A 110821-nucleotide genomic window follows, 5' to 3' on the forward strand; every position below is an offset into this window, starting at 1 on the left:
CGACGACGACCAGCGCGCCGCCGTGCCCGTGCGCCTTCAGCCACTCCGCCACCCCGGCCGTCGTGCGGGTGACGACGGCGACGTTCATCCCGTTCCCGACGCGGCTGGGCGGCCCGCCCGTCAGGTCCGCTCGGACAGCAGGTCCACGGCCAAGGCCGCGGTCCAGCTGAACGAACGGGTGCCGTGGCCCGCTCCGGTCAGCGGGTCGACGTACTCGGCGAAACCGGACTTCGAAGCGGTCTCGACGAGGTCGTCGCGCAATCGTGCGGCCAGGGCGTGCTCGCCGTGGCGGAGCAATCCCTGCCGGACCAGCCAGCCGACGTTGAACCACGACGGCCCGCGCCAGTAGCGGCCCGGGTCGAAGCCCGGCGCGGTCAGGTCGTAGCTCGGCACGCCGTGCACCCGGCCGAGCCGGAAGCGCGGGCCGGTCGCGGTCGCCAGCAGGGCCGGCGCGACCGCCAGGTCCGGCAGCACCAGCGGCAGCAGGCCCGCGCACGTGTACTCCCGGGTCAGCGAGCCGGTGTGGACGTCGCGGGCGAAGAAGAAGCCGGCGGCGCTGTCCCACAACCTCTCCTGCAACGCCTTTTCGACGCGCGCCGCCGCCTCGCGGTGGCCTTCCGACGGCAGGCCGAGCTCCTCCGCGATCTCGGCCATGGCCAGTTCGGCGTCGGCCAGCAAGGCGTTGAAGCCCGGGTCTTCCACGGCGAAGCGGCCGGTGTCCCGGTAGCCGCTGTCCCGGTACTCGGCGGCGAGCCGGACGTACCGGCCGTAGTCGTCGTCGCTCGGCCGGTCGCCGGCCGAGCCGTGGTCCAGGTCGCGGCGGACGAACCCGGTGGCGAGCGGGACGCGCGAAAGCGGGCCGTCCCAGGCCGGGCTGTTGTCCATGCCGGATTCCCACGGATGCACGATCGCCACCAGCCCGCGCCCGCCCGCGTCGCGGTGGGTCCGCAGGTAGTCGTGCCAGGCCACGAGCTTCGGGTACAGCGTGGCGAGGAACGGGTGGTCGGGTTCGGCCTCGTGCACCGCCAGCGCGGCGCGAGCGTGCACCGGCGGCTGGACCAGGCCCGACGTCCGGCCGGCGCGCCAGAAGGCCGGCCCCGGGAAGTACGCCTCGGGCGGCGTGCCCGGGTCGAACACGATGTGCGGCACGCGGCCGTCACGCCACTGCGCGGAGAACAACGTCAGCAGCTCACCCCGCGCGCGCTCGGGGAACAGGTGGCGCAGGCCGAAGGCGATGAAGGCGGAGTCCCAGCTCCACTGGTGCGGGTAGAGCGAACGGGAGGGCACGGTCGACGAGCCGAGCCAGTTGCCCGCCAGGACTGCCGCCGCCTGCTCCCGTGTTACGTTCATATGTCCAATCTATCTCCGACTTGTGTCTTGTCAATGGACAAAAGTCCGAAGGGGGCCGCGGGATGACCACGCCGACCAGCGCCGGCGAACTTCTGCAGCTGGTCCGGACGGGGCAGGCGAGCACGCGAAAGGCCCTCCTCGAACGCAGTGGCTTGTCGCGCTCGACGCTCACCGCGCGCTTGGATCAGCTCCAGACGGCGGGCCTGCTCGCCGAAGGTGCGCAGGAGGACTCCACCGGCGGCCGGCCGGCACGGCAGCTGCGGTTCGACGACCGGCACGCCGTCGTCCTGGCCGCGAGCATCGACACGACGCACGCCGAGGCCGCCGTCACCGATCTGTCGGGACAGGTCCTGGCGCGCCGCGCCGGCGCGCTGCGGGTCGCCGACGGCCCGGAGCCCGTGCTCGGCCGGATCGCGAAGTGGTTCGAGGCGATGCTGGCCGAGGCGGGACGGCCGGTGTGCGGCATCGGCGTTTCCGTGCCGGGCCCGGTGGAGCCCGGCCGCGCCCGGGTCACGCAACCGCCGATCATGCCCGGCTGGGACGGCTACCCGATCGACGCCCACCTCGGCACGCGCTTCGACGCGCCGGTGCTGGTCGACAACGACGCGAACCTGATGGCGCTGGGCGAGCACCGCGCCCGGTACCCGGATTCGACGGCGCTGGTCGTCGTGAAGGCGTCCACCGGGATCGGTGCCGGGCTGGTGCTCGGCGGCGAGGTGTACCGCGGCATCGACGGCGGGGCGGGCGACATCGGGCACATCCGGCTGCCCGAGCACCCCGAGGTGCGCTGCCTGTGCGGTTCGCTCGGCTGTCTCGCGGCCGTCGCCGGTGGTGGCGCGCTGGCGGCCCGGCTGACGGAACTGGGCCTGCCGACGTCGTCGGGTTCCGGCGTGCGCGACCGGATCGCGGCGGGAGAGCCGGCCGCGGTGCGGCTCGCCGAGGTCGCCGGCCGCCAGGTCGGGGAGGTGCTCGCGACGCTCGTCTGCGTGGTCAACCCGGGGGTGGTGGTGATCGCCGGCGACCTCGCCGAGCCGCACTTCGTCGCCGGCGTCCGGGAGGTGCTCTACCGGCGGGCCCTGCCGCGCGCGACGCAGAACCTGCGCGTCGAAATCGGCGGCCGCGGGGAGGGGCTCGCGCTCGCCGGGGCGGTGGCGATGGTCGTCGACGCGGTGTTCGCTCCCGCCGAGGTGGACCGGCGGCTGGCCGCGCGGGCGTGACGGCGCGGTGCCGGGGTGCGAAGGGCCGCCACCGCCGGACTGTCCGGAGTGGACGGAGCGACCGACTTTAGTAGGTGGCGTGCGGCCGCCACGCGTGGTCCGCGGTACCGGCACGAAACGGACTTAGCGCACATCGAACACTATTCCTCGCGTTTTTCGTGCGACAAATCGGATTTCCGTACCAGGCTCGGCGGCCGGTGAATATGCGGCGAGATAACGGTTCCGCAAGCACTTCCCCGCGAGCGGAACACCGGCTTAGTCTCACCCGGTGTTCCAGGCCCGTTTTCTGGGGCCGCTTTCGAAGAGGGAGATTTCTGTGCGAAGAAGCTCCACCCTGCTCCTTTCGCTCGCGGTGGTGGGTGGCCTGACCGGCACCCTGCCGGCGACGGCGTCCGCGCAGGGGCGTCAGGACATCCCGCAGTCGCACCCGTTGTGGGCGAACGCGCAGGCGAAGGTCGCCGACACGGCGCCCGCCGCGAAGCTGAGCTTCCGGGTTTACCTAAACCAGCGCGACAACGCCGGTGCCGAGGCGCTGGCCCAGGCCGTGTCCGACCCGGACAGCAAGACCTACCGCCAGTACCTCAGCCCCGACCAGGTGCGCGACCGCTTCGCGGCCAGTGACGCGACCGTCGACGCCGTCAAGACGTGGCTGACCGGCAACGGCTTCCGCATCGGCGAGGTCCCGTCGAACCGCGCCTACGTCGAAGCCACCGGCACCGCGGACCAGACGGAGAAGGCGTTCGCCGTCGACCTGGCCAAGTACCGGGTCAAGGGCCAGACGCTGCGCGCCGCCGACAAGAACCTGTCCGTGCCGGCGAACCTGGCCGGCGACGTGCTCGGCGTCGTCGGCGTCGACCAGGCCACCAACCTGTTCAAGCCGGACCACACCGACGGCATCGACTCGGGCAAGGCCGCGAAGTCGGTGCAGCCGTCCGACGTCGCGCCCGGCCCCGGCTTCCGCAACGCGCCGCCGTGCAGCGCCTACTACGGCGAGAAGATCGACACCACCGATCCCGCCTACAACGGCAAGCAGCTGCCGTACGCGCCCTGCGGCTACACCCCGGCGCAGCTGCGTTCGGCCTACGGCATCGACAAGGTCGGCGCGGACGGCAAGGGCACCACGATCGCCATCGTGGACGCGTTCGCCTCGCCGACCATCTACGCCGACGCCAGCGAGTACGCGCGCCGCAACGACCCGGCGCACCCGCTGAAGCAGAGCCAGTTCTCGCAGCACGTCTTCCCGGTGAACCCCGAGCTGGAACCGCCGGACCAGTGCGACGCGGCGGGCTGGTACGGCGAGGAGACCCTCGACGTCGAGGCCGCGCACGGCATGGCGCCGGGCGCGAACATCCTGTACGTCGGCGGGTCCGACTGCCAGGACAACTCGCTCGACATCGCGCTGAACTACGTGGTCGCCGGCCACAAGGCCGACATCGTGTCGAACTCCTACGGCGACACCGGCGAGGACATCCCGGCCGACGAGGTCAAGGTGTTCAACCAGATCTCGCTGCAGGCGGTGCTCGAAGGCATCGGCGTGTACTTCTCCTCGGGCGACAACGGTGACGAGGTCGCGCGCCTCGGCACGCCGTCGCCGGACTTCTCCGCCTCGGCGCCGTGGATCACCGCGGTCGGCGGCACGTCCATCGCGATCGGCAAGGACGGCAAGCGGATCTTCGAGACCGGCTGGGAGACCAGCAAGTCGCTCCTGACCAACGGCGTCTACGGCCCGGCCGCCTACACCAGCGGGTCCGGTGGCGGCACGAGCCGGCTGTTCGAGCAGCCCTTCTACCAGAAGGGTGTCGTGCCGGACGCGCTGGCGTCGAAGAACCAGACCGGCCACAAGAAGGGCCGGGTCGTCCCGGACATCTCCGCGGTCGGCGACCCGAACACCGGCTTCCTGGTCGGCCAGACGCAGACCTTCCCGGAGGGTGCGCACTACGACCAGTACCGGATCGGCGGCACCAGCCTCGCGTCGCCGGTGTTCGCCGGCATCATGGCGGTGGCCGACAGCTTCGACCACTTCCACCACGGCTTCATCAACCCCGTGATCTACAAGCTGACCTCCCGCACCGCGGCGATCAGCGACGTGAAGCACGTGGACGCCGCCGTGGCCCGGGTCGACTACGCGAACGCGGTCGACGCCTCGGACGGTCTGCTCCGCTCGGTGCGGACGCTCGACTACCAGGGCCTGACCATCCACACCACCCCCGGCTACGACGACGTGACCGGCCTCGGTGTGCCCAACGGGCTGCTGTTCCTGCTGCTCGTCTGACCCAAGTCCGTGAAGGCCACCTTGAGGGACGCCAAGTCCCTCAAGGTGGCCTTCACGGCTTTTCGGCGTCCAGGGGGATGACCGCGGTCACCGTGGTGCCTCCGGGCCCGCTGGCGACGTCCAGTTCGCCGCCGAGCGCCTGCACCCGGTCGCGCAGCCCGGCCAGCCCCGTGCCGCCCTCGGCGGCCGCCCCGCCGACGCCCGCCGCGCCCGCGACGCGCGCACCTCGGCCAGCCGCTGCTCCAGCTCGGCGGTGAGCCGCTGGTTGTCCAGCACCAGCCCGGCGGCCGCGTTGAGCGCGTCGATCGACCGGCTGTCCTTCCAGACCTCGTCGTCCTGCACGAGCGCGGCCAGCCCGGTGCCGTCGCGTTCCAGCAGCAGCCGGATCATCTCGGCGTTGCCGACGCGGGCCCGCAGCACCCCGGTCAGGAACGCCAGCGGCCACAGGCAGAACAGGATCCGGTACGCCTGCAGCAGCGGCCCGGACAGCGGGTGCGCGTCGCCGAGCGCCGTGCCCGCCCCCGACGTGAGGGCGCCGGCCAGGGCGATGACCACCACCGGCGACAGCAGCCGCCGCTGCGGCAGCCGCCCGGTCAGCCACCGGTAGAGCAGCACGACGATCACACCCGCGCTGATCGCCGTCGCGGCCAGCTCCAGGGCGCGGTCGGCGAAGGCGCCGCTGCCCGAACCCGGCGAGATCGCCAGCAGGTCCCGCGGGTCGTTGCCGAACAGCAGGCCGACCACGCCGGAGCCGAGCACCACCAGGTAGGCCGCGGCCACCAGCAGCCGTTCCCACCGATTCGCCCGTTCGGGCCGTCGCGTTACACCACGCGGCTGCGCTTTAGGGTGATCGCGGACGGAAGGCGGGGACATGAGCGGACGCGGTCTGGACGCCGAGGTCTTCGGCGGGCGGATGCCCACCGGTGGCCGGGACCTGGCGATCGAAACCCACGGCATCACGCCGGTGCCGGAAGGCAACCGGTTCGGGCGCCCGTGGCGGTTGTTCAGCGTGTGGTTCGCGCCGAACCTGACGATGACGGCGGTGTTCACGGGCACCCTCGCCGCGTCGCTCGGCCTCGGGTTCTGGACGGGGCTGGCCGCGATGCTCGCCGGGACCGTGCTGGGGTCGCTGCCGGTGGCGTACCTGTCCACCTGGGGCCCGCGCACCGGCACCGGCCAGCTGCCGCTGGCCCGGCTGCCGTTCGGTGGCGGCGTGGTGCTGCCCGGCCTGGTGCAGTGGCTCGGCTCGATCGCCTGGGACGCGCTGGTCGGCCTGTTCGGCGGCGAGGCACTGGCCGAGCTGACCGGGCTGCCGTTCTGGGCGGCCGTGCTGATCGTGCTCGTGCTGCAGTGCGCGCTCGGCGTGTTCGGCTACGCGCTGATCCACCGTGTCCAGGCGGTGATGAGCGTGCTGCTGGTGGTCGCGTTCGCCGCGCTCGCCGTGAAGGTCCTTTCCGGCCACCCGATCGTCACCGCGGACACCGCTTCGGGCGCCGATCTCGCGGGCGGTGTCGTCCTCTTCACGACGATCACGTTGTCGCTGGCGATCTCCTGGGCGCCCTACGCGTCGGACTTCAGCCGTTACCTGCCGGCCGAGACGTCGTCGCGCGGCGTCTTCCGGGCCACGCTGCTGGGTCTCGTCGCGTCCTACACGATCGGCGAAGGCCTCGGGCTCGCTTTGGGGTCGTCGCTGGGTGAGCACACGTCGGGCGGAATCGCTCAGCTGCTCGGCGGCGGGTTCCTGGGCGCGCTGGCGCTGGCCGTGATCGCGCTGGCCGCGGTGTCGTCGAACGCGATGAACGACTACAGCGGCTCGCTGGCCCTGCAGACGGTCGGCGTCCGGCTGCGGCGCCCGGTGTCGGCGGTGGTCGTCACCGTGCTCGCGTTCGCGCTGATCCTCTGGATGCACAGCGGCGACCTCTCGGCGAAGTTCGAGAACGTGCTGCTGTTCGTCAGCTACTGGATCCCGCCGTTCCTCGGCGTCGTCGTCCCGGACTGGCTCGCGCGCACCCGCGGCGGGCGGCGCGTGGACGTCCTGGCTTCGGTTTCCGTTCGGCCGTGGGCCGCCGTGGTGGCGTTCGTCGTGGGGTTCGGCGCGGCGGTGCCGTTCATGAACACGTCCCTCTACACCGGACCGGTCGCCGCGGCCCTGCACGGCGCGGACCTCGCGTACTACGTCGGCCTCGTCGTTTCGCTGGCAGCGTATTTCCTGCTCCGCGGCAGGTCTTCGGTTGACCTCGAGTAATGTAGAGGTTTCACGATGGTGTGGTACCCCTCGAAGGAGGAACCATGCCCACCGCACTCGTCACCGGTGCTTCCGCCGGGCTGGGCCGCGCCCTCGCGGCCGCGCTGGTAAGTCGCCAGTGGACGGTCATCGGCGACGGCCGCGACGCGGCCGCGTTGGCGTCGGCCGCTCGTGAGACCGGCTGCACGGCCGTCCCCGGCGACGTCACCGACCCGGCCCACCGCGCCGCCCTGGCCGACGCCTGTCCCGAACTCGACCTGCTCGTCAACAACGCCAGTTCGCTGGGGGTCAGCCCGCTGCCTCCGTTGGGGCGCTATCCGTTGGCGGACCTGGAAGACGTCTACCGCGTCAACGTGTTCGCGCCGCTGGCGCTCACGCAGCTGCTCCTGCCTGCTTTGACTGCGGCTCGGGGCGTCGTGATCGACGTCAGCTCCGACGCCGCCGTCGAAGCGTACGAGGGCTGGGGCGGCTACGGCTCCGCGAAGGCCGCGCTCGACCAGCTGACCGCCGTCCTGGGCGTGGAACAGCCGGGCCTGTCCGTGTACGCGGTCGACCCGGGCGACCTGCGCACGGCCATGCACCAGCGTGCCTTCCCCGGCGAGGACATCTCGGACCGGCCGTTGCCGGAGACGGCCGTCCCGGCGTTCTTGAGGTTGCTCGACGAGCGCCCGCCGAGCGGCCGCTACCGCGCCGCCGACCTCCTCGTGACGGCATGAACATCCGGTTTGACCTGCCGCCGGACCTGTCGGCGTCGGCACCGCCGGAGTCGCGCGGCCTGGCCCGCGACGAGGTCCGCTTGCTGGTGGCCGGCCCGTCCGGCGTCCACCACACGGCGTTCACGTCGCTCGGCGAGCACCTGCGGCCGGGGGACCTGCTGGTCGTCAACACGTCCGGCACCCTCCCGGCGGCGGTCGACGCGCGGCGAGCCGGCCGCCCGGTCGTCGTCCACTTCGCGACACCGCTCGACGACGGTTCGTGGGTCGTCGAGCTGCGCGCGCCCGGCGGCCCCCTGCTCGACGGCCGGCCGGGGGAGCGCCTGGAGCTGGCCGGGGACGCGTCGCTGACGTTGCTGGCCCCGGCCGCGGCGGGTACGGCGCGGCTGTGGCGGGCGGAGGTGTCGGTCGAGGTGACCGGCTTCCTGGCGGCGGCCGGCCGGCCGATCCGGTACGGGTACGTCCCGCGGGCGTGGCCGCTGGCGGATTACCAGACGGTGTTCGCCCGCGAGCCGGGCAGCGCGGAGATGCCCTCGGCGGCCCGGCCCTTCACCCCGGCGCTGGTGACCCGCTTGGTGACGGACGGGGTGTTGTTCGCACCGCTGCTGCTGCACACGGGAGTGTCCTCACCGGAGGCGGCCGAGCCGCCCCAGTCGGAGCGGTTCCGTGTGCCGGCGACGACGGCGGCGTTGGCGTCGTGGGTCCGAGACCGCGGAGGCCGGGTGATAGCGGTGGGCACGACGGCGGCCCGCGCCCTGGAGTCGGCGGCTTCGGACGGTGCTCTCCGGGCGGCGGAGGGCTGGACGGACCTGGTGCTGGGCCCGGACCGCCCGGCCCGGGTGGTGGACGGCATCGTGACGGGCCTGCACGCGCCGGACGCGTCGCACCTGCTGCTGCTGGAGGCGGTGGCCGGCGCGGAGGTGGTCCAGCGGGCCTACGACGCGGCGGTGGAGCAGCGGTACCTGTGGCACGAGTTCGGTGACGTGTCACTTCTGCTGCGCCGCTGATCGGGCGGTCCCGGCAGCAACCCTACTGGCGCGCTTCGGCCTGCCGCCGGGACCGGATCAGCCCCGCGACGACCACCGCGGCCACCCCCAGTCCGACCCCGCTGACGATCGACGCCACCAGGCTCGCCGTGCCGGTGGCCAGGCCGAACGCGCCGCCCAGGTACACCGGGATCGAGATCGCCACCGGCAGCCAGTTGCGCAGCGTGAACGCCTTGTCCGAAGCCAGCCACAGCACGAGCGCCACCGCCGCACCGGTGATGACCGGGATCGCCCAGACGACCGCGCTCGTCAGCGCGTCCATGCCCAGTGACCGGAGCCACTCGAACGACGCCTGGCCCAGCCCGATGAACAACACGCCCAGCGCCACGCGGACGCCGACGGCTCCCTGGCCCCTGCTCGTCATGCTTCCTCCCGAATCCGTGGTCACCCATACCACGTCCGGGTGGCGCGAGCGGTTGCCCGCGCCGGCGACTTTCTCACGGGCCCTATGCGCAGCGGCCGCCGATGTCAAGAAATCTCAGCAGAATTCCCGGGATGCGGATGGCTATGCGCCTGAGTGGGTGACCGTGCGAACCTCGCCCGGACACCGACCCGAAAGGCGACACTGACGTGCGCACCCACCACAGAACCCGCTTCCTGGCCTCGGCGCTGGCCGCCCTGACCGTCGTGGGTGTGCTCGCGGGCTGTTCGCGTGCGGACAGCACCACCGCGCCGGCCACGAACCAGGGCGCCGCCGGCGAGGTCCGGGTCGGGTTCTTCCCGAACGTCACGCACGCGCCCGCCCTGATCGGCGTCAAGAAGAACTTCTTCTCCGGTGAGCTCGGCTCGACCAAGCTCACCACCCAGACCTTCAACGCCGGCCCCGAAGAGGTCAACGCCCTGCTCGGCGGCTCCCTCGACGTCGGGTTCCTCGGCTCCGGCCCGGCGATCAACGCCTTCACCAAGTCCAAGGGCGCCATCCAGCTGGTCTCCGGCGCCGTCTCGGGCGGCGCGCAGCTGGTCGTCAAGCCCGACATCACGAGCGTCGACCAGCTCAAGGGCAAGAACATCGCGACCCCGCAACTGGCCAACACCCAGGACGTCGCGCTCAAGAAGTTCCTGGCCGGCCAGCAGCTGACCGATCAGGTCAAGATCACCAACCTCGACAACCCGAAGACGCTCGACGCGTTCAAGAAGGGCGAGGTCGACGGCGGCTGGCTGCCCGAGCCGTGGGCGTCCCGGCTGGTCCTCGACGCCGGCGCGAAGGTCCTGGTCGACGAGAAGACGCTCTGGCCGGGCGGCCGCTTCCCGACCACCGTCGTCGTCGTGCGCAGCGAGTTCCTGCAGCAGCACCCGGACACCGTCCGCGCCCTGCTCAAGGGCGAGCTCGCCGCCATCGACTGGGCGAAGGCCAACCCGGCGGAGGCGAAGACCGTGGTCAACGGGGCGCTGAAGGAGCTGGCCGGCAGTACCCTGAGCGCAGCGGTCCTGGACCGCGCGTTCTCCGGCATCGAACTGACCACCGACCCCGTCGCCGCCGAGTTCCCGCAGCTCGCGCAGGACTCGGTGACCGCGGGGGTCGTGAAGTCGGCCGTCGCGCTGAAGGGCTTCGCCGACTTCGGCCCGCTGAACGAGGTGCTGAAGGCGCAGAACCTGCCTGCCGTCCAAGCCCCCGAACTGACCAAGTGAAACCGGGGCTCCGCCCCGGGCCGGGGGCTCCGCCACCCGGAACCCCCGAAAAAGAGAGTGATCCGGAGAGGCAGCCAGCGATGACCTCCACCCTCCCGACCGGCCGGGCCAGTTTCACCGGCGCGACCGCGGTGCGTCTCGACGGCGTCCGCAAGACGTTCGGCACCGGCGGCCGCGCGGTCGTCGCGCTCGACGGCGTGGACCTCACGGTCGCGCCCGGCGAGTTCGTCTGCCTGCTCGGCGCGTCCGGCTGCGGCAAGAGCACGCTGCTGAACCTGGTCGCCGGGCTGGACGCGCCGTCGGCGGGGGAGATCACGCTGAACACCTCCCGGCCCGCGGTGATGTTCCAGGAAGCCGCGCTGATGCCGTGGCTGACCGCGGCCCGCAACGTCGAGCTGCCGCTGCGGCTGGCCGGGTTCGGCCGGGCGGAGCGCCGCGAGAAGGCCGCCGAGCTGCTGGATCTGGTCCGGCTGAACGGCGCGGGCGGGAAGCGGCCGCACGAGCTGTCCGGCGGGATGCGGCAGCGCGTCGCGCTGGCCCGCGCGTTGGCCGCGACGCTGCGCGTCGGCGGCGACCCGGAACAGTCGCTCCTGCTGATGGACGAGCCGTTCGCCGCGCTCGACGCCATCACCCGGGACGTCCTGCAGGGCGAACTGCTGCGTGTCTACCGCAGCACGGGCACGTCCGTGCTGTTCGTGACGCACGACGTGCGCGAGGCGGTCCGGCTCGGGCAGCGCGTGGTGCTGCTGTCGTCGCGGCCCGGCCGGGTCGTACGCGAATGGACGGACGTGCCGCTGGCCGACGCCGAGGAGCTGACCGAGGAAATCACCGGGCACCTGCGTGAGGTGATCAGCACCCATGCCGCAGCTTGACTCGGCTGCCGAAGCCGACCTGGACGCGGTCGGCGCGGGACTGGATTCGCTCGACGCCCCCGTAGGCGACCGCCGCCCGAGCTTCTGGAAGCGGTTCGCCTGGGGGTTCCTGCCGCCGCTGGGGGCGCTCGTCCTGCTGGTCGTCGTCTGGCAGATCCTCTGGGCCGCGGCCTTCTGGCCGGAGTCGCAGCTGCCGGCCCCGCTCGCGGTGTGGGACCAGTTCTGGAGCATCGTCGTCGACGGGCAGGTGTTCGGCTTCGTCTGGACGTCGGTGCACCGCGCCGCGCTCGGCTTCCTCGCCGGCGTGCTCATCGGCACCCCGCTCGGCCTGGTCGTGGCGAAGGTCCGCGTGGTGCGGGCGGCGATCGGGCCGCTGCTGACCGGGCTGCAGAGCCTCCCGTCGGTGGCCTGGGTCCCGGCGGCGATCCTGTGGTTCGGGATCAACGACGCGGCCATCTACTTCGTGGTGCTGCTCGGCTCGGTGCCCTCGATCGCGAACGGCCTGGTGTCCGGCATCGACCAGATCCCGCCCATCCTGCCGCGCGTCGGCCAGGTGATGGGCGCGAACCGGCTGTCGTCGGCCCGGCACATCCTGCTGCCCGCCGCGCTGCCCGGCTTCCTCGCGGGCCTCAAGCAGGGCTGGGCGTTCTCGTGGCGGTCGCTGATGGCGGCCGAGCTGATCGCGCTGTCCCCGCAGCTGGGCATCGGGCTCGGCGCGTACCTGAACCAGGGTTCGTCGTTCAACAGCATGGAGACGGTGATCGCCGCGATCTTCCTGATCCTGCTGGTCGGCGTGGGTATCGAACTGGTGGTGTTCCGCCCGCTGGAGCGCGCGGTGCTGCGCGCCCGCGGGCTCACTTCGTCCCTGTAGAACCTGTAGAAACGGGCATCACGCGTGCTTGAAGGGGCATCACGATGATGCCCGCCCCAGCACGCGTGATGCCCGTTGGATCACGCTTGATGCTCTAGCGGGACCGGCGACCGCCGGCGCGGGTGCCGGACGAGAAGGCCGCCGCGCCGCGGTTGCCCGCGGCCGGGGCGCCCGAGCGGCCGGTGCCGCCCGTCTTGCCCGAACCGGCCGCACCACCCGACCGGCGATTGGCTCCCGAAGTGCCGCGGCCGGAGTCGGCCGAACGCTGCTGCTGCTCGTCGCGCCGCGCCTGGCCGTTCGCCCGGGAGCGCTGGCCGCCCCGGTTCTCCTTCGGCGTGGCGGGGCCACCCCGGCGTCCGCGGCCGCCGCCCGGGGCCGTGCCCGTGGCGGAAACCTTCTTCGGCCGGTTGTCGACCGCCGGGCGCGCCGGTGCCGCCGTGAACGAGCGCTCGCCCGGGGCCAGCTCCGCCAGCAGCGGGTGGCCCGGGCCGAGCTGGGTGGTCGTCGGCTTGATGCCCGCCTTGCGGGTCAGGTCGCGGACGTCGCGGACCTGCGCGTCGGTCATCAGCGTCACCACCGTGCCCGACGCCCCGGCGCGCGCCGTGCGGCCCGAGCGGTGCAGGTACGCCTTGTGCTCGACCGGCGGGTCGGCGTGGATGACCAGCCGGATGTCGTCGACGTGGATGCCGCGCGCCGCGATGTCGGTCGCGACCAGCGTCTTCGCCGTCCCCGACGAGAACGCCTCGAGGTTGCGCGTCCGCGCGTTCTGGCCCAGGTTGCCGTGCAGCTCGACCGCGGGAACTCCCGAGGCGACGAGCTTGCGCGTCAGGGCCTTCGCCCGGCTCTTGGTCCGCGTGAACACCAGCGTGCGGCCCGGCGCGGCGGTCAGGTCGACCAGCACCGGCAGCCGGTGGGTCTCCTCGAGGTGCAGCACGTGGTGCTCCATCGTCGACACCGGCGACTGCGCCGAATCGACGCTGTGCGTGATCGGGTCGCTCATGAAGCGCTTGACCAGCACATCGACGCCGTTGTCCAGGGTCGCGGAGAACAGCATCCGCTGCCCGCGGGACGGCGTCTGGTCCATGATCCGCCGCACCTCGGGCAGGAAGCCCAGGTCGGCCATGTGGTCGGCCTCGTCCAGCACGGTGATCTCGATGGCGTCGAGCTTCACGTGCCCGGAGCGCATGTGGTCGGCGAGCCGGCCGGGGCACGCGACGACGATGTCGACGCCGTCACGCAGCCGGGTGATCTGCGGGTTCGCGCTGACCCCGCCGAAGATGGTGGTCGTCTTCAGGCCCAGCGGCTTCGCCAGCGGCAGGATCGACGCCTCGATCTGCGTCGCGAGCTCGCGCGTCGGCGCCAGGATCAGTGCGCGGGGACGGCCGGGCTTGCGCCGCGTCGGGCCCGCGGCGAGGCGGGCCAGCACGGGCAGCACGAAGCCGTACGTCTTGCCGGAGCCGGTGCGGCCGCGCCCCAGGACGTCGCGCCCGGCGAGGGTGTGCGGCAGGGTCGCCGCCTGGATCGGGAAGGGCTCGGTGACGCCCTGGGCGGCCAGCGCGGTCACGAGGGGGGTGGGCAGGCCGAGTTCGGAAAAAGTGCTCATAGGGTGCGTGCGGGCGTGGAAGCGCCCTGGTCTCCATAACCTGAGAAGGGTTGTCCTGCCCGGCGCAGACCGACGTACGGCCGCGGCGCGTGGTAGTCGACAACAGCAGCGGGCCGAGGCAGAACTGAGCGGCCCGCAAGATCAGTGTAGCTGGCGAGGGTGACGTAGTCCCAGTGAGATTGCCCGCACTCGGATCGCCTTGCTAAGTTACCGGTCAGTAATCGAGGAGGACCACCATGCTGCTGAACCCGCACGAGTACGACCCGAGCCACTTCGACGCCGAAACGCGCCGGCTGCTCCGGGCCACGATCGACTGGTTCGAGCAGCGCGGCAAGGCGAAGCTGACCGAGGACTACCACAACCGGACCTTCTACGCGGACTTCATCGAGTTCGCGGGCAAGGAAGGCCTGTTCTCGACCTTCCTGACCCCGGCCGCGAACGCCGAGGGCCACCCGGACAAGCGCTGGGACACCAGCCGCGTCGCCGCGCTGTCGGAAATCCTCGGGTTCTACGGGCTGAACTACTGGTACCCGTGGCAGGTCACGATCCTCGGCCTCGGCCCGGTGTGGCAGAGCGGCAACGCCGTCGCCCGCAAGCGCGCGGCCGACGCGCTGGACGCCGGGGGAGTCGGCGCGTTCGGACTGTCCGAAAAGGACCACGGCGCGGACATCTACTCCTCCGACATGGTGTTGACCCGCGACGGCGACGGCTACCGTGCGACCGGCTCCAAGTACTACATCGGCAACGGCAACTGCGCGCGCACGGTGTCGGTGTTCGGCCGCATCGACGGCGTCGAAGGCCCGGACCAGTACGTCTTCTTCTACGCCGACTCCGGGCACCCGAACTACCACGTCGTGAAGAACGTCGTGCCGTCGCAGATGTACGTCGCCGAGTTCCGGCTCGAGGACTACCCGGTGCACGCCGACGACATCCTCCACGTCGGTGCCGAAGCCTTCAGCGCCGCGCTCAACACCGTGAACATCGGCAAGTTCAACCTCTGCTTCGGCGGCATCGGCATGGCGACGCACTCGCTGTACGAAGCCATCACGCACGCGCACAACCGCGTCCTGTACGGCAAGCCGGTGACCGACTTCCCGCACGTGCGGCGCGGGTTCGTCGAGGCCTACGCGCGGCTCACCGGGATGAAGCTGTTCTCCGACCGCGCCGTCGACTACTTCCGCAGCGCGCACGCCGAAGACCGCCGGTACCTGCTGTTCAACCCGATCACCAAGATGAAGGTGACGACCGAAGCGCAGAAGGTGATCGGCCTGGTGGCCGACGTCGTGGCCGCCAAGGGCTTCGAGGCCGACACCTACCTGGCGATGTCGAAGAACGACATCGACGGCCTGCCCAAGCTCGAAGGCACGGTGGCCGTCAACCTCGCGCTGATCGCGAAGTTCATGCCCGCGTACCTGTTCGCGCCGCAAAAGTACGCCCCGGTGCCGACCCGGACCGACGCCGCGGACGACGAGTTCCTCTTCCGCCAGGGCCCGGCGCGCGGCCTGTCGAAGGTCCGGTTCCACGACTGGAAGACCGCCTACGCCGAAGCCGCGCACATCCCGAACGTCGCGCTGTTCACCGAGCAGGCCGGTTACCTGGTCAAGCTGCTCACCGAGGCGGCGCCGGACGAGGCGCAGCAGGCGGACCTCGACTTCGGGCTCGCGCTGACCGAGCTGTTCACGCTGATCGTGTACGGCCAGCTGATCCTGGAGCAGGCGCGGATCACCGGCTTGGACGAAGAGGTAGTCGACCAGATCTTCGCGGTGCTGGTGCAGGACTTCAGCGCCGCGGCGGTGGACCTGAACGGCAAGGCGAGCTCGACCGAGACCCAGCAGGCGATCGCCCTGGCCGCGCTGCGCAAGCCGGTGGTGGACGCCGAGCGGTTCGAGAACGTCTGGGCGCGGGTGCGGGAGCTGTCCGGGGTCTACGCTATGCACCCGTGATGGCGAGGAAGTACCGGCTGGGCGTGACGCGGAAGGCCGCGAACGTCGTCGTGAAGGCGTTGCTGGAGCGCGGCGTCCCGATCACCGGCGGCACCGGGCTCCTGCTGACCACGCGCGGGCGGCGCTCCGGCGCCGACCGCACCACTCCGGTCAACGTCCTCGAGGTCGGCGGCGATCGATGGCTGGTCTCGCCGTACGGGCAGGTCGGCTGGGTGCACAACCTGCGCGCCGACGCCACCGCCCGGCTGTGGCGCGGTCGCCGGCGCGAGACGTGGGAGGTCGAGGAGGCCGACGCGGCCACGGCCGGCCCGGTGCTGCGCGCCTACGTCCGCAAGATCCCGGTGACGGCGCCGTTCTTCGACGCGAAGCTGACCGATCCACCCGAGGCCTTCGCCGCGGAAGCCGATCGACACCCGGTGTTCCGGTTGGCAAGATCGCGGGGGTGAACCGGGAGCGGGCGGCGGAGCTGATCTGGGACGCGTGGCTGACCGGCAAGCGGCTGGAGGGTCTCCCGGACGACGTCCGCCCGCGCGACCTCGCCGAAGGCATGGCGGCGCAGGCCGCGCTGGCCGAGCTGGCCGGGCCGGTGTCCGGCTGGAAGATCGCCGCGACCACCGTGTACGCCCGGCAGTACCTCGACGTTCCCGGGCCGCTGCCGGGCGCGATGTTCGAGCGGTTCCGCCACGTCGAGGGCGAAGCGGTGCCGGCCGACACGATGACCATGGGCGTGGCCGAGCCGGAGTTCGCCTTCCGGCTCAAGGCCGACCCGGGCCGGTCGCCGTCGCCGGCCGCGGTGCTCGACGCGGTCGACACGATGTTCCTGGCGATCGAGCTGCCGGACAGCCGCTACACCGACCACCGCCACGCGGGCGGCCCGCAGCTGCTGGCCGACGTCGCGTGCGCGGGCCGGTTCGTCGAGGGCCGCGCGGTGCCGGGCTGGCGCGACCTCGACCTGCCCCGGCAGCCGGTGGTCCTCCACGCCGATGGCGAGGAGTTTTCCCGCGGCAGCGGCAGTTCGGTGTTGGGCGACCCGCGGCTGGCGCTGCACTGGCTGGCGAGGGAGATCCCCCGGCACGGCCTTGCCCTGCGTCCGGGCGACATCGTGACGACGGGAACGGCAACCCCGCCGTGTCCCATCCACGCCGGCGGCCACGTGGTCGCGGATTTCGGCGCGTTGGGCAGCGTGGAAGTGAGGTTCAGTCCACCGCCGTCACCGCTAGAGTGACGAAGTGATGACGTTCCGTGCGGGTTTCGTCGTGCTCGCCGTGGTCGTGGCGGGGCTCGACGCGGGCTTCTGGTTCTTCGCACGCGGCCAGCACCAGACCACGGCGCGGGTCGGCTTCCTGGTGGCGTTCGTGCTGCTGCTGGCCCTGCTCGCGGCGGCCGCGGGCGTGGTGCGCTGGGAGATCGCGGCCCCGTTGGGAGCGGCATCGACCTCAGGCCTGCTGTTCGTCGGCGCGGCGGCGATCTTCAGCGTGGGGCTGGGGTTTCTGCTCACGGCGGTCGTGGAGGCGGCCCTGGTGCGCCGGCTGGTCCTCGACGCGTCCCCGGTGGGCTGGCACGGGGGCACCTGGCTGATCAGTTCGGCCGCCGCGGTGGTGCCCGTGGCGCTGTTCGCGGTGGGCTTGTTCGCGCTTCGCTGACCCTGCTGGAAAAGCCGTGAATGCCACCTTGAGAGCCTTCAAGTCCCTCAAGGTGGCATTCACGGACTGACGTTGGTTACTTGCCGAACCCGGCTCGCCGGAGGGCTTCGGCCATGGATCCGCTGGCGTTGCCGCCGCGGTCCCCGCCGCCGCTGCCGCCGCGCTGAGCGCCGCCGCCAGTGCCGCCGCTGCCGCGGCGCTGAGCGCCGCCGCCCTGGCCGCGGTCCCGGCGCTCGCCGCCGCCACCGCCGCGGTTGGCCGAGGGTGCGCCCGGCTCGTCGTCCAGCCGCAGCGTCAGGGAAATCCGCTTCCGCGGCACGTCGACGTCCAGCACCTTCACCTTCACGATGTCCCCGGGCTTCACGACCTCGCGCGGGTCCTTCACGAAGTTCTTCGACAGCGCCGAAACGTGGGCCAGCCCGTCCTGGTGCACGCCGACGTCGATGAACGCGCCGAACGCCGCCACGTTCGTCACCACGCCCTCCAGCCGCATGCCCGGCTTGAGGTCGCCGATCTTGTCGACGCCCTCGGCGAACGTCGCCGTCTTGAACGCCGGGCGGGGGTCGCGGCCCGGCTTGTCCAGCTCCGCCAGGATGTCCGTCACCGTCGGGAGACCGAACGTCTCGTCGACGAATTCAGTCGCCTTCAACGAGGACAGCGTCCGGGTGTTGCCGATCAACGAGCGCAGGTCGGTGCCGGTCTTCGACAGGATCCGCCGGACCACCGGGTAGGCCTCCGGGTGCACCGCCGACGAGTCGAGCGGGTCGTCGCCGTCCGGGATGCGCAGGAAGCCCGCGCACTGCTCGAACGCCTTCGGGCCGAGCCGGGCGACCTCTTTCAGCGCCATCCGCGACCGGAAGGGGCCGTTCGAGTCGCGGTGGGAGACGATGTTCTCCGCCAGTCCGGTCGTGATGCCCGAAACCCGGGTCAGCAGGGGCGCCGACGCCGTGTTGACGTCCACGCCGACCGCGTTCACGCAGTCCTCGACCACCGCGTCGAGCGAGCGCGACAGCGAAACCTCGGACAGGTCGTGCTGGTACTGCCCGACGCCGATCGACTTCGGGTCGATCTTCACCAGCTCGGCCAGCGGGTCCTGCAGCCGCCGCGCGATCGAGACCGCGCCGCGCAGCGAGACGTCCATGTTCGGCAGTTCCGCCGAAGCGAACGCCGACGCCGAGTACACCGACGCGCCCGCCTCGGACACCACGGCCTTCGTCAGCTTCAGCTCCGGGTGCTTCTTGATCAGCTCGACGGCGAGCTTGTCGGTCTCGCGCGACGCCGTGCCGTTGCCGATGGAGATCAGCTCCACCTTGTGCCGGGCGCACAGCGCCGCGAGCTCGGCGATCGACTGGTCCCACTTGTTCGCCGGCTGGTGCGGGTAGATGACGTGGGTGTCGACGACCTTGCCGGTCGCGTCCACGACGGCCACCTTGACGCCGGTCCGGAAGCCCGGGTCGAGGCCCATGGTGGCGCGGGTGCCGGCCGGCGCGGCCAGCAGCAGGTCGCGCAGGTTGGCCGCGAACACGCGCACGGCGTCGTCCTCGGCGGACTGGCGCAGCCGCATCCGCAGGTCGATGCCCAGGTGCAGGAGGATCTTGGTGCGCCACGCCCAGCGCACGGTGTCGTTCAGCCACTTGTCGGCCGGGCGGCCCTCGTTGGTGATGCCGAACTTGGCCGCGATGCGGCGTTCGTAGTCGGTCGGGCCCACCTGCGGTTCGTCGGTGGGCTCCTCCGGCGCCATCGTGAGGTCGAGGACGTCCTCCTTCTCACCGCGCAGCATCGCGAGGATGCGGTGCGAGGGGAGCTTGGTGTAGGGCTCGGAGAAGTCGAAGTAGTCGGCGAACTTGGCGCCTTCCTCTTCCTTGCCCGAACGGACCTTCGCCACCAGGTGGCCCTGGCCCCACATCTTCTCGCGCAGTTCGCCGATGAGGTCGGCGTCTTCGGCGAAGCGCTCGACGAGGATCGCGCGGGCGCCGTCCAGCGCCGCCTGCGCATCCGCGACGCCCTTGTCCGCGTCGACGAACACCGCGGCCGCGGCCTGCGGGTCCGTCGCCGGGTCGTTCAGCAGGCCGTCGGCCAGCGGCTCCAGGCCCGCTTCACGCGCGATCATGGCCTTCGTGCGGCGCTTCGGCTTGTACGGCAGGTAGATGTCCTCGAGCCGCGACTTCGTGTCCGCGGCGAGGATCGAAGCCTCCAGGGCCTCGTCGAGCTTGCCCTGGCTGCGGATCGACTCCAGCACGGCGAGCCGCCGCTCGTCGAGTTCCCGCAGGTAGCGCAGCCGCTCCTCGAGCGTGCGCAGCTGCGCGTCGTCGAGCATGCCGGTGACTTCCTTGCGGTACCGCGCGATGAACGGGACGGTCGAACCGCCGTCGAGCAGCTCGACGGCGGCCTTGACCTGTCCTTCGCGCACGCCCAGTTCTTCGGCGATCTTCTGCTCGACCGACACGCTCACTGCAACACGCTCCTGCTTCGCCTGGATCCGATCGTCTCATTCTGCCGTTTCCGCCACCCCGACTTTCGGATGGGGCTGCTTGACATTCAGATTGGTCTAGTCCACTTTGTGGTGACCTGCCTCACCAGTGTCGTGGAGGTCGCCCGTGGTCCCCAAGGTCCGCTTCGCTCTGCTTTCCTTACTTTCCGTGGTTGCGCTGTGTCTTGGCGTGACTTTCGTGCTCGCCGGCAGCGCTTCGGCGGCGAACATCCTGGCCAACCCCGGCTTCGAGGCCGGCACGACGGGCTGGACGTGCACCGGCACGTCGGCCGCGGTGAGCACCCCGGTGCACGGCGGGAGCCGCGCCCTGAACGCGACGCCGTCTTCGTCGGACAACGCCCAGTGCTCGCAGACGCTCGCCGTCTCGCCGAACACGGCGTACAAGCTGTCGGCCTGGGTCCAGGGCAGCTACGTCTACCTGGGTGCTTCGGGCTCGGCGTCGGCCAGCACCTGGACGCCCGGCACCAGCGGCTACCAGCAGCTTTCGCTGAGCTTCACGACCGGCTCGAGCACGTCGCTGACGGTGTACCTGCACGGCTGGTACGGCCAGCCGGCGTACTTCGCCGACGACGTCAGCCTCGACGGCCCCGGCACCCCGCCGACGACGACGCCGACCACGCCCACCACCCCGACCACGCCTACGACGACCACCACCCCGCCGACGACGACGACCACGACGCCGCCCACGCAGGGTGACCTGCCCAAGCACGTCCTGACGGGCTACTGGCAGAACTTCTACAACGGCGCCAAGGCACTGAAGCTCGCCGACGTCCCGGCGAAGTACAACATCATCGCGGTGTCGTTCGCGGACGCCACCGGCACGCCGGGCGCCGTGGGCTTCACGCTCGACTCCGGCCTGTCCTCGCAGCTCGGCGGCTACACGGACGCCCAGTTCAAGGCCGACGTCAAGACCGTGCAGGCACGCGGCCAGAAGGTGATCATCTCGGTCGGCGGCCAGAACGGCACGATCAGCGTCGCCGACTCCAACTCGGCCGGCAACTTCGCGAACAGCATCAAGGCGCTGATCGCGAACTACGGCTTCGACGGCGTCGACATCGACCTCGAGAACGGCATCAACGCCACGTACATGGGCCAGGCGCTGCGCAGCATCCACAACGGCGGCGGCAAGGTCATCACGATGGCGCCGCAGACGATCGACATGCAGTCCACCCAGAGCGGCTACTTCCAGCTCGCGCTGAACATCAAGGACATCCTGACGATCGTCAACATGCAGTACTACAACTCCGGCTCGATGAACGGCTGCAACGGCAACGTCTACTCGCAGGGCACGGTCGACTTCCTGACCGCGCTGGCCTGCATCCAGCTGCAGGGCGGCCTGCGCGCCGACCAGGTCGGGCTCGGGCTGCCGGCCTCACCGCAGGCGGCGGGCGGCGGCTACCAGGCACCGGCCAACACGGTGTCGGCGCTGAACTGCCTGGCGAAGGGGACGTCGTGCGGCAGCTTCAAGCCGTCGACGACGTACCCGTCGATCCGCGGCGCGATGACGTGGTCGATCAACTGGGACGCGTCGCAGGGCTACGCGTTCGCCAACACGGTCTCGGCCGGGCTCGCGGGCCTGCCGTAACGGTGCACCGAGAGGTCCTCCCGGCGGCGCGGTCCGGGAGGGCCTCTCACCGAGGGGTCAACGGCAGCCGCAGGGCGCCCGGTGCCTCCGACGGCACCACCGGGTTCTTGGGCGCCACCGCCGCCACCCGCCGGTACGAAGCACCCAGCGGCGGCCGCGCGTCCTCTTCGCCGCGATTCGGCCAGAACGCCATCGCCCGCTCGGCTTGCGCCGTGATCGTCAGCGACGGGTTCACGCCCAGGTTCGCCGAGATCGCCGACCCGTCCACCACGTGCAACCCCGGATACCCGTACAACCGCTGGTACGGGTCGACCACGCCGGTGGCGGGGGAATCCCCGATCGCGCAGCCGCCGATGAAGTGGCCCGTGATCGGGATGTTCGCCAAGTCGGTCCACGCGCCCTGCGGCAGCCCGCCGATCTTCGCGGCCACCCGGCGCGTCACCTCATGGCCCGCCGGGATCCACGACGGTGACGGCGAGCCCGCGCCCTGCTTCGTCGTCATCCGGCGGCCGAACAAGCCGAAGAAGCGTGGTTTCGTGTACGTCGTCACGGAGTTGTCGAGCGTCTGCATCACCAGCAGCCCGATCATCCGCTCCGACCAGTGCCGCGGGTTGTGGATCCGCAGCAGGTTCCGCCGCTGCCGCCACAGCTCCCGCAGCCCGAGCACCCAGCGACGGCGCCCCGGGGACGCGTCCACCAGCACCGTCGCCAGCAGGCCCAGCAGGTTGCTGCCGCGCCCGTACCGCACCGGCTCCACGTGCGTGACCGCGTCCGGGTGGATCGACGACGTGATCGCGACGCCCCGCGAGTAGTCCGTGTCCGCCCGCAGCGACCGCGCCGCCAGGACGGCTTCGGAGTTCGTGCGAGCCAGGAGCCCGAGCCGGGGCGACAGAAGGGGCAGCGTTCCCGTGTCGCGCATGCGGTGCAGCAGCCGCTGTGTCCCCAGGGCGGCCGCGGAGAACACCACCTGCGTCGCGGTGAACGTCCGGCGGGCCCGGCGGCCGGTGCGCACCGTGTCGACCGCGTACCCGCCGTCGATCGGCCGGACCGTCACCGCCGTGGTCAGCGGGTGCACCGCGGCCCCCGCCCGCTCGGCCAGGTGGAGGTAGTTCTTCACGGTCGTGTTCTTCGCTCCGACCCGGCAGCCGGTCATGCATTCGCCGCAGAGCGTGCACGACTGCCGGACGGGGCCCGCGCCGCCGAAGAACGGGTCCACCCCGGACTGTCCGAAGTAGACGCCGACCGGGGTGCGCCGGTACGTGTGACCGATGCCCATGTCCTCGGCGACCTCGCGCAGGACGCGGTCCGCTCGTACAGCGTGTTCGCGTACACCAGCGAGCCACCGCCGACGCCGGCGCCGCTCATCACGAAGGTGTCCTTCAGCAGCGTCAGCCGCTGGATGCCGAAGCACCCCAGTTTCGGCGCCCACAGGTACTTCCGCAGCCGCCACGACGTCTTCGCGAACTCGTCGTCGGCGAACCGGCGGCCGGACTCCAGCACGCCGACGCGGTAGCCCTTCTCGGTCAGCCGCAGCGCCGTGACGCTGCCGCCGAACCCCGAACCGATCACCAGGACGTCGTAGTCCATCAGGCCACCACCCGGTAGTCCGCGACGTCGAACCGCCGGGTCCGGCGGTCGTACTCGGTGACCAGACCCGGCCAGTTGGTGGTCACCCGGCCGTCGGCCTGGCGGTACCAGCTCGTGCAGGCGCTCCAGACGCTGCGACCCAGCCGCTGCTGCACCTCACGGTCGTACCGCTCTTCGACCTCCGGTCGCACGTCCAAATAGGACACTCCGGGGCGGGTGAGCCGTTCCACCGCCTGCCGGATGTACCGTGCCTGCCGCTCGATCATGTAGATGATGGACCCGGCGCCGAGGTTCGTGTTGGGCCCGTAGACGCAGAACATGTTCGGGAAGCCGGGCACGCTCATGCCCAGGTACGCCCGCGCGCCACCGGACCACTCGTCCCGCAGCGACCGCCCGCCGAGGCCGCGCACCTCCATCGGGCCGAGGAACTCCGTCGCGGCGAACCCGGTGCCGTAGATCAGCACGTCCGCCTCGATCTCCGTGCCGTCCTCGACCCGCACGCCGTTCGCGGTGATCTCGCGGATCCGCCGCGTCTCGACGTCGACGTTCGGCTGGGCGAGCGCGGGCAGGTAGTCGTTGGTGAAGAGGATCCGTTTGCAGCCGAGCGGATACGCCGGCTTCAGCTTTTCCCGCAGCCGCGGGTCCTTGATGTGGCGGCGCCGGAGCTGGGCGGTCCGCAGCTCGAACATCTTCGCCAGCACGGGGTGCCGCGTCATGGCGTACGTCGCGTACTCGGCGAGCAGGAAGATCCGCAGCCGGCCGAGCAGCTGGGTGGCCGGCAGGTGCTCGAACAGCCAGTGCTGCCACCGCCGGTAGCGCGGATCGGACTTTGCCATGACGTACGGCGGCGTGCGCTGGAAGACCGTGACGTGGCGGGCGTGTTTCCGTAGCTCGGGCACGAACTGCACGGCGCTGGCCCCGGTCCCGATCACGGCGACGCGCCGGCCGGCCAGCTCGACGCCGTGGTCCCAGCGGGCGGAGTGGAAGGCGTCGCCCGCGAAGCTTTCGCGACCCGGGATGGCGGGCAGTGCCGGTCGCGACAGCTGCCCGACGGCCGGGACGAAGACGTCGGCCTCGTAGGTCTCCCCGCTCTGCGTCTCGACGCGCCAGACACCGCGGTCGGCGTCGAACGCGGCCCCGGTGACCTCGGTCCGGTAGCGGATGTGCGGCTCGAGCCCGTACTTGGCGATGACGCGCCGCAGGTAGGCGAGGATGTCGGGCTGGTGGGAGAACCGCTTCGGCCACCGCGGGTTGGGTTCGAAGGAGAAGGAGTACAGCGGTGACGGGATGTCGCACGCGGCCCCGGGGTAGGTGTTGTCCCGCCAGACACCCCCGGCCTCGGCGGCGCTCTCCAGGATCGTGAAGTCGGTGAACCCCGCCCGCTTGAGCTCGATCGCCGTCCCGATGCCGCCGAACCCGGTGCCCACGATCAGCACCGACGGCCCCTTCGCCGAACCAGTCATGCCGGAAAAGCTACGCACCGGACGCCTGTGACAACAGGCCACGAACGGTCACGCAATCGAGATTTCCGGCCAGCTCACTCCGGCGCGTGGACGCGCACCTCGTGGGTCTCCGCGGCCGGCTCTGCCCACTTCACCAGCTGCCCCGCCGAGCTCTCCAACCCCGCCAAGTCCCGCTTCGCCAGCTTCTCGAACGGCGACAGCTCGATCACCGCCGCCTTGCGGGACGCCTTGGTGTCCCAGAAGCCACACACCTGTCCGTCGACCAGCAGCGTGCCTTTGACCAGGCCGTTCTGCGAGATCACGCGCTTGCGGTAGGCGTCCGAGATCACCCGGGTCCGGTCCGCGTAGGACAGGATCGTCTGGTCGAACGGCCCCAGCAACCGCGGCGGCGCCGGGACGTCCTCGTCGGGCACCGTCAGTTCCGGGAGGTCCAGCAGCTCGCGGCCGTCCGGGTCGCGGTAGCGCCGCAGGTCCATCGAAGCGGCCACTTCGCCCAGTCGCGTGATGCCCGCCCACGTCTGCACGTCCGCCACCGTAGCCGGGCCGAACGCGCGCAAGTACCGGGAAATCAGCTCCGCCGGCGAAGGCGGCGACAGCGGAGCACCGACCCACTCGTCCAGGCACGCGTACGTCGTCTGCCCCGCCTTGCCCCAGATCGCCCGCGGCGGCACCTGGACCAGGGGCAGGCGAGCACGGGCCAGGTGGGTCAGGGAAGCCGCCGGGACGTCCCAGGTTCGCGCCAGCTCGGCACCCAGCGCCGTGCTGGCCAATGCCGAAGCCGTCAGCAGCTCCCGGGCCGCCGAGGCGACCGCGGAGTGGTCCAGGCCGGCCAGCGCCCGCGCGTGCTGGGTGTTCGTCTTCAGGTCGCGGTCGTACAGCACCTGGACCACCGGCCGCCACGCCAGCGCGTCCGCCGCCGTGACCAGGTGGACCGTGCCGCGCATCAGCGCGATCCGCACCACGCGCCGGCTCTCGAGCAGCTCCGCCAGTTCCGCGGGCCGGAACCCCTCGAGCCGCGACCACAGCCCGAAGTACGGCGGGAACGGCGCCTGCGCCTGCAGCCCGGCCAGGTGCTCCACCGCGTCGTAGGCCGACATCTTCGCCGGGCGCAGCAGCAGCTGGCGCTCCAGCGTGGCGCGGTTCAGGGCTCGTCGGCTCAAGGTCTCCACGCCGCCACCCTAACGACCACCGAGGACAGTTCCGGTCCTCGATTGGACACGTTCTCCCCCGGTGATCCAGAATTCCGGCCATGGCCGAGCTCGCCGCGCCCGCCGTCGGGGACTGGGACTTTCCCCGCGGCACCGCGAGCATCGAGCTGATGACCCGCTTCGCCGCCGAACGCGGCGTGGCCGCCGGCGAGCTGCTCGTCGCGACCACGCTCACGCCGGAGCTCCTCGCCGACCCCTCCGTTCAGGTCGACGCGCGCCAAGAGCTCGCCGTCGTCCGGGCCCTGGCCGGCCTGGACGGTTCGGACGCGACGGCGCTGGAGCTGGGGCGCCGCTACCGGGTCACCACCTTCGGCATCTTCGGCTTCGCCTGCATCAGCAGCCCGACGTTGCGCGACGCGATGCTGTTCGCCCTCCGCTACTTCGACCTGAGCTTCGCGTTCTGCATCCCGCACGTCGTCCTCGGCGCCGACCGCCTGACGCTGGAGCTCGACGACAGCCGCGTGCCCGCCGACGTCGCCCGGTTCCTCGTCCTGCGCGACCTCGCCGCGATCTTCGCGGTCATGCGCGACCTGCTGCCCGGGATCGCGCTGGACGAGCTGACCTTCCGCCACGAAGCGTCCACACCGGACTCGTACCTGGCCGCGTTCGGCGTGCTGCCGCGCTTCGGTGCCGACGCCTGCCGCGCGACGCTCGACCCCGCGCTGCTGACCCGGCCGCTGCCGCAGGCCAACGACCAGACCGTCGCCCTGTGCGCCGCGCAGTGCGAAGCGCTCGTCGCCCGACGACGGCAGCGTTCGGGCGTTTCCCAGCAGGTGCGGGAACGCCTGGTCCGGCTCGGCGGCGTCGACGCTCACATGGACGAGATCGCCCGGCAGTTGACGCTCAGCACGCGCACCCTGCGCCGCCGCCTGACCGAAGCCGGGACCAGCTACCGGGCGCTGGTCGACGAGGTCCGCCAGACGCTCGCCGAAGAGCTGCTCGACACCGGCGTGCTGTCGGTCGAGGACGTCGCCTACCGGCTCGGGTACGCCGAGGCGTCCAGCTTCATCCACGCGTTCAAGCGCTGGACGGGGATGACGCCGGCGGCGTTCGCCCGTCGCTTCCGCGCCGGCCGGCCAGGACCGCCGGGTAGGTGATCTTCAGCAGGTTGAGGAGCGCATCGGTGAGGAAGGTGCGCAGGGCCACGCGGTCGAGCGTGCCGCGGATCAGCCATTCCCGCGACGCCGCGCGCAGCATCCCGCCGAACGACCGGATCATCGCGCGCAGCTCTTCGCGCCCCTCGGTCACGCCGGTCATCAGCGCGGCCTCCAGGACCCGGTCGGCGGCGATCTCGTCGGCCTCCAGCATGATCCGCTCGATCTCGGGGTCGCGTCCGGCCGCCTCCGGCCCGATCACGGTCAGCCACGCGTCGCGGTTGCGGTCCACGACTTCGATCCACCGCTCGACGCCGATCGCCAGCCGCTGCTCCATCGTGGTGTCCGGCAGCGCTTCGGTGACCGGCGCGGGCACGATCATCATCTGCCGCACCACTTCCAGGTACAGCTCGCGCTTCCCGCCGAAGTAGTGGTTGATCAGCGGGCGCGCCACCCCGGCCGCCTCGGCGATGTCCGAAGTGGACACCGACGCGTAGCTGCCGGCGCCGAACAGGTGCCGGGCGGCGGCGAGGATCTCCGCGCGCCGCTCGGCCGGTTCGAGCCGGCGGCGGCGGGGCCGGGTCCCACTGGTCATGCGCCCAGCCTCGCCGGGCACCGGCACGCTGTCAACAAGTAGTTGACCCGTTGTCAAAAGAGTGACTCCGGTGGCGGCCAAGCGGTGTTTCGCGCCAACCTTTGTCGTTACGCAACCGGAACAACTCGCCGGTAACTTCCCGGGACCCGGATGCGACGAGACGGCTGAGACCGCGACCGGGGGTAGGACCAGATGACCGAAGAAGGCGCGCCGACCCGGCCGGCCGGGCGCTGGGTGAGCGTCCGTCTGCAGCACCGCCACGTCAGCTTCGACGTCGGCTTCGAAGCCGACGAGCCACTGCCCGACGGCGACTGCGCGGACGAAGCGTCCCTGTCGTACTCGGGCATCGTGATCTCCAGTTACGACCGGGGCGAGAAGGTGTCCGAGCGCTGGATCCCGCTGGGCGTCGACCCGTCCGAAGCGGACGACGAGCGGCTCATCGGCCAGCTGCGCGAGGCCCTGCTGTGGCAGGCGGGCCGCCCGCCGCAGAACGCGGAGGAGTGACCCGCCCGGCCTGGGACCGCGTGCGGGCCGTGCAGCGGCTCACGTTCCGGTGCGCAGGCCCTCGAAGGCCACCTTGCACACCGCGTCCGCGACCTCGGCCGCCGACGAGCCGCGCCGCGGCTTGTACCACTCGATCAGCGAGTTGACCATGCCGAAGACGAGCCGCGCCGTCACCGCCGGGTCGACGTCCGGGCGGACGTCGCCCTCCGCTTCGGCCTGCTTCACCAGGTCGGTCACCAGGCGGTCGAATTCGCGCCGCCGCGCCAGCGCCGCCCGTTCCACTTTCGTGTTGCCGCGCACGCGTAGCAAGAGCGTCACGAACGGCAGCCGGTCGGCGAGCACCAGCACGCTGCCGCGCACCAGGTGCTCCAGCCGGTCGATCGCGCGCCCGTCGAGCCGGGCCGTTTCCGACGCGACCTCGAACAACCCGTCGAGGGCCCGGTCCACCGCCAGCCGCAGCAGTTCTTCCTTGCTGGGGACGTGGTGGTAGATCGCCGACTTCGTGATGCCGAGCTTGCGGGAGAGGTCTTCCATGCTCGTGCCGTCGTAGCCGCGCTCGTTGAACAGCTTCACCGCCACCTGCAGCAGCGATTCGAGGTCGTAGCCGGGGCGCCCGCGCCGAGGTGTCGTCACGGCTTCTCCCGCTGGTCGACGATGCGCCGCATCTTGCCCATGGACCGTTCGAGGGTGTCCGGCTCGACGACCTCCACCGACACCGTCACGCCGACGCCGTCCTTGACGCCGCTCACCAGCGAAGCGGCGGCCTCCGCCCGTGAGGAAGCCGAAGCGTCGTGGCGCGCCTCCACCCGCACGGTGAGGTGGTCGAGCCGGCCGCGCGTGGACCGGACGAGCTGGAAGTGCGGGCTCAGCCCGGCCGTCCGGAGCACGATCTCCTCGATCTGCGTCGGGAAGACGTTGACCCCGCGCAGGATGATCAGGTCGTCGGTGCGGCCGGTCACCTTGGCCATCCGCCGGAACGCCGGGCGCGCGGTCCCCGGGTTCAGCTCGGTCAGGTCGCGGGTGCGGTAGCGGATGATCGGCAGCGCCTGCTTGGTCAGCGACGTGAACACCAGCTCACCGGTCTCGCCGCTGCCCAGGACCGCCTCGGAGTACGGGTCGATCACCTCGGGGTAGAAGTGGTCTTCCCAGATGTGCAGGCCGTCCTTCGTCTCGACGCACTCCTGCGCGACGCCCGGGCCCATCACCTCGGACAGCCCGTAGATGTCGACGGCGTCGAGCGCGAACCGCTCTTCGATCTCGGCGCGCATCTGCTCGGTCCACGGCTCGGCGCCGAAGATCCCCACCTTGAGCGAGCTGGAGCGTGGGTCGATGCCCTGCCGTTCGAACTCGTCGAGCAGGGTGAGCATGTACGACGGCGTCACCATGATGACCTCGGGCCGGAAGTCGGTGATCAGCTGCACCTGCCGCGCGGTCATCCCCCCCGAGGCCGGGATCACCGTGCAGCCCAGCTTTTCGGCGCCGTAGTGCGCACCGAGCCCGCCGGTGAACAGGCCGTAGCCGTAGGCGACGTGCACCTTGTGCCCCGGCCGCCCGCCCGCGGCGTGGATCGAGCGGGCCATCACCGTCGCCCAGGTGTCGATGTCCTGCTCGGTGTACCCGACGACGGTGGCCTTACCGGTGGTCCCGCTGGAGGCGTGGATGCGCCGCACCTGCTCCTGCGGCACGGCGAACATGCCGAAGGGGTAGTTCTCGCGCAGGTCCTGCTTGGTGGTGAACGGGAACTTCGCCAGGTCGGCCAGGTCCTTGCAGTCATCCGGGTGGACGCCGGCCTCGTCGAACTTCTTCCGGTACGCCGGAACGTTCGCGTAGGCGTGCCTGAGCGTCCACTGCAGACGTCCGAGCTGGAGGGTGGCCAGCTCGTCGGCGGAGGGGTCGGCGTCGATCATGCTTCGTCCCGTTTCGCGGAGAGGACGCGGCTGCGGCCGCGGAATTCGGCGACGACCTCGGGCCCCGCGGGGGTTTCCCGGTGCACGGTGACGTCGTAGATGCCGTTGCGGCCGTAGCGGGTGCGCTCGGTGGCTGTGGCGACGAGGTGGTCACCGAGCCGGCCGGCCGCGACGAAGGAGATCTCCGCGCCCGCGGCGACCGTCACCGGGCCGTGGGTGTTGCAGGCGCAGGCGAACGCGGTGTCGGCCAGCAGGAAGACGTACCCGCCGTGGGCGATGTCGTGGCCGTTGACCATCGCGCGCGTGATCGTCATGGTCGCGACGGCCCGGCCGTCGCCCGCTTCGACCAGCTCGATGCCCAGCGCGCGGGAGGCCTCGTCGGCGGCGAACATCGCGTGCGCGGCGTTGGTCATGCACCCCTCCGTCCTCACTGACCGAATGGACGGTCGCCTCGCGGTGCCGCTCAGTAAAGGCAGTGGTCGGGGCCGGTGTCAAGCGTTCGCCCTTCCGATCTCCGGCCGCAGCGGATACCATGCGATTAACTGAACGTACGGTAGGTAATTCGGTGAGAGGGTCGGACCTGATGGCATTGCTGCGCAGCTACGTCTCGGGCGGGTGGCACACGGCGGCAGACGGAGGGGTCCCGCTGCACGACGCGGCCACCGGCGAGGAGGTCGCCCGGATCTCGTCGGCGGGGATCGACTTCGCGGCCGCCCTCGAGCACGGCCGCCGGGTGGGCGGTCCGGCGCTGCGGGAGCTGACGTTCCACCAGCGTGCGGCCCTGCTCAAGGCGCTGGCCTCGCACCTGCGCGAGCACCGCGACGAGCTGTACGCACTCTCCGCGAAGACCGGTGCCACGCTGGGTGATTCGAAGTTCGACATCGACGGCGGCATCGGCGTGCTGTTCAGCTACGCCTCCAAGGGCAAGCGCGAGCTGCCGAACGACACCGTCTACGTCGAAGGCAACGTCGAGCCGCTTTCGCGCGGGGGCACGTTCGTGGCGCAGCACATCGCGACGCCGTTGCGCGGGGTCGCCGTGCAGATCAACGCGTTCAACTTCCCGGTCTGGGGTCCGCTGGAGAAGTTCGCGCCCGCCTTCCTCGCCGGCGTCCCGAGCCTGGTCAAGCCGGCGAGCTCGACGGCCTACCTGACCGCGCGGCTGGTCGAGCTGATCATCGAGTCGGGGATCCTGCCCGAGGGTTCGCTGCAGTTCGTCGCGGGCAGCGTCGGCGACCTGCTGGACCACGTGACCGCGCAGGACCTGGTGTCGTTCACGGGGTCGGCGTCGACGGCGCAGAAGCTGCGGACCCACCCGGCGATCATCCGCCACGCCGTCCGGTTCAACGCGGAAGCCGACTCGCTGAACTGCTCGATCCTCGGCCCGGACGCGGTCAAGGGCACGACCGAGTTCGACCTGTTCGTCAAGCAGCTGGTCACCGAGATGACGGTCAAGGCGGGGCAGAAGTGCACCGCGATCCGCCGGGCGTTCGTGCCCGCTTCCCTGCTCGACGACGTCGCCGCGGCGACGTCCGAGCGGCTCGCGAAGGTCACCGTGGGCAACCCCACCGCCGAGGGTGTCCGGATGGGTGCGCTGGCGAGCCTGGAGCAGCGCGAGGAGGTCCGGCGGTCGCTGAAGGCGCTGCTGGACGCCGGGAGCGTCGTGTTCGGCGACCCCGAGCGCGTCGAGGTCGTCGACGCCGACGCCGAGCGCGGCGCCTTCATCTCGCCGGTGCTGCTCAAGGCCGACCCCGAACGCTCCGAACCGCACGAGGTCGAGGCGTTCGGCCCGGTCTCGACGCTGATGCCGTACACGTCCACCGCGCAGGTCGTCGACTTCGCGGCGCGGGGTGGCGGCAGCCTCGCCGGGTCCGTGGTGTCCGCGGACCGGGAGTTCGTGCGCGAGGTCGTCCTCGGCGCGGCGCCGTTCCACGGCCGCCTGCTGGTGCTCGACGCCGACGACGCGAAGGAGTCCACCGGGCACGGTTCGCCGATGCCGCAGCTGGTCCACGGCGGTCCCGGCCGCGCCGGTGGCGGCGAGGAGATGGGCGGCATCCGTGGCGTGCTGCACCACATGCAGCGCACCGCCGTGCAGGGCTCGCCCGCGGTCCTGTCGGCGGTCACCGGCCGGTGGGTCACCGGCGCGCCGCGCACCGAAGGTGACGTCCACCCGTTCCGGAAGTCACTGGCCGAGCTGAAGATCGGCGACTCCGTGGTCGCCGGGCCGCGCACGGTCACGCAGGAAGACGTCGACCACTTCGCCGAGTTCACCGGCGACACGTTCTACGCGCACACCGACCCCGAGGCCGCGGCCGCGAACCCGCTGTTCGGCGGGATCGTCGCGCACGGGTACCTCGTCGTCTCGTTCGCCGCGGGGCTGTTCGTCTCGCCCGAGCCGGGGCCGGTGCTGGCCAACTACGGCCTGGAGAACCTCCGGTTCCTCACCCCGGTCAAGGTCGGGGACTCGCTGACGGTGACGCTGACCGCGAAGCAGATCACGCCGCGGATCGACCAGGACTACGGCGAGGTCCGCTGGGACGCCGACGTCACCAACGCCGACGGCGAGTCCGTGGCCAAGTACGACGTCCTGACCCTGGTTTCGAAGGAGCAGCCGTGACTTTGGATGGGACACAGCTTCAAGACCAGTTCGAGCACACCATCGAGCGCGACCAGCGGATCGAGCCGCGCGACTGGGTGCCCGAGGGCTACCGCAAGACGATGATCCGGCAGATCGCGCAGCACGCGCACTCGGAGATCATCGGGATGCAGCCGGAGGGCAACTGGATCACGCGGGCGCCGTCGCTGCGGCGCAAGGCGATCCTGCTGGCCAAGGTGCAGGACGAGGCCGGCCACGGGCTCTACCTGTACTCGGCCGCGGCGACGCTGGGCGCGGACCGCGCGGACCTGACCGACAAGCTGATCACCGGCAGGCAGAAGTACTCGTCGATCTTCAACTACCCGACGCTGACCTTCGCCGACGTCGGCGTGATCGGCTGGCTGGTCGACGGCGCGGCGATCTGCAACCAGGTGCCGCTGTGCCGGTCGTCCTACGGGCCGTACGCGCGGGCGATGATCCGGATCTGCAAGGAGGAGTCCTTCCACCAGCGGCAGGGCTACGAGCTGCTGATGACGATGATGAAGGGCACTCCGCAGCAGCGGGAGATGGTCCAGGAGGCCGTGAACCGCTGGTGGTGGCCGTCGCTGATGATGTTCGGGCCGCCGGACGCCGATTCGCCGAACACCGCGCAGTCGATGGCGTGGAAGGTCAAGCGGCACACCAACGACGAGCTGCGGCAGCGGTTCGTCGACATGTCGGTGCCGCAGGCCGAGGCCCTCGGCGTCACGTTCCCGGACCCGTTGCTGAAGTGGAACGCCGCGCGGGGGCACTACGACTTCGGCCCGGTGGACTGGGACGAGTTCAAGAACGTGCTGAAGGGCAACGGGCCGTGCAACACGCAGCGGATCGCGCACCGGCGACGGGCCCACGAAGACGGCGCTTGGGTGCGGGAAGCCGCCGTGGCGCACGCGAAGAAGAAGGAGCGCGAGTGAGCGACCTGACCGCCGAAGGGGGCCACGGCGCCGTCCCGCTGGAAGGCGTCCCCGCGGCCCCGGGGCCGATCAAGCACGACTGGCCGCTGTACGAGGTGTTCGTCCGCGGCAAGCGCGGGCTGAACCACGTGCACGTCGGGTCGCTGCACGCGGCCGACGACGTGATGGCGCTGCACCACGCGCGCGACCTCTACACGCGCCGCAACGAAGGCGTGTCCATCTGGGTCGTGCGCGCGGCGGACATCACGGCCTCGTCGCCCGACGAGAAGGACCCGTTCTTCGCGCCCAGCGGCGACAAGGTCTACCGGCACCCGACGTTCTACGACATTCCCGAGGATGTGCCGCACATATGAGTTTCGACAACGTGTACGAGGCCATCACCGAGGAGAACGACGCCCGCTGGGCGTTCGGCACCGGCTTCGAAGACCCGCTGTCCGGCATGGACACTTCGGTGCCGTCCGGGGTGGACGCCGCGCAGCTCTCGGCGTACTGCCTGATGCTCGGCGACGACGCGCTGATCTTCTCCCACCGGCTCCAGGAGTGGTGCACCAACGCGCCCGAGCTGGAGGACGAGGTCGCCATCGCCAACATCGCCCTGGACCTGCTCGGCCAGGCGCGGCTGCTGCTGGCCCGCGCCGGCAAGGCCGACGGCTCGTCGCGCACGGAGGACTCGTTCGCGTTCGTCCGCGCCGAAAACGAGTTCCGCAACGTCCGGCTCGCGGAGCTGGGCGGCGGGCACTTCGGGCACCTGATCGCGCGGTTGTTCGTGTTCTCGACGTGGCGGCTGGCGCTGCTGCAGCGGCTGGTGGGCGGGGTGGACCCGGTGCTGGCGGCGATCGCGGACAAGGGCGTCAAGGAGGTGACCTACCACCGCGACTACGCGGCGCAGTGGCTGGTTCGCCTGGGTGACGGAACATCGTTGTCGCACTCGCGGATGCAGGACGGCCTGGACGCGGTCTGGCCGTACGTGGGGGAGCTGTTCCGCACGCACCCCACGGAGTTCGTGGACGCGGCTTCCCTGCGGCCCGAGTTCGACGCGGTGGTCGACCAGGCGGTTTCCGCCGCGACGCTTTCGGTGCCTTCGGTCGGCGAGCTGGCGGGCGTGTCGGGCCGGACGGGCCGCGACGGCGTCCACACCGAGCAGATGGGGTACGTGCTGGCGGAGCTGCAGAGCGTCGCCCGGGCGATGCCGGACGCGAAGTGGTGACCGCGGCCGCGGTGGCCGCCACGGTCACCGACCCGGAGCTGCCGATGCTGACGCTGGCGGACCTGGGCGTGCTGCGCTCGGTGTCCGAGTCCGGCGGCCGCGTGGTCGTCGCGATCACGCCGACGTACACGGGTTGCCCGGCGATGGACACCATGCGCGACGACCTGGAGCACGCGCTGGTTTCGGCGGGCTACGAGGACGTCGAAATCCGGACGCAGCTGTCGCCGGCGTGGACGTCGGACTGGATTTCCCCTTCGGGGCGCGAAAAACTGGCCGCGGCCGGGATCGCGCCGCCGGGCGTGGCCCCGCGGCGATCGGGTCCCATCCCGCTGACGCTGTCGGCGCCGGTGTCGCGGGTGCTGTGCCCGCACTGCGGTTCCGCGGACACCGAAGAGCAGTCCCGCTTCGGCGCGACGGCGTGCAAGGCGCTGCGGCGCTGCCGCGCCTGTCTCGAGCCGTTCGAACACGTCAAGGAGATCTGAGGTGGCGCGGTTCCACGAATTGACGGTGGCCGGGGTCGAGCGGCTGTGCGACGACGCCGTCGCGGTGACGTTCGACGTGCCTTCGCCGCTGGCTTCGGAGTACGCGTTCAAACCGGGCCAGTCGCTGACGCTGCGGCGCGCGATCGACGGCCGTGACGAGCGCCGGTCGTACTCGATCTGCGCCCCGGCGGGCGCGGCACCACGGGTGGGCGTCCGCCTGGTCCCGGACGGCTTTTTCTCGTCGTGGCTGGTGAACGAAGTCCGCCCGGGCGACACGATCGAGGTGGCCCCGCCGACGGGCTCGTTCACCCCGGACCTCTCGGAGGGCGGCCACCACGTCCTGATCGCGGCGGGTTCGGGTATCACGCCGGTGCTGTCGATCGTGTCCTCGCTGCTGCAGTCGTCCACGGCGACGGTGACGGTGCTGTACGGCAACCGCCGCACGGACACGGTGATGTTCGCGGACGAGCTGGCGGACCTGAAGGACAGGGCACCGTCCCGGCTGGAGCTGATCCACGTGCTGTCGCGCGAGCCGCGCGAGGCGGAGCTGTTCACGGGCCGGCTGGACGTCCCGAAGCTGCGCACGCTGTTCTCCTCGTTGGTGCCGGTGTCTTCCGTCGACCACTGGTGGCTGTGCGGCCCGTTCGAGATGGTGTCGGGCGCGCAGGAGCTGCTGGCGTCGCTGGGCGTGCCGCGGGAGCGCATCCACCAGGAGCTGTTCTACGTGGACACGCCCCCGGCGCCGGTGGAGCACCTCGATCCGGCGGTGGCGGGGGAGTCCTCGGAGGTGTCGGTGGTCTTGGACGGCCGTTCGACGCCGATGACGTTGCCGCGCTCGTCGTCGGTGCTCGACGGGGCGCAGAAGTTCCGGCCGGATCTGCCGTTCGCCTGCAAGGGCGGGGTGTGCGGGACGTGCCGGGCTCGCGTGACCGAGGGGAAGGTGGATCTGCGGCGGAACTTCGCGCTGGAGAAGGCGGAGGTGGAGGCGGGGTTCGTGCTGACGTGCCAGTCGTACCCGGTCTCGGAGACGCTGACGGTGGACTTCGACGCCTGAGTTCGCCTTACCGGATCGGCTCGCCGGGCTCGGCCTCCTCGGCGTCCGCGAAGCCCCAGTCGCGGGCCATGCGGGTCAAGGCGCGGGCGGCCCAGGCGCGCCGCTCGGTGCGGCCGAGCCCGATCGGGGCCACCACGGTCGCCGCTCCCTCCGGGCCCGGCAGTCCGGTCGGCTTCCCGAACACCGAGAGGTCGGCAACGGCCGGCAGGCTGGTGTCCGCTTTGACGTGCAGTTCGACCGCCGGTGGCGCCAGCAGCGCGGCGCACTCGGGGTCGGGGACGAGCGCACCGGGCACCACGACGGTCGCGGTGTGCCACGCCGCCGTCCACAGTTCCACGATCTCGTTCGCCGTGACCCGGAGATCGGCGGCGGTCCCGCCCGGCCGCGCCGAGGCCCACGCCGCGAAGTTCGCCTGGAACTCGACGGAAACCGTGACCGCCCACGGCCGGCCGGCGGGAAGCAGGATGCGGGCGACCGCGCGCACGGCTGTGCCCCCGCCGGCCGGGCTGCGCACGGTGCAGTCGTACCGGGCGTCCTGTCCGGTCTGGCGGACGTCCGGCCCGCTTGCCCGTTCCCACCGGACCGGGGCGGTCCGGGCCCGCCGCAGGAGGGACAACGCCGGGAGGAGCGTGCTGATCGGAGCCTCCGGGAGCGCCGCTTCGATCAGGACGCGGGTCCGCCGGGTGATCTCGGCGTCGTCGTCGAGCTGCCACGGCAAGGTGGCGACGGCGCGCACCGTCAGGTCTGCACGCCCGGCCACCGGGAGCCGGAAAGCCTCTCGGGCGTTCCTGCTCAGCCGGGGTTCGGGGTGCCACCACGCCGACCCCGTCGCGGGGTCGCGGTGCAGGCCCCCCTTCTTCCAGGCTCCGCCGTCGAGGTCGACCACCCGGGCGGCGGCATCGGTGCCGTCCGTGACCGGGAACCCGGGTCCGTCCGGGAAACCCGGCACGCCCGAAAGGTCGTCCCACACCGGCCCGGCGACCACCACGGCCGGCTTGCCGGCGACCGCGCAGATCACCGCGCCGCCTCCGCCGGATCCGGTGAAGTGCTGGACGAAGCCGGGTCCCTCGGGGTAGGCCCGACCGGTGGGCGCGCCCAAGCGGCCCCCAGCTCGCCGGGAAGCGTCCTCGAACGCTCGCTCGGTTCGCGGATCGGCCCCTTCGCCGATCCGGATGCCGGGTGTGCCGGGGACCGTCACGGATCCGGCGTTCCCCACCTGGATCACGACCCCGTTGACGTCCCCGGTGACCACGTTCCGGACGGCTGGGGCCGGCTGCGGTCGTGGCGTCACGGGGCCGGGCGGCGGCACCTGCCGCGGCTGCAGCACCGGAATGGCACCCAGCGGCCGCGGGACGAATTCGGGCTGGTCCGTCAGCAGCCGCAGAAGCTTTTCGGCGCCTTCGACGGTGAAGTCCGAGACCGCGTAGACCGTGGAGGTGGCCGGGGCCAGGAAGTCCGGCACGCCCTCCGCGGACCGGCCGGGCAGGACGACCGGAACGATCCGTTTCACCGCGTGCCGGTCGGCGTAGTAGGCCTCGCGGATCAGCCGGGCTTCCCATTGGACGCCGGGTTCCTCGTGCGCTTCGCCGCGGCCCTCGGCACTGCGGCGGTACGCGGGGGAAGCGATCACCAGGACGTAGTCGGCTTCCCGGATCTGCTCGGCCATCCACAACGCCCAGTCCCGGCGCTCGTAGGCGTTGCCCAGATCGAGTTCGGCGTCGATACCGCAAGACCGCAGGAACTCCCAGAGCCGGAGCACGGACTCCTGATGAGACGGGTCGTCGGGCTCCTTGGCGTACGAGAGGAACACCTGGGTCACGCGGGCGCCACCCGTGCCGTGTTCCCGGCGAAGCGCATCGGCTCCGGCCACGCGCACCTCCCCACCTCGTCCACGCGAGGGAGAGGAGTCTACCGACTCGGGGATCGCCGTCAGAGCCTGCGGCGCCGGCGCCGGCGGGGCCGCGGTTCGATCCCCTGGTCCTCCGGCGGAGCGTCGCGCTCCTCCCGGACCGCCGGATCCGCCAGGCCCAGCATCTCCGCCGCCAACTGCTGGGAACTCGCGAACATCCCGGTCGGTGCCTCGCTCGCCCGGCGCAGCGCGGCCGGGCGGAGGCGGTTGTAGCCCCGGACCGTCACCGGCCTGCGGGCGCGCAGCTCGTACGCCTTCTCCTCCGCGAGCTCCGTGGCCAGCTCGCGGTCGACCAGGATCGTGCCCGGGCGGGCCACCGACGTCAGACGGGCCGCCAAGTTGACCACTGATCCGTACACGTCGCCGAAGCGCGAGAGGATGCGGCCCGAGGCCATGCCCGCGCGGACCGCCGGCAGCCCGTCGTCCGCCGAGGTGCGTTCGGTCAGCACCAGGGCGATCTCCGCCGCGTCGACCGGGGAGTCCGCCACGAACAGGACCTCGTCGCCGATCATCTTCACCACCCGGCCGTGGTGCTCGGCGATCACCTCGGTCGCCAGCGTCTCGAACGCGTCGAGCACCCGGCTCAGCTCTTCCTCGTCGATCTGGCGCGTCAGCCGGGTGTAGCCCACCATGTCGACGAAGCCGACCACTTCGGTGCGGGTCTCCAGGTGCTCCTCCGGCGCGGCGAACGCCCGTCCCGCGTACGCCGCCAGGTGCCGGCGCCAGACGAAGTTCTGCACCCGCTCGAGCTCGGGCAGCAACCGGTCGACCAGGCGGGTCACCTGGCGCTCGCTGCGGCCCAGCTCGGGCTGCTCCTTGATCAGCTCCCACAGCATGTCGACCTGCCACTCGGCCAGCCGCGACAGGTGCTGGCCGAGCGCGCGCGTCACCGACACCTCGATGCTCGGGTCGATCAGCCCCGACTGCACCAGCTGGTCGGCGGTCCGCATCGCCTCGACGTCCGCGTCGGTGAAGACCACCTCGTCGTCGCCTACGGTCGCGAAGCCCAGCGCGCGCCAGAGCCGGCGTGACCGCTCTTCGGGCACGCCGGCCTTCTCCGCCACTTCGAGCCGGGTGTACTTCCGCCGGCCGCCGAGCAGGACGCGTTCGAGCCGCTGCTGCAGTTCCTCGCTCGGATCGGTCACGTCAGGTGGTGTGGACGATCAGCACGTCCACGCCGGACTTGCGGGCCACCTCGGACGGCACCGAGCCCAGGATCCGGCCGGCGATCGTGTTGAGCCCGCGGTTGCCGACCACCAGCAGGTCGGCCTCGCGCTCCTTGACCACCTTGCGCAGCGAGTCGACCGGGTCGCCCTTGACCGCGACCGTGTCGATCTTTTCGGCGCCCGCGCGCGCCGCCCGGTCCCGCGCCGACTGCAGGGTGTCTTCAGCCGGCGCCGAGCCGACGACCTGGTACGCCTCCTCGCCGAGGACGTCCTGTGCCTTGTCGACGTCGGACTGGCTCGCCGGGTAGAACGCACACGCGATGACGAGCGTGGCGCCCGCGTCGCCGGCCACCGCCGCCGCGCGGTCCACCGCCGCGAACGAGGACTCCGAGCCGTCCGTGCCCACCACCACGGTCCGATATGCCGCACCCATGCGCAAAACCTCCAGGTGATCCCGCGTGAGCAGGGACGATAGCCGGTCGTCAGCGACCGAGCAGGCCCGTCCGCGCCCTGTCGGGTGGAAGGTTACTCGCCAGTCGCTTTCTGCGCTCCGCTCGGCCGGGAAGCCGGCTTCGGCGCGGGCTTGGGGGCCGGCTTGGGCGCCGCTTTGGGGGCGGGCTTGGCCGCGGTCTTCGGCTTCGGCACGTCGGCGGCGCGGATCCGGATCGTCTCCTCGACGTCGGTGACCCGGACCGTCTTCTCGGTGTCATCCCCGGTGCCCGCGTCCGGCTTGCCGGTCTTGTCCGGCACCAGGTCGGCCTGGACGTCGGCGGGCACCTTGACGTCGTCGCCGAGAACGGTGTGCGCCTCGGCCAGCACCGCCCGCGCCGCGCGCACCTGCTCGGCCAGCCCGCCGCGCACCTTCCGCAGCGCGTCGACCCGCTCGTTCGCCTGGGTGATCCGCCGGTTCGACTCCTCGGTCGCCGACGTCACGCGGCGCCGCGCCTCGTCGGCGGCCTCCGCGAGCCGGGCGTTGGCCTCGTTGAGCGAATCCTGACGGCGCTTGTTCGCGTCCGCGACCGACTCCCGCTGGCGGCGGTCGATGTCCGCCTTCGCCGCTTTCTCCTCTTCGATGATCTTCGCGCGGATGTCGGCGGCGTCCTGGGTGGCCTCTTGGACGCGCCGCGCGGCTTCCGCCTTGCTCGCCGCCTCCTGCTCGGCCAGCACCCGCATCGCCTCGGTGCGGCGCGAGGCCATCGCGATCTCGAAGTCCTCTTCGACCTTGGTGCGGCGCTCCTGGGACTCGGTGTCGAGCCGCTTGCGCTCCGCCTCGGCCTGGTCGGTGATCTCCTTGGCCTGCGCGCGGGCGTCTTCGAGGACCTTGCGGTGCTCGGCTTCCATCTCCTTGCGCCGCAGGTCGAGCTCGGTGAGCAGCTGCTCGTAGCGGGCGCGCATGGCGCTCGCGTCCGTCTCGGCCTTGGCCCGGATGTGCCCGGCCTCGGCTTCGGCGCGGGCGCGGGTGTCGGCGGACTCGTCCTGCGCCAGGCGCAGCATCCGCTGGAGCCGCTCGGACAGGCCTTCGACGCTCGTCGGCGGCTGGGCCAGCCGGTCGACCTGCCCGCGCAGGTCCGCGATTTCGCCGCGCGCGATCTCCAGCTGCCGGGCCAGGTCGCCGGCCTGCGCGATGGCGGCGTCCCGATCCGCGGTGAGCATCTTCAGATCGGCGTCCAGCCGTTCGAGGTGCTCGTCGACCTGCGCTCGGCTGTACCCGCGCTTCGCCACGTCGAAGCCGGCTCCCAGCGGCACAAGCTCCCGTTCATCGCCAAGGCTCATGGCCCTACCGTAGTCGCAGCCGGGTCACGGAAGGGTGAGCACCCGTGCAGTGCGCCGAGCGTGCCGTCTGCTGCGGCGAGCGATTTTGCTCGCACGCAGGTGATCCGGCGTCCGGGACCACCTGCGTGCGACGCGGCTCAGGCGCCGCGGAACGCGTTGATCCCGTCGAGGTGCTTCGCGCGCTTCTCCTCGTCGCGGACGCCGAGGCCTTCTTCCGGGGCGAGCGCGAGCACGCCGACCTTGCCCTGGTGGGCATTGCGGTGCACGTCCAGCGCGGCCTGCCCGGTCTCCTCGAGCGCGTAGGTCTTCGACAGCGTCGGGTGGATCAGACCCTTCGCGATCAGCCGGTTCGCCTCCCACGACTCGCGGTAGTTCGCGAAGTGCGAGCCGATGATCCGCTTCAGGTTCATCCACAGGTAGCGGTTGTCGTACTGGTGCATGTACCCCGACGTCGACGCGCACGTGACGATCGTGCCGCCCTTGCGCGCGGCGTAGACGGACGCGCCGAAGGTCTCCCGGCCCGGGTGCTCGAACACGATGTCCGGGTCCTCGCCGCCGGTCAGCTCGCGGATCTTCGCGCCGAAGCGCTGCCACTCCCGGGGGTCCTGCTCGTGCTCGTTCTTCCAGAACTTGTAGTCCTCGGCGTTGCGGTCGATGATCAGCTCGGCGCCGAGCTTCCGGCAGATCGCCGCCTTTTCGGGGCTGGACACGACGCACACCGGGATGGCGCCGCCGTTCAGCGCGTACTGCGTCGCGTAGGAGCCGAGGCCGCCCGAAGCGCCCCAGATCAGGACGACGTCGCCCTGCTTCATGTCCGCGCCGTTGCGCGAGACGAGCTGGCGGTAGGCGGTCGAGTTGACCAGGCCGGGGGAGGCGGCCTCTTCCCAGGTCAGGTGGTCCGGCTTCGGCATCAGCTGGTTGGCCTTGACCAGCGCGAGCTCGGCGAGCCCGCCGAAGTTGGTCTCGAAGCCCCAGATCCGCTGCTCGGTGTCGAGCATCGTGTCGTTGTGCCCGTCCGGGCTCTCGAGTTCGACGTTCAGGCAGTGCGCGACCACCTCGTCGCCCGGCTTCCAGTTGTGCACGCCGACGCCGGTGCGCAGCACGACGCCGGACAGGTCGGAGCCGACGACGTGGTAGGGCAGGTCGTGCCGCTTGGCCAGCGGCGAGAGCTTCCCGTACTTCTTGAGGAACTTGAACGTCGGGATCGGTTCGAAGATCGACGTCCACACGGTGTTGTAGTTGATGGCGCTCGCCATCACCGCGACCAGCGCTTCCCCCGGCCCGAGCTCCGGCACGGGGACGTCGTCGACGTGCAGCGACTTGCGGGGGTCCTTGTCCCGGCTCTCGAGGCCCTCGAACATGTCGACCTCGTCGGCGTGCACGGTCACCCCGCGGTAGCTCTCGGGCACGGGCAACGAGCCGACCGCGGCGGACTCGCCGGTCAGGATGGCCTGCTGGATCTCGCCGAGCTGCGTCATCGGTTCCTCCGCGGAGATGGGGGTCAACGTTGGCGGCAGAAATTACTCGCCGGTAACACGCGCCCACAACTGTACGAGACGGACAGCACGGTTACAGGTCGAACTGTGACCCATCAGTCTTGACCGGCCGGCCAGTCAAGCGGATCATCGACGGCGGGTACACCCACCCGACCAGCAGTTTCACCGACGGAGGTGAGCACGAATGAGTGAAGTCTCTACGCGCGCGTGGTCCCGGCCGCACGACTGGGCCGAGGTCGTCATCGGGGTCGTCGCCGCTCTTTCACCCCTTTGGCTGAGCACGGACACGACCGCGATGTGGACGATGGTCGTCCTGGGCGCGCTGATCGCACTCGACGGCCTGGTCTCGCTGGCGATGCCGGGCATGGTCTACGGCGAAGGCATCCAGATCGCGCTCGGCGTGCTGCTCTTCATCGCGCCGTGGGTGATGGGGTACACCGAGTTCAACGGCGCGTCCTGGACGTCCTGGATCGCCGGGGTGCTGACGGTCATCGCCGGCGCGGCAGCGATGCCGGTCGCGACCGCCGCGCACCGCACGGCAGGCCAGCACTGACGACGCAGGAGGCACGGGAATGACCGAGGATTCGGCGAAGGAGCGCATTCTCTGCGCCGCCGAGGCGCTCTTCGCCGAGTCCGGCTTCGACGCCACCCCGACTTCTCGCATCGCCGAGCGGGCCGGGGTGCCGAAGGGGCTGGTGCACTACTACTTCCGCCACAAGTCGGACCTGCTCACCGCGCTCGTCGAGCGGCTGCCGGACGAACGCATCGAGCCGGCCGTGGTCGTCGTCCCCGGCGACCTCGCGGGCAGCCTGCGGCGGCTCGTCCGCGAACTCGACCACCGCTTCAGCCGGTCACTGGGTCTCTCGCACCTGCTGTGGCGCGAGGCCGACACCCATCACGCGGTCCGCGACGCGCTCCACGACCGCTTCCAGGTGCTGGTGCGCCAGGTCCGCGCGGTGATCGTCGCAGCAACGGGCGGCGGACTACCGGCGGCCGACGTGGATCGCGCATCGGGCCTGCTGGCCCGCGCGGTCAGCCACCGGCACGCAACGGCCCGGCATTCGGACGACGACCTGCCGGCCGAGTTCGACGGCGAGCTGACGTTCATCGCCGACGCACTGGCCTCCAAGGCCGCGCCTGCATAGCTCGGCCGGGTGGCGTTCGCTTGGCGGATCGCCTGCTGGCCGATCCCCACCGCCTGGCCGATCCCGCCTGCCTGGTCGGGCGGCACCGGCTTGGCCGGGCGTGCCCGCGTAGCCGGATCGCCTGTTGGCCCATCCCGCGTGCGTGGCCGGGCGCACCGGCTTGGCCGGGCGTGCCCACTTGGCCGGATCGCCTGTTGGCCCATCCCGCGTGCGTGGCTGGGCGCACCGGCGTGGCTGGGCGCACCGGCGTGGCTGGGCGCACCGGCTTGGCCGGGCGTGCTCACTTGGTCGGGCGGCACTGGCTTGGCCGGGCGTGCCCACTTGGCCGGGCTGGGTGCGCTTGGCCGGCCTGCGCGCCTGCTCCGGCGGAGGCCTCGGTCGCCGGGCGTTCGCGTCGACCTGTGCCCGCGCGCAGCTCGGTCCGGGGTGGCTGCGGCCAAGGCGGCGCTCCGGATTCCGCCGGCGTGCCGGCGCTCGCCCGTGTCCTGGCCGGCCGCCCGAGCTCACGGCCGCGCGCCCGCTTCTCGTCACGGGCGTGCGGCTCCGCGCCGGTCCGTTGCGCCGAAACCCTTGCTCCCGAACGGGTCGGCGGGGGTCAGTGCGCCGTTGCGTCCTTGGCCGGCTCCACCAGTTCCACCAGGACGCCGCCCGCGTCCTTCGGGTGGACGAAGTTCACCCGGCTGTTCGATGTGCCCCGCTTCGCCTCCTCGTACAGCATGCGCAGGCCCTTTTCCCGCAGGGCCGCCGCGGCGGCGTCCACATCGGACACTCGATACGCCAGCTGCTGCAACCCGGGGCCGCTCTTGCCCAGGAACTTGCCGATCGCCGAGTCTTCGCGCAGCGGGGCCAGCAGCTGGATCTGGGTCTCCGTGCCCGCCGTGCCGGGCGCGCGCAGCATCGCCTCCCGCACTCCCTGCTCCTCGTTCACCTCCTCGTGTGCGACCTCCAGGCCGAAGTGCGCGCGGTGGAACTCGATGGCCGCGTCCAGGTCCGGGACCGCGATGCCGACGTGGTCGATGGCCGTCACGAACGGCCGCAGGGCGTCATTCATGGAGGCAGGATAGGGGGCCCGCGCACCGCGGTGAGCCGGAATAGTCGCGTGCCCCGCCTCACACTGGCTCCATCAAGAAGCCCTGCTCCCGGGTATGGTCGGGAAAACTGCCCATGCGCCGATGCTTGGAGGACGCCGTGTCCGGTTCCGTGATCCTGGGTGCCGCCCGTACGCCGATCGGGCGCCTGCTGGGCTCCCTCAAGGACTTCACGGGAGCTCAGCTGGGCGGGGTCGCGATCAAGGCGGCCCTCGAACGCGCCGGGGTCTCCCCGGACGCGGTGCAGTACACGATCATGGGCCAGGTGCTGACCGCCGGCGCCGGCCAGATCCCGGCCCGCCAGGCCGCGGTCGCCGCGGGCATCCCGATGAGCGTGCCCGCCCTGACGATCAACAAGGTCTGCCTCTCCGGCCTCGACGCCATCGCGCTCGCCGACCAGCTGATCCGCGCCGGCGAGTTCGACCTCGTCGTCGCCGGCGGCCAGGAGTCGATGACCCAGGCGCCGCACCTGCTGCCCAAGTCCCGCTCCGGCTTCAAGTACGGCGACACCACCCTCGTCGACCACATGGCCTACGACGGTCTCTTCTGCGCCTTCGACCAGGTCGCCATGGGCTCTTCGACGGAGAAGTACAACTCCCGCTACGGCGTCACCCGCGAGCAGCAGGACGCGTTCTCCGCCCGCTCCCACCAGCGCGCCGCCGAGGCGATCAAGAACGGCTACTTCGCCGACGAGATCGCGCCGGTCTCCATCCCGCAGCGCAAGGGCGACCCGGTCGTCTTCGACACCGACGAGGGCGTCCGCGCCGACACCACCGCCGAAGGCCTCGCCAAGCTGCGCCCCGCCTTCGCCTCCGACGGCACCATCACCGCGGGCTCGGCCTCGCAGATCTCCGACGGCGCCGCCGCTGTCGTCGTGGCGAGCCGCGCGAAGGCCGAAGAGCTCGGCATCACGCCGCTCGCCGAGATCGGTGCCCACGGGGTCGTCGCCGGGCCGGACGCGAGCCTGCACGAGCAGCCGTCGAACGCCATCCTCGCCGCGCTGGCCAAGGCGGACCTGACCGCCGACGCGCTCGACCTCGTCGAAATCAACGAGGCCTTCGCCGCGGTCGGGCTCGTCTCCACCGAGAAGCTCGGCCTCGACCCGGAGAAGGTCAACGTCAACGGCGGCGCCATCGCCCTCGGCCACCCGATCGGCGCGTCCGGCGCCCGGCTCGCCGTGCACCTGATCCACGAGCTGCGCCGCCGCGGTGGCGGGCTCGGCGCGGCCGCGTTGTGCGGTGGCGGCGGCCAGGGCGACGCCCTGCTGCTGCGGGTCCCGTCCGCGTAAGTGGCCGGACCACTCGACCTCGACGACCTCGTCGGCCGCGCGCGGGACGGACAGCCCCGTGCCGTCGCGCGGCTGCTGTCGCTCGTCGAGGACGCCCACCCCCGCGTCGCCGACATCGCGCGGGCGCTGACCCCGCACACCGGGCGGGCCCGGGTCGTCGGGCTCACCGGACCGCCCGGCGTCGGCAAGTCGACTTCGACATCGGCGCTGCTCACGGCGTTGCGCGCGGAGGGCAAACGGGTCGGGGTGCTCGCGATCGACCCGTCTTCGCCGTTTTCGGGCGGGGCGCTGCTCGGCGACCGGATCCGGATGACCGAGCACGCCACCGACCCCGGCGTGTTCATCCGCTCGATGGCCACGCGCGGGCACCTCGGCGGGCTCTCGTGGGCGACTCCGCAGGCGGTGCGCGTGCTCGACGCCGCCGGCTTCGACGTCGTGCTGATCGAGACCGTCGGGGTCGGGCAGTCCGAAGTGGACGTCGTGAAGCTGGCCGACACCACGGTGGTGCTGCTCGCACCGGGAATGGGCGACGGCATCCAGGCCGCGAAGGCCGGCGTGCTGGAGATCGCCGACGTCTTCGTCGTGAACAAGGCGGACCGGGAGGGCGCCGACGCCACGGTGCACGACCTCAAGCAGATGATTTCCTTGGCGCGCCGGGAGATCCGGGGGCCGAGCTGGCGCCAGCCGATCGTGCGGACCGTCGCGGCGAAGGGCGAGGGCGTGGACGAGGTCGTGCGGGCGCTGGCCGCGCACCACGACTGGCTGGTGGCGCACGACGAGCTGGCCCGGCGCCGGGTGGCCCGGGCGCGCGACGAGGTCGAGGCCATCGCGCTCCGGCGGTTGCGCGCCGAGCTGGTGGACCTGCGCGGCGGGGGACGGCTCGCCGGCGCCGCCGAGCGAGTGGTGGCGCGGGAGCTGGATCCGTTCGCCGCCGCCGAGGAACTGATCGCGGACCTGCGAGGCTGACGCCGCCCGGATCGCCGACGCGAGCCGGACGAGCAGAAACCGTGCCACCGCAACAGGTCTTCGCCAAGACGCCATGATGCCCTCCCTCTGGTGCGGCGGGTTTGCCGCGTGCTGACCATCGTGCGCCGGGGGTCCGACAATTTCCGGGGTGTGGGCGCCGAGGTTCACCCGACCGGCTGACAGGGGCGACTTTCGCCGGTTCTGGCTGTCGGTGCCGGGCCCTAGACTGCAGGGCGCTCCGGAACCGGGCGATCACTGGGAGGGCGTGCAGGATGAAGAAGACACTCGTCACCGCGCTGGCGGCGGGCGCGTTGTTCGTGGCCGGGAACGGCGTCGCCACGGCGGCCGACGCCCCGCCCCCGAAGACGACCCACGGGCCCTGCCGGTACACCGAAACCCCGGACGAACCGCCCGCGCGGCCGGTGCCGCTGCCACCCGACCCGCGGCACACGCCGAGCCACGGCAAGGTCGGCGTCGCGATCCCGACCAGCCAGGGCGCGCTGCCGCTGCGGCTCGACCGTGCGAAGGCGCCGTGCACCGTGCAGAGCTTCCTGCACCTGGCGCGGCACCGGTTCTACGACCACACGGTGTGCCACCGGCTCACCGCGTACCCGACGCTGAAGGTGCTGCAGTGCGGTGACCCGTCCGCGACCGGCGAGGGCGGGCCGGGGTACAAGTACCAGGACGAGCTGCCGGTGGACCTGCCGCCGGCGCCGACCGACCCGACCGGTGCCCGGCGCGTCTACGCGCGCGGCCTGCTCGCGATGGCCAACGCGGGGCCGGACACGAACGGCTCGCAGTTCTTCGTCGTGTACGGCGATTCCGCGCTGCGGCCCAACTACACGGTGTTCGGCACGGTCGGTGCCGAGGGGCTGAAGACGCTGGACAGGGTCGCGGCCGGGGGGATCCAGCCGACCGCGGAGGACCCGGCGCCGGTCGACGGCACGCCGGTGCTGCGGACGGAACTGCTCCGCGTCCGGCCGGACTGCTGGTTCTGAGCCCGGCCGGACCGCTGGTTCCGACGGTGGTCGCGGGCCGCTCCGGTGGGGTGGCCCGCGGGCATCTTGCGTGCTTGGAGGGGCATCACACGGGTTGGGGGACGGGTCTGGCGTGATGGGGGACGGAACTCGCGTGATTGGGGGCGGGACTGGCGGGGGTTAGGGGGTGATTTCCCAGAGGGCGTCCACCAGGGTTTGGGTTGCGCCGGCGAAGGCGTGTTTCGGGGTGGCCGCGTAGCCGACGATCAGGCCGCCCGGGCGGTTCTCATCCATCCAGCAGCTGCCCAGGCCTTCGATGCCGATCGCGCGGCGGCGGCAGGCCGCCAGGGCCGTGGCCTCGGACGGGCCGTCCGGCGGGAGCATCAGCAGCAGGTGCAGGCCCGCCGCGATGCCGTGCGGCCGCACCGAATCCGGCAGGGCCGCCAGCAGCCGCGAACGGCGGGAGCGGTACTCCGTGCGGCTGCGGCGGATGTGCCGGTCGTAGGCGCCGGAGTCGATCAGCTCGGCCAGTACCAGCTGGGTGAGCAGCGCGGGGCGCGAGCCGCTGTCGGCCATCGCCGCGCGGACCGGCTCCACCAGTGACCGCGGCAGCACCAGCCAGGCGAGCCGGAGGGCCGGTGCGAGCGTCTTGCTGGCCGTGCCCGCGTACACCACCCGCTCCGGCGCGAGGGACTGCAGTGCTCCCACCTGCTGGCGGTCGAAGCGGAACTCGCCGTCGTAGTCGTCCTCCAGCACGAACGCCCCCGAGTCACCCGCCCAGCGGGCCAGCGCCGCACGGCGGGGCGGGGCCAGCGTGACGCCGGTGGGGTACTGGTGCGCCGGGGTGACGACCACCGCCGGACTGTCCACAGCGGACACGTCGAGCCCGTGCTCGTCGACGTCCACGCCGACCACCCGCGGCCCCTGCGCCGCCGCGATCGACCGGTACAACCCCAGGGAAGGGTTTTCGAACGCCAGCTCGCCGATACCCAAGGTGCCAAAGGCCCGCGACAGAACGGCGATGGCGTGCGAAAACCCGTGGCACACCACGATCCGCGCCGGGTCGGCGACCACCCCGCGGGCCCGCGCCAGGTAGCCGGCGAGGCTGTCCCGCAGCTCCGGTGCGCCCAGCTCCGACTCGTAGCCGAGTGCCGACGCCGGGGTCCGCAGCAGGGCCCGGCGGGTGGCGGTGATCCAGGCCTGCCGGGGGAACGCCGTCAGGTCCGGACGGCCCGGCCGCAGGTCCCAGCGCGGCGCCGGGTCCCGCGGCGCCTGCCGCGGCGCGGACTGGGGGAGCGAACCCGCCGTCGCCACCCGGGTCGGCGCGCCCTGGGCCGTGCGCAGGTAGCCCTCGGCGGCGAGATCGGCGTACACGCGCGTGACCGTGCCGCGGGCGACGCCCAGGTCGTGCGCGAGCGCCCGGGTCGAGGGCACCGCCGCGCCCGCCTGCCACCGGCCGTCCCGGATGGCCGCGCGGATCGCCGCCGCGAGGCCGGCCCGGCCCGTCGACGGTTGCCAGCCGAGGTGGACGTCGAGGCCGGAACTGGACCACGATTTCGTCATGTGACTGGACCATACCCGTGGACCAGTTCGCACTAGCGTGGACGGCATGACCAAACGAATCGGGCTCGGGGGCGCTCCCGAGCTGTACCAGGCGATGGCGAACCTGCAGGCCGAGGTGAACAAGGCCGGCGCCAACGCGGGGCTCGACCCCAAACTGCTGGAACTGGTGAAGACCCGGGCGTCGCAGATCAACGGCTGCGCGTACTGCCTCGACATGCACTCCCGCGACGCGCTCGAGCTGGGCGAGTCGCCGCGACGGCTGTTCGTGCTCGACGGCTGGCGCGAGACCGACCTGTTCACCGAGCAGGAGCAGGCCGCCCTCGCCCTCACCGAGGCGATGACCAAGCTGTCCGCGACGCAGACCGTGCCCGACGACGTCTACGAGCAGGCGGTGGCGGTGTTCACCGAGGAGCAGTACCAGGCCGTCGCGTGGGAGATCATCGCGATCAACAGCTGGAACCGGATGACCATCACCAGCCACACGCCGCTGCCGAAGCGGGACTCGTGACCGCCGCCGCGCTCAAGGCGTTGCACGTCCCCGGCCAGCCGCTCGTGCTGCCGAACGTCTGGGACGCCGACACCGCCAAGCTCGTCGAGGCCGCCGGGTTCCCCGCCGTGGCGACCAGTTCGGTCGCCGTGGCGGCCGTGCTCGGGTTCGCCGACGGCGAGCAGGCGCCCGCGGACGAGATGTTCGCCGCCGCCGCGCGGATCGCCAAGGCGGTCGGCGTCCCGGTCACCGTCGACGCCGAGTCGGGCTACGGCCTATCCGGGGCCGAACTGGCGGGCCGGCTGCTCGACGCGGGCGCCGTGGGTTGCAACTTCGAGGACACCGACCACGCCACCGGCGGGGTCCGGCCGGTCGCCGAGCAGGCGGCGCGGATCGCCGCCCTGCGCGGGGCGGCGGGGGACGGGCTGGTGATCAACGCCCGGGTCGACTCCTTCCGCGGAGTGGACCCGAAGGAGGCCTTGGCCGACGGCGTCGCCAGGGCGAAGGCCTACCTGGAAGCGGGCGCCGACTGCGTCTACCCGATCCACCTGCGCACGCCGGAGCTGATCGCGGAGTTCGTGCAGGGGGTCGGCGGTGCGGTCAACGCGCCCGCGTGGCCGGGCAGCCCGGGCCTCGACGGCCTCGCCGAACTGGGGGTGGCGAGGATTTCGCTGGGCGGCGGGCTGTGGCAGTACGTCCGGAAGCAGTTCGAAGCGGCCGTCGCGGGCGTCGCCCAGGGCAAGCTGCCGTACTGATGGCCGAAGGGCCGCCGCGAGGGGATCGGGAACACCCTCGCGGCGGCCCTTCGGGGTCGGTGCCGCCGTCGGAACGAAGCCGCTAGTGGACCACGGCCTTCTCGGCGCCCGCGCCGGTCAGGGAGCGGACCTCCATCTCGGCGTACTTCTTTTGGTCGTGCTCCTTGGACAGGACCGTGCCCAGCCAGCCCAGGATGAACGCGGCCGGGATCGAGACGATGCCGGGGTTGCTCAGCGGGAACCAGGCGAAGTCGGCGTTCTTGAACATCGACGTGCTCTTGCCGGAAACGGCGGGGGAGAACACGATCAGCACGATCGTGATGGCCAGGCCGCCGTAGATCGACCACAGCGCGCCCTGGGTGTTGAACCGCTTCCAGAACAGCGAGTAGAGGATCGTCGGCAGGTTCGCCGACGCCGCGACGGCGAAGGCCAGCGCGACCAGGAACGCGACGTTCTGCCCGTTGGCCAGGATGCCGCCGCCGATGGCGAGGGCGCCGATCACCACCGCGGTGATCCGGGCGACCTTGACCTCCGAGTCCGGTGACGTCTTGCCCCGCTTGACGACGTTCGCGTAGACGTCGTGGGCGAAGGACGCGGACGCCGTGATCGTCAGGCCGGCGACCACCGCGAGGATCGTGGCGAACGCGACCGCGGAGATCAGGCCCAGCAGCACCGGCCCGCCCAGTTCGAGCGCGAGCAGCGGGGCCGCGGAGTTGACCCCGCCCGGTGCCTTCTTGATGGTGTCCGGCCCGACCAGCGCACCGGCGCCGTAGCCGAGGACCAGCGTGAACAGGTAGAACACGCCGATCAGCACGATCGCCCACACCACCGAGCGGCGCGCGTCGCGGGCGGTCGGCACCGTGTAGAAGCGCATCAGGACGTGCGGCAGACCCGCGGTGCCCAGGACCAAGGCGATGCCCAGGGACAGGAAGTCCAGCTTGGACGTCCCGGTGGCGCCGTACTGCTTGCCCGGGCCGAGCAGCGTCTCCCCGGCCTTGCCCGCCTTGTCGACGGCGGCCTGCAGCAGGCTGGAGAAGTTGAAGTTGTACTTGCCGAGCACCCACAGGGTGATCACGAGCGCGCCGACGATCAGCAGCGCGGCCTTGATGATCTGCACCCAGGTGGTGCCCTTCATGCCGCCGATGAGGACGTAGGCGATCATGATGACGCCGACCACGGCGATCACCAGCGCCTGCGCGCCGCCGCCTTCGACGCCGAGCAGCAGGGCCACGAGCCCGCCGGCGCCGGCCATCTGCGCGAGCAGGTAGAAGAACGACACGGCCATCGTCGACGTCGCGGCCGCGGCCCGCACCGGCCGCTGCTTCATCCGGAAGGCCAGGACGTCGCCCATCGTGAACTTGCCGGTGTTGCGCAGCAGTTCCGCGACCAGCAGCAGGGCGACGAGCCACGCCACCAGGAAGCCGATGGAGTAGAGGAAGCCGTCGTAGCCGTTGATGGCGATCGCGCCGGCGATGCCGAGGAACGACGCCGCCGACAGGTAATCACCCGAGATCGCGATGCCGTTCTGCGGGCCGGTGAAGGCGCGGCCGGCGGCGTAGTAGTCCGACGCCGTCTTCGTGTTGCGGCTGGCCCGGAACACGATCACCAGCGTGATGACCACGAAGGCGGCGAAGATGAGGATGTTGAGGAGCGGGTTGCTGCCTTCCACGCCCGCGGCGATGTTCGTCGTCATGCTTGCTCCTTCGCAGCGTCGCCTTCGATGTCCTCGCGGATCTTTTCGGCGACCGGGTCCAGCTTCCGGTTGGCGTACCGGACGTAGAGGCCGGTGATGACGAACGTCGAGACGAACTGCAGCAGGCCGAAGATCAGGCCGACGTTGATGTTGCCGAACACCTTGGTGCTCATGAAGCCGTGCGCGTAGTCCGCAAGGAGGACGTACAGCAGGTACCAGAGGAGGAACACCGCCGTCATCGGGAAGACGAACCGGCGCAAGCGGCTGCGCAGCTCGCGGAACTCGGTACTTTCGTGCGCGCGTTCCCAGATGGTTTCTGACGTGTCCGGGGGCCCGCCGGTGTCCGTGGTGCTCATCGCTGCTCCCTGCGACGTTGCGGAAAGTGACGTGCGACACCGTAGGGACGCGTGAGTCTCACGTGAAGATTCAGCGGTTCAACAGCCGGGCGAGACGACGAACGGTTGACGAACGGTCACGCGGTCCGGTCGAACGGGGTTCGTCCAGATGCAGGCGCAGCATCGCCGCCGTCGACCAGACGGGTGGCCTGCCCCGCAGGGAGACCAGGGCCATTACGCCGAACGCCAACGGTACCGACCAGGGTGCCGGTTGCTGCACCAGGATCGCCACCCAGCCGTGCAGCGGCGGCCCGGCGAGGGCCAGCAAGATCGAGCCGGACGACGCCACCAGCCCGGTCAGCACGCCGGCGATCCCGCCGGTCGCGGTCAGCCGCGGCCACCAGATGCCGAGCACCAGCAGCGGGCAGAACGTCGACGCGGCCACGGTGAAGCCCCACGTGACCAGCACCCCGGCGTCGAGCTCGGCCGAGCGCAGCGCCAGCAGCACCATCGCCCCGGCCACGCCGAACACGGCGATCCGCAGCCGGCGCAACCCGCCGGGCACGAGGTCGTGCGCGATCGCACCCGACATCACCAGCAGCAGGCCGAGCGACGTCGCCAGGAACGCGGCGAACGCGCCCGCGGTCAGCAGGGCCGTGAACAGCCCGCCGGCCCAGCCACTGTCCACTTGGTACGGCAGCGCGACGACCACGGTGTCCGTCGCGCCCGAGAGGTACAGCCCGGGGACGAGCACCCGGCCGAGCACGCCGTAGACGCCGGGGAAGAGGTAGAAGACGCCGAGCAGCGCGACCGTGATCGCCGCGGTGCGGCGCGCCGCGCGGCCGTCCGGGCTGGTGTGGAAGCGCATCAGGACGTGCGGCAGGCCCATCGTGCCCAGCATGGTCGCGACGAGCACGGCCCACGTGCCGAGCAGCGGGTAGCCCTGGTCGCCGAGGTCGAGCAGCGGGCGCCGCCAGTCGCCGCCGCCGAGCGGCGCGCCGCCGCGGACCGCGGGGACCGCCGTGCCCGCGCCGAACACGACCTCGTCCTGGCTGTGCGCGGTGAACTCGCCCGGCGGCAGGACTTCCACGACGCCGTTGCGCCGCACGGGCGTCGGTTCGCGCAGTTCCATGGTGACGTCGACCTCGAACTTCACCGGCGTCTCGCGGGCGAAGTGGGTGAACTCGACGGGGTTGAGCGCGTCGGTCCGGTTGACCGCGCCGGCCTGCAGCACGAGCCAGATCGCCGGGATCAGGAACAGCAGCAGCTTCAGCACGAACTGGAACGCCTGCACGTACGTCGCCGCGCGCATGCCGCCGAGCGCGAGGGTGATGCTGACCGCGGCGCCGGCCAGCACCACGCCGACCCAGTACGGGGTGCCGCCCACCGCGGTGAGCACCAGGCCGGCGGTGCGGAACTGCGGGACGACGTAGATCGTGCCGATCACCAGGACGACCACTGCGGCCAGGCGGCGCAGCGCGGGGGAGTTGAGGCGGGCTTCGGCGAAGTCGGGGACGGTCAGGGCGCCCGACCGCCGCATCGGCGCGGCGACGAGCACGAGCATCGCGATGTAGCCGGCGGTGAAGCCGACCGGGTACCACAGGGCCCCGATGCCGTTCTTGACGACGAGCCCGGCGATACCCAGGAACGAGGCCGCCGAAAGGTACTCGCCCGAGACGGCGGCCGAGTTCACCAGCGGCGAGATCCGCCGGGACGCCACGAGGAAGTCCGACGTCGTGCGCATCGCGGCGACCCCGCGGACGCCGATCAGCAGCGTCACGAGCACGACCGGGGCGACGGCGAGCGCGATGCCCACTAGTGCGCCCTGCCGCTCTCATGCAGGGTCATCGGTCGTCCTCCAGGCGCTCGGCGCGGCGCAGCTGCCAGCGGGCCAGCAGGGCCATGGCCGGGTACGGCAGCACCGCGAGCATCAGCCAGGACACGGGGATGCCCAGCAGGCGCACGGTGTCCAGGCCCGGGAAGATCGCGAACACGCCCGGCATGCCGAGCAGGAGCGCGAACATGAGGACCAGCGCGGGGATGCCGCGACGGCGTTGGGCCCGGTAGAGGGCGGTCGCGCGCTGGGTGTCGCCCGCGGGGAGCCGGGCCTGCCGCCAGCGGCCGCGCGACCGGCGGCGGGCGTGGGCCAGCCGGGTCTGCGGGCTGGTGACGGCGGCCCGCCGGATCTTGCTCATCGCGGGCCTGGCCCGAGCTGGCCGCGCTGGGCGGCTTCCAGCAGCCTGTCCCGCAGGTCGCGGGCGTGCCGGCGGCTCACCGGGACGTCGCCGGCCTCGGTGTGGGCGAGCAGCCCGCCCGCGGAGTCGCTGCGCAGCTCCAGCACCGCGTCGACGGCCACGAGGAACCCGCGGTGCACCCGGCTGAACCCGGTGCCCTCCCAGTACTCCTCGAGCCGCGAGATCGGTATCCGCACCAGGTGGACGCCGCCGCGGGTGTGCAGCCGGACGTAGTCGCCGTGCGCCTCGACGAACAGGACGTCGTCGCGGCGGACGTACCGGGTGCGGCCACCGGACTCGACCGGCAGGGCGGCCATGGCGTCCGGGGTCGGCCGCGAAGCCGGGGTCGCCATCCGCAGCACCTTCGCCAGGGCCGCGGACAGCCGTTCGGCGCGCACCGGCTTGAGCAGGTAGTCGACGGCGCCGATGCCGTACGCCGTCACGGCGTGCCCGTCGTACGCGGTCACGAACACGATGACCGGCGGTTCGCTCAGCTTCGCCAGCAGGGACGCGAGTTCCAGGCCGTCGAGGCCCGGCATCGAGATGTCGAGGAACACCGCGTCGAACCGGTCGGCTTGCAGCAGCTTCAACGCCTTCAGCGCGTCACCCGCGCCGACGACTTCGCGGACTTCGGGCGCTTCGCGGAGCATGCGGCAGAGCTCGTCCAACGCGGGTGGCAGGTCGTCGACGGCGAGGACGCGCAGGCCGGTCACGGCAGCACCCCCGGCTGGAACCGCGGCACCCGCACGATCACCCGGGTGCCCGCGCCGACCTCGGTTTCGACGGTGAGGCCGTACCAGGCGCCGTAGACGTCCCGCAGTCGCCTGTCCACGTTGGCCAATCCCAGACCTGCGGCATCGTCCTCGCCGACGCGCCCGGCGAGGATGTCCGCCGCCCGTTCCGGGTCCATGCCGACCCCGTCGTCCTCGACGAAGATCACGCAGTCGTTCCCTTCCGCCTGGCCGTGCACCTGGACGTGGCCGGTGCCCGACCGCGGCTCGATGCCGTGCCGGATCGCGTTCTCCACCAGGGGTTCCAGCACCAGGTACGGCACGGCGACGGCGAGGATCTCCGGCGCGACCCGCACCTGGACGCGCAGCCGTTCGCCGAGCACCGCCCGCTGCAGCGCGAGGTAGGTCTCGATCGCGCGGAACTCCTCGGCGACCACGGTGTACTCACCGTGCCTCGCCAGGCTGTAGCGGGTGTAGTCGGCGAAGTCGAGCATGAGGTCGCGGGCGCGGTCGGGGTCCGAGCGCACCAGCGACGCGATGACGGTGAGCGCGTTGTAGACGAAGTGCGGCGACATCTCCGCCCGCAGGGCCCGCAGTTCGGCCTGCGCCGCCTGTTCCGCCGACGCCTCGAGCCTGCCGCGCTCCAGCGCCCGGACGACCAGGTCGGCGGCCTGGCCGGCGACCGCGTCCCGGACGTCGCCGACGACCAGCAGGGCGCCCGCGAGTTCGTCGTGGACGTGCAGCGGCAGCACGAGAACGTCCGGCGCGGAGCCCGGTTCCTCGGTGTGCAGCACGCCGTCGAGCACCTTCGCCACGACCGCGTCCGGCCCCGGCCGTCCGGACCACAGCAGCGATCCGGACAGGTCGGTGAGGCCGAGCCCGGGGAAGCCGAACAGCCGGCGCAGGCGGTGCGCGGCGCGGCGGGCGCGGGTGCCGGACAGGCCGTCGCGCAGGTCGTCGGTGATGCGGTGGGCGGCGGCGAGCACCGGCAGCGGGTCGGCGCGGGACGCCGGGCGCAGGTGCAGCGCGGTCATCGAGCCTCCCTCGGCGGCTGGGGAGTAGATCCTACGGCCAGGCGGGGCCCTCCTGATCGGCCAGCACCTGGGCGTGGCGGCGGAACCGGCGCCAGGTGCGGTAGTGGTCGATCGCCGTGACGCCGCCCAGCAGGCTCGCGTTCGCCGGGTACGGCCGGTCCGGCAGCGAGATCCAGCCGGTCGTGCGGGTCTCCTTGACCGCCACCGGCACCGGCCGGAACGTCGTCGGGTCGAGACCGTCGCTGTGCCGGACGACCTCGTCGAAGAACCAAGCCGAGGTGATCAGGGCCAGCACGCCACGCGACGCCTTGAGCGCCTCCCGCAGCGGTTTCGCCTCGAGCAGCCGGAACGTCTGGTTGATCGCCGGGGCGGTGACGCCGTGGTCGTCGTAGGCGACTTCGCCCGCGTGCAGCGCCATCCGGAGCCGGATCCGGGCCCCGGCGTCGTGCGTCCGGTTGTGCCGGTGCAGTGCGACCGCGAGCGCGGTCGGCAGGAACTCGACGAAGAGTCCCTTCGGGATTTCCGGCGGCGCGAGGACGAAGACCCCGTCGCCGCAGTCGTCGGGCCGGCAGTCCCGCCAGGGGACGCCGGCGTCGTCGAACGCCCGGTCCAGTGCGCGGTAGAGCCCGGCGCGCAACGCCAGGCGGTCGGGCGTGCTCCTGCGTTGGTCGCCGTAGCCCTCGACGTCGACCGCCAAGACCGTGCGGTGCACGGCCGGCCGATACCTCATCGCACCCTCCTGCGATCATGCATGTGCCGATGCATCTGCATGTGCATGCGAGTGTGACGCGGGCCACCCTTCCGGGGGAACGGGTCATGCGGTGAGCGGTTCTCTCACCGCGGTGACCGGCAGTGGTCGTTCACCGGCGGTGAAACGGCTGGTCAGAACCCTGCGAGGGTGGGCGGACCCCTCGCAGGGCTCTGACGGACGGGTCAGCAGCTCTGCTTGTAGAAGTACTGCGAGTTGGCGTCCATGTCGGCCTTGGTGATCGAGTGCAGCTGCGCGGTGAGGTTCCGCGTCGCCGGCTTGCCCTCGATGGCTGCGACCGCCTGCTGGACGCCCTGGGTGCCGATTGAGGCCGGGTCCTGGGCGATCAGGGCCTGGTACTGGCCGTTCTTGAGGCCTTCGACCTCGGACGGGCTCGCGTCGAAGCCGATCAGGTTGACCGCGCCGACCTTGCCCGCGTTGCGCAGGCCGGTCGCCGCGCCCTCACCGGTGTTGAGGTTGGTCGCGAAGACGCCGATGAGGTCCGGGGTCGACGACAGGGCCGCCGTCACCTTGGCCGCCGCCTGTTCCGGCTCGTTCTGGGTGAACTGGACGCCGAGCGACTTCAGGTTCGGCGTGTTCTTCAGCTCGTCCTCGAAGCCCTTCGCGCGGGCCGCCGTGGTGGAGGTGCCCGCGATCGTGTCGAGGACGAGGACCGAGCCGCTCTTGCCGGCCGAGAGCTTCGCCATCGTCTGCGCGGCGAGCTTGCCGCCCGCCGTGTTGTCGGAGGAGACCGACGACACGGCCACACCGGTGTCCTTCAGTGCGGTGTCGACCTCGACGATCTTCGTGCCGCGCGCCTTCACCTGCTGGATGGGGGCCAGCATCGCGGTGTCGTCGGTGGGGGCGATCAGCAGCGCCGCCGGCGGGTTCGCGCCGAGCGCGTTGACCAGCTGGGTCTGCAGGGGAGCGTCGAACTTCTGGGGCGCCTGCGTGGTCAGCTCGTAGCCCAGCTTCTTCGCCTCGGCTTCCGCGCCGCACTGCAGCGAGATGTAGAACGGCTCGGCCTGCACGCCCGGGATCAGCGCCAGCTTCTTGCCGCCGGTCGGCTGGGCGGAGTCGCCGGACCCGGTCTGCCCGACCGTGCCGGAGCCGCACGCGGTCAGGAGGGCGGCGGCGGACGCCAGCGCGCCCACGGCCAGGAGCGTCTTGGAAAGGTTCATGACACAAGCACCTCTTTGTACTCGGAAGGGGACTCAGCGGGAGTTGCGGCGACGGCGGCGGCGCTGGTCGAACCAGACCGCGGCGACCAGGACCCAGCTGACGATGAACATCTGCCAGAAGTCCTGGACGTGGATGATGTTGAAGCCCTTGCGCAGCACCGCGGGGATGAAGACCCCGATCACCGTGCCGAGGATCGTGCCGACGCCGCCGAAGAGGCTGGTCCCGCCCATCACGACCGCGGCGATCGCGTTGAGGTTGTCGGTGGTGTGCCCGGAAATGGTGGTCGAGTTGTAGTAGGCCAGCGAGAGGAACCCGGCGATCCCGGCCAGGAAGCCGGTCAGCGTGTACACCTTCAGCAGGTGCATCGTGACGCCGATGCCCGCGCGCCGCGAGCCCTCGGCGTTGGAGCCGACCGCGAACGTGTACCGGCCGAACTTCGTCGTCCGCAGCAGCCAGGCGCCGATCACGGTGATCACGATCGCGACGATCACCAGGTTGGGCACCACGCCGAAGGACGTGCCGTACCCCAGCGTCTGCGTGAGCGCGGCCGGCACCGTGCGCAGGTCCGAACCGCCGTTGAGCAGGTAGGCGGTGGCCAGCGCGGCGCCCATCGTGCCGAGCGTGACGATCAGCGCCGGGATCTTGGCCACCGCGACCAGGAAGCCGTTGATCAGGCCCCAGATCGTTCCCGTGATCACCGCGACGACGAGCCCGACGGTGATGACGCCCCAGCCCGCCTTCGACGCGTCGCCGCCGGACATCCCCTCCATCGTCTTGCCCGCGACCATGCCCGCGAGGATCAGCACCGAGCCGACCGACAGGTCGATGCCCGAGGTGATGATCACGAACGTCATGCCGACGGAAAGGATCAGCAGGACCGAGGACTCGATGAACAGCGTCTGGAAGGTGAACAGCGTCGGGAAGCTGTCCGGCGCGATCGCGCTGAAGAGCACGACCAGCGCCACCAGGACCAGCCCGATCCAGAACGTGTTGGCCTCGATCAGGCGCCGGCCCGGCGACCGCTTGCCGAAACCGGCTTCCGGCGTCTCCTGGATGTCCTTCTTCTCGGGAGTCGACACGCTCACGCCGCCTCCTCCTGCACGAGTGCGCCGGTCATCGCGGCGACGAGGTCTTCGAGCTTGGTGTCCCTGCCGGTGAACCGGGCGACGCGCTTGCCGAGCCGCAGCACTTCGACGCGGTCGGCGACCGACAGCACCTCGGGCATGTTGTGGCTGATCAGCACGACGGCGATGCCCTTGTCGCGCACCTTCTTGATGACGTCGAGCACGCGCTCGCGCTGGACGACGCCCAGGGCCGCCGTCGGCTCGTCCATGAACACGACCTTCGACGCCCACACGACCGAGCGCGCCACGGCGACGCTCTGGCGCTGGCCACCGGACAGCGAGCCGATCGGGACGTCGGTGCTCTGCAGCGTCACGCCGAGGCGCTGGAACTCTTCGACGGCCTGCCGCCGCATCTCGGCCTTGTCGAGCATGCCGAGCTTGCCGAGGATGCCTTTGCGGTGGATCTCGCGGCCGAGGAACAGGTTCGCCGCCGGGTCGAGTTCCGGCGCGACGGCGAGGTCCTGGTAGACGGTCTCGATGCCCATCCGCCGCGCGGTGGTCGGCGAGTCGAAGTGCACCTCCTCGCCGTCCAGGACGATCTTCCCCGACGTCGGCTGTTCCGCGCCGGAGAGGCACTTGACCAGCGTGGACTTGCCGGCGCCGTTGTCGCCGATCAGCGCCGTCACCTCGCCCGCGCGCGCCTGGAACGACGCGCCGCGCAGGGCCTCGACGGACCCGTAGTGCTTGGTGAGGTCGATCGCGTCCAGGAGGATTTCGCTCATCCGTGCCTCTCTTCCGGCGCCGGCGGCCGGCAGCGGATGACCGTCGCGGAGCCGGACAGCTCGGTCTGGCCGGCGTCGAACGGGACGACGTAGGTGTCGCCCTTCGCCAGCGCGTGTTCGCCGCCGTGCTCGGTGCGCAGGGTGGCTTCGCCGTCCAAGACGACCAGGACCGCGAACGACGGATCGAGTGACAACGTTGTCGCCTTGTCGGTGCGTAGCTGTTCGGCTCGGAAGAACCGCTCCGAGCCGCCGGCCAGCAGATCCACGGTGGACGAGTTGTCGCCCGCGGTGCGCTTGATGATCGTCTCGAGGCGTTCGGCGTCCCAGCCGGAGGTGTCGAGTGCCTCGATCGCCGTGTCGAACCCGAGGCCGAGGTGGCCCTTCTCCGGTGACGCGAGGAAGTCGCGCCACTCGATGGTGAGCGAAAAGTCCGTCGGCTGCTGCAGCTCGACGACGAACACGCCTTCGCCGATCGCGTGCGGGAGCCCCGCGGGGATGTAGACGGTGTCGCCGGCGGAAACCGGGATGCTGTTCAGGGCGCCCAGCATCGAAGGCACGTCCTGCTCCCGCGTCCACTCGGACACCGTCGCCTTCGGCAGCGTCTCCTTGAAGCCGGGGTAGACGCGCGGGTCGTCGCCGTAGGTGCCGACCACGATCCACGCCTCGGTCTTGCCGAAGTGGGAGTCGAAGTGCCGCTTCGCGAACGCGTCGTCGGGGTGGAAGTGCACGGGCAGCCGCTGGCCCGCGTCGAGCAGCTTCACCAGCAACCCGGTCGACGTCCCGAGCGCCTCGACGTGCTTCGCGCCGAGCCAGGCCGGGGCGTCGCGCTCGACGGCGTCGCGCAGCCAGGAGCCGTCGGGCAGCCGGGTCAGGCCGTTGGTCTCCTGGTCGAACATCGTGGTCGCCGAGGCGACCCAGTCCTCCGGGCCGGACTTCTTGTCGGAGGAGGCTCCGCGCAGCGCCGCGATGGCGTCGCCCCCGCGGTAGAACTGCGGCGGCTGGTTGGCGGCGAGCCGGATCGGTTCGAGGGTCACGGGGCGACCTCACCGGAACCACGGGCGACGAGATGCACGGGCAGGACTACCTTTCTGGGCGGGGACTGATCTCCTTGGACGCGGGCGAAGAGCAGTTCGGCCGCGGCGTGGCCCAGTGCGCTCACGTCGTGCGCGACCACGGTGACCGGCGGGTTCAGCAGGTCCGCCAGCTCGAAGTCGTCGAACCCGACCATCGCCGGGCGGCGCTCGGCGTGCGCGAGCGCGCGCAGCAGGTGCACGGCGATCCGGTTGTTGCCGGCGATCACCGCGGTGGCCGCGTCCGGGCCGTCCAGCAGCCGCTTCACCGCGTTCCCGATGCCGTCCGGCGTCGGCGTGCTCATGGTGACCAGCGACTCGTCGTAGGAGATCCCGTTGCGCACGCAGCCCTCGCGGAACCCGCGCAGGCGCTCGGCCGCGGTGAAGATGTCCGGGCTGTCACCGAGGAACGCGATCCGCCGGTGCCCGTGCTGCGCCAGGTGGGTGACCGCTTCGATGGTGCCGCCGAGGTTGTCGACCAGCACGGTGTCGGCGACGATGTCGCCGGCCGGCCGGTCGATGAACACCACCGGCGTGCCCGCGCGCATCTCCGGCACCAGGTAGCCGTGCTGCAGGCCGGCCGGGACGACGAGGATGCCGTCCACCCGCCGCGCGCAGAACTCCAGCACGAGCTCGCGCTCGCGGTCGGAGTTCTCCTCGGACGAGCCGGTGAGCACCTGGCGGCCGAACGACGTCGCGATGCGCTCGACCGCACGGTTCAGTTCGGAGTAGAAGGGGTTGCCGACGTCCTCGACGATCAGCCCGATGGTGCCGGTGGTCGACCCGCGGCGCAGGTTCCGCGCGCCCAGGTTGCGCCGGAACCCCAGCTGTTCGATGGCCGCCATGACCCGCTCAGCGGTGTCCGGGTGCACTGCCGGTTCGTCGTTGACCACGCGCGAGACGGTCTTGATGCTCACGCCCGCCAGCCGGGCCACGTCGCTCATCGTGGCCCGCCTGCTCGCGGTGCGCGTGCTGCCGTCCCGGTCCCGGCCGAGGGGAGACAACGTTGTCATAGTGACGGGGATTGAACGCCACGCACCCGGCGCTTGTCAACGCCTGCTGCGTGGATTGTGCCGATTCGGCTACCGACGTCGTAGGGCAGACGGTTGATCACGCTGTCCGGAAGCGGACAGGTCTTGACGGATCCCTTGACGGTCTCGTGAGCCGCTGCCCAAGGTGGCCGGGTTCGACCGACTGCGCGACAAGGTTGTCATTTCACCCTTTTCGGTCGCGCTGACGAGGTGGAGAGGCGATGGCGATGGCGCGAGCGCGCTGGAGAGCCGGTTCAATCTTCTTGGCCCTGGCGGTGACGGCAGCGGTGGCTCCCGCTGTCCCCGCGGCGGCAGCTCAAAGCACCGATTACGCGAAGTGGGTCAACCCCTTCGTGGGCACCCGGCCCGGCGGGGCCGACCACGGCACCGGGGGCGGTGCCGGCAACACGTTCCCGGGCGCGGTGGCGCCGTTCGGCATGGTCCAGTGGAGTCCCGACACGGTGAAGTCCCAGCCCGGCGGGTACTTCTACGACGACGACGCCCTGACCGGCTTCAGCCTGACGCACCTGTCCGGCGCCGGCTGTTCGACCTATCAGGACATCCCGTTCATCCCATACGTCGGCGAAGTGACGACTTCCCCGGCGACCGACCCAGCGCATTACACGTCGAAGTTCTCGCACGCCAACGAACACGCGACCGCGGGCGCCTACGACGTCACGCTCGACAGCGGCGCGAAGGTCGAGCTCAGCGCGACCCAGCGCACCGGCTCGGCGCGGCTGACCTACCCGGCCGGCGCGTCCTCGACGCTGCTGGTCAACACCTCCGGCTCGGTCAACGGCACCGACGACGCGTCGATCACCATCGGCAGGGACACCATCAGCGGCTGGGCCACGAGCGGCCGCTTCTGCGGCGCGCGCAACAGCTACCGCGTCTACTTCTCGGCGAAGTTCGACACGCCGTTCGAGTCGATCGGCACCTGGAAGAACGGCGCCGTGACGCCGAACAAGGCCGCCGAAACCGGTGGGGCCAAGGCGAAGGTGGCCCAGCCCAACGGCGTCGACGCGTCGATCGCCCGGCCGGCCAAGGTGGCGCCGCAGAACACCACCGTCAGCGGACCCGGCAGCGGCGGGTACGTCACCTTCGCGAACCTCAACGGCGCGCAGGTGAACGTCCAGGTCGGACTGTCCTTTGTGTCCGTGGACGGCGCGAAGGCCAACCTCAAGGCCGAGAACACCAAGAAGCCGTTCGACACCGTCGCCGCGGCCGCGCGCAAGGCGTGGAACGACCAGCTCGGCAAGATCGCCGTCACCGGCGGCTCCGACGCCGACCGGACGACGTTCTACACGTCGCTGTACCACTCGCTGATCCAGCCCAACGTGTTCTCGGACGTGGACGGTCGGTACCCGGGCTTCGACGGCCGGATCCACCAGGCCGACAAGGGCCACGCGATGTACACCAACTTCTCCGGCTGGGACATCTACCGCTCGGAGATCCCGCTGCTGGCGACGATCGCGCCGAAGGAGACGTCGGACATCGTCCGCTCGATGATGGCCTACGCCGAGCAGGGCGGCTCGTGGGACCGCTGGACGGTCGCGAACGACTACACCGGCGTCATGAACGGCGACCCGTACCACATCATCGTGTCCAGCGCGTACGCGTTCGGCGCGCGGGACTTCGACGCCCAGAAGGCGTTGCTGCTGATGGTCAAGGGCGCCACCCAGCCGACGCAGGGCTACACCGAACGGCCCGGCCTCGAGGACTACCAGACCCTCGGGTACGTCCCCGGCGCCGGCGCGGACACGCTCGAATACACCAGCGCGGACTTCGCCATCGCCCAGTTCGCCAAGCGGCTCGGCGACTCCGCGACGTACACGACGTTCATGAAGCGAGCCCAGAACTGGCAGAACCTCTACAACCCGGGCACCGGCCACCTGCAGCCGCGCAACTCCGACGGTTCCTTCGCCGGCGCCTACAACCCGGCGAGCTCGCAGGGCTGGGTCGAGGGCAACGGCGCGCAGTACGACTGGATGGTGCCCTACGACCTCGGCGGCCTGGTCACCGCGTTCGGCGGCAGCACCGCCGTCCAGTCCCGGCTGGACACCTTCTTCACGAAGCTGAACGCGGGCACGCAGGAGCCGTACGCGTTCATGGGCAACGAGCCGAACTCGAACGCCCCGTGGGTGTACTCCTACGCGGGCGCGCCGGCCAAGACGCAGTCGATCGTCCGGCGCTCGATGAACGAGCTGTACAACCCGCGGCCCGAGGGGCTGATCGGCAACGACGACCTCGGCCAGATGTCGTCCTGGTACGTCTGGGCCGCGCTCGGCATCTACCCGGAGATCCCGGGCCGCGCCGAGTTCGTGCTCAACACGCCGCTGTTCCCGAAGGCCGTGCTGACGACGGGGGCGGGCAAGAAGATCACCGTCACGTCGGCCGGCACCGGTGACTACGTCGCGGGCCTGAAGGTCAACGGCGGGGCCGCGGCGAAGGCGTGGATGCCGGAGGCACTCGTCTCGACGGGCGGCACCCTCGACTTCACGCTGTCGGCGACGCCGACCGCGTGGGGCAGCGCGCCGGCCGACGCCCCGCCGTCCTTCCGCGACCAGGAGAAGCCGAGCCTGTCGTTCGTCGACCCGGCTCGCGCGGTGACGCCGTCGGGGTCGACGTCCCAGGTCTCGGTGGGCGTCCAGGACCTTTCGGGCACGGCCCGGAGCTGGACGTACTCCGCGGGCAGCGCCGACGGGATCACGCTGACCCCGGCGACCGGCAGCATCGCGGTGCCCGCCGCGGGCAAAGCCCAGGCGGAGCTGACGGTGTCGGTCCCCGCCGGGCTGGCCGACGGTGCGCGGCGCATCCCGGTGACGTTCTCGGCGCCCGGGGTGGCCTCTTCGCAGGCCGTGCTCACGGTGCTCGTGGCCCAGCCGAACAGCTGGCTCGCCACGGTGGACAACGCCGGGATTTCGCCGGACGCCAAGCCCGAGGCGGCGAACTTCGACGGCGGTGGCTGGAGTTACTCGGCCGACGCGCTGGCCGCGGCCGGGGCCGTCCCGGGCGGGACGGTCACCAGTGACGGGCTGAAGTTCACCTGGCCGTCTTTCCCTGCCGGGGACCCGGACAACGTGATCGCCGGCGGGCAGACGGTGAACGTCTCCGGCTCGGGGCGGCTCGCGCTGCTCGGCTCGGCGTCGAACGGCAACGCGTCGGGCACGCTGACCGTCACCTACACCGACGGCAGCAGGTCCACCGCCACCATCGGGTTCTCCGACTGGACCCTCGGCGGCGGCGGCGCGCAGCCGTCGTTCGGCAACCGGATCGTGCTGTCGACCCCGTACCGCAACGCTTCGGGCGGCGACCCGCAGCAGATCCGCACCATGGTGTTCGGCACCAATCCGATCACCCTCGACGCGGGCAAGACGGTGGCGAGCGTGACGCTGCCGTCGAACGTCAGCGGCGGCGCGCTGCACGTGTTCGCGATCGCCGTCGGCGCGTGATGATCCATCCCGGAAAGGCCGCCCGCGCGGGCGGCCTTCCCCTTTTCCGGAGGCTGTCTTGGTGAAGAGCAAGGTTCTGGCGGGCGCGCTGGCGCTCACCGTGGTGGCGACGGGGGTGAGTCCCGCCGTGGCCCACGCGGCCGGCGGGGACGCCCTTGACGCCGTCAACACGTTCATCGGCACGCAGGACGAGGGCAACACGTTCCCGGGCGCCTCGGCGCCGTTCGGGATGACGCAGGTCAGCCCGATCACCTCGCACTACGCCGGCTACCGCTACACCGACACCGCGATCCGCGGGTTCGGGCACTTCTTCCTGTCCGGCGCGGGCTGCTGGGAGCAGGGCGGCCTGGTCTCGACCCTGCCGACGACCGGGGAGGTGGGCCCCGGCAAGGCTTTCGACACGACGCAACCGTCCTCTTTCGACCAGAAGCAGTACGCTTCGCCGTTCACCCACGACGGAGAAGTCGGTAAGCCCGGCTACTACAAGGTCCGTCTGACCGGCTACGGCGGTGTCGACGTCGAGACGACTGCGGCCACGCGGGCGGGCGTCGAACGGTACACGTTCGCCCAGTCCGGTGCCGCCAACGTCTTCGTCAACGTCGGGCAGGCCAACGACAAGGAACCGGTGACGGGCAGCAGCATCCGCGTCGTGGACGACCGGACCGTCGAAGGAACCGTGGAGTCGCAGGCGTTCTGCGGCGGCAAGGCCTACACGACGTACTTCACGACGAAGTTCGACCAGCCGTTCAAGGCGTTCGGCACGTGGTCACCGGCCGGCGGCACGCCCGGCTCCCGCTCGTCCGAAGGCGGTGCGGGCCTGCGCGGCGCGTGGCTGACGTTCGGCGGTTCGAGCCAGGTCACCGCCACCACCGCGATCTCGCAGGTGGACGCGGCCGGCGCGCGGATCAACCTGGCCGCCGAACGCATCCGGTCGTTCGACGCGGCCAAGGCGGACGTGCAGAAGACCTGGCGGCGCGAGCTGTCCACTGTGGACATCAAGGGTGGTACGCCCGACGACCGCACGGTCTTCTACACCTCGCTCTACCACACGCTGCTGCAGCCGCTCACCGCGAACGACGCGGACGGCCGCTACTACGGGTTCGACAAAAAGATCCACCGCGCGGTCGGCTGGACGTACTACGACTTCTTCTCGCTGTGGGACACCTACCGCACGCAGAACCAGCTCCTGGCGTTGCTGCGGCCGGACCGGGCGCGGGACATCGCGAAGAGCATCCTGGCGATCCACGACCAGGGCGGCTGGCTACCGCGGTGGGCGTACGCCAGCCAGGAGACGAACACGATGACCGGCGACCCGGTCACGCCGTTCCTGGTGGACCTGTGGCGCTTCGGCGCGCTGTCGGGCGAGGAGATGCACGCCTACCAGGCCCTCCTGCAGAACTCGCGCGAGATCCCGCCCGCCGCGTCGCCGTTCCAGGGCCGCTCGGGCAACGCCAGTTACCAGAAGGACGGCTTCGTCCAGTACGACCCGGACTTCCCGAAGAAGGGGCAGGACACCGATCCGAACCACGGCGCGTCGGCCACCCTGGAGTACGCGCTCGGTGACTGTTCGCTGTCGGTCATGGCCGCGGCCCTCGGCAAGAAGGCCGACGCGGCGGCGCTGGCCGCGAAGGGCCGGACCTACCGGACGTTGTGGGACGAAACGCAGACCGACCGCGGCTTCACCGGGTTCTTCCGGCCGAAGGTGCTCGGCGGCGCGTGGTTCTCACCCGCGGACAAGCCGTACAGCCCGCAGAGCCAGGACGGCTTCCACGAGGGCACGGCCTGGCAGTACCAGTGGCTCGTGCAGCAAGACGTGCCCGGCCTGGTCCAGCGGATGGGCGGCCCGGCGGCCACGGGTAAGCGCCTGGACGACTTCTTCGCCTACGACGAGCTGGTGAAGAACCCGGCGACGGCGGTTCGCGAGAACTGGGTCGTCGGCCCGTACGACTACTACGACCAGTTCCGCTACAACCCCAACAACGAGCCGGACCTGCACTCGCCGTGGATGTACGCGCTCACCGGGCAGCCGGCGAAGACGTCGACGGTCGTGCGGGCGGCGCACACGCTGTTCACCAACGCGCCCAACGGCGTGACCGGAAACGACGACCTGGGCACCATGTCGGCCTGGTACGTCTTCAGCGCGCTGGGGATGTACCCCGCCGTCCCAGGGACTGGGAACTTCGTGCTCAACGTGCCGCGGTTCGAGAAGTCCGTGCTGCACCTGGAGAACGGGCGCGACGTCACGATCAAGGCGCCGGGTGCCGCCGGCTCGAAGCTGCAGTACGTCTCGGGCCTGAAGGTCGGGTCGAAGCCCAGTGACCGCGTGTTCGTCGGCGTGGACCAGCTGAAGCGTGGCGCGACGCTCGACTTCACCCTCACCACCGACGCTGCGAAGGCGACGTGGGCGACATCACCGTCGTCCGCCCCGCCTTCACCCTGCGCGGAGTAGACACGAGCGCTCACGGCCGTGGTTCAGACCACAATGGACCGCGGCCGTGAGCATCGTCACGGCCCCCGGTGTTCCGGTGAGCGCCGTCACGCCTCACACTGGTATCAGCACGTCCGACAGAGCTGTTGACGTTCATGGTGAGTCCGCCTTGGACGGTTGTCGGGCGGCTTTCTCATGTCAGGACCAGACGTGGTGAGACCCCACAGGAGGAAGAAGTGTCCAGCAAGGCCGCTCTAGTGTTCCGCGTGGCCGCAGTAGCCGAAGCCCTGTCGTGGGCCGGGCTGCTGGTCGGGATGTTCCTCAAGTACGTCGTCCACTCCTCCGGCGAGGGCGGCGTGCCCGTCCTCGGCATGGTGCACGGCGTGATCTTCGTCCTCTACGTGGTGATCTCCCTGTCCGTGGCGAAGCCGCTCGGCTGGCGCCCGAAGACGCTGGTCTTGGCCCTGCTCGCGAGCATCCCGCCGCTGTTCACGTGGCTGTTCGAGAAGTGGGCGCTGCGCAACGGCAAGCTCGACGGCCCGCAGCGGCTGTCCCACGGCGGTGTCGGCCTGTTCCAGGCCAAGGAACCCGTCGCCGCCTGATTCCCGTTCGTGAGAAAGGCCCGCGCTGTCCGCGCGGGCCTTTTTCGTGTTCTCTCGTGTGGACGGTGCGCTGCGGAACGGCTACTCGCTGAAGTCTCCGGCGGCGCGGCGCACCTTCGTCAGCAGGTCCGTCAGCTGCTCGGTCTGGCGCTCGGTCAGGCCGCTCAGCCCGAAGTCGATCGCGGTGACGGCTTCGGTCGCGGCCGCGCGGCGCGCCCGGCCCTCGTCGGTGATCTCCACCAGCGTCGTGCGGCGGTCCGTCGGGTGCGGGACCCGCTTCACCAGCCCGTCGCGCTCCAGGCGGTCCACTATGTTGGTGACACTGGTGGGGTGCAGCTGGAGCCGCTCGCCCATCACCCGCATCGGCAGGCTGGCGCTGCGGGCGAAGGTGAGCAGCACCAGCGCTTCGTACCGGGCGAAGGTCAGGCCGTGCGGCTTGAGCGCGCCGTCCACCGCGGACTGGATGATCTGCTGGACCCGCATCACCCCGGTCACCGCGGCCATGGTCCCGGAGGGCCCGATGCGGTCCTCCCAGATCCGGGCCGCGCGGGCGATCGGGTCGAACGGCAGCGGACGGTTCATGACACGCGAAGTTACCAGCGGGTACCGGCGGGTGTCGCACGACTGGCGGAAATGACCACCGAAGAAGGGAATTCCGAGCATGATCGTCGCGTTCAGCGTGAGCCCGTTCGGCGGGGAGCCCGACGGCGGGGTGAGCGAAGCCGTCGCCCGCGCGGTGAAGGTGGTCCGCGAATCCGGGCTGCCCAACTCGACCAACGCGATGTTCACCAACATCGAGGGCGAGTGGGACGAGGTGATGGACGTCGTCAAGCGCGCGGTCGAGGCCGCGGGCGAGGGCTCGGCCCGCGTCGGCCTGGTCCTGAAAGCGGACATCCGCCCCGGCTTCACCGACCAGCTGGAAGCCAAGGTGGACCGGATCGAAGCCCACCTCCGCGACTCCTGAGCCTCGGTGTCAGGGCAGCGGCGGGGTCAAGGCGATCGTCCAGCGGCCGTCTTCGCTCGTCACCGTCAGCGGGTAGCTGAACGGCCTGCCGTCGCCGAGGGTGCCCGCCACCGTCGCGTGGGTCGGCGCCGCCGGGTCCGGGGCCAGCTCCACCACGACGTCGCGGACGCCGCGGTCGGCCAGCACCGCGACGTAGTCCTTCGCGAAGTCGCCGCCGCCGGAGCCGGGGTAGTCGAGCAAGCCGGCGAGAGCGTCGGAATCGTGGGCGTCCAGCGCCGTGGCGAGCCGGTCGCGCAGCTCGGCGGGCGAGGCCGCGCCCGGGTCCGGTTCGTGCACGATGAGCACCGTCACCGCGCCGACCCAGACGACGGCGGCCGCGATCGACAGGCCCACCTTCACGTCACGCCGGATGTGCACCCGGCCGAGCCTGCCCCAGCCGTGCCGTCCTGCCAAGCGGACGGGCCGGGCACCCGGTGAAACGCTGCGGCACGCGTGCCAGGATGGAACCGTGACACAACCACGCGGATCTGCAGCGAAGTCAGCGGCCCTGTCCGCCGCCCTCTCCGGCGCGGTCGACCTGTCCGCGCTCAAGGCTCGCGCCGAAGCGGCGCGCAAGCAGCCGGCCCCGCCCGCCGGCCCGGCCGGTGGCGACGGGCCGCCGCGGCCGGCGTCGGGCGATGCCGTGATCGATGTCACCGAGGCCACTTTCCAGGCCGAGGTCGTGGAGCGGTCCCTGCACCAGCTGGTGGTCGTCGACCTGTGGGCCGAATGGTGCGGCCCGTGCAAACAGCTGTCCCCGGTGCTGGAGCGGATGGCCGCCGAGTCCGGTGGCGCGTGGGTCGTCGCGAAGGTCGACGTCGACGCGAACCCGCGGATCGCGCAGCTGTTCGGTGCGCAGTCCATCCCGACGATCGTCGCCATCGCCGGCGGCCAGCCGGTCGACGCGTTCTCCGGCGCGCTGCCCGAGCCCGAGATCCGGAAGTGGATCAACTCGCTCCTGGACGCCCTGCGCGACAAGCTGCCCGGGATCCGCGAGGCGGAGGCGGCCGGCGGCCCGGTCGAGGAGCCGGAGGACCCGCGCTTCACCGAGGCGGAAGAGGCCTTCGAGCGGGGTGACTTCGCCGCGGCGCAGGCCGCGTACGAGCGCATCCTCGACGTCGAACCGGCGAACGAGCTGGCGAAGAACGCGCTGGCCCAGGTCAAGTTCACCGCCCGCGCGGAGAGCGCCGACCCGGACGCGCGCGCCAAGGCCGACGCCGACCCGGCCGACCTGGCGGCCCAGCTCGACGCGGCCGACCTGGACATCGCGGAGAACGACGTCGAGGCGGGCTTCAAGCGCCTGATCGACGCCGTCCGCCGCACGGCGGGGGAGGACCGGAACCGGGTGCGCGAGCACCTGGTGGCCCTGTTCGACCTGTTCGACCCGGCCGACGAGCGCGTGATGAGGGCCCGCCGCGACCTGGCCAGCGCCCTCTTCTGAGCCGAAAGCCGTGAATGCCACCTTGACGGACACTTAGTTCGTCAAGGTGGTATTCACGGCTTTGGTCAGGCGTACTGCTTCGAGCAGACCGACGAGCCCTCGAGGTAGCCCTTCCGCAGCGCCTCGACCCGGTCGAAACCGCTGTCCGGGCGCTTCCCGTTGACGTCCGCCGACACCAGGCTCTCCGGCTGCAGCAGGTCCGCGATGGCCTCGTCGAGGTCACCCGCCGAGAGGCGCAGGTCGCCCGGGCGGTTGGTGAACGCCGCCCACGCGCCGACCAGGCAGGCCGTGCGCAGGCCCGCGTTCGCGTTGTCGATCGACGCGCCGACGCCCTTCTGGATGCCCAGCGCGTACCGCGCGGCGACCTCCGAGAACGCCGCGAAGTCACCCATGCCGCCCGGGTCCTCGCCCTTCATCTCGGCCTCGCGGTCGATCGGCTGGGCTAGCTGGGCCAGTTTGGCCATGTCGATGCTCACGGTGTTGTCGTCCGGGCAGTACGACGCCGGCGGCGTGCTCTGGCAGCTGCCGCCGTCGGTGATCTCCGGCGCGGCCACCCCGGCGCCCTTGAACGCCTCGTCGAGGCTCTTCTTCAGCAGCTCGACGGTCTGGGCGTTGAACTTCGCGTCGCCCTTGCCCTTGTCGCCCTTGTCGAAGGGACGCTCGGTGAGCCGGGCCTTGACGTTCTCGGTGGTCATCCCCGCGCACTCCTTGGGGCCCTTCTCGAACCCGGCCTGGAACGCGTACGTGCGGTCGAACGCCGTGCCGTGCGCGCCCTTGTCGGCGGCGCTGGTGCCCGCCTGGTCGCGGATCAGGAACATCGACGCCATCACCTGGTTCAGGCCTTCGGACGTCGACACCCGGTAGTACTTGCTCTTGTCCTCGGCGACCCAGCGGAAGTAGCCGCCGGCGAAGCAGTCGGCCTGTTGCTCCTTGACCACGGTCGGGGTGCTCTTGGTGATCCCCGCCTTGTCGCCGAGCCGGTACTGGACGGCGTGGCCGAACTCGTGCGCGAGCACCACGACCACCGACATCGGCCCGAACCGCTGGCGCAGCATCGGCAGCAGCACGCCGCGGTCCCACGCCACCGAGTCGTCGACCGGGCAGTAGAACGCGTTCACGAGCTTCTTCACGCTGCCGCAGCCGGTTTCCTCGGTGTCGGTCTGCGCGTCGTAGGACAGCAGGGACTTCACCGGCTCGAACTGCTCGCCGAAGTTCGCCGAGAGCATCTCGCCCCAGTAAGTCTGGACGTCATCGATCGCGGCGGTGGCGAGCTTGTCGTCTTCGCCGCCCTCGGCGTTGCGGACGTTCAGGCTCGGCGTCGGCGCGTCCGGCTTGAGGCCGCTCTCGAAGTGCGTCACCGGCAGCCCGGAGACCGACCCGGCGCCGGTGTCCTGGACGGGCCCGTTCCCGGAGCTGCTCTTCCCGTTGCACCCGCTCACGGCGACCGCCGCGACGGCCAGCAACGCGACCAGCGCGCGCCGTCCTCCCCCTGGGATCATCTGTTCACTCGCTTTCGTGCCCACCCGTACCCGACGGCAGGACCCTACCCAGGGCATTCGCGGAGCGTGCACGTTATCCCCGAACTACTCCCTGCGCAGGGCGGGCCGCGGCCCGATATCGTCGCGTCCCATGCGTGCAGTCCGCCGGTTCACCGTTCGCGCCAGCCTTCCGGAGTCCCTGTCCGGCCTGGGTGCGCTGGCCACCAACCTGCGCTGGACGTGGCACCCGCCGACGCGCGACCTGTTCGCGTCGATGGACGCCGAGCTGTTCAACGCCGTGCGCGACCCGCTGCGGATGCTCACCGCGCTGCCGCCGGCCCGGCTCGACGAGCTCGCCGTCGACGACGGCTTCCTCGCCCGCGCCCGCGCCGCGGCCGAGGACCTGGAGCAGTACCTGGCCGAGCCGCGCTGGTACCAGCGCCGCGAAGACCCCGAGCTGCCGCCCGCGGTCGCCTACTTCTCGATGGAGTTCGGCGTCACCGAAGCGCTGCCGAACTACTCCGGCGGCCTCGGCGTGCTGGCCGGCGACCACCTCAAGGCCGCGTCCGACCTGGGCGTGCCCATGGTCGGCGTCGGGCTGCTCTACCGCAACGGCTACTTCCGGCAGTCGCTGTCACTCGACGGCTGGCAGGTCGAGCACTACCCGGTGATCGACCCGAACGCGTTCCCCCTGGAACTGCTGACCGTCGGCGGCCGGCCGGTGCTGGTCGGCGTCGCGATGCCGGGCGGGCGCGACCTGTGCGCGCAGATCTGGCAGGCCCGCGTCGGGCGGGTGCCGCTGCTGCTGCTCGACACCGACACCGAGGCCAACGACGAGGACCTGCGCGGCGTCACCGACCGGCTCTACGGCGGCGACGCCGACCACCGGCTCCGGCAGGAGATCCTGGCCGGCATCGGCGGGTTCCGCGCGGTGCGGAAGTACTGCGAGATCACCGGGCACCCGCAGCCGATGGTGTTTCACACGAACGAGGGACACGCGGGCTTCCTCGGCCTCGAACGCGCCCGCGAGATCGTCCAGGCCGACGGCCTCGCGTTCGACGAGGCCATGCCCGCGGTCCGCGCCGGGACGCTGTTCACCACGCACACGCCGGTCAGCGCGGGCATCGACCGGTTCCCGGTGGACCTGGTGCAGCGGTACTTCAACGACGGACGCCTGGTGCCGGACATCGACCCGCGCCGCGTGCTCGCGCTCGGCGCCGAGGACAACCCCGGGCTGTTCAACATGGCGCACATGGGCCTGCGGCTGGCGCAGCGCGCGAACGGCGTGTCCCAGCTGCACGGACGCGTCACCCGGAAGATGTTCTCGCGGCTGTGGCCCGGGTTCGACCACGACGAGGTGCCGATCTCGTCGGTGACGAACGGCGTCCACGGCCCGACGTGGGTGGCGCGCGAGCTGAGCACGCTGCTCGGCCGCGAATGGGGCCTCGACGTCGGGGAGGGGCCGCTGCGCGACGGCGTTTCCGACGCGCAGCTGTGGGAGCTGCGGCGGGAGCTGCGCGAGAAGCTGGTGCACGAGGTGCGGCGCCGGGTGCGCGCGGCGTGGCTGCAGCGCGGCGCGTCGCCGCTGGAGCTGGGCTGGGTGGACTCGGTCTTCGACCCCGACGTGCTGACCGTCGGCTTCGCCCGCCGCGTCCCGACGTACAAGAGGCTGACGCTGATGCTGCGCGACCCGGATCGGCTGCGGACGCTGCTGCTGCACGAGGAGCGGCCGATCCAGGTCGTCGTCGCCGGCAAGTCGCACCCGGCCGACGAGAACGGCAAGCAGCTGATCCAGCAGATCGTCCGGTTCGTCGACGGCGCGGACGTGCGGCACCGGATCGTCTTCCTGCCCGACTACGACATGTCGATGGCGCGCTACCTCTACCGCGGCTGCGACGTCTGGCTGAACAACCCGGTGCGGCCGCTGGAAGCGTGCGGGACGTCGGGGATGAAGTCGGCGCTCAACGGCGGCCTGAACCTCTCCATCCGCGACGGCTGGTGGGACGAGTGCTACGACGGCAGCAACGGCTGGGCGATCCCGACCGCGGACGGCGTCGCCGACCCGCTGCGCCGCGACGACCTGGAGGCCGCGGCGCTGTACGAACTGCTCGGCCAGCAGATCGCACCGCTGTTCTACGACCGCTCGGACGGCGGCGTGCCCACCGGCTGGCTGTCGATGGTGTGGCACACGCTGGAAACGCTCGGCCCGCGGGTCCAGGCGTCCCGGATGGTCCGCGAGTACGTGGACAACGGCTACCTGCCCGCGTCGCGGATGGTCGCGGCGGCGACCGGCGACGGCTACCGCGGTGCGCTGTCGCTGGCGGACTACCGCACGAAGCTCGAGGTGTCGTGGCCGCGGTTGCGGATCTTCGATTCGGAACTGGTGGTGGCGGCGACCGAGCCGCTGGTCGTCGGCACCGAGGTGACGATCAGGGCCCGGATCGACCTGGCGGGCCTCGATCCGTCCGAAGTGGACATCCAGGCGGTGGTCGGCCGGGTGGGCGACGACGACGAGCTGCGCGACACGGTGACGGTCCCGATGACCGGCGACGGCATCGGCGCGTTCGCCGCCCGGGTCAAGCTGCCGCGCCCGGGGGCGGTCGGGTACACGGTCCGGGTGCTGCCGAAGCACGGGCTGCTGGCGGCTCCGGCGGAGCTGGCGCGCGTCGTCCTGGCCTGAGTTCACCAGCGCCGCCCCGGTGGCGGGGGCGGCAGCATCGGCCGGGCGGTGCGGCAGGCGAGCTCGACCGCCTGCAGCCGGGCTTCCAGCTCGGCGATCCGGTGGCCGGGTTCGGTCTCCTTCTGCCGCGGCAGCCACGCCGCCACGCGCGCCGTGGTCAGGCTGCCGACCAGGAAGGCCAAGATCGCAATCAAGATCAATTCCACTGTGGTCCTCCCGTTGTCCGCCGGCTCGTCGGGGATGAGCCGTCGAATAAACGTACGGGTGTTGATCGATTCGCGGTGCGCTGATCTGCGGTTTCGCCATAAACAGGTCAAGGACGACCGTACGGTTTGCCGGGCTGGCGAATGCGTTGGTCGACTCCGTGGCGGAAAGCGGGCGGGAAAGTGTCGCAAATCTGGCAAGAATCTGGCAAAAGACCTGGTGGGGCGAGGTTTTTGCGGGCGACACGCGAAGGTAATGACCTTGCCTCACCCGATCATGTGTCCTTTATGATGCTGCTCCATTCTGGTGGTGGCAGGGAGGACGATGACCGGGCAGGTCCGGCCGGTGGGGGGAATCGACCCCGCTGCTCGCGTGCGCGTCGAGAATGCGGTGGGCAAGCTGCACAAGAATGCGGGTGTCCGGGTTTCCGGCCTCCGTGAAGCGCTCGGTCCCGAACTGCGGGAATTCTGGGGCGTCCGGGATACCGATCCCGCGCAGCGCGTCTGTGCCGTCGTCTACCTGCGCTTGATGGAAGTGCTCCGGTCGATGGCCGAGCCCGGATCGAAGCTGGAGCGGCTCGTGCACGTGGCCTACAACATCGAGCCGGTGCCGCTGGACAAGAACATGATGAAGCGCCTGGAGAACCTGCTGGGCCAATCGGTCCGCGACTCCCAGCGCAAGCTCAGGCCCTTCCTGAACGAGCTGTTCGTCAGCCTCCGGACCCGCCGGCGTCCGCTCGCCGAGCACGACATCCGGGAGGCGGAGAGCCGGTTCGCGGCCGGCGCCGCCAGGACCGTCCCGGCCGGTCCGATCGAGAGCTTCCACATGGACTCGGCCGCGGTGGTCCGGTGGTTCCTGGACCGGTTCTGGTGCGCGCCGGCCGACGCCGGTCACGAGCCCGTCATCGTCGACCTCGGCGCGCGCGGCGCTTGGCTGTGTGTCTTCGGCGACCACGGTGCGCTGGACGAGTACCGCGGCACCGCCGGATGTCATTGGCCCCTGTCCCGGAGCGGCACCGGGCGGGAGCTGGTCAGGACGGCCCACCGCGCGGCCGCCGGTCTGCTCGTCAACCCCAGCAGCAGCCGGGGAACCGGTGCCGAGCGCGCCTTCTCACTCCCGCCGTCGTTGATCGCCGAGCTGGTGCGCGGCTTCCCGAACTGATCCGAAGGACGGTCCCCCGATGAACGGCTTCGAAGCCGATCCCGTGCTGCTTCGCGCCGCCGGTCGCCGGTTCGGCACACTGGCGGCCGAGTTCGCGGCGTGCCCCGAGCTGCGGTACGCGGCCAAGGCCGAGCAGGCCGGTGACGTGCTGCTCGCCAGGGCCCTCGGCGAGCTCCAGGAGGCCTCCACGCGCGCCGCCGAACTCCTGCTCGACGAGGCGCGTGAGCTCGGTGCGCGCCTCGAGCGGGCCGCGCGCCTCTACGCCGGCCAAGACGCCGACGCCCACGACGCGGTCGGCCTGATCGGGCCGGCGGAGTCGTCCGGCCCGGCCAGGCTCGGCTGACCGGGCGGCCGGCATGACCTGGGATCCCGGCACGGTCAACCTGCTCCGAGGCGAGGCCGCCCGGCTCGGTGCGCTGGCGCGGGTCTTCGACGAGCTGGACACCGAGCTGCGGCTGCTCCTCCCGGAAGGCTGGGCTGGGGCCGCGCACGAGGCGTTCACCGACACGCGTGGGCGCTTGACGAAGCAGCTGCGCTCGGCCGCGGACGCCCACCACTTCGCGTCCCGGGCGCTGGACGACTACGCCGAGACCCTTGCGGAGCTGGGTGAACGACGTCGCCACGAGCCGCTTTCCGACGGCTTGGCCCGGCTGGAGCTCCAGCGGGTCGAGGCGGCAGGCTTGGCGGAAGCCGCCTGCCGGGAGGCGGCCGACGAACTCGCCGCGCTCCGTCCGGTGCTCCCCGACCACGCCGTGGCGGCGGCCGCGCCGGTACCGGCGGCCGGCGGGCCTCCGCTACGGCCGCCGCCACCGGTCCGGGGCGGCGGGCCGGCTCCCGGGCCGGAGCCGGAGGAACCGGTCGACCCGCGGCTCGGTGATGTCGACCGCGTGGCGTACCGCGACAACCTGCAGGACCTGTGCGACGCCGTGCTCGACCACCTCACCGGTCGCTGACCTGGAGCGGCTTCAGCTGCGAAATCACGCCGCGCACATCGCTGAGCGAAGCTAAGTTGGAGGCATGCGCTTCGGAATGTTCGTCCCGCAGGGCTGGCGGCTGGACCTGGCCGGCATCGACCCCGCGGACCACTGGAAGACCATGCTCGGCCTCGCGAAACACGCGGAGGCCGGCCCCTTCGAATCGATCTGGGTCTACGACCACTTCCACACCGTGCCCGTGCCCACCGAGGAGGCCACGCACGAGGCCTGGTCGCTGATCTCGGCGTTCGCCGCCGCGACGGACACCATCCGGCTCGGGCAGATGTGCACCTGCATGGGCTACCGCAACCCCGCCTACCTGGCGAAGGTCGCCGCGACCGCCGACCTCATCTCCGGCGGCCGCGTCGAGATGGGCATCGGCGCCGGCTGGTACGAGCACGAGTGGCGGGCCTACGGCTACGGCTTCCCGTCCGCCGGCGAGCGGCTCGGCCAGCTCGACGAAGGCGTCCAGATCATGCGGGACCTCTGGACCACCGGAACGTCCACACTGGACGGAAAGCACTACAAGACCGACGGCGCCATCCTCCGGCCGCTGCCGCCGCAGGAAGGCGGCATCCCGCTGTGGATCGCCGGTGGCGGCGAGAAGAAGACGCTCCGGATCGCCGCGAAGTACGCGCGGTACACGAACTTCTTCCCCGAGCCGGAGGCGTTCACGCGCAAGTCGGAGATCCTCGCGGCGCACTGCAAGGACGTCGGCACCGACTTCGACGCGATCGTGCGCTCGGGCAACGTCAGCGCCGTCCTGGGCGAGACCGAGAAGGACGTCCAGGAGAAGGTGGCCTGGCTGAGGGCGCACTACGCGAAGTACGTCCCGGCGGAGGAAGCCGAGCGGGCGATCGCGACCTTCGCGAGCGGCCCCACGGTCGGCACGCCCGAGCAGGTCACCGAGCACCTCGCCGGGCTGGGCGAGCGGGGCATGTCGTACGCGATCCTGAACTTCCCGGAGGCCGCGTACGACCGTTCGGGCATCGACCTGTTCACCAAACACATCGCCCCGGCGCTGGCCGGCTGAAAACTGTCGGTCCTCCCCGGTAGCGTGGAAAACGGGGGCTGCTAAGGCACCGCCGGGCTGCCGCCGGGCTGCACGGGCAGTCCGGCGGCAGCCCACGCGCGGAATCCGCCGTCGAGGTCGGTCGCGTGGGGCAGGCCCAGCCGCTGCAGGTCGGCCGCCGCCAGGCTCGACGAATAGCCCTCGTTGCACACGACCACCACCGTCGAGGTGGGCGTCACCGATGGCAGCCGCCACTCGCTGTCCGGCGCCAGCCGCCACTCCAGGTGGATCCGCTCGACGATCACCGCGCCGGGGATCTCGCCCTCGGCCCGGCGGTTCGCCACCGGCCGGATGTCGACCAGCAGCGCCCCCGCCTCCTGCAGTTCGCGGGCGCGCACGGGCGTCACCCGGTCCAGTCCGGCCCGGGCCTTTTCCAGCAGCGAATCGACGGCGCTCATGATCGGACGATACTGGGCAGCGGCGGGATTTCCGCCGGGACGTCGGCGAGCGAGGCGTACTCCCGCGTCGCCACCAGCGGCGGCGAGTACGCGTGGACGCTGGCCGCGGGCTGGTCGCCGAGCCCGGTGACCTGGTGGGCGCGGCCGGCGCCGAAGCCGAGGCCCTGGCCGGCGACGTGCGTCCGGCGCCGGATCGGGCCGCCAGGGTAGCGGTACTCCTCGCCGAGCTCGCCCTGCAGGACGGTGAACGAGCCGGACGCGCCGCCGTGGTCGTGCGGCTTCGTGTGCTGGCCGGGCAGCCACGACAGCAGCCACAGCTCGACGCCGTCGGTCAGCGCCAGCCGGGCCCACCAGCGGCGGTCCTCGTCGAACCGCAGGATGCCGCGCAGGCCCGCGGTCAGTTCGGTGGTGACGGTGGCGGTCAGGTCGGCCAGCTCACGCGGCGTCCACAGCAGCCGCGCGGGGTGCAGCAGCTCGGGCAGCAGCGGGTCGGTCAGCTGGGGGTGGATCTCGACGGGCGGACGAACCAGGGACGTGGTCAACGCGGGTGCTCCTCGGACGCGAAGGTGATCGGGACGCCGGGGCAGCGCGACACCGCACGCGTCAACGGACGCGAGGAATCAGCGGAGCCGCGCCCGCGTACACCCGGCCGAAGCGACGAGGAGCAGGTCGATGGTGCGACGGCGCCAGAACGAGCCCCGGGTGACTCCGGTGGCGGGCGCGTCGGCTGACATGCCCGCGATCCTGCCACAACGCCGTCGCGCGCGGCACTTCCGCCGTGCGCCGTTCCACCTCGTGGACGCGCTCCGACCTGCCGGTTCGCCGTCTCGCCCGGGCGGGTGCGCAGGCGCGCGTGACGGCAGACAGAATGGGCTTCGTGAGCGAGCCGATCCAGCCCAGCGAACTTGACGACCTCGTGGTCCGGATGGCCGGTGTCGGCGTCCGCCGGGGGACCAACGACCTCCTCGCCGGCCTCGACTGGTCCGTGGAACTGGACGAGCGCTGGGTGGTGCTCGGCCCGAACGGCGCGGGCAAGACCACCCTGCTGCGCCTCGCCGCGGCCGAGCTGCACCCCACCACCGGCGAGGTCGACCTGCTCGGCGAGCGGATCGGCCGGGTCAACATCTTCGACCTGCGCCCGCGCATCGGCTTCACCTCGGCGGCCATCGCCCAGCGCGTGCCCGGTGACGAGCTGGTCAAGGACGTCGTCGTGAGCGCCGGCTACGCGGTGCTCGGCCGCTGGCGTGAGGCGTACGACACCCTCGACACCGCCCGCGCGACCGAGCTGCTCGACGCGATGGGCATCGGGCACCTGGCGGACCGCACCTTCGGCACCCTGTCCGAGGGCGAGCGCAAGCGCGCCTTGATCGCCCGGTCGCTGATGACCGACCCGGAGATGCTGCTGCTCGACGAGCCGGCGGCGGGGTTGGACCTGGGTGGCCGCGAGGACCTGGTCGCCCGGCTGTCCGAGCTGGCGCTCGACCCGGACGCGCCGGCCCTCGTGCTGGTCACCCACCACGTCGAGGAGATCCCGCCGGGGTTCACCCACGCGCTGCTGCTGCGCGACGGCCACGCCGTGGTCGCCGGCCTGGTTGACGACGTCATCACCAGCGAAAACCTGTCGAAGACGTTCGACCAGGACCTCGTGCTGGAGCGCTCCGGGGATCGCTTCTTCGCCCGTCGTCGGTAGGCTGCCCCTACCGACCGGTAGCCTGCTGGCAGATCGTCAACGAGGAGTGATGGGCGTGGGAGAGTTCGTAACGCTGGAGGTCAAGGACGGGGTCGGCACGATCCGGCTCGACCGGCCGCCGGTCAACGCCCTGAACGCCCAGGTCACCGCCGAGCTCGCCGAACTGGCGAAGGAGGCGACCGAGCGTGACGACGTCCGCGCCGTGATCCTCTACGGCGGCGAGAAGACCTTCGCCGGCGGCGCGGACATCAAGGAGATGGCCACCCGCACCTACCCGGAGATCGCGAAGTTCGGCGCCACCCTCACCGGCACCCTCGCGGCCATCGCGAACATCCCGAAGCCGGTCGTCGCGGCCATCACCGGGTACGCCCTCGGCGGCGGCCTCGAGCTGGCCCTGACCGCGGACCGCCGGATCGCCGGCGACAACGTCAAGGTCGGCCAGCCCGAGATCCAGCTCGGCGTCATCCCCGGCGCGGGCGGCACCCAGCGCCTGGCCCGGCTGATCGGGCCGAGCAAGACCAAGGACATCGTCTACACCGGACGGTTCGTCAAGGCCGAAGAGGCTCTCTCCCTGGGGATCGTCGACGAGGTCGTCGCGCCCGACGACGTCTACGCGGCCGCGCACAAGTGGGCGTCGCAGTTCGCGAACGGCCCGGCTGTGGCGCTGCGCGCGGCGAAGGCGGCCATCGACGGCGGCCTCGACACCGACCTGGCGAACGGGCTCAAGCTCGAGTCGCACCTGTTCGCCGCTCTCTGGGCGACCGAAGACCAGCGGAACGGCATGAAGTCGTTCATCGAAAACGGGCCCGGCAAGGCCACTTTCGAAGGGAAATGACGCCTTGACCGACGTGAACGACCCGGCCCCGCACCCGCACGCCACCGCCGAAGAGGTCCAGGCGGCCTGGGCCGACCCCAAGCTGGCGAACGTGCTGTACCACGACTGGGAAGCCGGCACCTACGACGAGAAGTGGTCGATCTCGTACGACGAGCGCTGCATCTCCTACGCCACCGACGTGTTCCACGCCGTCGCGGGCGAGGACGGCCAGCCCTACCAGCACGCGATGGAGCTGGGCAGCGGCACCGGCTTCTTCCTGCTGAACCTGATGCAGGGCGGCGTCGCCAAGAAGGGCTCGGTCACCGACCTTTCGCCCGGCATGGTGCAGGTCGCGCTGCGCAACGCCGAAAAGCTCGGCCTCGACGTCGACGGCCGGGTCGCCGACGCCGAGCGCATCCCGTACGACGACAACACGTTCGACCTGGTGGTCGGGCACGCGGTGCTGCACCACATCCCGGACGTCCAGGCGGCGTTCCGCGAGGTGCTGCGCGTGCTCAAGCCGGGCGGCCGGTTCGTCTTCGCCGGCGAGCCGACGAAGATCGGCGACTTCTACGCCCGCAAGCTCGGCCAGTTCACCTGGTTCCTGACGACCCGGGTGACGAAGCTGCCCGCCCTGCGCGGCTGGCGGCGTCCGCAGTCCGAACTGGACGAGTCTTCGCGCGCCGCCGCCCTCGAGGCCGTGGTCGACATCCACACCTTCGACCCGTCGGAGCTGGAGTCGTGGGCCCGCGGGGCCGGCGCCCAGGACGTTCGCGCGGTCACCGAGGAGTTCGCCGCGGCGCTCGCGGGCTGGCCGATCCGGACGTTCGAGGCCGCGGTGCCGGCGGAGAAGCTCACCGTGCGCTGGCGGCTGTTCGCCTACAAGCTGTGGCTGCAGCTCTCGGCCGTGGACAAGAAGGTCCTGGCGAAGGTCCTGCCGCGCGAGCTGTTCTACAACGTGATGATCACCGGGACCAAGCGGCCGTCCTGAGTGGGCTATTCCTTCACCCTCGGCGACGTCGCCTACCTGCGCTCGGACGCGGGTGTGGCGGCGCTCGCCGAGGTGTCGGCGCTGCCGCTGACCGACCGCATCGCCGACGTAGCCGCCGTTCGCCGGCTGGTCGGCGCGGACCACGCGGCTGCGGTGCTGGAAACGGTGCTGCTGCGCCGGAAAGCCGTCGGCAAACTGTCCGGGGTGGACTGGCTGTTCACCTCCGACGCGCTCCAGCAGGCGAGCGCGTCGATCGTGGCGGCGCACCGGGCCGCCCGGTTCGCCGGGCTCGACGTCCACGACGTCACCTGCTCGGTCGGCGCCGACCTCGTCGAGATCGCCCGGGTGGCGCGGCGCGCGCTGGGGTCCGATGTGGACCCGGTCCGGCTGGAAATGGCCCGGCACAACGGCGTGTCCGCGGGTGTGGCCATCGGGCTCGCCCGGGCCGACGCGCTGCGTCCGGTGAGCCGGTCCGGGGTGGTCGTCGCCGACCCGGCGCGCCGGGACTCCGCCGGGCGGCGGGCGTGGAAACCCGCGGACTTCACCCCGCCGCTGGACGGCCTGGTCGAGGCCTACCCGGGGCGGGCGCTCGCGGTGAAGTGCGCGCCCGGCCTGGACTTTTCGATCACGCCGTGGGCCGACGAGGTCGAACTCGTCTCGCTCGACGGCCAGGTGCGTGAATCCTGCCTGTGGCGCGGCCTCGGTACCGGCGTCACCCGCCGCGCGACCGTACTGCGCTCGGACGGAACACAGTGGACGGTCACGGACGCCGAACCGGACGAACTGCCCGCGCGGGAGCCGGGGGAGTGGATCGTCGACCCCGACGGCGCCGTCGTGCGCGCCGGGCTGGTCCGCCACTACGCGGCGCGGCACGGGTTGTGGCAGCTGGACGAACGCATCGCGTACCTGACCGGGGACACCCCGCCGCCGGGTGTGCGGGCCTTCCGCGTCCTGGAGCACGGGCCGTACACCGAGAAGGCGCTGAAGGCCGTCCTCAAGCGACACGACGTCGGACGGCTGGAAATCCTGGTGCGGGGACTGGACGTCGACCCGGACGCGCTGCGGCGGCGGCTGAAGCTCCGGGGCGCCGCGGAAGCATCGGTGGTGCTGACGCGGATCGGGCGGTCGCCCGTGGCGTTCCTGTGCCGCGCCGAGCGGTGAACAGAAACTTTCGAAGGGTGGAACTCCCGGTGAACGTGACGTAGGTTCCCCCGGTCGGCAAGTCGTCACTGGAGGGTCGCCGTGTCCGGAAAATGGTCAGGTCTCGTCAAGCTCGCCGCCGCGGCGGCCATCGGCGCCACCGTCGCCTCGGGAGCCACCGCGCTGGCCGGGTCCGACGAGGCGACCGCGGCCCGCGCGAAGGAGCCGGCCAACATCGGCCAGGTCAAGCTGGACGTCAAGGCGTACTACGGCGACTACCTCGACGCCGCCGGCAAGCACCACTACTCCGACACCAGCCGGTTCGTGAAGGACACCAGCCGCATCGTCTCCGACGCCGAGCGCTTCCTGCAGCAGCAGCTGGGCCGGGTGAAGAACCCGGCGATCGTGCTGGACGTCGACGACACCTCCGAGATCACCTACGGCTGGGAGGCCGACAACGACTTCGGCTTCGACCCGGTCAAGCAGCAGCAGGCCATCGACAACGGCACGTTCGTGGCGAACAAGCCGGTGCTGGAGCTGGCCAACTGGGCGGCGCAGCACGGCGTCAAGGTGTACTTCCTCACCGGTCGCAACGAGTTCCAGGGCCCGCAGTCGCTGAAGAACCTCGCCAACGAGGGCTACCCGGCCCCGGCCGGCGCGTTCTTCAAGCCGAAGGTCACCGCGCCGGACTACCTGCCGTGCGGGCTGACCTGCAACACCGTCCAGTACAAGTCCGGCACGCGGGCGCACATCGAGGCGAGCGGCGCGAAGATCGTGCTCAACCTCGGTGACCAGTTCAGCGACCTCGAAGGCGGCTACGCGCTGCGCCCGGTGAAGTTGCCGAACCCGATGTACTACCTGCCGTGATCCCGGAATAACCGCCGCTCCCGGCGTGCTGCTCCCTGTACACAGGACTCTTAGGGAGCTGACATGGCGAAGCAGGTTTTGCAGCCGGGCCCGGACCACCCGATCACCGTCGAGCCGACGAAGGCGCGTGTGGTGGTCAAGGCGGGTGGCCGCGTCGTCGCCGACAGCCGCAAGGCGCTCACGCTGCAGGAAGCGTCGTACCCGGCGGTCCAGTACATCCCGCGCGAGGACGTCGATTTCAGCGTGCTGGCGCGGACCGACCACGAGACGTACTGCCCGTACAAGGGCGAGAGCAGCTACTACTCGCTCAACGCGGGCGACGTGCAGGGCGAGAACGCGGTCTGGACGTACGAGAAGCCGTACGACGCCGTCGCGCCGATCAAGGACCACGTCGCGTTCTACCCGAACGTCGTGGATTCGATCGACCTGATCGAGGACTGAGCTGGACCTCGACCTGCTGCGCACGTTCCTGGCCGTCCACCGCGCGGGTTCGCTGACCGGCGCGGCACCGTCACTGGGGTTGTCCCAGCCGACGGTGACCGCGCAGGTCAGGGCCCTGGAGGAGCAGCTGGGCCAGCAGCTGTTCGTCCGGCGCGCCCGCGGCGTGACCCCGACGTCGGTCGCCGACGAGCTGGCCGGCCGGATCGCTCCGCACATCGACGCGCTCACCGACGTCGTCGCCGGGCAGGCCGACCCGTTCGCGACGCCGGTGCACCTCGCCGGGCCCGCCGAGCTGATGACCGCGCGGGTCCTGCCCGCGCTGGCCGGCCTGGTCGCGTCCGGGCTCGAGCTGCGGGTGACGTTCGGCCTGGCCGACGACCTCCTCGCCGGGCTCGCGCAGCGGCGGTTCGACCTGGTCGTCTCGACGATCCGGCCCCGCGGCCGGGGCTTCACGGCCACCCCGCTGACCGACGAGGAGTTCGTCCTCGTCGCCCGCCGCGGTTTCGACGGCGACCCCAGGACGGCGCCGCTGGTGGCCTACGCCGAGGACCTGCCGATCATCCGCCGCTACTGGCGTTCGGTGCTGGGTGCGCGTCCGCCGGCGGGACCCGCGGTCGTCGTCCCGGACCTGCGTGGGGTCCTGGCCTGCGTGCTGGCGGGGTTCGGCATCAGCGTGCTGCCCCGGTACCTCTGCGCGGCCGAGCTGGCTTCGGGCGAGCTGGTCGCGCTCCTGGAGCCGGAAGAGCCGCCGATCAACACGCTCTTCGCGGTCACCCGGGCGGAGCCGTGCCGGCCGGGGCCCGCGGCGGTGCGGGACGCACTGCTCGCGGACGCCGCCGGGTGGTGACTCAGCCGGTGTAGCCGGCGAAGATCTTCGCGAACTGGTACGGCGCCTGCGGCACGTTGGTGCACCGGTAGAGCGCGCCGGTGCACGCGTTGGCGTCACGGCCCTGCTCCCAGAACGACAGCATGCCCAGGTGGACGGTCTTGACGAACGCGACCAGCGCCTTGGCGTCCTTTGCCTGGTGACGGCCTGGCGACGCGGGCCTGCTCGGTCCAGAGGGTGAGTTGGTACGGGCTGAACAGAGCCGTCTGGTTCGGGCTGAGCTGTCGGCTTGGCAGCGGCGGGTCCGTTCGTGGGTCGGCGATGGAGTTGGCTTGTGCGAGGGACGGTCCACGGCCCCATACGTCGGGGATGCCCTGGCTCCCGGTCGCGATCAGCGACGGCAGATTGGTTGCCGGTCGGGCACGCCGTAATAGGCGACATGATCGATCAGCTGTAACGGACATCAATTCGCCGACGACCTGCGTCTAACAGGGCAAGCACCGACAGGAGATGCCCCATGGCGGACACCCTCGCTGAGTTCGGCATCATGACCCCGCACGAGACGAGAGCAACACCTGAGTCGACCTTGGTCGTTGATCGGATCCTCGCAGCCGAGGACACCGACGAAGCCGATCTTCAGATCAAATACGAGACCCTGATCGCGATCTACAAGGTGAAACGACTGCTCGTTTGGGTTCTGGTGATCGTCCCGCTGAGCCTGGTAGGGCTGGGCGTTTTTTCGTATGCCGTCTCGGTCCGGTAGTACGAGCATCGACAGGGAGGCGCGCCCGTGACACGCCAAGACGCACCTGCTGGAATTCTCATAGCTCGGCTCGTGATCCCGTTCGCTGCTGTAGGGATGTACTGGGCGCTGCGGCTCCACGACCTGGTCACGTCGGGTGGCACGATCGGCGCCTTGGTGGAGTGGGTGGTAGCGGGGATCGCCACGATGGTGGCGTTGGGTGTGATGGCGGATGCCTTGGCCAGGTTGTACAGGCGGATCGTGGACTGATCTGCGCGCCACTGGGACCGGAGTAACTCTGTCGGGGCTTACCCCCGGATGTTGGACACGGGGTTATGCGATTTTGGGTAGCGTAGCCGTTGTCGGGTCGAGACTGGTCTCGTAGGCGATCGGGGATTGCTGCCCGAGGTAGGAATGACGACGGCGGGTGTTGTAGCGATGCAGCCAGCCGAATGTCGTCAGTTGTGCTTCCCTTGCAGTGGACCAGCTTCCGGTGCCTTGCAGGGTCTCGCGTTTGAACGCCGCGTTCAGGCTCTCCGCGGCGGCGTTGTCGGCGGAACTGCCGACCGCGCCCATGGACTGGATCACCCCAGCCGTCTGGCAGGCCTCGGCGAACGCCCGGGAGACGTATTGGGCGCCGTGGTCGGTGTGGAAGATCGCCCCGGCCAGGCTGCCCCGGGTGCGTTGGGCGGCCTTGAGGGCGTCGATGACCAGCTCGGTGCGCATGTGATCAGCGATCGCCCACCCGGCCAGCCGGCGGGAGCACAGGTCCATCACGGTCGCCAGGTAGCAGAATGTCCCGTCGGCGATCGGCAGGTAGGTGATGTCGCCGACGTAGCGGGTGTTCGGCGCCTGCGCGGTGAAGTCGCGCTGGAGCAGGTCCGAGGCCTTGGCTGCGGCAGGGTCGCCGATGGTGGTGCGGTGCCGGCGGCGCAGCCGCACCCCGGCCAGGCCGATCCCGCGCATGACCCGCGCGACCCGCTTGTGATTGATCACGTGCCCGGCATCCCTGAGTTCCGCGGTGATGCGCGGAACGCCGTAGGTGCCGTCGGATTCCCGGTGGATCACGCGGATACGGGCCGCCAGCCGGTCATCGGCAGCACTGCGGGCGGCTCGGTCGGCCGCGGTGGCTTTCCAGTGGTAGAAGCTGGACCGGGCGATGCCGATCACGTGGCACAACCGCTTGACGCCGTAGCGGCGTTGGTGGTCGGCGACGAACTGGAAGCGGTTCACCAGCGCGTCTCCCCGGCGAAATACTTGGCCGCCTTGCGCAGGATCTCGCGTTCCTCCTCCAACTCGCGGACCCGCTTGCGCAGCGCGGTGTTCTCGCTCTCCAGCGTACCCGGCAGCGGTGCGGCCGCCGGGGCTGCGCCGGTCGTGGGGTGGGAATCGGTGCGTTGTCCGTCATCGATCCGGATCCAGGAGCGCAGCGTCTCGGCGTTGACCCCGAGATCCCTGGCCACCGCGGCGACCGTCGTGCCCGGTCGGGACCGGTAGAGCGCGACCGCCTCGGCCTTGAACTCCGGTGGGTAGTGCTTCATCACCATCTATGCACGACTCCAGTCCACCCGGACCATCACGGTCCGAGTGTCAGGTGTCCAACATCCGGGGTCAAGTCCCGTCACCGTGGCCTACCAAATCGGTGATACGAGCCTGACGCTTCGCCTGGACTGATAGCGACGCGGTACTGACGAGGCAAGCCGCTTGGGCTGGTCACTATGCCATTTGAGCGAGGAGCGGGCGGGCGGCGGCGGTGAACGAAAGTTCAAGCTTCCGAAGGGGGACCGGTCTGTCCTATGAGGACCGGGACGACGGCATGCACGCGCTGCGGCATCTTTTCGCGTCATCGATGCTGGCGCGCCGCGTGAGCGTCAAGGAGTTGCGGCCTACCTCGGTCACACCAACGAGGGCTTCACGCTCTAGGTCTACACGCACTTGATGCCGTCGAGCCATGAACGGGCGCGGGCCGCTGCGGATGAGATGTTCAAGCCGCGCAAGGCGGCCGGAGAAGCCGAAGAGACGGCCTGGGCTACTGGTAACCCATAAATCGGGGTGCGGATCCACAGGTCAGAGCACATTTCGCTCTCACCAGATCTCGTTCTGCGAATCGTTGACGCCGATCATCGGGGTGACGCCGACCTTCTTCCACGCCGCCGCGCCGCTCAGCCCGAACAGCGGCTTGAGCTGCGCCTGGGTGGCCTTGGCCGCCGAAATCGCCTTTGCGCCCTGGTCGCCGGCGCCCTGGTAGTAGTCCATGGCCATGATGTTGACCAGGTCCAGGTTCACCCCGGCGTCCTTGGCCGCTTTGACGACGGTGAGCCCGTCCGCGGTGAGGCCGTTGGGCAGCACCGGCAGGGTCAGCGAGATCTTCAGCCCCGGGTTGTTGTTCTGAAGCGTCTTCAGGGCCTGGGACCGGCGGGCGATCGACGTCGAGTCCGCGACGGCCGCGCCTTCGATGTCGAAGTCGGCGTACTTCAGGCCCGTATGCCTTGACGACGGCGTCGTACTCGGCCGCGACCTGCGCGGACGTACTGCACGCCTGCGCCAGTTCGATGCTGGACGCACCGCCGAAGGAGATCTTGACGTCGCCGCCGGCGTTGCGGATCTTGGCGATTTCCTCCTTCTGCCAGGCCGTGCGCGGGTCGTAGGCGCCGAACCAGCTGGCCTTGCAGCCGTAGGAGTTGACGAACGCGAGCGTGAAGCCTTTGACGCCGCTCGCGGCCGACATCGCCGACAGGCTGGGCGTCGGTCAGGCGCCCATGTCGACGTAGGGGCCGACCGGGATCGGCGAGCCGGCTCCGGCGTCCGCGGGTGCGGCGAACCCGGTGCTCAGCAGGGTGGCGGCCAGCAGGGAACGGAGACGCATGGGTGACCTCCACGACGAGGAGCGCGGCGGCGGGGATTGCTGTCCCTCATTGGTATAGACCATTTACGGGGGGTGGGACCATCGGCCGAACGGGCTACCCCGGTCAGGCGGCGTGGCTCGGGGTGGTGGCGCGGCGGCGTCCCCGGCTGCGGCCGAGCCACCACTCGGCGGCCAGTAGCGGGAGCACCCAGCCGGTCCACGTGGTGATCCCGGCGATCGCCTGGCCCATGGCCAGTTCGCTGCCGCCGAAGGTCGTGTCCAGCTGCGGCGCCAGCACGATCGACCAGACCACGCCCCAGATCCGGTTGCTGATGATCGACATGCACAGGGCGAAGCTGCGGATCATCCAGCGGCGGTGTTCGCCGAACCGGCGCGCCCGCGCCATCCGGTAGCCCTGCACGGTGCAGCCGAACCAGAGGGCCGCCAGCAGGACGCTGGACACGGCCCCGACCGGGCCGAACGGCGCCGCGAGCGCGATGGCGAAGCCCGCGGCCGACGCCGGGATCGCGCCGGCGAAGACGTACACGCGCCCGGTGCGGCGGTGCACGGCCGGGTGTTTCTGCCGCAGCCACGGCCAGATCTGCAGCGCGCAGGTGACCATGGCGATGGTCGCGAAGCCGATGTGCGTGACCAGCACGGGGTAGTACCAGCCGGCGGAGGCCGGGATCCGCGACTGCGCCGGGTCGAGCCCGAGGTAGGGCGGGAGCGAGAACACCAGGAAGGCCGTGATGAGCAGGCCCAGCGGGTACACCCACGGGCGCCGCCACCAGGTCTTGTCCGCGCACCGGACTTCGGGCTTTTCGGTCGTGGTCATGGATCCCCCTGTTTGTACGGTGTATCGGCACCGTAGATCGCGGGAGGAACCGGCGACAATCACCGCAGCTGTTATTGGGTGAGTACCCTGAAAGTGTTCTAGTGTCGCGGGTGAACCGTTCTAGTACGGATCGAGGTGTTCGTGGCCGAGGCGCCCTACCTGCGGATCGCGGCGGATCTGCGCCGCCGGATCGCCGCGGGCGAACTGCGGCCCGGTGACCGCGTCCCCTCGACCCGGGTGCTGGTCCGAGAATGGGGAGTCGCGATGGCGACCGCGGCGAAAGCGCTTTCCGTCCTGGTCCAGCAGGGCTGGGTGCGCGCGGTGCCGGGGAGCGGCACGGTCGTCGCCGACCGGACGCCGGCCAAACCGCCGCTGGGCCGCGACGCCCTGGTGCGCGCGGCCATCGCGCTCGCCGACGCCGAAGGCCTCGGCGCGCTGTCGATGCGGCGGCTCGCCGCCGAGGTCGGCGTCGGCCCGATGGCGCTGTACCGGCACGTGCCGGACAAGGACGAGCTGCTCCGGCTGATGGCCGACGCGGTGCTCGGGGAGGCCGAACTCCCGGAACCGGGCCCGGCGGCGTGGCGGCCGCGGCTCGAACTGGCCGCCCGTGCGCAGTGGCGCGCCTACCGGCGTCACCCGTGGCTCGCGCCGATCCTGCTGAACTCGCTGGTCCGGCCGCCGGTGCTGGCGGCCGGCCTGCGGCTGATCGACTGGTCGTTGCGCGCGCTGGCCGGCACCGGCCTGCGGCGGCGGGTCAAGCTGCAGGTGATCATGACGCTCAACGGCTGGGTCGGCGGGCTGGCGGTGAGCAACGCGTTCGAGGTGCAGGCCGAGCAGGACACCGGCATCACGGGCGACCAGCGGCAGGAGGCCGACATGGCGGTGCTCGCGGAGTACCTCGGTTCGGGCCGCTTCCCCGTGTTGACCGAGGTGATGACGGGTGTCGAGGACGTCGGCCTCGACGAGGCGTTCGAGTTCGGTCTGCGGTGTCAGCTCGACGGGATCGCCGTACTGCTGGGCGAACACTAGACTGACCGCGGTGCTGATCACCACGGAAAGGCTCACGCTGCACGCGTGGTCCGAAGACTTCCTCGACGACCTGTTCGCCTTGGCCCAGCTCCCCGAGACGGTCCGTTACGTGGGCACTGGCAAGCCGTGGAGCCGCGAATACACCGTGGGCAAGCATCGCGCGACGCTGGCGCACTGGGCCGAGCACGGCTTCGGCTGGTTCGCGGTGTCGGCCGCACCGGGCTCGTTCGACGGAGTGGTGTCCTTGGTCGCGCGCAACGCGACGGAGTCGGGTCTGGGTTTTCCGGCGGTGGAGATGGGCTGGTGGATCGCCCCCTCCGGCTGGGGCCGGGGCTACGCGACGGAAGCGACGACGGCGGTCCGCGACCGGGTCTTCGAGTCCGGCTGGGCGGACCGCTTGCTGGCGGTGTACGAACCCGTGAACAAGCCGTCGGCGCGGGTGGTGGAGAAGCTCGGGTTCACCCCGCACAGCAAGTTCACGCTGGACGGCCGGGTGGAGCAGCGAGCGGTCCTGGAACGGCCGAGCTGACCTCCGGATCAGGCGGGCGCCGGAACCGGGACATCGCCGATCCACCGGTGCACCGCCTCCGCCAGTCCCGCAGCCCCCGAGCCGGACGTGCCCACCCAGGCGACGTGACCGTCCGGGCGCAGCAGCACCGCCTCGATGTCCGAAGTGGACGGAGAGGCGGCGTGGACCACCTCGACCGCCGATGACCACGCGGCGAACGATCCCGTCAGGTCCACCAGCACCGGCCGCCCGGAGTGCAGCAACGCGGCCAGGTGCGTCTCGGCGCCCGTCACCTGCAGTGGCACATCCGGCGCCAGCCGCCCCAGCCACGAATGCCCGCCGGCTTCGTAACAGGCATCCAGCCCGGTGATGATCTCCGCCAGCGCCTGGGTCCCCGCCGGGTGCGCGGCGACGCGGCGCATCAGGTCGGCCCACGGCTCCGCGCCGGCCTCCTCCAGCGCGACCTGCGCCCGCGTGTTGGCCAGGATCCGTTCCCCCGCCGCGTGCCGCTCGTCGTGGTAGGTGTCCAGGAGACCCTCCGGGGCGGTCCCGCGGACCACGGCGGCGAGCTTCCAGCCCAGGTTGAACGCGTCGTCGAGGGCGACGTTCACCCCGATCGCCCCGGCCGGTGGGTGGATGTGCGCCGCGTCGCCCGCAAGCAGCACCCGGCCTTCGCGATACCGCGAGGCCAGCCGCGCCGCGTCGCCGAAGCGGCTCAGCCAGCGGGGCGCGCGCAGCTCGACGTGCCGGCCGAGCACCGCGTCCACCTGTGCCTGGAGCCGTTCGAGGGTGACGGGGGTGTCCTTGTCCGCAGGCGGGTCGTCCTCCCGGACGACGATCCGGACGTACCCCGGCCGCGGGATGACGAACAAGCTCCGGCCGTCCGGCCCGGCCGAAGGTCCGTACGGCAGGTCGCATTCGACGTCGCCGAGCAGCGCGAACCAGCGCGCGTCGACGCCGGGGAAGCCGATGCCGGCCTGCTTGCGCACGGTGCTGCGCCCGCCGTCGCACCCCACCAGGTACCGCGCCCGGATCGTCTGTCCGTTGTGGATCTGCGCGGTGACGCTGTCCGCGGCCGGGGTGAACGACCGCAGTTCGTGGCCGCGCCGGATTTCGGCGCCGAGTTCGAGGGCCCGGGCTTCGAGGACCTCCTCGACCCGGGTCTGCGGGATGCCCAGCGAGAACGGGTGATCCGTGGCCGTGCCGTCGAGCAGCAGCGGCCCGGGCAGGCCGGTGACCGGCGCGTGCGGCACCCGGTGCCCCTCGGCGATCAGGCCTTCGGCCAGCCCGCGGCGGGCCAGGAGGTCCAGCGAGCGCGAGTTGAGGTTGAAGCCGCGGCAGTACGGCGGGCGTTCCGGGTGGCGTTCGACGATCGTGGTGCGGACGCCGGCCAGCGCGAGCTCCGCGGCGAGCAGCAGGCCGGCCGGGCCGGCCCCGGCGATGAGGACATCGGTTTCGAACACAGTCTTCCCCTCAGAAGGTTTCGGGCCAGGGCAGGGAGCCGGAGCGGATTTCGGCGGCGGTGCGGCGGGCCCAGTCCAGCTCGGCCTGCCAGGCGTGCCGGACGAACTCGACCTCGATCATGAACAGCCGCGGCGCCCCCTTGCCGACGGTGTCCGCCAGCGCGGTGTCCGCGCCTTCGATGCGTTCGGCGAGGTGGCGGGCGCGCTCCTCCAGCGCGTCGGCGGCGCGCTCCGGCCCGAGCGCGCCCAGGTAGCTCACCGCCGCGACGAACTTCGGGTACTCCGTGACCGGCACGCGGACCAGTTCGTCGAGCCAGGCGACGAACTCCTGACGCCCGAGTTCGGTGTGCGCGTAGACGGTCCGCTCCGGCCGGTTGCCCTCCCGCACCGTCTCGACGGGCTCGATCCAGCGGTGCTTCGCCAGGGCCTCCACGGTGTCGTAGAGCGAGCCGGGGTTGATCTTGAAGGTCGTGTCCTTGTAGCGCTCGCGCAGTGTGGACGCCATTTCGTACGGGTGCATCGGGCGTTCCAGCAGCAGGCCGAGCAGGGCCAGCGCGAGGGTGTTGCGGATCTTGCGTGGTGGCACTAGTCGCTCCCTATTAGTCGGAACCGACTATACGACCTCCGTCAAGCCGCGACCTCGGAGTCGTGCGCCCCTCTAGAAACGCGTGTTCTCCCGCCAGTGGTGGAACAGGGCCGCATCGCCGGACACCGTGAGCCGGGGGTCGTCCGCGGTCAGCCGCCCGGTTAGCGCGAGCAACAGATCGGCGGCGCGCCCCTCGACGACGACGTCGGCTTCGGCGGCGTCGTCGCTCACCTCGACGCCCGACGGTAGCCGCCGGACCAGCCAGCCGACCTCCGGCTCGGTGGCGCGGAACAGCAGCGTCTCACCGGTGCCCCGCAGCGAAGACCGGTCCAGCGCCGGGTGCGGTCGGCGTGCGAAGACGGCCGCCAACCACAGGCCTTCGGAGATCCCGTCCGCGGCGAGGTCGGCGTCGACGTCGTACGGCGTGCCCGTCGCGAACGCGGCGTCCGCGCGGTGGACGACCGTTTCGTGGGTCAGCCGCCGCGTCCAGAACCCGGCGCGCCGATCGGGGGTCCAGGTCGACGTCGGGGTCTCGGGGCCGACGTCGGCCACCGCGGCGACGAGCCGCTCCGCGCCGTCGACCAGCCAGCCGCCGAGGGCGTCGAACGCGGGCGGGTCGTCGACCGTGACGGCTTCGAAGGGCACGTATCCCGTGGGCCGGCTCGCGATGATCGCGGCGGACTTGTGGTAGGCAAGGCCGACGTGGCAGGTGAGGTCGCGCACTGTCCACTCGGGACAGGTCGGGACGGGCGCGTCCGGGTCGCCGCTCGCGATCGTCGTCCCGAACCGTCCGGCTTCGGACACGAGGGCGCCGGCCAGCCGGTCGTGGCTCAAAGACTGCACCCTGCCACCGTAGGCCGCGCGACGGCGGCCGTGGGGTCACGATCGGCTGCCCCCGCGGACGACCTTCCGGGACCTGGCGCCCATGATCTCCTAGGGTGGCCCGGTGACTGGGGAGCTGAAGCGCGCTCGCCTGGGGGTTTCCGTCGTGTTCGCGGTGTGCGGCGCCGCGTTCGCGACCTGGCTGGCCAGGGTGCCCGCGGTGCAGGACCGGCTGGGGCTGAGCACGGGACAGCTGGCGACCGGGCTGTTCGGCCTCGCCGCCGGCTCGGTGCTGGCGTTGCTGGGCGCGGGCGCGCTGCTCACCCGGATCGGCAGCCGGGCGGCCGTGGTGCTGGGCGCGGTCGTGCTGTGCGTGGGGCTGCCGCTGGTCGCGTTCGCGTGGTCGGTGCCGGTGTTCTCCGCCGCGCTCGTCGTGCTCGGCGTGGGCAACAGCCTGCTCGACGTCGCGATGAACGCGCACGCCGCTCGCGTCGAGGAAGGCTACGGGCGCCTGATCTTCGCGGGCTTCCACGCCTTCTGGAACATCGGCGGCCTCGCGGGCTCGGGCGTCGATGCGCTGATGGAAGCCCTGCACGTCTCGGTGTCCGTGCACTTCCCGGCGGCCGGCGCGGTGCTGCTCGCGCTGGCGCTGTGGGCGGCCCGTACCCGGTTCCTCACGGGTGCCGCCCCGGCCAGGGCGGCGCGGCGTTCGCGTGGCCGAGCCGGGCGCTGGTGCTGCTGGGCGTGATCGCGTTCTGCGGGTTCGTCGCCGAAGGCGCGGTCAACAGCTGGAGCGCGGTGTACCTCGCCGACGTCACCGGCGCCACGCCCGCACTCGCCTCGCTCGGCTATTTCGCCTTCTCCGGGACGATGATCGCGGTCCGCCTGGTCGCCGACCGCATCGTGGCGCGGACGGGCGCGGTGGGATTCGTCCGCGTGGCGGCCACGGTCGCGGTGCTGGGCTTCGCCGTGGTCCTCGCCGCGCCGTGGCCGGTTGCCGGGGTGCTCGGCTTCGCGGTCGTCGGGCTCGGCGTGGCCGGGATCGTGCCGATCGCGTGGAGCGTGGCGAGCCGGAAGCAGGCGGACGCACCGGGCCGCGCGGTCGCCGCCGTCGCGGCCTGCGGGTACCTGGGGTTCCTGGTCGAGCCGGTGCTGGTCGGGGCGCTCGCCACCCGCGTCGGCCTGCACTGGGCCCTGTCGTCGGCGGTCTTGGTCACCTTCGGGATCCTCTTCCTCGCGCCGTCGCTGCGGGTGCGGGAAGGGGCGATCACGCGCCGAGCCGGCGTTCCCGCAACAGCCGCCGGAAGGCTTTCGGATCACCGCCGACCGTCACGCGGCCGTCCGCGATCGCGGCGTCGAGCTCCGACGGCGTTTCGAGCAGTGCGTTCAGCGTCGGCGGGTCGGTCCGGATGGTGGCGTCCGGCGCGGCGGGCTCACCCGGCTCGACGGTGAGTCGGCCCGGCTCGGTGCGGACCGTCCACACGCGCGCGTCCAGCTCGACGCGGTAGCAGGCGCGGCCGCGGGGGTGGGCTGAACCGCGCAGGTACAGCAGCACGGACGTGGTGCCGAGGTGGGCGGACTTGGTCCTCGGCACGCGGCCGCCCCACGCGCCGAGGGCGAGCACGATCGGCTCCAGCTCGCGCCCCCAGCCGGTCAGCTCGTAGACGGTGGACGCCGCCGGCGGCGGCAGTGGCCGCCGGACGACCACGCCGTGGCCTTCGAGCTCCCGGAGCCGGTCGGTGACGAGGTTCGAGCTCGCACCCGGCAGCGCGCGGCGGACGTCGGAGAACCGCTGCGGCCCGAGGAGCAGTTCACGCACGACGAGCAGCGCCCAGCGTTCCCCGACGACGTCCAGCGCGCGGGCGATCGTGCAGGCGTCCCCGTAGCTGCGGCTCGTCGGCATGGTGTCAATCTACAACTATGAGATTGTTTTTAACAACTAGCACGGAGTACGGTCGTGGGTCTCGGACTTCGACGGAAGGAACGGTCATGGGCCTGCCGGTCGTGCACTTCGAAATCATCGGTACGGACCCGGCACGGTTGCGCGGGTACTACGGCGAGCTGTTCGGCTGGGAGTTCGACACCTCGGGTCCGGTGTCGGACCGGGTGTCGGAACCGGGCAACTACGGGTTCGTGGAAACGGACGGCATCCCGGGCGGCGTCGGCGGCGGCGCGGGCCACGAGAGCCACGTGGTGTTCTACGTGGGCGTCCCGGACGTCGCGGCGGCGCTGGCGGAAGCCGAGCGGCTCGGCGGAACCCGCCGGATGGGCCCGGACTGCGCGCCGGGACGGGACCTGGTCATCGCCCACTTCAGCGACCCGGAGGGGAACCTGATCGGTCTCGCGGGCCCGGCGTGACGCTTGACCGCCACCACGTTGCAGCTCTGAGACTGGCGGTATGACGATCCGGATCTGCGGAACCGGCGCGGTCAGACTGCCCGGTCGGCGGCGACCGGTGCCTCGACGCGATGGGCGCGCAGCAGCTGCCGGCGCTTGGCGGATCCTCCCGGAAGGCGGTGCAGCTTGAACGAACCGGGCTTGTGCGCCTCTCCGGCCAGGTGATTGGGGATGCCCTTGCAGACGAATTCTTTGATCTTGGCGCCCAGGGCGTCGCCGATGTGCAGCCACACCGCGACGTCGGACCGGTTGGCGAACTGGTAGATGCCCGCGCTTCGGCCCAGGCTGATGCACTGGGCGTAGGAGGACTGGCGGAGGTTCTCCGGCTGCTCACCGGCGATGCGGCTGAGCACGGTGTCGGCGGCCCGCGCGCCCAGCGGCGTCGCGTTCAGGCAGCTCATCCGCAGCGGCAGGCCGGACGGTGCCGCCGAGTCCCCGGCCGCGACGATGCGCGCGTCGTCCACGCTCGTCAGCGTCTCGTCCGTGAGCAGGCGGCCCACGGCGTCGGTGCTCAACCCGCTGCGGGCAGCCAGGTCCGGAACGCCGAAGCCGACGGTCCGAACGGTGACCTCACTCGGCAGCTCACGGCCGTCGACGAGTCGCACGGCGTCGCGAGTCACCCCCGTCACCTTCGCGTCGGAGCCGTCGATGACCGTCACACCGAGCTTGGCCAGCTGCTTCGCCGCCGAGCGCCGCCCCCGGGTGTGCAGGTACGGGCCGAGAACGCCGCCGCAGACCAGGGTCACCCGGCGGCCCTGCTCCGCCAGCTCGGCGGCGATCTCGATGCCGGTGGGCCCAGCGCCGACCACCGTCACCGGGGCCGTGGCGGGCGCGGCGTCGAGGACCAGGCGCAGCCGCTGCGCCTCCTCCAACGTGGAGATCGGGTAGGCGAATTCGGCCGCCCCCGGCACGCTCGATTCGGCGCTGCCACTGCCCACGGCGTAGATCAGGTAGTCGTAGCCCAGCGTGCCGTCGGCCGCCAGAGTCACACTCCGCTCGGCCGCGTCGATCCGGGTCACGGTGTCGACCACCAGCCGGACGCCGTCGGCCAGGATGTCCTGGTAGGCGACCACCGCGTCGTCGGACCCGCCCACCAGCTGGTGCAGGCGGACCCGGTGGACGAAGTCCGGGCGCGGGTTGATCAGCGTCACGGTCACGTCGTCGCGCAGCATCAGCCGGTTCGCGGCCATCACGCCCGCGTATCCGCCACCGATCACGACCACACGCGTCTTCCCAGTCATGGTGCCTCCTCCGGTCCAGGGGTTCGGCCTCAAGACACCGCGTCATCGGTCGCTGTAACAGGACGTGAGTCAGCTCACTTCACGAAGAAACCCCGTCCGGCAGGTCGGAGCGCTGCTTGCCGCTTATCGGCGAAAACTGCAGCCACCCTCAAGCCGTCGGGCGGCCCGCTCCCGCGTAGTCGTCGCCGTCCCGGCGGTACGAGTGGACCTGGACCGCCTGACCGGTCTGGGGCGCGTCGATCATCTGCTGGTTGCCGATGTAGAGACCGACGTGGTGGATCTTCGTCGCCGGCTCGCCGTAGAAGATCAGGTCACCCAGCTGCGGGTCGGTCACGTGCGGCACGCTCCGGAACTGCGTGTCGGCGGTGCGCATCAGCTTGATCCCGGCGCTCCCGTACGCCGCCGTCGTCAGGCCCGAGCAGTCGAAGCCCGGGTCGTTGCCGCCGGTGCCGTTGCCGCCCCAGATGTAGGGCAGGCCGATCTTGTCGATGGCGAAGTTCACCGCGCTCAGCACCGCCGGGTTCGGCGCCGCCGAGCCCTGGCCGACTGTGCCGTAGACGTTGACCGTGGCCAGGGTCCGGTGCAGGAGCAGCGGCGCCGGCTGCAACGTGCCGACGGCGTTCCACCACACCTGGCCCTGGGACAGGTCGTGGCCGTCGGCGCACAGGGCGCGGCCCGTGGTCAGGGCCGCGTCGTCGATATTTTGGACATCGGGTTTCCCGCCGGTGGCGCTCGCCTGGTACTTCGCCCAGATCGCCGGGGACAACTGCATCGGTCCGGCGGCGTTGGCCGACGAGACGACCTTGTTGTAGAAGTCGCGCACCTCGATCGTGCCGAGCGGCTTGTCCAGCACGCCGGTGGTGCCGAGCTGCCCGCCCCGCGCCCGGCCGTGGTCGGTGGTCACTTTTCCGACCGCGGCCAGCGTCACCCACGACAGGTGGCACCCGGGGACGTCCTTGCCCAGTTTCGTCGTCGCCTTCGCGTAGCCGACCATCGCGCGCAACGGGACGTCGAGCCACTGGCTGGTCTTGGACGCCCAGGCGTCGAACTCGCTCGCTTCGGGCACCTTCGGCGGCGCCGAGGTCTGCGGCGCCGGGATCTGCGGCGGCGTGGTCGTCGGCGGCTTCGACGGTCTCGTCGACGTCGGCGTGACCGTCGCGGCGGCGTTCGTCGTCTCCTGCTGCTTCGGCGCCAGCAGGATGCCGGCCACCAGGGCACCCGCGACGACGACCACCGCCGCGATCACGACCACGGGCTTCCGGCGGCGGGGTTCGAACGTGTCGGTTTCGGCCGGGACGACCTCGGGCTCCTCGCTCACCGGGCGGCCCCGATGAGCCGGTCGAGGACGAAGCCGCGCAGGCCGTCGAGGTCGGTGTCGAGCGCAACCTCGATCGGGCGGCCGGGTGTGAACTGCGGATCGTCCTCGCCGAGCCGCCGCCGGTCGACCAGGGTCTGGCCGCGCGCCGGGCCGAGGCCGCAGTCGACGTCGACCCGGTAGGTCTCGGTGTGCAGGATCCCCGGCGAAATCGCCTCGGCGACCGCGACGGCGTCGTGCATGACCATCCGGTCCTCGCCGAACACGCGCGTGTAGTGCTGCCGGTAGGTCGAGGTGAGGCCTTCGAGGGTGGCGCCGACCGGCCCCGATGCCGCCAGCTTCGCCAGCCATTCGCCGTCGACGGCGCAGCGGTGGGTGAGGTCCAGCGGCACCAGCACGACCGGGACGTCCTCCTCGACCAGTACCCGGCGGGCCGACTCGGGGTCGCTCCAGATGTTGAACTCGGCGGCGGTCGTGCTGTTGCCGAACGTCACCCCGCCGCCCATGATCACCAGCCGCGCGATCTTCTTCGCCGCGCCGGGGTGCGCCGCGAGCAGTGCGGCGATGTTCGTCAGCGGCCCGATCGGGGCGATGGTCACCGGCTCGTCGGACGCTTCGAGCAGGTCGAGCATCAGCCGGACGGCGTCCCGCTCCTCCAGCGGACGGCTGGCCTCGGGCAGCGTGTAGGAGTGGCCCGAGAGGCCGTCGCCGCCGTGGACCTCTTTCGCGTCACGCGGCTTGGAGTACACCAGCGGCCGCGCCGCCCCGGCAGCCACCGGCACGTCGGTGCGGCCGAACAGCTCCAGCAGCCGGCGCGCGTTCGACGTCGTGCGCTCCAGCGGGACGTTGCCGAAAACCGACGTCACACCCAGCAGGTCGACGTCCGGGGACAGCGCCGCCAGCGCGATCGCCAGCGCGTCGTCGACGCCCGGGTCGGTGTCGATGATCAGCTTCGTGCCCATCCAGCTCCCCTTGCCTGCGAACCCGTCCCGTACACAGGTTACGGTCACGGGCATGACGTCGATGTGGGGTGCGCCCGCACTGTCGCGGGTGCGAGCCTGGCGCCGCGCCCGCCGCGACCCGCGGCAGGCGAAGTTCCTGACCGCCGACTCGCTGCGCTGGGTCCTGCGCAACCGCGCGTACACGCCCTGGTACCTGGTCCGGTACTACCGGCTGCTCAAGTTCCGGCTCGCCAACCCGCACATCATCCTGCGGGGGATGCTCTTCCTCGGGAAGGACGTCGAGATCCACTGCCGCCCGGGGTACGGACGGCTGGAGATCGGCCGCTGGGTCCACATCGGCGACGGCAACGCCATCCGCTGCCACGAGGGCTCGCTGCGGATCGGCGACAAGTCCGTGTTCGGCCGCCAGAACGTGATCAACTGCTACCTCGACATCGAGCTCGGCGCGGCCACATTGGTCGCCGACTGGGTGTACATCTGTGACTTCGACCACGTCATTTCGGACATCCACGTCCCGATCAAGGACCAGGGCATCGTGAAGTCCCCGGTGCGGATCGGCCCGGACACCTGGCTCGGCACCAAGGTCAGCGTCCTCAAGGGCACCCGCATCGGCCGCGGGTGCGTGCTCGGCGCGCACGCGGTGGTCCGTGGTGACATTCCGGACTACTCGATCGCGGTCGGTGCGCCGGCGCGGGTGGTCCGTAACCGCGAAGACGACTACGCGGCCGACGCCGCGCGCCGCGAGGCGGTCGCCGACATGGCCCGCAAGGCGAACAAGGCCCTGCAGAAGACCCTCGGCGAGCAGTAGGACTACTCAGGTTCCGTGGTCTTTTTCCGGACAGACTGATCCGATGGGGGAGATCCGGACCGCGTGGGCCTCCGTGGTGCTGGCGTTGTGCCTCGTCGGGCTGCTGCTCGTCGTCCCGTTCCTGGTGCTGCTGGGCTTCCTGGCGAGCATTCCGGTGTTCGGTGAAGCCGGCGACGGCGCCGACGGCTACCTGACCTGGGCGTCCTGGCTCGGCGCCGGGCTGCCGCTGGTGGGCGTGGTCGTTTCGGCGACCACGCGGCGCCGCGGGTGGACGTGGTTCTTCGGGATCTGCCTCGCGCTGGCCGCGGTCGTCGCGGCGTTGAACTGGGCGGACGACCTCCGCCACCGTCCGCCGCCTCCGCCGGGACCGCGCCACTGCGTCGAGCGCAGCGGCGGCGGCAACGAGTGTCCGGGCGGCTGAGCTGCCTCGGCTCCGCCTTCGGGGGAGCCGCTGCCGTGGTCGTTCGAAAACGGGACAAGCCCGTTGCAGCTGGCCGGCCACGCCTACGAGCCGGTCACGCCGATCGGCGGGGCGATCGCGATGCAACAGCGGATCGGCGCGCGCTCATGACCATCGAGGACGACGCCCACGGGTCGCTGTCGTCGCTGCCCTGCGCCGAGGCCGTGGTCACTTTCTTCGACACGGGCAAGACGACGCCGGTGTCGTGCGCGGGGCGCCGATCCCGGCGCCGTGAGTCAGACGCGGGCCCGCAGCTGCTCGCGGACCTCCATCAGCGCGAAACCGAGCAGGTTCAACCCGCGCCAGTAGTCCGGCTTGGTCGCGTTCTTCTCCTCGCGGGCGAGGCCGCTGCCCCAAACGAGGTCCTTCTTCGACGCCTCGACGAGCACCGCGTCCCCGGTGCCGAGCAGGAACCGGCGCAGGTCGCGGTGGGCGCGGAACTTGGCCAGGTTGCCGTCGACGACGATGTCGAACCGGTGCCGCTCCCAGGTGGCGGCGTCGAACCCGGCGACCTCGCGGCCGAGCACCTTCGCCGTCTTCGGGTCGGGTGTCGTCCGGATCAGCTCGGCCTTCTCGTGGTCGCCGAACAGCTCGGCCTTGCCGGCCATCATGTAGTGCTCGGCGGTCGGGTAGCGCAGGCCGTCGGCCTCGAACGGGTCGACCCACCACTGGCTCAGGCAGCTCGCCGTCACCCGCCCGGACTTCGAGGGCGTGTGCCCGTAGAACAGCAGGTACTCGGGCTCCGCACCCTCGTGGACCTTTTCGCGCAACGCCTCGACACTGCGGACACCGTCGACCTTCACCATCCGCCTAGTGGACCACGGGCTCAGAGCAGGAAGTGGAACAGGGGGCTGCCCGGCTCGATCCGCTCCACCTGCAGCGGGCTCGCGTCCATCCTGGCCAGCAGTCCGGGCAGGTCGGCTGACCGGGCGATCTCGATGCCGACCAGCGCCGGGCCCATCTCGCGGTTGGTGCGTTTGACGTACTCGAACCGCGTGATGTCGTCTTCGGGGCCGAGCACCTGCTCCAGGAACCGCCGCAGCGCGCCCGGCTCCTGCGGGAACCCGACGAGGAAGTAGTGCTTCAGCCCTTCGTGCATCAGCGAGCGTTCGAGGATCTCGCTGTAGCGGCTGACGTCGTTGTTGCCACCGGAGACCAGGCAGACGACGGTCTGGCCCGGCTCGACGTCGACGACCGTGCCGAGCGACGCCGCGGCGAGCGCGCCCGCGGGTTCGGCGATGATGCCGTCGGACTGGTACATCGCGAGCATCTCGGTGCACACCGCGCCCTCGGCGACCGCGGTCAGCTCGGCGCCGCTCTCGCGGATCAGCGGGTAGGTGACCGCACCGGCTTCGCGCACGGCGGCGCCGTCGACGAACGAATCGAGCGCCGGCAGCCGCACCGGGTGCCCGGCCTCGAGGGCCGCGGCCATGCAGGCCGCGCCCGCGGGTTCGACGCCGACGATCCGGACTCCCGGGTGCCGCTCGCGCAGCCAGCTGCCGACACCGGCGAGCAGCCCGCCGCCGCCGACCGGCACCACCACGACGTCGGGCACGAAACCGAGCTGCTCGATCACCTCCAGCGCGACCGTGCCCTGGCCGGCGACGGTGCGGACGTCGTCGAACGCCGGCACCAGGGTCGCGCCCGTGCGCTGGGCGTCCTCGTTGGCCGAGGCGAAGGCGTCTTCGTACGTTTCGCCGACAACGACGACCTCGATGTGCGCGCCGCCGAGCGTCGCGATGCGTTCGCGCTTCTGCCGCGGCGTGGTGCCGGGGACGTAGACGCGGCCGTTGGCGCCGAGCCGCCGGCACGCGTACGCGACGCCCTGGGCGTGGTTGCCGGCGCTGGCGCAGACGACACCTCGCGCGCGTACGTCGTCGTCGAGCTGGACGATGAAGTTGTAGGCGCCGCGGATCTTGTACGACCGGACGGTCTGCAGGTCCTCGCGCTTCACCCAGACCTGCGCGTCCACCCGGGACGACAGCCGGGCGCTCGGCTCCAGCGGCGTCCGGGTCACCACCCCGGCCAGCCGCTCGGCGGCCTTTTCGATCGTCGCCGCGGTCACCGTGTCGATGTCGTGCACCCCGATGAATCTACGACTCGCGCGTCCCGGGCAACCGTTCGGGCCTCCGGGCACATCAAAGGGGTGTCGAACGAGATGGGGGGCGCCGATGGACGCCGGATTCACCGAGTACGTGACCGCGCGGGCGGCTTGGCTGCGCAAGGTCGCGTACCTGCTCTGCGGTGACTGGCACCGGGCCGACGACCTGGTCCAGTCGTCGATCACCCGGCTCTACGTGCATTGGCCGCGGGCCTCCCGCGCCGACAACCTGGACGGCTACGTGCGACGCACGCTGGTCAACACGTTCCTGGCCGAACAGCGGACGTCGTGGTGGCGCCGGGTGGATTTGCGCCAAAACGACCAGGACCCGCCCGCGCCGGGCGCGGACGTCGAACTGGCACTGGACCTGCGGGCCGCGCTGGAACGGCTGCCGGCCAGGCAGCGCGCGACCGTCGTCCTGCGCTACTTCTGCGACCTGCCGGTCGCGGAGACCGCGCGGGCGCTGGGCTGTTCCGAAGGCACCGTCAAGAGCCAGACCGCGAAGGCCGTGGACGCGCTCCGCGAGCTGCTGCGCGAACCCATCCAGGAGGGACGAGCATGACCGACCACGAACTGGTCACCCGGTTGAGGGAACTGGCCGACACGCCCGCCCCGCCGCCGCGGATCGACGTCGACCGCGCGCGCCGGATCGGGGGACGCCGTCGTCGCGTGCGGACCACCGCGCTGGTCGTGGGCTGCGCCGCGGTCGTGACGGCCGGGGGGCTGACGGCGGTGTCGGCGTTCCGGACCACGCCTCCGATCGCGCCGGCGGCTGTCCTGCCCCAACCGCCGCCCGTCGCACCGGCGCCCACCGACAACCCGCTGGTGACGAAGGCGAGCTTCGGCTGGCTGCCGGCGCCCATTAAGGGCATCGAGTACGGCGTCGGCGGCCACGGCGACTACGCACTGGCCATCGGCCGCGGTGACCTGGCGCCGATGATCTGGCTCGCGGTGTACGACCAGGAACCCCCGCTGGACCGCAGGCACGACATGGGCGGCCGGGCGGTGCGCGTCCCGGCTCGGGTCGGCGACCGCGACGGCTACTGGATCACGACCGATGCCCGGGATCCGCTGAACCAGGGCAACAGCTACCTGCGCTGGCCGACCGCGGACGGCCGCTGGGCCGAGCTGAACGCGTACTACCTCGCCGTTCCCGACCTGCAGCAGGTCCTGCTGCGCGTCGCCGGGGAGGTGACGTTCGCGAACCGCGCGGTGCCGTTGCCGCTGCACATCACCGGTCTGCCGGACACGTTCCGCGTCGCCGACATCGGCCTGTGGCGCCGTCCTGACCAAGACGGCGTCCCGTGGCGGGCGGTGCTTCAGTACTCGTCGAACGGCGCACTGGCGACGATCACGGTCTCCCTGCCGGGTGGCCCGGCGGACGGCCTCGGCGACCCGAAGTGCACGACGAAGAACGGGCTGCAGGCGTGCGTCGCGATCGACCAGCCCAAGGCCGCGGGCATCACCTCGCAGGAACTCCTGAGCAGGATCACGGTGCTCGGCCCGGACGAGACGAAGTGGACCACGCACGTGATCGGCTGATCAGCCCTTGGGCACCGCCGGGTAGGGGACGAAGGTGCTGGTGTTCTCGTCCACGGTGAGCTGCTTGCCGATCGTCGGGAACGCGCGCTGCGAGCACGCCGGGCGTTCGCAGACTTTGCACCCCATGCCGATGGGGGTCGCCGCGGCGGGTTCGTCGAGGTCGAGGCCGGTCGAGTAGACCAGCCGCCCGGCGTGGCGCAGTTCGCAGCCGAGGCCCACGGTGAACGTCTTGCCGGGGCTGCCGTAGCCGCCGATGTTGCGCGACACCGTGCGCGCGATCCAGAAGTAGCTCTTGCCGTCGGGCAGGGTGGCGATCTGGGTGAGGATCTTGCCCGGCTGGGTGAACGCTTCGTAGATGTTCCACAGGGGACAGGCCCCGCCGACGCGGGAGAAGTGGAACCCGGCCGCGGACTGCCGCTTCGACATGTTCCCGGCCCGGTCCACCCGCACGAAGGAGAACGGCACCCCGCGCTGCTTGGGCCGCTGCAGCGTGGACAGCCGGTGGCAGACCGTCTCGAAGCCGACGCCGTAGTGGTCGCACAGCCGCTCGATGTCGTAGCGGAACCGCTCGGCCGCGGCGAGGAACGGTCCGTAGGGGAGGATCAGCGCCCCGGCGAAGTAGTTCGCCAGGCCGACGCGGGCCAGCGACCGGGCGGCCGGACCGGAGAACGCCCACGAGTCGGCCAGTTCGGTGATGAGGTCGTCGTACTCGAGCAGCGCGATCTGCGAGGCCATCCGGAACGCCTGCTGTCCGACCCGCAGGCTGGGCGCCAGCCGCAGCACCCGCGTCATCGGCTCGTAGCGGTGCTGCTGACCGGCGGCTTCGTCGATGCCCTCGCTGGTCACCTCGACGCCGTAGCGCTGGGAAAGACGTTCCTTCAGCGCGCCGAGGACCTGCCCGCGCTGCAGCGGGATGTCCGCGGCCATCTTCTCGGCGCGTTCGTCCAGTTCGGCGACGTAGTTCTCGCGCTCGTAGAAGAAGTCCCGGACCTCCTCGTGCGGCAGCGACGCGGCGGCGCTGCCGTGCAGGCCCAGGCCGTTTTCCGTGGTCAGCACGGCGGTGTTCTCGACGGCGTTGCGGTAGCTGCGGTGCAGCTTGACCAGCGCCTGGGCGATCGCCGGCAGGTTCGTGGCCAGCTCGTTGAGCTCGCCGGTGGTGACGTCGATGCCGAGGGCCTCGTCGAGCAGCGCTTCCTTGACGTCGGCGACCAGCCGGGACGTGTCGTTGTTGGCGAAGAACTCGGTGTCGACGCCGAACGCCTGCGTGATCCGGAGCAGCACCGGCACGGTCAGCGGACGCGAGTTGTGCTCGATCTGGTTGAGGTAGCTGGGTGAGATCTCCAGCACACGGGCGAGGTCGGCCTGGCTCATCGAGCGGCTTTCGCGGAGGTGCCGCAACCGCGCGCCGGCGAAAGTCTTCTCCATTCTTGCCCTCCTTCCCGGAAGGTTTCCGGTCCTGACCGGTCACGTGACCGGTCAAGAACGCGGATTTTCGCGCACTTGCGAATCAGCCGATTCGCAACCTTTGCAAAGAGCGTACGTACCCTTCGCACAAATTGGCAAATTGGCCCACTGGACCTCGTTTCCGCTGGCATGTCAGGGTCAGGCCAAGCAAGGCGAGCAATCGCAAACTTCGCAACACCGGGAGATCCGATGACGGAACAGGCCAAGCAGGCGGCCGCGGAGCTGGCCGCGCAGTGGGCGAGCGACCCCCGCTGGGCGGGCGTGCAGCGCTCCTACTCGGCCGAAGACGTGATCAAGCTGCGCGGCAGCGTCGTCGAAGAGCACACCCTGGCCCGCCGCGGCGCGGAGAAGCTGTGGGACCTGCTGCACACCGAGGACTACATCCACGCGCTCGGCGCGCTCACCGGCAACCAGGCCGTCCAGCAGGTCCGGGCGGGCCTGCAGGCGATCTACCTGTCCGGCTGGCAGGTCGCGGCCGACGCCAACCTGGCCGGCCAGACCTACCCCGACCAGAGCCTCTACCCGGCCAACTCGGTGCCGGCCGTGGTCCGCCGCATCAACAACGCGCTGGGCCGTGCCGACCAGATCAGCTGGGCCGAGGGCAACACCGACATCGACTGGTACGCCCCGATCGTCGCCGACGCCGAGGCGGGCTTCGGTGGCCCGCTCAACGCGTTCGAGCTGATGAAGGGCATGATCGCGGCCGGCGCCGCCGGCGTGCACTGGGAAGATCAGCTCGCTTCGGAGAAGAAGTGCGGTCACCTGGGCGGCAAGGTGCTGATCCCGACCAAGCAGCACGAGCGCACGCTGAACGCCGCCCGCCTCGCCGCGGACGTGCTGAACGTGCCGTCGCTGATCGTCGCCCGCACCGACGCCCAGGCCGCGACGCTGCTGACCAGCGACGTCGATGAGCGTGACCAGCAGTTCCTCACCGGCGGCCGCACCGCCGAGGGCTTCTACGAGGTCCGCAACGGCATCGAGCCGTGCATCGAGCGCGGCCTGGCCTACGCCCAGTACGCCGACCTGCTCTGGATGGAGACCTCGGAGCCGGACCTCGAGGTGGCGCGCAAGTACGCCGAGGCGATCAAGGCGAAGTTCCCGGACCAGATGCTGGCCTACAACTGCTCGCCGTCGTTCAACTGGAAGAAGCACCTGGACGACGCGACGATCGCGAAGTTCCAGCGCGAGCTCGGCCACATGGGCTACAAGTTCCAGTTCATCACGCTGGCCGGCTTCCACGCCCTGAACTACTCGATGTTCGACCTGGCGCACGGCTACGCCCGCGAAGGCATGACCGCCTACGTCGACCTGCAGGAGCGCGAGTTCGCTTCGGAGAGCCGCGGCTACACCGCGACCAAGCACCAGCGCGAGGTCGGCACCGGCTACTTCGACCAGGTCGCCACCGCACTGAACCCGGAGAGCTCGACCACGGCGCTCAAGGGCTCCACCGAAGAAGCCCAGTTCCACTGATCCCGGCCGCGGCCTGACGGCGCACCCCCCTCCGCCGTCAGGCCGCGTCCCTCCCCTTCTTCCCTTCCCCGCCCACAGCTCGCGGAGGCACCCCATGGTTGATCGGCTGAACTACCGCATCGAGGTCACCGGGCCCGTCGAGGGCCGGTTCGCGGAGATCCTGACCCCGGCGGCACTCGACTTCCTGGCCAAGCTGGACAACACGTTCGCCGGACGCCGGCGCGAGCTGCTCGACGCCCGCCGCGTGCGGCGCGAGGAACTGCAGTCCGGGGAGAAGCCGCTCGGCTTCCTGCCCGAGACCCGATCGATCCGCGACGACGAGTCGTGGCACGTCGCCCCGACCGCGCCCGGCCTGGAGGACCGCCGCGTCGAGATCACCGGCCCGACCGACCGCAAGATGACGGTCAACGCGCTCAACTCCGGCGCCAAGGTCTGGCTGGCGGACTTCGAGGACGCGACGTCGCCGACGTGGCACAACGTCATCGACGGCCAGGTCAACCTCTACGACGCGATCCGCCGCAACATCGACTTCACCACCGAGGCCGGCAAGCAGTACACCATCGGCGAAGAGCCCGCGACGATCGTCGCGCGTCCCCGCGGCTGGCACCTGGTGGAAAAGCACATCCGCATCGACGGCCGTCCGGTGTCGGCGAGCCTGGTCGACTTCGGCCTGTACTTCTTCCACAACGCGCGCCAGCTGGTCGCCCGCGGCGTCGGCCCGTACTTCTACCTGCCGAAGCTGGAGAACCACCTCGAAGCGCGGCTGTGGAACGACGTCTTCCTGCTGGCGCAGCGCGAACTCGGCATCCCGCGCGGCACCATCCGCGCCACCGTGCTGATCGAGACGATCACCGCCGCGTTCGAGATGGACGAAATCCTGTACGAGCTGCGCGAGCACGCGGCGGGGTTGAACGCCGGTCGCTGGGACTACATCTTCAGCCTCATCAAGAACTTCGCAGCGCACGGCGCCGACTTCGTGCTGCCGGACCGCGCGCAGGTGACGATGACCGTGCCGTTCATGCGGGCCTACACCGAGCTGCTCGTGCGCACCTGCCACCGGCGCCGCGCGCACGCCATCGGCGGCATGGCCGCGTTCATCCCGAGCAAGGACCCGGACATCAACGCGACCGCGATCGAGAAGGTCCGCGCCGACAAGGAACGCGAGGCCGGCGACGGCTTCGACGGCTCGTGGGTCGCGCACCCCGGCCTGGTCCCGGTCTGCCGCGAGGTCTTCGACGGCGTGCTCGGCGGCTGGCCCAACCAGCTCGGCAAGCTGCGCGAAGACGTCGACGTCACCGCCGAAGACCTGCTCGACGTGGCCAGCGCCGGCGGCGAGGTCACCGAGGCGGGCGTGCGCGCGAACATCAACGTCGCGCTGCGCTACGTCGACGCGTGGCTGCGCGGCACCGGCGCCGCGGCGATCCACAACCTGATGGAGGACGCGGCCACCGCCGAGATCGCGCGTTGCCAGGTGTGGCAGTGGATCCGCAACGGCACGAAGCTCGAGGACGGCACGGCGCTGACCCGCGAACTGGCGGTCGAGTACCTCAACGACGAACTCGCGTCGGTGCGCGCCGAGCTCGGTGCGGGCCACCGCCTCGGCGACGCGTACGAGATCTTCACCGAAACCGCGCTGGGCGAGAAGCTGCCGAGCTTCCTCACCACGGGTGCCTACGCGCGGTACCTCACGGACGCCCGGTAGCAGGGCCCCGGCTTCCCCTACCTGACGAGGGGAAGCCGGATCCACACTGGTTGGGATGGTGTGGTCCGGACCGGTCCGGTGACGGCGGCTCCCCGTCACCGGACCGGTTCTTTATTCGTCGGAACAGGAATCCGTGGCCGTTGGCCGGTTACTGGGCTACGCAGACTTGTCACTCACACGAGTGCTTTCAGCAGAACCTTCGCGGCTTCGCGGGCCGTGTCCG

At 71.2% G+C, this 110821-nt stretch carries 109 protein-coding genes and 1 pseudogene (1 of these 110 cut by a window edge); 57 read left to right on the forward strand and 53 right to left on the reverse strand.

Translation table 11 applies throughout. From position 1 onward, the window contains the following. Positions 1-120 precede the first annotated feature (120 nt). The gene (locus AB0M80_RS28750; RefSeq protein ID WP_364571201.1) at positions 121-1350 is read right to left on the reverse strand and encodes a trehalase family glycosidase; all 1230 of its coding nucleotides are present in this window, start codon (positions 1348-1350) and stop codon (positions 121-123) included. 62 nt (positions 1351-1412) lie between these two features. Between AB0M80_RS28750 and AB0M80_RS28755 the strand changes: the two genes are divergently transcribed. After that, positions 1413-2567, forward strand: a complete 1155-nt coding sequence (locus AB0M80_RS28755; RefSeq protein WP_364571203.1) for an ROK family protein — start codon at positions 1413-1415, stop codon at positions 2565-2567. A 316-nt stretch (positions 2568-2883) separates the two neighbouring features. Further along, complete coding sequence (locus tag AB0M80_RS28760) at positions 2884-4839, forward strand: S53 family peptidase (protein ID WP_364571205.1); 1956 nt, start codon at positions 2884-2886, stop codon at positions 4837-4839. An 87-nt stretch (positions 4840-4926) separates the two neighbouring features. Here AB0M80_RS28760 and AB0M80_RS28765 read toward each other — a convergent pair whose 3' ends face one another. Continuing rightward, on the reverse strand, positions 4927-5619 hold the full coding sequence (locus AB0M80_RS28765; protein ID WP_364571207.1) for a hypothetical protein: 693 nt from the start codon (positions 5617-5619) through the stop codon (positions 4927-4929). Positions 5620-5710: 91 nt separating this feature from the next. Between AB0M80_RS28765 and AB0M80_RS28770 the strand changes: the two genes are divergently transcribed. The 3 genes from AB0M80_RS28770 to AB0M80_RS28780 are packed head-to-tail and all read left to right on the forward strand — an operon-like array spanning position 5711 to position 8804. Beyond that, on the forward strand, positions 5711-7084 hold the full coding sequence (locus AB0M80_RS28770) for a cytosine permease (protein ID WP_364571209.1): 1374 nt from the start codon (positions 5711-5713) through the stop codon (positions 7082-7084). Positions 7085-7128: 44 nt separating this feature from the next. Next, positions 7129-7800: an SDR family oxidoreductase gene (locus tag AB0M80_RS28775; RefSeq protein WP_364571211.1), complete on the forward strand. Its 672-nt coding sequence runs from the start codon at positions 7129-7131 to the stop codon at positions 7798-7800. Further along, entirely contained in the window at positions 7797-8804 is a 1008-nt protein-coding gene (locus tag AB0M80_RS28780; RefSeq protein WP_364571213.1) for an S-adenosylmethionine:tRNA ribosyltransferase-isomerase, read from the forward strand. Before AB0M80_RS28775 ends, AB0M80_RS28780 begins: the two co-directional genes overlap by 4 nt. Positions 8805-8826: 22 nt before the next feature. On the opposite strand, the gene AB0M80_RS28785 is transcribed toward AB0M80_RS28780, so the two are convergent. Beyond that, positions 8827-9207, reverse strand: coding sequence for a hypothetical protein (locus tag AB0M80_RS28785; protein ID WP_364571215.1), 381 nt, complete (start codon positions 9205-9207; stop codon positions 8827-8829). Between the two features lie 206 nt (positions 9208-9413). Between AB0M80_RS28785 and AB0M80_RS28790 the strand changes: the two genes are divergently transcribed. The 3 genes from AB0M80_RS28790 to AB0M80_RS28800 all read left to right on the forward strand — a co-directional run bounded on the left by AB0M80_RS28790 (position 9414) and on the right by AB0M80_RS28800 (position 12215). Next, positions 9414-10472, forward strand: coding sequence for an ABC transporter substrate-binding protein (locus AB0M80_RS28790; RefSeq protein WP_364571217.1), 1059 nt, complete (start codon positions 9414-9416; stop codon positions 10470-10472). Between the two features lie 80 nt (positions 10473-10552). Continuing rightward, positions 10553-11344: an ABC transporter ATP-binding protein gene (locus AB0M80_RS28795; protein ID WP_364571219.1), complete on the forward strand. Its 792-nt coding sequence runs from the start codon at positions 10553-10555 to the stop codon at positions 11342-11344. Then, positions 11331-12215 (forward strand): ABC transporter permease, encoded by an 885-nt coding sequence (locus tag AB0M80_RS28800; RefSeq protein ID WP_364571221.1) that lies wholly within the window; start codon positions 11331-11333, stop codon positions 12213-12215. The genes AB0M80_RS28795 and AB0M80_RS28800 overlap by 14 nt, the downstream gene beginning before the upstream one ends. A 94-nt stretch (positions 12216-12309) precedes the next feature. On the opposite strand, the gene AB0M80_RS28805 is transcribed toward AB0M80_RS28800, so the two are convergent. Continuing rightward, positions 12310-13818, reverse strand: coding sequence for a DEAD/DEAH box helicase (locus AB0M80_RS28805; protein WP_364571223.1), 1509 nt, complete (start codon positions 13816-13818; stop codon positions 12310-12312). Between the two features lie 236 nt (positions 13819-14054). Between AB0M80_RS28805 and AB0M80_RS28810 the strand changes: the two genes are divergently transcribed. Genes AB0M80_RS28810 through AB0M80_RS28825 form a run of 4 tightly spaced genes read left to right on the forward strand, consistent with a single transcriptional unit; the run spans position 14055 to position 17404 of the window. Beyond that, positions 14055-15761: an acyl-CoA dehydrogenase gene (locus AB0M80_RS28810; RefSeq protein ID WP_364571225.1), complete on the forward strand. Its 1707-nt coding sequence runs from the start codon at positions 14055-14057 to the stop codon at positions 15759-15761. After that, positions 15761-16207, forward strand: a complete 447-nt coding sequence (locus tag AB0M80_RS28815) for a nitroreductase family deazaflavin-dependent oxidoreductase (protein WP_364571682.1) — start codon at positions 15761-15763, stop codon at positions 16205-16207. The genes AB0M80_RS28810 and AB0M80_RS28815 overlap by 1 nt, the downstream gene beginning before the upstream one ends. Then, positions 16204-16986 (forward strand): fumarylacetoacetate hydrolase family protein, encoded by a 783-nt coding sequence (locus tag AB0M80_RS28820; RefSeq protein ID WP_364571227.1) that lies wholly within the window; start codon positions 16204-16206, stop codon positions 16984-16986. Before AB0M80_RS28815 ends, AB0M80_RS28820 begins: the two co-directional genes overlap by 4 nt. 7 nt (positions 16987-16993) lie before the next feature. Then, positions 16994-17404, forward strand: a complete 411-nt coding sequence (locus tag AB0M80_RS28825; protein WP_364571684.1) for a hypothetical protein — start codon at positions 16994-16996, stop codon at positions 17402-17404. Positions 17405-17480: 76 nt separating this feature from the next. Here AB0M80_RS28825 and AB0M80_RS28830 read toward each other — a convergent pair whose 3' ends face one another. Further along, positions 17481-19856 (reverse strand): Tex family protein, encoded by a 2376-nt coding sequence (locus AB0M80_RS28830; protein WP_364571229.1) that lies wholly within the window; start codon positions 19854-19856, stop codon positions 17481-17483. 145 nt (positions 19857-20001) lie between these two features. Between AB0M80_RS28830 and AB0M80_RS28835 the strand changes: the two genes are divergently transcribed. After that, positions 20002-21480, forward strand: a complete 1479-nt coding sequence (locus AB0M80_RS28835; protein WP_364571231.1) for a glycosyl hydrolase family 18 protein — start codon at positions 20002-20004, stop codon at positions 21478-21480. Between the two features lie 46 nt (positions 21481-21526). Here AB0M80_RS28835 and AB0M80_RS28840 read toward each other — a convergent pair. The 3 genes and pseudogenes from AB0M80_RS28840 to AB0M80_RS28850 all read right to left on the reverse strand — a co-directional run bounded on the left by AB0M80_RS28840 (position 21527) and on the right by AB0M80_RS28850 (position 25699). Further along, positions 21527-23067 (reverse strand): annotated as a pseudogene (locus AB0M80_RS28840) (GMC family oxidoreductase). After that, a complete protein-coding gene (locus AB0M80_RS28845; RefSeq protein WP_364571233.1) occupies positions 23067-24530 on the reverse strand; it encodes an NAD(P)/FAD-dependent oxidoreductase in 1464 nt (487 codons plus the stop codon). The pseudogene AB0M80_RS28840 and the gene AB0M80_RS28845 overlap by 1 nt, the downstream one beginning before the upstream one ends. Positions 24531-24604: 74 nt before the next feature. Next, on the reverse strand, positions 24605-25699 hold the full coding sequence (locus AB0M80_RS28850) for a winged helix DNA-binding domain-containing protein (RefSeq protein WP_364571235.1): 1095 nt from the start codon (positions 25697-25699) through the stop codon (positions 24605-24607). 80 nt (positions 25700-25779) lie between these two features. Between AB0M80_RS28850 and AB0M80_RS28855 the strand changes: the two genes are divergently transcribed. Further along, a complete protein-coding gene (locus AB0M80_RS28855) occupies positions 25780-26835 on the forward strand; it encodes an AraC family transcriptional regulator (RefSeq protein ID WP_364571237.1) in 1056 nt (351 codons plus the stop codon). Here AB0M80_RS28855 and AB0M80_RS28860 read toward each other — a convergent pair. After that, the gene (locus AB0M80_RS28860) at positions 26756-27427 is read right to left on the reverse strand and encodes a helix-turn-helix domain-containing protein (RefSeq protein ID WP_364571239.1); all 672 of its coding nucleotides are present in this window, start codon (positions 27425-27427) and stop codon (positions 26756-26758) included. The genes AB0M80_RS28855 and AB0M80_RS28860 overlap by 80 nt on opposite strands. Before the next feature lie 192 nt (positions 27428-27619). Between AB0M80_RS28860 and AB0M80_RS28865 the strand changes: the two genes are divergently transcribed. After that, positions 27620-27931: a hypothetical protein gene (locus AB0M80_RS28865; RefSeq protein WP_364571241.1), complete on the forward strand. Its 312-nt coding sequence runs from the start codon at positions 27620-27622 to the stop codon at positions 27929-27931. A gap of 39 nt (positions 27932-27970) precedes the next feature. Here the strand turns inward: AB0M80_RS28865 and AB0M80_RS28870 are convergent, their stop codons facing one another. Genes AB0M80_RS28870 through paaI form a run of 3 tightly spaced genes read right to left on the reverse strand, consistent with a single transcriptional unit; the run spans position 27971 to position 30251 of the window. After that, the gene (locus tag AB0M80_RS28870) at positions 27971-28564 is read right to left on the reverse strand and encodes a TetR/AcrR family transcriptional regulator (protein WP_364571243.1); all 594 of its coding nucleotides are present in this window, start codon (positions 28562-28564) and stop codon (positions 27971-27973) included. Further along, entirely contained in the window at positions 28561-29838 is a 1278-nt protein-coding gene (gene paaK, locus AB0M80_RS28875; RefSeq protein WP_364571245.1) for a phenylacetate--CoA ligase PaaK, read from the reverse strand. Before paaK ends, AB0M80_RS28870 begins: the two co-directional genes overlap by 4 nt. Continuing rightward, positions 29835-30251 carry a hydroxyphenylacetyl-CoA thioesterase PaaI gene (paaI, locus tag AB0M80_RS28880; protein WP_364571247.1) on the reverse strand — a complete coding sequence of 139 codons (417 nt, stop codon included), beginning with the start codon at positions 30249-30251 and terminating at the stop codon, positions 29835-29837. The genes paaK and paaI overlap by 4 nt, the downstream gene beginning before the upstream one ends. Positions 30252-30421: 170 nt before the next feature. On the opposite strand from paaI, the gene paaZ reads away from it, so the two are divergent. The 6 genes from paaZ to paaE all read left to right on the forward strand — a co-directional run bounded on the left by paaZ (position 30422) and on the right by paaE (position 36127). After that, entirely contained in the window at positions 30422-32452 is a 2031-nt protein-coding gene (gene paaZ, locus AB0M80_RS28885) for a phenylacetic acid degradation bifunctional protein PaaZ (RefSeq protein ID WP_364571249.1), read from the forward strand. Then, complete coding sequence (gene paaA, locus AB0M80_RS28890; RefSeq protein WP_364571251.1) at positions 32449-33384, forward strand: 1,2-phenylacetyl-CoA epoxidase subunit PaaA; 936 nt, start codon at positions 32449-32451, stop codon at positions 33382-33384. The genes paaZ and paaA overlap by 4 nt, the downstream gene beginning before the upstream one ends. Before the next feature lie 68 nt (positions 33385-33452). Continuing rightward, a complete protein-coding gene (gene paaB / locus AB0M80_RS28895) occupies positions 33453-33737 on the forward strand; it encodes a 1,2-phenylacetyl-CoA epoxidase subunit PaaB (RefSeq protein ID WP_364571686.1) in 285 nt (94 codons plus the stop codon). Beyond that, positions 33734-34591 carry a 1,2-phenylacetyl-CoA epoxidase subunit PaaC gene (gene paaC, locus AB0M80_RS28900; protein ID WP_364571253.1) on the forward strand — a complete coding sequence of 286 codons (858 nt, stop codon included), beginning with the start codon at positions 33734-33736 and terminating at the stop codon, positions 34589-34591. Before paaB ends, paaC begins: the two co-directional genes overlap by 4 nt. Beyond that, positions 34585-35073, forward strand: a complete 489-nt coding sequence (gene paaD, locus AB0M80_RS28905; protein WP_364571254.1) for a 1,2-phenylacetyl-CoA epoxidase subunit PaaD — start codon at positions 34585-34587, stop codon at positions 35071-35073. The genes paaC and paaD overlap by 7 nt, the downstream gene beginning before the upstream one ends. Position 35074: 1 nt before the next feature. Beyond that, entirely contained in the window at positions 35075-36127 is a 1053-nt protein-coding gene (gene paaE / locus AB0M80_RS28910) for a 1,2-phenylacetyl-CoA epoxidase subunit PaaE (RefSeq protein ID WP_364571256.1), read from the forward strand. Positions 36128-36134: 7 nt separating this feature from the next. Here the strand turns inward: paaE and AB0M80_RS28915 are convergent, their stop codons facing one another. The 5 genes from AB0M80_RS28915 to ccrA all read right to left on the reverse strand — a co-directional run bounded on the left by AB0M80_RS28915 (position 36135) and on the right by ccrA (position 42453). Next, on the reverse strand, positions 36135-37997 hold the full coding sequence (locus AB0M80_RS28915; protein WP_364571258.1) for a toll/interleukin-1 receptor domain-containing protein: 1863 nt from the start codon (positions 37995-37997) through the stop codon (positions 36135-36137). Positions 37998-38056: 59 nt separating this feature from the next. Further along, a complete protein-coding gene (locus AB0M80_RS28920; protein WP_364571260.1) occupies positions 38057-39181 on the reverse strand; it encodes an adenylate/guanylate cyclase domain-containing protein in 1125 nt (374 codons plus the stop codon). Position 39182: 1 nt separating this feature from the next. Further along, complete coding sequence (locus AB0M80_RS28925) at positions 39183-39635, reverse strand: universal stress protein (protein WP_086838234.1); 453 nt, start codon at positions 39633-39635, stop codon at positions 39183-39185. Positions 39636-39727: 92 nt separating this feature from the next. Further along, positions 39728-40948 carry a chromosome segregation protein gene (locus AB0M80_RS28930; protein ID WP_364571688.1) on the reverse strand — a complete coding sequence of 407 codons (1221 nt, stop codon included), beginning with the start codon at positions 40946-40948 and terminating at the stop codon, positions 39728-39730. Positions 40949-41112: 164 nt separating this feature from the next. Further along, positions 41113-42453: a crotonyl-CoA carboxylase/reductase gene (gene ccrA, locus AB0M80_RS28935; protein WP_364571262.1), complete on the reverse strand. Its 1341-nt coding sequence runs from the start codon at positions 42451-42453 to the stop codon at positions 41113-41115. Between the two features lie 202 nt (positions 42454-42655). Between ccrA and AB0M80_RS28940 the strand changes: the two genes are divergently transcribed. Both AB0M80_RS28940 and AB0M80_RS28945 read left to right on the forward strand, forming a co-directional pair. Further along, positions 42656-43024 carry an SPW repeat protein gene (locus tag AB0M80_RS28940; RefSeq protein ID WP_364571264.1) on the forward strand — a complete coding sequence of 123 codons (369 nt, stop codon included), beginning with the start codon at positions 42656-42658 and terminating at the stop codon, positions 43022-43024. A 19-nt stretch (positions 43025-43043) separates the two neighbouring features. Next, complete coding sequence (locus AB0M80_RS28945) at positions 43044-43616, forward strand: TetR/AcrR family transcriptional regulator (RefSeq protein WP_364571266.1); 573 nt, start codon at positions 43044-43046, stop codon at positions 43614-43616. Between the two features lie 595 nt (positions 43617-44211). On the opposite strand, the gene mce is transcribed toward AB0M80_RS28945, so the two are convergent. After that, positions 44212-44667, reverse strand: coding sequence for a methylmalonyl-CoA epimerase (gene mce, locus AB0M80_RS28950; RefSeq protein WP_364571268.1), 456 nt, complete (start codon positions 44665-44667; stop codon positions 44212-44214). A gap of 137 nt (positions 44668-44804) precedes the next feature. Between mce and AB0M80_RS28955 the strand changes: the two genes are divergently transcribed. The 3 genes from AB0M80_RS28955 to AB0M80_RS28965 all read left to right on the forward strand — a co-directional run bounded on the left by AB0M80_RS28955 (position 44805) and on the right by AB0M80_RS28965 (position 47956). Next, positions 44805-45992 carry an acetyl-CoA C-acetyltransferase gene (locus AB0M80_RS28955; RefSeq protein ID WP_364571269.1) on the forward strand — a complete coding sequence of 396 codons (1188 nt, stop codon included), beginning with the start codon at positions 44805-44807 and terminating at the stop codon, positions 45990-45992. Beyond that, positions 45993-46958, forward strand: a complete 966-nt coding sequence (gene meaB, locus AB0M80_RS28960) for a methylmalonyl Co-A mutase-associated GTPase MeaB (RefSeq protein WP_364571271.1) — start codon at positions 45993-45995, stop codon at positions 46956-46958. A 272-nt stretch (positions 46959-47230) separates the two neighbouring features. Further along, positions 47231-47956, forward strand: coding sequence for a peptidylprolyl isomerase (locus AB0M80_RS28965; RefSeq protein ID WP_364571273.1), 726 nt, complete (start codon positions 47231-47233; stop codon positions 47954-47956). Positions 47957-48115: 159 nt separating this feature from the next. On the opposite strand, the gene AB0M80_RS28970 is transcribed toward AB0M80_RS28965, so the two are convergent. Next, positions 48116-49498 (reverse strand): PLP-dependent aminotransferase family protein, encoded by a 1383-nt coding sequence (locus AB0M80_RS28970; protein ID WP_364571274.1) that lies wholly within the window; start codon positions 49496-49498, stop codon positions 48116-48118. A 46-nt stretch (positions 49499-49544) separates the two neighbouring features. Here AB0M80_RS28970 and AB0M80_RS28975 point away from each other — a divergent pair, with 46 nt between their 5' ends. Next, entirely contained in the window at positions 49545-50006 is a 462-nt protein-coding gene (locus AB0M80_RS28975) for a carboxymuconolactone decarboxylase family protein (RefSeq protein ID WP_364571276.1), read from the forward strand. Next, on the forward strand, positions 50003-50740 hold the full coding sequence (locus tag AB0M80_RS28980; RefSeq protein WP_364571278.1) for an isocitrate lyase/phosphoenolpyruvate mutase family protein: 738 nt from the start codon (positions 50003-50005) through the stop codon (positions 50738-50740). Before AB0M80_RS28975 ends, AB0M80_RS28980 begins: the two co-directional genes overlap by 4 nt. An 82-nt stretch (positions 50741-50822) precedes the next feature. Here AB0M80_RS28980 and AB0M80_RS28985 read toward each other — a convergent pair whose 3' ends face one another. The 12 genes from AB0M80_RS28985 to AB0M80_RS29040 all read right to left on the reverse strand — a co-directional run bounded on the left by AB0M80_RS28985 (position 50823) and on the right by AB0M80_RS29040 (position 62557). Continuing rightward, positions 50823-52433: a cation acetate symporter gene (locus tag AB0M80_RS28985; protein WP_364571279.1), complete on the reverse strand. Its 1611-nt coding sequence runs from the start codon at positions 52431-52433 to the stop codon at positions 50823-50825. Next, positions 52430-52789: a DUF485 domain-containing protein gene (locus AB0M80_RS28990; RefSeq protein ID WP_364571281.1), complete on the reverse strand. Its 360-nt coding sequence runs from the start codon at positions 52787-52789 to the stop codon at positions 52430-52432. Before AB0M80_RS28990 ends, AB0M80_RS28985 begins: the two co-directional genes overlap by 4 nt. A gap of 70 nt (positions 52790-52859) precedes the next feature. Further along, the gene (locus tag AB0M80_RS28995; protein WP_364571283.1) at positions 52860-54584 is read right to left on the reverse strand and encodes a cation acetate symporter; all 1725 of its coding nucleotides are present in this window, start codon (positions 54582-54584) and stop codon (positions 52860-52862) included. A 28-nt stretch (positions 54585-54612) separates the two neighbouring features. Next, positions 54613-54963, reverse strand: coding sequence for a hypothetical protein (locus AB0M80_RS29000; protein ID WP_364571285.1), 351 nt, complete (start codon positions 54961-54963; stop codon positions 54613-54615). Further along, on the reverse strand, positions 54960-55715 hold the full coding sequence (locus tag AB0M80_RS29005) for a LytTR family DNA-binding domain-containing protein (RefSeq protein ID WP_364571287.1): 756 nt from the start codon (positions 55713-55715) through the stop codon (positions 54960-54962). The genes AB0M80_RS29000 and AB0M80_RS29005 overlap by 4 nt, the downstream gene beginning before the upstream one ends. After that, a complete protein-coding gene (locus AB0M80_RS29010; protein ID WP_364571288.1) occupies positions 55712-56767 on the reverse strand; it encodes a histidine kinase in 1056 nt (351 codons plus the stop codon). The genes AB0M80_RS29005 and AB0M80_RS29010 overlap by 4 nt, the downstream gene beginning before the upstream one ends. A gap of 31 nt (positions 56768-56798) precedes the next feature. After that, positions 56799-57497, reverse strand: coding sequence for a hypothetical protein (locus tag AB0M80_RS29015; protein WP_364571289.1), 699 nt, complete (start codon positions 57495-57497; stop codon positions 56799-56801). A gap of 203 nt (positions 57498-57700) precedes the next feature. Beyond that, positions 57701-58696 carry an ABC transporter substrate-binding protein gene (locus tag AB0M80_RS29020; RefSeq protein ID WP_364571290.1) on the reverse strand — a complete coding sequence of 332 codons (996 nt, stop codon included), beginning with the start codon at positions 58694-58696 and terminating at the stop codon, positions 57701-57703. Between the two features lie 33 nt (positions 58697-58729). Further along, positions 58730-59782 (reverse strand): ABC transporter permease, encoded by a 1053-nt coding sequence (locus AB0M80_RS29025; protein WP_364571291.1) that lies wholly within the window; start codon positions 59780-59782, stop codon positions 58730-58732. Continuing rightward, positions 59779-60543 (reverse strand): ATP-binding cassette domain-containing protein, encoded by a 765-nt coding sequence (locus AB0M80_RS29030; RefSeq protein ID WP_364571292.1) that lies wholly within the window; start codon positions 60541-60543, stop codon positions 59779-59781. Before AB0M80_RS29030 ends, AB0M80_RS29025 begins: the two co-directional genes overlap by 4 nt. Then, complete coding sequence (locus tag AB0M80_RS29035) at positions 60540-61577, reverse strand: class I mannose-6-phosphate isomerase (protein ID WP_364571293.1); 1038 nt, start codon at positions 61575-61577, stop codon at positions 60540-60542. Before AB0M80_RS29035 ends, AB0M80_RS29030 begins: the two co-directional genes overlap by 4 nt. After that, a complete protein-coding gene (locus AB0M80_RS29040; RefSeq protein WP_364571690.1) occupies positions 61574-62557 on the reverse strand; it encodes a LacI family DNA-binding transcriptional regulator in 984 nt (327 codons plus the stop codon). The genes AB0M80_RS29035 and AB0M80_RS29040 overlap by 4 nt, the downstream gene beginning before the upstream one ends. A gap of 314 nt (positions 62558-62871) precedes the next feature. Between AB0M80_RS29040 and AB0M80_RS29045 the strand changes: the two genes are divergently transcribed. From AB0M80_RS29045 to AB0M80_RS29055, 3 genes are all read left to right on the forward strand, one after another. After that, entirely contained in the window at positions 62872-66096 is a 3225-nt protein-coding gene (locus AB0M80_RS29045; protein WP_364571692.1) for a GH92 family glycosyl hydrolase, read from the forward strand. Between the two features lie 58 nt (positions 66097-66154). Continuing rightward, complete coding sequence (locus AB0M80_RS29050; RefSeq protein ID WP_364571294.1) at positions 66155-68545, forward strand: GH92 family glycosyl hydrolase; 2391 nt, start codon at positions 66155-66157, stop codon at positions 68543-68545. A gap of 215 nt (positions 68546-68760) precedes the next feature. Next, positions 68761-69126 (forward strand): DUF3817 domain-containing protein, encoded by a 366-nt coding sequence (locus AB0M80_RS29055; RefSeq protein ID WP_091306129.1) that lies wholly within the window; start codon positions 68761-68763, stop codon positions 69124-69126. A gap of 81 nt (positions 69127-69207) precedes the next feature. On the opposite strand, the gene AB0M80_RS29060 is transcribed toward AB0M80_RS29055, so the two are convergent. Continuing rightward, positions 69208-69708 carry a MarR family transcriptional regulator gene (locus AB0M80_RS29060; RefSeq protein ID WP_364571296.1) on the reverse strand — a complete coding sequence of 167 codons (501 nt, stop codon included), beginning with the start codon at positions 69706-69708 and terminating at the stop codon, positions 69208-69210. Between the two features lie 79 nt (positions 69709-69787). Here AB0M80_RS29060 and AB0M80_RS29065 point away from each other — a divergent pair, with 79 nt between their 5' ends. Then, positions 69788-70090 (forward strand): thiamine-binding protein, encoded by a 303-nt coding sequence (locus AB0M80_RS29065; RefSeq protein ID WP_364571298.1) that lies wholly within the window; start codon positions 69788-69790, stop codon positions 70088-70090. Between the two features lie 9 nt (positions 70091-70099). Here the strand turns inward: AB0M80_RS29065 and AB0M80_RS29070 are convergent, their stop codons facing one another. Continuing rightward, positions 70100-70507, reverse strand: a complete 408-nt coding sequence (locus tag AB0M80_RS29070) for a hypothetical protein (RefSeq protein ID WP_364571299.1) — start codon at positions 70505-70507, stop codon at positions 70100-70102. Between the two features lie 91 nt (positions 70508-70598). On the opposite strand from AB0M80_RS29070, the gene AB0M80_RS29075 reads away from it, so the two are divergent. Further along, the gene (locus tag AB0M80_RS29075; RefSeq protein WP_364571301.1) at positions 70599-71570 is read left to right on the forward strand and encodes a tetratricopeptide repeat protein; all 972 of its coding nucleotides are present in this window, start codon (positions 70599-70601) and stop codon (positions 71568-71570) included. A gap of 65 nt (positions 71571-71635) precedes the next feature. On the opposite strand, the gene AB0M80_RS29080 is transcribed toward AB0M80_RS29075, so the two are convergent. Further along, positions 71636-73069 (reverse strand): neutral zinc metallopeptidase, encoded by a 1434-nt coding sequence (locus AB0M80_RS29080; RefSeq protein WP_364571303.1) that lies wholly within the window; start codon positions 73067-73069, stop codon positions 71636-71638. A gap of 130 nt (positions 73070-73199) precedes the next feature. Here AB0M80_RS29080 and glgP point away from each other — a divergent pair, with 130 nt between their 5' ends. Continuing rightward, positions 73200-75728, forward strand: coding sequence for an alpha-glucan family phosphorylase (gene glgP / locus AB0M80_RS29085; protein ID WP_364571305.1), 2529 nt, complete (start codon positions 73200-73202; stop codon positions 75726-75728). Positions 75729-75730: 2 nt separating this feature from the next. Here the strand turns inward: glgP and AB0M80_RS29090 are convergent, their stop codons facing one another. After that, positions 75731-75922 (reverse strand): hypothetical protein, encoded by a 192-nt coding sequence (locus AB0M80_RS29090; RefSeq protein WP_364571307.1) that lies wholly within the window; start codon positions 75920-75922, stop codon positions 75731-75733. Positions 75923-76256: 334 nt separating this feature from the next. On the opposite strand from AB0M80_RS29090, the gene AB0M80_RS29095 reads away from it, so the two are divergent. The 4 genes from AB0M80_RS29095 (at position 76257) to AB0M80_RS29110 (ending at position 79100) form a co-directional block, all read left to right on the forward strand. Beyond that, complete coding sequence (locus tag AB0M80_RS29095) at positions 76257-77093, forward strand: hypothetical protein (protein WP_364571309.1); 837 nt, start codon at positions 76257-76259, stop codon at positions 77091-77093. A gap of 19 nt (positions 77094-77112) precedes the next feature. Beyond that, on the forward strand, positions 77113-77436 hold the full coding sequence (locus tag AB0M80_RS29100; protein WP_364571311.1) for a hypothetical protein: 324 nt from the start codon (positions 77113-77115) through the stop codon (positions 77434-77436). Positions 77437-77449: 13 nt separating this feature from the next. Further along, positions 77450-78046, forward strand: coding sequence for a putative T7SS-secreted protein (locus AB0M80_RS29105; RefSeq protein ID WP_364571313.1), 597 nt, complete (start codon positions 77450-77452; stop codon positions 78044-78046). Positions 78047-78110: 64 nt separating this feature from the next. After that, positions 78111-79100, forward strand: a complete 990-nt coding sequence (locus AB0M80_RS29110; protein ID WP_364571315.1) for an LLM class F420-dependent oxidoreductase — start codon at positions 78111-78113, stop codon at positions 79098-79100. A 41-nt stretch (positions 79101-79141) separates the two neighbouring features. Here the strand turns inward: AB0M80_RS29110 and AB0M80_RS29115 are convergent, their stop codons facing one another. Together AB0M80_RS29115 and AB0M80_RS29120 are read right to left on the reverse strand one after the other, a co-directional pair. Further along, positions 79142-79537 (reverse strand): rhodanese-like domain-containing protein, encoded by a 396-nt coding sequence (locus AB0M80_RS29115; protein ID WP_364571317.1) that lies wholly within the window; start codon positions 79535-79537, stop codon positions 79142-79144. Continuing rightward, a complete protein-coding gene (locus AB0M80_RS29120) occupies positions 79534-80079 on the reverse strand; it encodes a cysteine dioxygenase family protein (RefSeq protein WP_364571319.1) in 546 nt (181 codons plus the stop codon). The genes AB0M80_RS29115 and AB0M80_RS29120 overlap by 4 nt, the downstream gene beginning before the upstream one ends. 326 nt (positions 80080-80405) lie before the next feature. Between AB0M80_RS29120 and AB0M80_RS29125 the strand changes: the two genes are divergently transcribed. From AB0M80_RS29125 to AB0M80_RS29155, 7 genes are all read left to right on the forward strand, one after another. Beyond that, positions 80406-81227 (forward strand): ABC transporter ATP-binding protein, encoded by an 822-nt coding sequence (locus AB0M80_RS29125; protein ID WP_364571694.1) that lies wholly within the window; start codon positions 80406-80408, stop codon positions 81225-81227. 55 nt (positions 81228-81282) lie between these two features. After that, a complete protein-coding gene (locus tag AB0M80_RS29130; RefSeq protein ID WP_364571321.1) occupies positions 81283-82062 on the forward strand; it encodes an enoyl-CoA hydratase-related protein in 780 nt (259 codons plus the stop codon). A gap of 4 nt (positions 82063-82066) precedes the next feature. Beyond that, positions 82067-83032, forward strand: a complete 966-nt coding sequence (locus AB0M80_RS29135) for a class I SAM-dependent methyltransferase (protein ID WP_364571323.1) — start codon at positions 82067-82069, stop codon at positions 83030-83032. Continuing rightward, a complete protein-coding gene (locus AB0M80_RS29140; protein WP_364571324.1) occupies positions 83033-84193 on the forward strand; it encodes a class I SAM-dependent methyltransferase in 1161 nt (386 codons plus the stop codon). Between the two features lie 81 nt (positions 84194-84274). After that, on the forward strand, positions 84275-85039 hold the full coding sequence (locus tag AB0M80_RS29145) for an HAD family acid phosphatase (protein WP_364571326.1): 765 nt from the start codon (positions 84275-84277) through the stop codon (positions 85037-85039). Between the two features lie 63 nt (positions 85040-85102). Then, complete coding sequence (locus AB0M80_RS29150; RefSeq protein ID WP_364571328.1) at positions 85103-85480, forward strand: DUF427 domain-containing protein; 378 nt, start codon at positions 85103-85105, stop codon at positions 85478-85480. 16 nt (positions 85481-85496) lie between these two features. Beyond that, positions 85497-86327, forward strand: a complete 831-nt coding sequence (locus tag AB0M80_RS29155; RefSeq protein WP_364571696.1) for a LysR family transcriptional regulator — start codon at positions 85497-85499, stop codon at positions 86325-86327. A 1-nt stretch (position 86328) separates the two neighbouring features. Here AB0M80_RS29155 and AB0M80_RS29160 read toward each other — a convergent pair whose 3' ends face one another. Beyond that, positions 86329-86451, reverse strand: coding sequence for a hypothetical protein (locus AB0M80_RS29160; protein ID WP_364571330.1), 123 nt, complete (start codon positions 86449-86451; stop codon positions 86329-86331). 372 nt (positions 86452-86823) lie between these two features. On the opposite strand from AB0M80_RS29160, the gene AB0M80_RS29165 reads away from it, so the two are divergent. Then, the gene (locus AB0M80_RS29165; RefSeq protein ID WP_364571332.1) at positions 86824-87069 is read left to right on the forward strand and encodes a hypothetical protein; all 246 of its coding nucleotides are present in this window, start codon (positions 86824-86826) and stop codon (positions 87067-87069) included. A gap of 72 nt (positions 87070-87141) precedes the next feature. Continuing rightward, entirely contained in the window at positions 87142-87318 is a 177-nt protein-coding gene (locus AB0M80_RS29170) for a hypothetical protein (RefSeq protein ID WP_364571334.1), read from the forward strand. A gap of 63 nt (positions 87319-87381) precedes the next feature. Here AB0M80_RS29170 and AB0M80_RS29175 read toward each other — a convergent pair. From AB0M80_RS29175 to AB0M80_RS29185, 3 genes are all read right to left on the reverse strand, one after another. Then, a protein-coding gene (locus tag AB0M80_RS29175; protein ID WP_364571336.1) for an IS3 family transposase occupies positions 87382-88595 on the reverse strand; the annotation gives its coding sequence in 2 pieces (ribosomal slippage) (positions 87382-88292 and positions 88292-88595; 1215 coding nt in all). 538 nt (positions 88596-89133) lie between these two features. Next, a complete protein-coding gene (locus tag AB0M80_RS29180) occupies positions 89134-89613 on the reverse strand; it encodes a hypothetical protein (RefSeq protein WP_364571338.1) in 480 nt (159 codons plus the stop codon). A 404-nt stretch (positions 89614-90017) separates the two neighbouring features. Continuing rightward, positions 90018-90728, reverse strand: a complete 711-nt coding sequence (locus tag AB0M80_RS29185; RefSeq protein WP_364571339.1) for a DUF2306 domain-containing protein — start codon at positions 90726-90728, stop codon at positions 90018-90020. A 141-nt stretch (positions 90729-90869) separates the two neighbouring features. Here AB0M80_RS29185 and AB0M80_RS29190 point away from each other — a divergent pair, with 141 nt between their 5' ends. Both AB0M80_RS29190 and AB0M80_RS29195 read left to right on the forward strand, forming a co-directional pair. Continuing rightward, on the forward strand, positions 90870-91757 hold the full coding sequence (locus AB0M80_RS29190) for a TetR/AcrR family transcriptional regulator C-terminal domain-containing protein (protein ID WP_364571341.1): 888 nt from the start codon (positions 90870-90872) through the stop codon (positions 91755-91757). 10 nt (positions 91758-91767) lie between these two features. Beyond that, positions 91768-92286 carry a GNAT family N-acetyltransferase gene (locus AB0M80_RS29195; RefSeq protein ID WP_364571343.1) on the forward strand — a complete coding sequence of 173 codons (519 nt, stop codon included), beginning with the start codon at positions 91768-91770 and terminating at the stop codon, positions 92284-92286. A gap of 8 nt (positions 92287-92294) precedes the next feature. On the opposite strand, the gene AB0M80_RS29200 is transcribed toward AB0M80_RS29195, so the two are convergent. From AB0M80_RS29200 to AB0M80_RS29210, 3 genes are all read right to left on the reverse strand, one after another. Next, positions 92295-93728, reverse strand: coding sequence for an FAD-dependent monooxygenase (locus AB0M80_RS29200; protein ID WP_364571345.1), 1434 nt, complete (start codon positions 93726-93728; stop codon positions 92295-92297). A gap of 10 nt (positions 93729-93738) precedes the next feature. Further along, positions 93739-94314, reverse strand: a complete 576-nt coding sequence (locus AB0M80_RS29205; RefSeq protein ID WP_364571347.1) for a PadR family transcriptional regulator — start codon at positions 94312-94314, stop codon at positions 93739-93741. Between the two features lie 72 nt (positions 94315-94386). Continuing rightward, positions 94387-95157: a maleylpyruvate isomerase family mycothiol-dependent enzyme gene (locus tag AB0M80_RS29210; protein ID WP_364571349.1), complete on the reverse strand. Its 771-nt coding sequence runs from the start codon at positions 95155-95157 to the stop codon at positions 94387-94389. Positions 95158-95260: 103 nt separating this feature from the next. On the opposite strand from AB0M80_RS29210, the gene AB0M80_RS29215 reads away from it, so the two are divergent. Continuing rightward, the gene (locus tag AB0M80_RS29215) at positions 95261-95884 is read left to right on the forward strand and encodes a hypothetical protein (RefSeq protein WP_364571351.1); all 624 of its coding nucleotides are present in this window, start codon (positions 95261-95263) and stop codon (positions 95882-95884) included. Positions 95885-95984: 100 nt separating this feature from the next. Here the strand turns inward: AB0M80_RS29215 and AB0M80_RS29220 are convergent, their stop codons facing one another. Both AB0M80_RS29220 and AB0M80_RS29225 read right to left on the reverse strand, forming a co-directional pair. Then, positions 95985-96353 carry a hypothetical protein gene (locus AB0M80_RS29220; protein ID WP_364571353.1) on the reverse strand — a complete coding sequence of 123 codons (369 nt, stop codon included), beginning with the start codon at positions 96351-96353 and terminating at the stop codon, positions 95985-95987. Positions 96354-96403: 50 nt separating this feature from the next. Then, the gene (locus AB0M80_RS29225) at positions 96404-97039 is read right to left on the reverse strand and encodes a winged helix-turn-helix transcriptional regulator (RefSeq protein ID WP_364571355.1); all 636 of its coding nucleotides are present in this window, start codon (positions 97037-97039) and stop codon (positions 96404-96406) included. 86 nt (positions 97040-97125) lie between these two features. Here AB0M80_RS29225 and AB0M80_RS29230 point away from each other — a divergent pair, with 86 nt between their 5' ends. Further along, positions 97126-97494 (forward strand): VOC family protein, encoded by a 369-nt coding sequence (locus AB0M80_RS29230; RefSeq protein WP_364571357.1) that lies wholly within the window; start codon positions 97126-97128, stop codon positions 97492-97494. A 71-nt stretch (positions 97495-97565) separates the two neighbouring features. Here the strand turns inward: AB0M80_RS29230 and AB0M80_RS29235 are convergent, their stop codons facing one another. The 3 genes from AB0M80_RS29235 to AB0M80_RS29245 form a co-directional block, all read right to left on the reverse strand. Continuing rightward, complete coding sequence (locus AB0M80_RS29235) at positions 97566-98774, reverse strand: FAD-dependent oxidoreductase (RefSeq protein ID WP_364571359.1); 1209 nt, start codon at positions 98772-98774, stop codon at positions 97566-97568. A gap of 148 nt (positions 98775-98922) precedes the next feature. Then, on the reverse strand, positions 98923-100026 hold the full coding sequence (locus AB0M80_RS29240; RefSeq protein WP_364571698.1) for a C40 family peptidase: 1104 nt from the start codon (positions 100024-100026) through the stop codon (positions 98923-98925). A gap of 62 nt (positions 100027-100088) precedes the next feature. Further along, positions 100089-101051 (reverse strand): nucleoside hydrolase, encoded by a 963-nt coding sequence (locus AB0M80_RS29245; RefSeq protein ID WP_364571361.1) that lies wholly within the window; start codon positions 101049-101051, stop codon positions 100089-100091. Positions 101052-101103: 52 nt separating this feature from the next. On the opposite strand from AB0M80_RS29245, the gene AB0M80_RS29250 reads away from it, so the two are divergent. Together AB0M80_RS29250 and AB0M80_RS29255 are read left to right on the forward strand one after the other, a co-directional pair. Beyond that, positions 101104-101859 (forward strand): acyltransferase, encoded by a 756-nt coding sequence (locus tag AB0M80_RS29250; protein ID WP_364571363.1) that lies wholly within the window; start codon positions 101104-101106, stop codon positions 101857-101859. A 43-nt stretch (positions 101860-101902) separates the two neighbouring features. Then, on the forward strand, positions 101903-102280 hold the full coding sequence (locus AB0M80_RS29255) for a DUF6234 family protein (protein WP_364571365.1): 378 nt from the start codon (positions 101903-101905) through the stop codon (positions 102278-102280). 275 nt (positions 102281-102555) lie between these two features. Here the strand turns inward: AB0M80_RS29255 and AB0M80_RS29260 are convergent, their stop codons facing one another. Together AB0M80_RS29260 and ilvA are read right to left on the reverse strand one after the other, a co-directional pair. After that, positions 102556-103125 carry an NADAR family protein gene (locus AB0M80_RS29260; protein WP_364571367.1) on the reverse strand — a complete coding sequence of 190 codons (570 nt, stop codon included), beginning with the start codon at positions 103123-103125 and terminating at the stop codon, positions 102556-102558. Between the two features lie 20 nt (positions 103126-103145). After that, positions 103146-104402 carry a threonine ammonia-lyase IlvA gene (gene ilvA / locus AB0M80_RS29265; RefSeq protein ID WP_364571369.1) on the reverse strand — a complete coding sequence of 419 codons (1257 nt, stop codon included), beginning with the start codon at positions 104400-104402 and terminating at the stop codon, positions 103146-103148. An 88-nt stretch (positions 104403-104490) separates the two neighbouring features. Between ilvA and AB0M80_RS29270 the strand changes: the two genes are divergently transcribed. Both AB0M80_RS29270 and AB0M80_RS29275 read left to right on the forward strand, forming a co-directional pair. Further along, complete coding sequence (locus AB0M80_RS29270) at positions 104491-104982, forward strand: SigE family RNA polymerase sigma factor (RefSeq protein ID WP_364571371.1); 492 nt, start codon at positions 104491-104493, stop codon at positions 104980-104982. Beyond that, complete coding sequence (locus tag AB0M80_RS29275; RefSeq protein WP_364571373.1) at positions 104979-105962, forward strand: hypothetical protein; 984 nt, start codon at positions 104979-104981, stop codon at positions 105960-105962. Before AB0M80_RS29270 ends, AB0M80_RS29275 begins: the two co-directional genes overlap by 4 nt. Here the strand turns inward: AB0M80_RS29275 and AB0M80_RS29280 are convergent, their stop codons facing one another. Further along, positions 105963-107387 (reverse strand): short-chain fatty acyl-CoA regulator family protein, encoded by a 1425-nt coding sequence (locus tag AB0M80_RS29280; protein ID WP_364571375.1) that lies wholly within the window; start codon positions 107385-107387, stop codon positions 105963-105965. Between the two features lie 228 nt (positions 107388-107615). Here AB0M80_RS29280 and aceA point away from each other — a divergent pair, with 228 nt between their 5' ends. Both aceA and aceB read left to right on the forward strand, forming a co-directional pair. Next, positions 107616-108896 carry an isocitrate lyase gene (aceA, locus tag AB0M80_RS29285; RefSeq protein WP_364571377.1) on the forward strand — a complete coding sequence of 427 codons (1281 nt, stop codon included), beginning with the start codon at positions 107616-107618 and terminating at the stop codon, positions 108894-108896. A gap of 94 nt (positions 108897-108990) precedes the next feature. Continuing rightward, positions 108991-110598 carry a malate synthase A gene (gene aceB / locus AB0M80_RS29290; RefSeq protein WP_364571379.1) on the forward strand — a complete coding sequence of 536 codons (1608 nt, stop codon included), beginning with the start codon at positions 108991-108993 and terminating at the stop codon, positions 110596-110598. A 173-nt stretch (positions 110599-110771) separates the two neighbouring features. On the opposite strand, the gene AB0M80_RS29295 is transcribed toward aceB, so the two are convergent. After that, positions 110772-110821, reverse strand: partial view of a helix-turn-helix domain-containing protein gene (locus AB0M80_RS29295; protein WP_364571381.1) — the end only. 484 nt of this gene lie beyond the right edge of the window; only the last 50 of its 534 coding nucleotides appear in the window; the start codon falls outside the window, past its right edge; its stop codon occupies positions 110772-110774.

It is taken from the genome of Amycolatopsis sp. NPDC051045, from assembly GCF_040682955.1.
Taxonomy (GTDB): Bacteria; Actinomycetota; Actinomycetes; order Mycobacteriales; family Pseudonocardiaceae; genus Amycolatopsis.

Excerpts from the sequence above, each read along its gene's own strand:
- AB0M80_RS28750 (WP_364571201.1), bottom strand. The coding sequence starts at position 1,350 with ATGAACGTAACACGGGAGCAGGCGGCGGCAGTCCTGGCGGGCAACTGG.
- AB0M80_RS28755 (WP_364571203.1), top strand. The coding sequence starts at position 1,413 with ATGACCACGCCGACCAGCGCCGGCGAACTTCTGCAGCTGGTCCGGACG.
- AB0M80_RS28770 (WP_364571209.1), top strand. The coding sequence starts at position 5,711 with ATGAGCGGACGCGGTCTGGACGCCGAGGTCTTCGGCGGGCGGATGCCC.
- AB0M80_RS28775 (WP_364571211.1), top strand. The coding sequence starts at position 7,129 with ATGCCCACCGCACTCGTCACCGGTGCTTCCGCCGGGCTGGGCCGCGCC.
- AB0M80_RS28780 (WP_364571213.1), top strand. The coding sequence starts at position 7,797 with ATGAACATCCGGTTTGACCTGCCGCCGGACCTGTCGGCGTCGGCACCG.
- AB0M80_RS28785 (WP_364571215.1), bottom strand. The coding sequence starts at position 9,207 with ATGACGAGCAGGGGCCAGGGAGCCGTCGGCGTCCGCGTGGCGCTGGGC.
- AB0M80_RS28795 (WP_364571219.1), top strand. The coding sequence starts at position 10,553 with ATGACCTCCACCCTCCCGACCGGCCGGGCCAGTTTCACCGGCGCGACC.
- AB0M80_RS28800 (WP_364571221.1), top strand. The coding sequence starts at position 11,331 with ATGCCGCAGCTTGACTCGGCTGCCGAAGCCGACCTGGACGCGGTCGGC.
- AB0M80_RS28805 (WP_364571223.1), bottom strand. The coding sequence starts at position 13,818 with ATGAGCACTTTTTCCGAACTCGGCCTGCCCACCCCCCTCGTGACCGCG.
- AB0M80_RS28810 (WP_364571225.1), top strand. The coding sequence starts at position 14,055 with ATGCTGCTGAACCCGCACGAGTACGACCCGAGCCACTTCGACGCCGAA.
- AB0M80_RS28815 (WP_364571682.1), top strand. The coding sequence starts at position 15,761 with ATGGCGAGGAAGTACCGGCTGGGCGTGACGCGGAAGGCCGCGAACGTC.
- AB0M80_RS28825 (WP_364571684.1), top strand. The coding sequence starts at position 16,994 with ATGACGTTCCGTGCGGGTTTCGTCGTGCTCGCCGTGGTCGTGGCGGGG.
- AB0M80_RS28845 (WP_364571233.1), bottom strand. The coding sequence starts at position 24,530 with ATGACTGGTTCGGCGAAGGGGCCGTCGGTGCTGATCGTGGGCACCGGG.
- AB0M80_RS28855 (WP_364571237.1), top strand. The coding sequence starts at position 25,780 with ATGGCCGAGCTCGCCGCGCCCGCCGTCGGGGACTGGGACTTTCCCCGC.
- AB0M80_RS28860 (WP_364571239.1), bottom strand. The coding sequence starts at position 27,427 with ATGACCAGTGGGACCCGGCCCCGCCGCCGCCGGCTCGAACCGGCCGAG.
- AB0M80_RS28865 (WP_364571241.1), top strand. The coding sequence starts at position 27,620 with ATGACCGAAGAAGGCGCGCCGACCCGGCCGGCCGGGCGCTGGGTGAGC.
- paaK (WP_364571245.1), bottom strand. The coding sequence starts at position 29,838 with ATGATCGACGCCGACCCCTCCGCCGACGAGCTGGCCACCCTCCAGCTC.
- paaI (WP_364571247.1), bottom strand. The coding sequence starts at position 30,251 with ATGACCAACGCCGCGCACGCGATGTTCGCCGCCGACGAGGCCTCCCGC.
- paaZ (WP_364571249.1), top strand. The coding sequence starts at position 30,422 with ATGGCATTGCTGCGCAGCTACGTCTCGGGCGGGTGGCACACGGCGGCA.
- paaC (WP_364571253.1), top strand. The coding sequence starts at position 33,734 with ATGAGTTTCGACAACGTGTACGAGGCCATCACCGAGGAGAACGACGCC.
- AB0M80_RS28925 (WP_086838234.1), bottom strand. The coding sequence starts at position 39,635 with ATGGGTGCGGCATATCGGACCGTGGTGGTGGGCACGGACGGCTCGGAG.
- ccrA (WP_364571262.1), bottom strand. The coding sequence starts at position 42,453 with ATGACGCAGCTCGGCGAGATCCAGCAGGCCATCCTGACCGGCGAGTCC.
- AB0M80_RS28940 (WP_364571264.1), top strand. The coding sequence starts at position 42,656 with ATGAGTGAAGTCTCTACGCGCGCGTGGTCCCGGCCGCACGACTGGGCC.
- AB0M80_RS28945 (WP_364571266.1), top strand. The coding sequence starts at position 43,044 with ATGACCGAGGATTCGGCGAAGGAGCGCATTCTCTGCGCCGCCGAGGCG.
- mce (WP_364571268.1), bottom strand. The coding sequence starts at position 44,667 with ATGAATGACGCCCTGCGGCCGTTCGTGACGGCCATCGACCACGTCGGC.
- AB0M80_RS28965 (WP_364571273.1), top strand. The coding sequence starts at position 47,231 with ATGAAGAAGACACTCGTCACCGCGCTGGCGGCGGGCGCGTTGTTCGTG.
- AB0M80_RS28970 (WP_364571274.1), bottom strand. The coding sequence starts at position 49,498 with ATGACGAAATCGTGGTCCAGTTCCGGCCTCGACGTCCACCTCGGCTGG.
- AB0M80_RS28975 (WP_364571276.1), top strand. The coding sequence starts at position 49,545 with ATGACCAAACGAATCGGGCTCGGGGGCGCTCCCGAGCTGTACCAGGCG.
- AB0M80_RS28985 (WP_364571279.1), bottom strand. The coding sequence starts at position 52,433 with ATGACGACGAACATCGCCGCGGGCGTGGAAGGCAGCAACCCGCTCCTC.
- AB0M80_RS28990 (WP_364571281.1), bottom strand. The coding sequence starts at position 52,789 with ATGAGCACCACGGACACCGGCGGGCCCCCGGACACGTCAGAAACCATC.
- AB0M80_RS29000 (WP_364571285.1), bottom strand. The coding sequence starts at position 54,963 with ATGAGCAAGATCCGGCGGGCCGCCGTCACCAGCCCGCAGACCCGGCTG.
- AB0M80_RS29010 (WP_364571288.1), bottom strand. The coding sequence starts at position 56,767 with ATGACCGCGCTGCACCTGCGCCCGGCGTCCCGCGCCGACCCGCTGCCG.
- AB0M80_RS29015 (WP_364571289.1), bottom strand. The coding sequence starts at position 57,497 with ATGAGGTATCGGCCGGCCGTGCACCGCACGGTCTTGGCGGTCGACGTC.
- AB0M80_RS29020 (WP_364571290.1), bottom strand. The coding sequence starts at position 58,696 with ATGAACCTTTCCAAGACGCTCCTGGCCGTGGGCGCGCTGGCGTCCGCC.
- AB0M80_RS29030 (WP_364571292.1), bottom strand. The coding sequence starts at position 60,543 with ATGAGCGAAATCCTCCTGGACGCGATCGACCTCACCAAGCACTACGGG.
- AB0M80_RS29040 (WP_364571690.1), bottom strand. The coding sequence starts at position 62,557 with ATGAGCGACGTGGCCCGGCTGGCGGGCGTGAGCATCAAGACCGTCTCG.
- AB0M80_RS29045 (WP_364571692.1), top strand. The coding sequence starts at position 62,872 with ATGGCGCGAGCGCGCTGGAGAGCCGGTTCAATCTTCTTGGCCCTGGCG.
- AB0M80_RS29060 (WP_364571296.1), bottom strand. The coding sequence starts at position 69,708 with ATGAACCGTCCGCTGCCGTTCGACCCGATCGCCCGCGCGGCCCGGATC.
- AB0M80_RS29065 (WP_364571298.1), top strand. The coding sequence starts at position 69,788 with ATGATCGTCGCGTTCAGCGTGAGCCCGTTCGGCGGGGAGCCCGACGGC.
- AB0M80_RS29080 (WP_364571303.1), bottom strand. The coding sequence starts at position 73,069 with ATGATCCCAGGGGGAGGACGGCGCGCGCTGGTCGCGTTGCTGGCCGTC.
- glgP (WP_364571305.1), top strand. The coding sequence starts at position 73,200 with ATGCGTGCAGTCCGCCGGTTCACCGTTCGCGCCAGCCTTCCGGAGTCC.
- AB0M80_RS29095 (WP_364571309.1), top strand. The coding sequence starts at position 76,257 with ATGACCGGGCAGGTCCGGCCGGTGGGGGGAATCGACCCCGCTGCTCGC.
- AB0M80_RS29100 (WP_364571311.1), top strand. The coding sequence starts at position 77,113 with ATGAACGGCTTCGAAGCCGATCCCGTGCTGCTTCGCGCCGCCGGTCGC.
- AB0M80_RS29105 (WP_364571313.1), top strand. The coding sequence starts at position 77,450 with ATGACCTGGGATCCCGGCACGGTCAACCTGCTCCGAGGCGAGGCCGCC.
- AB0M80_RS29110 (WP_364571315.1), top strand. The coding sequence starts at position 78,111 with ATGCGCTTCGGAATGTTCGTCCCGCAGGGCTGGCGGCTGGACCTGGCC.
- AB0M80_RS29115 (WP_364571317.1), bottom strand. The coding sequence starts at position 79,537 with ATGAGCGCCGTCGATTCGCTGCTGGAAAAGGCCCGGGCCGGACTGGAC.
- AB0M80_RS29125 (WP_364571694.1), top strand. The coding sequence starts at position 80,406 with ATGGGCTTCGTGAGCGAGCCGATCCAGCCCAGCGAACTTGACGACCTC.
- AB0M80_RS29150 (WP_364571328.1), top strand. The coding sequence starts at position 85,103 with ATGGCGAAGCAGGTTTTGCAGCCGGGCCCGGACCACCCGATCACCGTC.
- AB0M80_RS29160 (WP_364571330.1), bottom strand. The coding sequence starts at position 86,451 with ATGCTGTCGTTCTGGGAGCAGGGCCGTGACGCCAACGCGTGCACCGGC.
- AB0M80_RS29165 (WP_364571332.1), top strand. The coding sequence starts at position 86,824 with ATGGCGGACACCCTCGCTGAGTTCGGCATCATGACCCCGCACGAGACG.
- AB0M80_RS29185 (WP_364571339.1), bottom strand. The coding sequence starts at position 90,728 with ATGACCACGACCGAAAAGCCCGAAGTCCGGTGCGCGGACAAGACCTGG.
- AB0M80_RS29225 (WP_364571355.1), bottom strand. The coding sequence starts at position 97,039 with ATGCCGACGAGCCGCAGCTACGGGGACGCCTGCACGATCGCCCGCGCG.
- AB0M80_RS29230 (WP_364571357.1), top strand. The coding sequence starts at position 97,126 with ATGGGCCTGCCGGTCGTGCACTTCGAAATCATCGGTACGGACCCGGCA.
- AB0M80_RS29235 (WP_364571359.1), bottom strand. The coding sequence starts at position 98,774 with ATGACTGGGAAGACGCGTGTGGTCGTGATCGGTGGCGGATACGCGGGC.
- AB0M80_RS29245 (WP_364571361.1), bottom strand. The coding sequence starts at position 101,051 with ATGGGCACGAAGCTGATCATCGACACCGACCCGGGCGTCGACGACGCG.
- AB0M80_RS29250 (WP_364571363.1), top strand. The coding sequence starts at position 101,104 with ATGACGTCGATGTGGGGTGCGCCCGCACTGTCGCGGGTGCGAGCCTGG.
- AB0M80_RS29255 (WP_364571365.1), top strand. The coding sequence starts at position 101,903 with ATGGGGGAGATCCGGACCGCGTGGGCCTCCGTGGTGCTGGCGTTGTGC.
- AB0M80_RS29260 (WP_364571367.1), bottom strand. The coding sequence starts at position 103,125 with ATGGTGAAGGTCGACGGTGTCCGCAGTGTCGAGGCGTTGCGCGAAAAG.
- AB0M80_RS29270 (WP_364571371.1), top strand. The coding sequence starts at position 104,491 with ATGGACGCCGGATTCACCGAGTACGTGACCGCGCGGGCGGCTTGGCTG.
- AB0M80_RS29275 (WP_364571373.1), top strand. The coding sequence starts at position 104,979 with ATGACCGACCACGAACTGGTCACCCGGTTGAGGGAACTGGCCGACACG.
- AB0M80_RS29280 (WP_364571375.1), bottom strand. The coding sequence starts at position 107,387 with ATGGAGAAGACTTTCGCCGGCGCGCGGTTGCGGCACCTCCGCGAAAGC.
- aceA (WP_364571377.1), top strand. The coding sequence starts at position 107,616 with ATGACGGAACAGGCCAAGCAGGCGGCCGCGGAGCTGGCCGCGCAGTGG.
- aceB (WP_364571379.1), top strand. The coding sequence starts at position 108,991 with ATGGTTGATCGGCTGAACTACCGCATCGAGGTCACCGGGCCCGTCGAG.